Genomic DNA, 115,343 nt, shown 5'->3' on the forward strand with positions numbered 1-115,343 from the left:
TGCACCAGCGAAAGCGTAAAGTCAAGTTACGCTGGTACCCTTACAAGAAAGTGAGGTACGGAAATGTGCAATATGAAGGCCTGTTACGGTGATTTTAATATCTGTCCAACTCAATCAGTAGCATACGAAATGTTGCCTCCGGTCATCCATCGGTCAAACACGCAGTTCATCATGAAAACACGCCGAACCTACACCCCCATCCGGATAGATATGACACCGTTCGTGTCGGTCGCTCTGTTATTGATTGTCTTTTTTGTAATGATGAAGACGGTGCAACGCCCGAATCAGTTGCCCGTTCAAGTACCGGATGACGGCAAATGTTTTTGGTACAACCCTAAGGCTGATGCGTGTTTATTTTTACTGGCGAATAATCGAGTCGGTTTTCTTACGTATAGACCTGATGGTTCTGGAGCTGAGTTTATGGAAACGGACTATTCACTTAAAGGACTTAGAATGCAATTGATGTACCTCACGCCCAGCAATCGCACAATCGTTCTGATTACGCCAACTCGGGAGTCAACGTTTAAAAATATTGTAGATGTGTTGGATGAGCTGCAAATTCAGGGACCAATAAATTTCAGGCTTAGTTATGAGCTTACACTTGGCGAACGTAATATGCTTCATAGCTATAAGTTATATAAAGCCAGCCACCCTAAGCGGCCAATCTTGGTGCATTCACCACTATATCCACGACGAATAATTGACGCCTAACGTGGTGTTGGGTCTAACATGTTATTATGTCTTGCTGTGGTGTCGGGTTCGTAAACCCGACACCACGGAAAAAGATAACGAAAGTAGGCTGTTGCCGTTCTGTCAGTTTCTTGCCAAGGTCAGTGGTGTAAAGTAAATCAATTACCCCCGGTCCAGCGCCCGCTTCAGGAGGCCGCCGATAAAACTGCCAACGAAGGTCAGGATCATGGAACCGTACAGGCCGAAGTTCTCAATGTCGCGGTCGGCGGGGCCGTCGGGTGTGGGTACAATGAGCATGTAACCGAGCCAGATGATCACCGCCTGCGCCACCGCCAGAAACCAGCCCCTGCGCGATTCCAGGAAGCCAAGCCCCGTAGCCAGTGCTGTGGCAACGAAATACGGAAGGTGAATGGAAAGGGTTACTTTGATGCAAACCAGTATGACGATGCTGCTTAGCAGGGTAAGGCCAAGGTTTAACAACAGCCGACGGTCGAAGAATGGGGATGTGGTCATGCTAAAACAAGACCCGCCTGTTAGCGGGGCGGGTCTTGTTCAAGTAACAAAAATGGCGGGAAAAGGTGCTGATTAATTCAGCGAAACACTACCTGCACTGGCAGCAATCTCAACCGGAATGCCGCCCCCGTTGAGTTTTCCCCGAACGCGGTCCTTTTCGATGTCGCCTTCAAACCGCGACAGGTTGTCGGGCAGACTAACGCGGTTGCCGCGCAGGTTCAGGTCCATGCCCTTGTTGAGGGGCATTCGTACGTGAACACTACCGGCACTGGTGTTTAGGCGAACATAGTCGCCCACTTTCGTCAGGCTCACGTCTACGCTACCGGCACTGGTGCTGGCATCCAGGCTACCGGCTACGTTGGCGAGCCGAACGCCCCCGCCCGATGTACCGGCTTTGATGTCGCCCTCGATACCATCGCCCTGAATACTGCCTCCGCTGGTTCGGGCATCGATGTTGCCTTTCAGGTCGTTGAGCCGGATGCTGCCGCCCGACGTTACCAGGCGCATACGGCCCGTCGACGCTCTGGCTTCGATGGAACCACCCGATGTCTGGAGGTCGATGTTTGTATTGGTGGAGTTGTTCCGGCAACGATCCATGTGGATAGAGCCGCCGGATGTTTGTCCGTTAATATCGCCCTGTACATCGCTTACGTTCAGGCTACCTCCGCTGGTACGGAATTTCTGCGAGCCGTTGAGTGCTGTAAGCTGAATGCTGCCGCCGGAGGTGCGCAAATCGGTGGTGACGTTGCGGGGGGTGTAGAATTTGAAGCTGATGCTCAGTGAATTTTTCCAGTTCATACCGGAGCCCCGGCGTTTGGCCGTTGCCACAATCGTGCTGCCTTCCTGCGCAATGGTGATGTCGTAATCCTTAAGGCGGTCTTCGATTTCGGACTTGTCGAGCCGGTCGTTCCAGTTATTGGCTCGAACATACATCTCTACTTTGGCATTCATGTCGGTGCCGCCTTCGATGGTCAGGCTGCCGCCCGAGGTTTCGGCGCGTACGGCTTTGATGTCTCCGGAAAAAGCCTTGGTCTGGTAGGGGGCATCCCGGTCGCTAGTACGATTTTGAGCCAGAGCGGTAAGCGTTAGGGTACTTACGCTAAGTAGGGTTAGTAGAAACTGGTTGCGTTTCATGTAGTTAGTCTGTTTATATGGTAAAGATGTTTGTCTATCAGAAAAGGTTGCATGGGTCAACTAAATTACCGGATAGCAATTTCGACACGTCGGTTTTTTGCCCGTTCGCCTTCGGTGGTATTATCGCCGATGGGTCGGGTGCCGCCATAGCCCCTGGTCGTAAGGCGGTCTTCGTCAATACCCCGGCGTTTCAGGTAACTCGCTACGACCTTGGCCCGGTTTTCCGACAGAGCCAAATTCAGGCGCGGGTCGCCAACGTTGTCGGTATGGCCGGAAATTTCAATAGCCCGATCCGGATTTTCCTTCATCGCCCGCACCAGCTTGTCCAGTTCGGCCGATGATTGGGGCAATAAACTATAGCTGCTCTGCTCAAACTGAACTTGGTGTAAAATGAAGGTTGTCCCCGCATTGAAAGCCGGTTTGGTAACCGGGGGGCTGGTTATCGCTGCCTGGACTGTATCCAACGCTGCTGTGGGAAGAACGACCGCTTTTTGCGGAATTGGCGGCTTGATAACCGGTTTCCGCGCTACAACTTTAGCCACTTTCGGAGGAATGGTTTTGGGCGGAGCCGACGCAATGACCGGGGGCGTTGACACCGGCTTTTCGGGTGCTTTGATCACGGTAACCCGGTTGGGGACAGTTTTCTGGAAAAAATGCTGCCCTGTGATCAACGTGCCGGAGGTCGCGAATGGGTTGAGTGTATTTTTGGCATCGGGCCGTTGCCAGAAGAGCTGAATTTCCCCTTCCAGCATATCGTTGAAGAAATCGACCCGTAAATCGTAAAATTTCCCGGCTTCCAGAATCACCCGACCACCGAAGCTTTCCGAATCGTTGAGCTGCCACGAATCCATCACTTTTTTGTTGCCTACCCAAACCCGAATGCCGTCGTCTACTTTAGCGTAAAACCGGTATTCGCCCGAAGCCGGTGCCAGCAGTTTACCCGTCCAGCGAATGGAGTAGTAGGATTCGGGCATGCCCGGACCCGGACTCTGACCCCGCCAGTTAAAGTTAAGCTGCGGGTCGATCCGGCTGAAAACTTTTTGCTCGAAATTCGTCCCGGCATAATAATCGCCTTTCAGGCCCTGCTGGGCCAGCGCCTGGCTTACTATAACCCAAAATACAATTCCGTTGAGTAGTTTGATCGCCTTCATTTCTACCTCCTCTTTCCGTAGACATGACTAGTTTAGTCATCAATTTCGGACTAACCGCCAAGAAAATGATGTGCGGTAAATCACTCGTTCTGAAGGCTTTTTGCGGGGTTCGCACGGGCGGCTTTCAGCGATTCAAAGCCAACCGTCAGGGCCGTAATCAAACTGGCCACAAAGAGTGCCCCGGCCAGTATCCAGCCGTTGACATTGATGCGGTAGGTATACCCCTGTAGCCAGCCGTTCATCAGAAACCAGCCCAGTGGTGCCGCCAGGGCAAAGCCAATCAGAATGAGTCGGCAGAATTCGCGGCCAAACAACCACACAAGCTGAGCGGCAGTAGCGCCCAGTACTTTTCGAACGCCAATCTCTTTTGTCTTCGCTTCGGCCATAAACGTCACCAGACCGTACAGACCCAGACAGCTGATCAAAATGGCAATGAGTGAGAACACTTCGGCCAGCCCCAGCAGGATTTGCTCCGTCATGTAAAAATTGCTCAGCAGGTCGTTCACGAAATCGGCTTTGAACACATGCTCCGGATACAGTTCATTCCAGATTTGTTCAATGGCCTTCAGTGTTGCCGGAATGGTTGCCGGGTCGAGTTTCAGGGAGGCCAGCTGATTCTCGCGGTAGTAGTTCAGAAGGGTGGTGGGCGGAATGTGCCGGGGTAGTCCGCTCAGGTGGAAATCACGAACGACGCCAACCACAATTTTGTCGCCACCCCACAGGGTAACGCGCTTGCCAATAACATCACTAGGGGAGCGTAACCCCAGTTCCCGCACCATGGTTTCGTTGACGAGTGCTTCGTTATTCGTTGTATCGTTGTTGCGGAAATTGCGCCCGGCTACCAGCCTGATGCCATAGAGCGAGACGTAGTTTTTATCCCCGACTTTAACCATTGTGGGAAACTTCTCCGGCTGCGTGTGGGTGTCAAACGTGAACGGTACGGGCAGTCGCCGGTAGGCTGCGGGCGGATCGGCACCCAGCGATACGGCTTCGACGCCCGCCAGCTGCGCCATCCGGGTACGAATGACATCCTGCTTCAAGGCATTTCCAGCGGGCACCGGAACCGTCAAAATAGCGTCTTTCTGAAAACCCAGATCGGCTTGTTGCATGTGCCGTACCTGCGCCAGCATAACCGCTACGCCAATGAGAAAGAGCTGGGTGATAAAAAACTGCGTGACGATCAGCCCCCGCCGAACGAATACTCCGCCAACCTGCTGTGTCGTCAGTCGGCCGCGCAAAGCCGCCACCGGGTTAAAGCGGGCCAACACCAGCGAGGGGTACAAACCCGCCAGCAGAATAACGCCCAAAATCAGGACGACAAACCAGCGTAGAGAGTCGGGTCGAAACAAATTGCCGATGGAAATGTCGGTGTTCATGACCGACAGGGCACTGTTGAGCATGGGCAAGCAGAGGAAAGCCAGCCCTATCGCCAGCGCAACAGCTGCCAGCGTAACCAGCGTCGTCTCGACCATAAATTGACCGATAAGTTGCCAGCGGGAACTGCCTACGGCCTTCCGGACCCCCACTTCTTTGGCCCGTTTGAGAGCGTGGGCGGTGGCAATATTGATGAAATTGATACAGGCCGCCAGCACCAGAAACAGCCCGACAGCAATCAGGGCGTACAGGATCACCTTCGGCGACCGGCCGCCGTATTGGGACATATGGTCGAGCTCCGGGAGTGGGATGGCATGAAAGTCCAGTTTTTTTGCTTCGGGCGTGGTCAGGTATTTCTTCCGAAGAACCGGAAAGGCATTGATCAGTCGCTCCACAGACGTGCCTTCGCGGAGGGTAACGAAGCATACGGTAAATACGTGGGTCCAGTCCTGCATAGCCCGGTTGCCACCCTCGCCCATCAGTGTGGGCAGGGTGGCGTACGAAATGAAAGCGTCGTACCGGAGCTTGGTATTGGAGGGGAGGTTTTTAATAAGTCCCGTAACGGTTAGGTTCGTCTGGTTATCGAAGCGCAATACCTGACCGATGGGGTTGGCTGAACCAAAGTATTTCCGGGCATATCGTTCCGAGAGGACAACCGTATTTGGGGCGGCCAGTGCCGTTTTCGGGCTGCCGCTTACCCATTCCGTATCAAAGATGTCAAAGTACTGTGGTTCGGTGAAACACAAATTGCGGGACTCGTCAAACTTCTTCGAAAAGCCGCCTTTCCCATCGGGCACCGATACAACGCGCCGGGAGACATTTTCGAGCCGGGCGGCCGTTTCTACAAAGGGAAGCTCCTGCCGCAACACATCGCCCATGGGTCGGGGCGTAGCATCGGTTGGCACAATGTTCTCCTGCCGGATATCGGTAACGACCCAGAACGTCCGGTCGGCTTTGGCATGGTAGCGGTCGAAGCTGAACATATAGCTGACCAGCAGGAACAGCACGAGTCCACAAGCCAGACCAATTGAAAGGCCAACGATACTGATCACACTCACCTTCCGGTTCCGCCAGAGGTTGCGAAGAGCGATTTTAAGGTAGTTGTTAAGCATAAAGATTGAAGGGCTATTGTCATGAAACAAATATATACAACTTTCTTATATATAAGATAATTATATATCGTATAATTAGTTGCCTAAGAAAGTAGCCTTTGACTATCTGAAACCTGCTCGCATTTACTCTAAATTAGCAGGGCAATGAGCTTCTTGACTGGTGAAGCAAAATGGTGTAATCGATTAAGTAATGACAAAGAAAATTGCCATCGTAACGGGGGCTGCCCGAGGGATTGGTCTTGCCACAGCAAAATTGTTTTTGGAGGATAACTGGCAGGTAGCCATGGTTGACCGTGACGAAGCGGAACTTCAAGCGGCATCGGCGGCCTTGCCGGGTACACTGCCTGTATGCTGTGATGTTTCCAGTCCGGATGAGGTTGCCGCTATGGTCGCTAACGTACTCTCCGCGTTCGGGCGTATCGATGCGCTGGTCAACAATGCCGGTGTTGCTATTTTCAGGCCCCTGGAAGAAACCGATTTTGAGGCTTGGCGAACGGTGATGGCCACGAATCTGGACGGTGTTTTCCTGTGTACGCAGGCCGTTATCCCCGCTCTGAAAGAAAGCAGGGGAGCTGTGGTGAATATAGCCTCCATCTCGGCAGTTCGGGCCAGTACCCTGCGTGTGGCCTATGGTACTTCGAAAGCCGCCGTCGTTCACCTGACCAAGCAACTGGCCGTCGAACTTGGCGATTATGGCGTGCGGGTAAACTGTATTTCTCCCGGCCCGGTAAAGACCAAATTGGCCGAAGCCGTCCATTCTCCCGAGATCATTAAAGCTTATTACGATGGTATTCCCTTAAACCGCTCCGCTACCGAACTGGACATCGCCGAAGCCGTCGTATTCCTCTGCTCCCCAAAGGCCTCCTTTATTACAGGGCAAATGATTGCTGTGGATGGCGGCTTCGATGCCGCCGGTATTGGTTTGCCTGCGCTTCGAAAAGCAAGGGAGTAGGGATTGGAAGCTATATACCGACCGTCGATACTACAGTCTAAAATGTATGCACGGCCTGATAGGCAGCAGCTAAAAATAGACAGGCCAGGTAGTTATAGCTGTTTATTCAGGTTGACGTAGGCGAGGGCGTAGACTTTCCCAGGCTTTACCGGAGATAATCTTGAGTGGAGGGCTATTTTTGCGGGATGGAATCGTACGAAGATGTGATTATCGTTGGTGGTGGCTTGAGCGGGTTGAGCTTAGCTTACTTTTTACAAGCCAGACAACGCAGGGTAACTATTTTAGAAGCCTCGCCCCGGTTGGGTGGACGAATCCATACTGTAGAAGGTGCTTTAGCTACGCCGTTGGAATTGGGAGCCACCTGGTTTTCCCCGCAGCATCCCAGTCTTTTAAAGCTGATCGATGCGCTTGGGCTAACCGTTTTTCCTCAGTTCTCGGAGGGGTTGACGCTCTTTCAGACCAAGTCCTTCGAACCTCCGCAGACGTTTTTCGTGCCGGCTTCGGAATCGCCCTCTTTCCGGTTGGCAGGTGGCACACAGCAATTGATCAACGCCTTGGCCAAACAGCTCGATGCCGACCGTATTCACCTGAATACACCTGTTACGGCGATTCGGGAAGGTGAGCAGGGAGTGGTTATCGAAACGGGCAGTGGTCGAACGTACTCAGCCAATCAGGTTGTGGTTTGTATGCCCCCTCAGGTTATGGCCTCGCGGATAAACATAACACCTGAGCTTCCCCTGGCTGTTCGTGAGCTTTTACCTGCGGTACAAACGTGGATGAGCGGAGCGATCAAGTTTGTGGTTGAATATGATATCCCTTTTTGGCGCAACAACGGATTTTCGGGCATGCTGTACAGCCATGCGGATATCGTCGTTGAAATGTACGACCACACAACCGTCGACGGGCAGCACTTTGGCTTCACCGGATTTTTAAACGGAGGAGCTGCCGCTTATACGCAGGAAGTACGCAGGCAAAACGTATTACGTCAGTTGGGAAACCTATTTGGCCCGGACGCCTTTCATCCAACAGCTTATTTCGATAAAATCTGGAACGATGAATGGATTGTGGCTGGCAACCCGGTCTTCCACCGGCCGCATCAAAACAATGGACATGACCTGTTACAGGAATCGTATCTGAACGGGAAATTATATTTCGGCGGCACAGAAACGGCCACTGTGTCTCCCGGCTATATGGAAGGGGCTGTGGTGTCGGCCGAAAAACTGGCCATGCAGCTTTAACCGGTACCTTCACCAATGCCAGTGATGTATACACGACCACTTTTACAAAATCACAAGGTACGATTTCTGCACCCCTGACGCCGGGAGCTTCTTACAAGGTATCGTATACGGATGGAGCCGGGGCCACGACTGGTTATTTTACGACCACATCCAACTATACTATGCCGGCTACGACATCCTTTACGGCCGGTTTCTGGACCAGTGGGGCCGGCATAACCAATCCGGGCTATGGTACGATGGGCATTGCCATCTCAGCCCCGCAATCTACCAACGAACAGCTAACCTATACCCTGCTGGAGCAAAGTCAGAATCGGTACCGGATCCGGGCCAACCGCCCCGCCGACCTGCGGATGGATGTGCTGCGGGTGCAGCCGGAAGACAGGGTTTACACTCAAAAAGTCTTGTTCCCCTGATTCGGCTGATATAGTCGTAGTGGATTATTTTCACTCCCATAGCCCGAAGATTTTCCCCTGGCTATGGGAGTGTCTGTTTATAGGGCTTTGTTAAACCCATGACTCAAGTTTCACCAACACGCAAACTGAGTTGACCCGGCGACACGACCGTTTGGGGCAGTGTGGCTCGCAACTTTTAGTGTGCCGATGCCCGGAGCAGGGTTCGTTGTTTGGCTAAATCCTCCTTTTTGACGAAGGTGATGGGCACGAACTCATCCGTGGGGGAGCCGATGTAGTAGAGGGTCCAGTCGCGGTCATACTCGGCCAGCAGTTGCCGAATGCACTCGACCCGGTCGAAGGTGGGCACACGGCAGTCGCCCCAGTAGAACAGTTCGACCCGATAATGCAGGGCCTGCTTTTGCCCGTTGATGGTTACGTCGATTTCGATGTCCTGCTTACCGGGCAGCGAAGAAATGGGTATAGCGATGTACGACATAGTGTTAGGGAAAGGGTAAGTGATTGAGTTTATTCATTTCTCAAGCTTTTCACCGGATTCGTCAGGGCTATCCGGTAGGTTCGCCAGCCAATCGTCAGCACGCCCAGCAGGAGCATCGTGCCGAAACATAGTCCTAACAGGCCAAAACCCACTGTGATGTGATACGCGAACGTCATCAGGAAAAAGCTGCTGGCCAGATACCCCAGCGGGAGGGCAATAGCTCCGGAAATGAGCAGCAGACGCAGAAAATCCCATGACAGCAACCAGACAACCTGGCTCACAGTAGCCCCCATCACTTTACGCACGCCAACCTCTTTGGTCCGTAGGACGGTGGTGTAGGTAACCATGCCCAGCAGGCCCAGGCAGGCAATCGACATAGCTAAGCCAAGCAGCAAACTCATGAAACTCAGGTCGTCGGTATGGCTGTGGCGCTTATACAGGAAATCATCGTACCACTGTCCCGTAAACGGCTCGTAGGGGTTGAGCCGCTTCCAGATGCGAGCAATGTTGGCTTTAACCGCTTCAGGATTGCCGCCCACTACTTTTACACTCAGATACCGGAAATCCGCTGGCTGGTAGCGGAAGATGAGTGGATGGATCTTCCAGACCAGCGTGGTAAACTGAAAATCTTTCAACACGCCCGCTACCTGAACATCCGTGCTATCGTTGAGCCAGAGCGTTTGCCCGACGGCTGCTTTGGCCCCGCCCAGTTTGAAGGCCCGGACCGCTTCTTCATTGATCAGCACCAGCCGGGAAGCCGAGTCGGATACGGACTCGGGGAGGTTCTGCCCGGCCAGTAATGTTAATCCGGTTGTTGGCACAATGTTGGCATCGGCCGCAAAGACATCGGTTGCGGCCGAATCGCTCCGGTTTTTCTGCCGATAAACCATTTGCCCGTTGCCGCCATGATCGCCGAACAGGGCAGCCGTTGCCGCGACGCGCTCCACACCCGCTAACTGGCTGATCGTAGCCGACAGCTGACCGGGCGGGAAGCCATTCAGAGGAATCGTTAGAATACCTTCACGCTCAAACCCGTAATTGGTCGTGGCCATAAACTGTTGCTGGCGGGCCATCGCCAGCAGCGCGATCATGGCAAGTAACGAAATAGAGAACTGCACGATGATCAACGACTTGCGGAGGGTTATCCCTTTAAACACCCGAATGCCTGTCTGGCTGCGAAGTACCTGCGCCGGTTGAAAACCCGACAGGACACGGGCCGGGAGCAACCCCGCCAGTAAGCCGGTTACGACGCTGAACGCCACAAAAACCGACCATAACGTTCCATTATTTTCCCATTCAACATCCCCAATAAGCCATTGTTGCACAAAGGGCATCGGTTTCACTAATTGCAACATACCATAGGCCAGCCCAAGCCCCAACACCGATAGAATAACAGATTCGGCCATAAACTGCCCCATCAACTGCCACCGCAGTGCCCCGGACACTTTCCTAATGCCAACCTCGCGGGCGCGGCTCAACGACCGGGCCAGGGTGAGGTTGATGTAATTGAAGGCCGCCAGCAGGAGCGTTAACAGACCAATGCCCATTTCCGTCTCCAGTTTCCCGGCGGTGGGTTCATAAGTCGCGTTCATGAGGTCTTCGCGTGAGGGCGAGAGGCTGGTCAGCGCCTGGCTTCGGAAGGTATACCCTTTTTCGTTGGTAAACCGAATTCCTTTGGTGGCCCGAATGGCGAGTGATGGCAAGGCCGCATCGAGCGTTTCGACCGGGATACCGGGTTTCAGGACAACATAGGTGTAGCCTGCGCTGTACTGTTTCCAGTTGGTGAAGGATTGCTTCCAGGCTGGGCTGGAGAGTGTCGACATAGAAACAAGCATGTCGAAGTTCAGGTGTGACCGGGTTGGGTTTTTAGCCAGAACGCCCGTAACCGTCAACGCGCCGAGTTCGTCATGCGCCATCACTTTCCCAACGGGATCGGCTGTACCGAAAAAACGCTCGGCGGTTTCCGGTGTCAATACCACCGTATTAGGCGAAATAGCGGCTTGACCGGCCGTTAGTTTGAATCCGAATACGGTGAAGAAACCCGGATCGACGGCCTTAAACACCACAGGCAACTGCTTTCGATTCGCCGTGACTTCACCGTAAATCCGAATCACGCGGGTGACGGCTTCGACAAAGGGGTAGTTGTGAGCTAAATCGTCTGCTAGCGGCAGGGGTGTTGTGGCGAACCCCTGCTCGTCGTTGGTGTTGGCTGTTACATCCGTGATGATTCGGTACGTGCGGTCGGCGTGGGGATGAAACGAATCATAATCGAATGCACCTTTGATGTCGATCATGGCCAGCAAACAAACCAGCATGCCCGATGCCAGGCCAAAGACGTTGATAAAGGAAAACAGCTTGTGTTTCCATAATGTACGCAGGGCCGTTTTCAGGTAGTTCTGTAGCATGGGTCTGGATAACAGGTGGCTGGGTAAAGGGGTGAGATAATACGTCCAAATGTTGTACCAGTAATGATAATTGTCTGTATGATAGCTATTTATGCGGTAAAAACGAACGACCACTGTCCGTAATCGGACAGTGGTCGTTCGTTTGTGGACAGGCACGTTATACGGTTGTTTCTATCCCGGCAGGCCTATGCTAATGACTCTATCAATTCGGCAGCATAACCGCCCGCTCGTCGAGGGTTTTGGCTATCTGGTTGGCCAGCGTGGTTATGCGAAAAGCCGTTTGGCGGTCGCATTCATTGGAGAGCACCACGATACCCATGTTCACCTCGGGATAGTTGACGCATAAGCTGCTGAAGCCGGGGATGTTGCCGTCCTGCCAGATGGCCCGGTAGCCAGACACGTTGCGTATCTGCCAGTTCAACCCCGCCGAATACCGGTTCTCATCGCCCCAGGTTGGCCGGTGAGTCAATTTGGCCGCTTCATGCGCTTCGGCCACATGCCATTGGATATACGCCAGCATGTCGGCCACGGTCGATTTCAAGGCACCCGCGCCCTGGAGTTGATCGGGGCTATTGGGCATCAGCACACCGTTGCAGTTGTAACCCTTCGCAAAACGACTCTGATCGGCAGGCGTCAGGGTAATTTTCGTGTCGTGCATCGCCAGCGGCCGGGTTAGTTTCTCCCGGACAAGCTCCTCAAACGGCCTATCGTAGACCCGTTCCAGAATGTAACCCAGTAACTGAGCACCTGCATTCGAGTAGTTGAACGTAGACCCCGGTGTGCTGGTGAGCTTCACGGTGTGCAGGTCGCTGAAAAAGTCATTCCGGCTGTAATGCTGCAAAAGCTCGGTGGCAATGGCTGACGATGGAACGCTCGTATCCGCAAACGCATCCGGGCGATCGGGCAATAGAAACGGGAGTCCCGACCGATGATTGATGAGGTGAAAGAGCCGGATGGGTTGCCCCTGATAGGCCAGATTGGGGTAACTGCCCGTCAGGTATTTACGAATGTCATCGCCCAGCCCGACCTTCTTTTCGACTACGGCCTGCGCCAGCAAGGCACCCGTAAAGGTTTTGGTGATGGAGGCAAGAGGGTAAATCGTTTGTCCGGTCGGGATTTGCTGGCTCCCTTTTTCGACGGTGCCATAGTTGTATACGTACGTTCGCCCATCCCTGACAATGCCAATCGACAGCCCGACGGCCTGCGGAGCGGACATAAACTGTTGAGCCGCCTGTTCAACAATAGCGTCAACCGGGTTCTTTAGTGGATTATCCGTCAACGCCTTTTTCAGCAACGCAGGTAACACCGGCGACTGTTTAGGGTAAACAAGGGCTGTTGGCAGTAATAACAGCGCGGAGGTGAGCCAGGCATTCATGGGTGGTCGTCTGGTTTGAAGTTTGTCAATAGATGCAAGTTTGAGCAAACAGGTTGCGTCAGATGCTGAGCTCTGCCTACTGTCCAGCCTTCTTTAAGTGGTCTATCGCGTTCGTATTTGCTGGATTTAGCGCCAGCGATTGCTTGTAATTCTTGACCGCCAGTTCCGAGCTACCCAGCCGCTCGTAACCTTCGGCCAGACTGTCGTAGACGTTCCAGCTTTCGGGATAGAGACTTACGTTCAGTTTGAAAAGCTCGAGGGCTTCTTTTGTCTGGCCGCTGCTCATCAGGCGGTAGGCCCAGTCGTTCAATTCGTCTTCTTTCGGCTGGAGACTTCGCTTTTTCAATTCGTTCGCCACCGGGATAGCCTGCTCGAAACCTCGTTTCTGTAACTGCAACCGAAGGCTCGTAATCGGGTCGGATGCCGGAATATCCGGGTTATAGTACCCGGCGATTTCCTCAATGAAATTCTCCGGTGAAGAACCCGCCAGATTCGTCAATACGATAACCGCCAGATCATCGTCGGGGTAGACCAGAAAAGCCGAACGCCCGCCCCCCGACATGCCCACAGCCTTATGTTTGGGCCGGAATTTAGTCAGCCCCCAGCCCAGTGCCCATTGCGTAGGCGAACCGTTGTTGTATCGACCTGCGGTCCACATTGTATCGAGGGCCGCTTTCGTTTTTAACAGTTTACCCTGCTGCAAGGCGATAATCCAGTGAGCCATATCCTCGGCGGTGCTGTTCATGCCCGAAGCGGTCCGGCGAAAGATCGGGAATTCCTCATAGGCGGGCGTAAGTTTAGGGGTACGCAGCACCTGCCCATCCAGACGGGAAATCCATCGGTAGGACGGGGCTTTATGCGGTATCACGTCGCGCGAATCACCAAAGCCGGTATTGGCCAGCCCGGCTAGCCTGAACTGTCGTTCGCTGAATACCTGAACGAACGGTTTATCCCTGAGCTTGTCGATGATTTTGCCCAGCAGCGCGTAGTTTGTCTGGTTATAACTAAACTGCTCACCCGTTGGGAAAGCCATCGGCATGGCCCTTGTTCGAGCCCAGGCGGTTTCCTCGCTAATCTCTTGTTCGGGTGTGCCGAGAACCCGAAGAACATCCGGCAATCCCGAAACGTGGGTCATCAGTTGTCGAATCGTTATGGTCTGCCAGGTGGCCGGAAGTCCGTCGAGGTAGCGGGAAACGGGGGCACCAAGATCTACTTTACCTTCCTCAACCAGTTGCATAATAGCCACGCCCGTAAACGCTTTGGTGCAGGAGTTGATCGCAAATATGCTTCTGCTGGTTACCGGAATCGAGTCCTGTAGATTGGCAAAGCCATACGATCTGCTGAACACCAGATGCCCATGCTGGACAACGGCAACCTGCATGCCGGGAATCTTAAGCTGCCCCATCTGACCCCGCAAAAACTTGTCGAGCGCGTTCGCCGATTTTTGCGTAGCAACAGAGGAAGCAGCCGGAGTGGGCCGATCTTGTCCGAAGCTGAATGCAACCGAAGCGGCTACCAAGCCGAACAGGCAGACAGCCAGCTTATGTAGATGCGTAGCCATGAGGATTACTTCGCCTTGCGGATGTAAATATTCCCGTTCATGTTTTTCATCATGACTTCCGGGCCACCGCCGTTGATTTTGCCGTACACCCACTCGTCAATCTTAACCTGGTACATGCCCGACTGGCTCGTGCGGTTGACTTTAGGCTGGTTTTTATCCACGTCGATATCGAAGTCGCTGTAGATATCACCCCGGTCGGATTTGAGTTTGCTGTTCGCCTTCACGCTGGCCGGGAAGGTTACGTCGACGTTGCCGTTGAGTGTCGAAAAGGCCATTGGTGTACCCGAATCAATGGATTTGAAGGTAGCAATCAGATCCCCGTTTACCGTACTGGCTACGGCCGAACCCGCAATATTTGTCAGGTGAACGTATCCGTTCACGTTCGTCGCTTCGAGGGTTCCGCTCACATTCTCGACCTCAATGGTGCCGTTGTTGATGGTACTGACCTTGAGTGAAAAACGCTGGGGCACTTTGATCGTCAGATCGACCGTTTGCCTTATGGAATTCGCATGAACGTTAACCGTATTGTTTTTCTCTTCGGCACTGACATCGAGCGGCATGCCCGTAGCAATGCGTTTCATGCCGTTGGATGCCCGATCAGACCGGTCATCATCGTCGTCGCGTCGTCCGCGTTTGGTACTGGCTGTAATGTCGATCACAACGTCTTTGCCACTGTAACCGATCACATGAATGGAGCCATTGATTAACCCTACTTTCAGGTTACCGGGTTTGGATGGGTCGCTTAAAGGGACAACCAGTTGCTCTTTTACGTCACTCTGAGCGGCTACCGGACGGACTATAAGCAGGCTAAGCAGCAAGAGTGCGGTGGTGAGTATATTCGTTTTCATCAGGATTGCTTTTTGATATAAATGTTGCCGTTAAATGTTTCGAACTTGAAAGTCTTTCCGCCTTTGCCGATGCGAATGGCGGTGTTTTTATCGAGTTTATACACCGTGCCCGTCTCCGTTTGCCGGGTCGTTTTTATGGCCTGCACGGGCAGAACTTCGGTGTTGGGGAAGTCGGTGTAAAACTGGCCCTGGAACGTTTTGAACTGGAAGTCGGCGGATAGATTGGCCGGATAGCTCACGTTAATATTCCCGTTGAGGGTATAATACGACGAATTGTCGGGTGGATTGGCTACGTAGTCGACGTCGAGGTTGCCGTTGATAGTGTGGGCATCTGTCGTGCCTTTCACGTTCGTAAGCGTAATGGCCCCGTTTACATTACGCGCCCGAAGCATGCCTTCCACGTCTTTCACCGACACATTGCCCCGGTTAACCGTTGATGCGACGAGGTTTATTCGATTCGGTACTTTCACGGTGAAGTTGAGGGTGAAATCATAGTCATCATCCCGGTTCCGGTCACGGTCCCGATGCCAGTTGCGCCGGGGCCGCGAATCGAAAGGTTTGGCAATGTAGGCGATGATGCTGTCGCCCTGCTGTTCGAGTTTGAGCTGAATTTCCTTCTTGCCGCCCTCCAGACCCTGGTTGCTTTTGGCTGTAATGGACTTGTCGATTTCCAGCACCACCTTATCGCCCGAATACCCTTCGACTTTGATAAAGCCGTTGATGTTGTAGATGGCCAGCACGCTGCCAGCGGCTTTTGGCGCCGTAAATTCTTTACTGATATGTTCCTTAAATTCCTGAGCGGTGGCTGGCGACTGTGCACAAGAGAGCACCAGCCCCGCCAGCGAGGGGATTAGTAATAGTTTCATAGCAGAGTTGTTTTGAGGGTTGTTTTTTGTCATCTCTCCTGCCGCATCGGCGGACCGGTCGGGATGACAAAAAAACTAGGATAAGTCCTTGATGCTTTGTTCGATTTTGCCTTTGACCAGATGGTTCAGGTTATCATCGTGGAGCAGTTGCCGGAGGGGTTTGATGGATCGTTTCTCCTGAAGCTTCACCATCACATCGGCCAGCGCGGACTGCACCAACGGCGACTCCTGCCGGGTAATCGACTGCACCAGCCCTTCGCGTACCGTTGCGTTATCGGCTAGTTTGGCGAGTGCTTCCAGCGTGACCAGCCGCACATTGACATTGTCGTCGTTGTTGAGGGTTGTTAGTAAAGCCTCCACCACCTTATGGTCTACATTCGAAATTTCGTCCGTATAACTCACTGCCCGAAGTCGCTCGGAAGCCGACGGATTTTCGAGTAGCGAGAGCATCATCATCTGCCGCATGTCCCGCACCTGATTCGACAGCGTGTCGATCTGTTGTTGTTGAATCGCCACGGTCGATGTGCCGGAAGTGCGCAACCAGTATCCAGCCGCTGCACCAACCGTCAATAAAGCAACGCTATACGCCAGCCGAACCGCGAAGTGAGGAGCCCAGAGCGCCCGTAGTTTACTGAGTAGCCCGTCAAATACGCCTTGCTGCTGCAACTGTACGGTATCCTTATACGTATCGAGCATGGCCTGAAACCGAACACGGGCCGTTTCGCTGGGTTCCGGTGCAGGCAGGTTGCCCATCAACTGCCAAAGCTGTTTCGTCGATTCGGCTTCGGCCCGGCAGGCCGGACATTGGGCCAGGTGGTTTTCCAGGCTGGCCCGTTCGGCATCAGGCAACTGATTCCGTAACCAGTCGGCTAGCTGCTCGTTGGTCTGTTCACAGGTTAGGGGCTGTCCGTTCATGGTCGATCGTCTGGTAAATTTTCTTCAATTCGTTCATAGCGCGGTGTACACGCACTTTCACTGCGCCCTCCGTCGTATGCAGCACCTGCGCAATCTCGTCGTATTTCAACTCCTGAAAGCGGCTCAGTACCAGCACTTCCCGGTGGTCGGCACTTAACTTCGCTAGTGCGTTATGAAGGCTGTCCATTTCCTGTTGTTTCAGTAGTCGCTCATCGGCGGCTGATCCACCCCCGATCCGGTCGGCCAGTTCGGCCAGGTCATACTGGTGCGATGATCGTTTGTTTTGCCTGCTGTGATCCACCAGTACATTCCGGGCCAGGTGGTACATCCAGCTTCGAAACTCACCATCGCCGGTGAAGGTGTGGCGGTACTTGAGCATCCGGTAGAATACCGTCTGCAACATATCTTCGCTGGCTTCCCGCTGGCCCGTCATGTGAAACAGAAAGCCGAACAGGGGCCGATGGTACCGCTCGAAGAGCAACCCCATCGTATCCATATTGCCTGCTTTTACCTGCAACATGAGCGCGTTATCTGTCAGAGCGTTCAACCGGCTGAAGAGTGTGTTTGGTGGATTTTGGACTGGAAACTGCGGGAATTCGGGAAGGTTACAGGAAATGCGAAAAAAAAACAGGTCGCCTGCTAAGCGACCTGTAGGAAAGGGAAAACATAGGGTGAAAAGAAACCTCTTTGGGTGGCAGATCAGGTGAATTTACTTGCTTACTGATTGCCCGTTTTAATGCCGAAACTGCGTTCTGTCTCTTTGATGATGGCCTGTTTTTCGCGCTCGCTCTTGCCCAGTACATTCGCTGTCCGTTCGATCACCAGCTCTTCACCGTCCTTTTGGAAAGTGTATTGCATCCAGAGACGACCGTTTTCCTTGTCTTCTTTGACCAGCACCGACGAGGGTGCCACATCACTTGGCGAGAGACTGGACGATGCGTGGGCTTCCATACGAGCCGCCCGGTTGTCTGAATCGGACATGTAAACGATTGAGCGCTCCTCTTTTTTCGTGCTCCAGCTACTACGCTTGGGTTCAACTGCTACCGCCGGAGAGCCATCCGATGAAACCCGGTCGAGGGAGTCGATGATGCGGCTTTCAAGGGCTTTCACGGCTTTATCGTCCAGGTCCGTTACGTCGAAGGAGCGACGGTAATGAACGGATCGATCAGGCTGGTCGATGTCCACGCGAATACGAAGCTGCCGACCATCGGTCGTAACGTGTTTACTGAACGACCGTTGTGCTAACGCGCTGAAACCAACCGTAAGCAGGAACAGGGTAAATAGCGTTTTCATAAAATCGGCAAAAAGAGAGAGAAGATCAGGTAAGTATATTTAGCCTATCCATCATCATGCCAGCTAGCTATATCGTTGACTGTCAATTAGTTGTTTTATGGTAAGGATGCTTGTTGTCCATTTTCGGACAAATTCTGTACGACAGCGGACAGGATTTTTGCCTATTCCGACCGTAACGATTTGACTGGGTTCATCAGGGCGGCTTTTACGCTTTGGAAACTTACCGTCAGCAAGGCGATGCCGATGGCCAGAGATCCCGCCAGCGCGAACACCCACCAGCTAATACCGACTTTATATTCAAAATTCTGCAGCCATTTGTTCATGGCATACCAGGCCAAGGGCGAGGCAATGACAATGGAGACCAGTACCAGTTTCAGGAAATCTTTGGAGAGCAATGCCACAATGCTGCTGACCGATGCCCCCAACACTTTCCGTACGCCAATCTCTTTGGTGCGCTGTTCGGTCGTGAACGTTGCCAGACCGAACAGACCCAGGCAGGCAATGAAAATAGCCAGGGCCGAGGCTACCGTAAACACCTGTCCGTATTGCAGCTCGGACTGGTACTGTCTGTTGTAGTTCTCATCGGCGAAGTAAAACTCGAATGGGTTGCCCGGAAAACTGGCTTTGTACAGCCGTTCCAGCTCGGCGATTTTGTCGGCCATACGCCCACCGGCGGCAAGTTGAATGGTCAAGTCGCTGAGCGATCGGCGGGGCATAAAAATAACCGGGTCGATGGCGTGCTGTAAGCCCTGGTGGTTATAGTCTTTTACCACGCCGACGATTTCGTAGCGTTGCCCCCAGTTGATGAATTTACCGGCCGCGTCGGTGCCGGAAGCAAACCCCAACTGGCGGGCGGCTGTTTCGTTGATCATCAGTTTGGCACTTTTCTCCCAGCCTAATTCGGCTTCGCGAACGGTGAAGTTGCGACCGGCCGCCAGCCCGATTTCGTAGGTTTTCAGGAAGCGGTCGTCGATGATCCCCATCGAATACCCTTTCTTTTCATCGCCGGGACGGGGATTTTGTCTGGTAATACCTACCGCCGAGAAGTTGTAGAAATTGCCCGGTACAATGCTCGTCTGGCTCAGGTTTTTCACATAAGGAAGTTGCATCAGCTGGTTTTCCAGCAGAACGGCGCGGGGCGCCAACGGGCCATCGCCAATCTGAGGGGCTTTGAGCACAACCCGCTGCGTCAGTTTCATACCCAGATCTTTATCCTGCATATATTGCAACTGCCGGTACAGCACAAGGGTGGCAATAACAAGGGCTACCGACGCGCTGAATTGAGTCACAACCAGCGTTTTGCGCAGCCAGCCGCCCTTCCCCGCCTGATAGGCGCCTTTCAACGTTTGTATGGGTTTAAAGGAGGTCAGGACGAAGGCTACGTACCCGCCGGAGGCCAGCGCGCCCACGATGAGGAGAGCCAGACCGGCTACCCAGACGCCATTGGTGTTCAGTACCGCCAGCGACAGGTCTTTGCCAACAAACTCGTTGAACGTGCTTTGCAAGGAGAGAACCAGCGTAACCGCCAGCCCGAAACCAACGCTATTGAGCAGCAATGACTCGCCCAGAAACTGCCTGATCAACTGCTCGGGCCCGGCACCGATCACTTTCCGAACGCCCACTTCTTTAGCCCGTTTGAGGGCGCCTGCCGTTGACAGGTTAATGTAGTTAAACCACGCGATCAACAAAATCAACCCGGCAATACCGCTGAGCAGATACACGAACCCCAGGCTGCCGCTCGTCCGGTAAATGTCGCTCAGCGAGGCCGCCAGGTGCAGGTTAGCAGCGGGTTGCAGCATAAACAGAGTTTCGCTGTCGGGCTGTACTTTTTTGTTGTAGACATTGAGTTTAGCGGCCAATGCCTCGGCGGTTTTGCCGGGGGCTTCGCCGGGTAATTTCAGGAAAGTGGTCAGGTAATTGCCGTCGAAACCATCGAGCCGTGCCCAGTCGTTGCCGTTGAGGTTAGCGGGATTCGCCAGCGTTTGGAGAGAAAATACCGCGTCGAAGATCAGGTCGGAGTTTTGGGGCATATCGGCGTAGATCGCCGTAACGGTATAGCGCGTTTTTCCGAACTGGTTATTCAGCACGAACGACTGACCGAGGGGGCGTTTCGTGCCAAAATATTTCCGGGCCTGCGATGTTGAGAGAGCTACCGTATTGGGTTGCACCAGCGCTGCAGCAGCATCGCCCTGCACAATTGGGAAGGTAAAGAGCGTAAAGAAATTGGCATCGGCATAGGCCAGCTTGTCTTCCCGAAACGACCGGGGCGATTGCCCTGGCTTCCCGTCCGAAAAACTTACGATTCCATTGGCTGAATGTTCGCCAACGCGGCAAAAATCGGTTACTTCCGGAAATTCCCGTTTGACGAGTGGCCCTATCGCCGGAGCCATATCTGCCCAAATGTCGCCCTCTTTGGTTTGCGTGAGCATTCGGTAAAGGGTTGACAGGTTTTTGTGAAATCCATTTACCGACCGTTCGTAGGCAACATATTCCAGAATGAAGACGAAGGTGGCAATACCAAGCGCCAGCCCGGCCATGTTGATGAACGAAAACACCCGATTCTTCCGAAGTGTACGCAGGGCAATTTTTAGGTAGTTAAGAAACATAGGGCTGGCGGTTGGCTCGTAAATGAATAGATACGGGGAGTGATAGTTACCGCTCAACTCTTGTGCCACGTCCTGAAATGGTCGATTTCAGTCAGTTTGAACGTATTGATAACGAACCCGTGTCCGCAAATGGACAAGAGTTGTCCGTTAATGAAAGAATGCCGATTGGTGGCTCTGGGCCAGCAGCAGATTGGCCGGACTTCGTTGACGGCTAGCCGATTACTCAAATTAAATACGGTCCACATGGGGGTTATGGTACCTTTAGAAAACAACGATTTGCCGCCAATCAGACTGCATCGTTGCCAGCCCATAACCAGATAAGCCTGCAAAGCTGTGCCCTTGTGGGTGTATGTTTTCGTTCACCATCAAAAAAGTAAGCTAATGAATCCAAACAAAGCCTTGTGGGAAAAAGGAGACTTTACCCAGGTGGCCGCAACCATGCGCGAAAGTGGTACCGCTCTGGTTGCCCAACTGGGAATCACCAAAGACATGACGATTCTAGACCTCGGGTGTGGCGACGGGACAACGGCCCTACCCGAGGCCAAACTTGGCGCCACCGTGCTGGGCGTTGACATTGCCAGTAATCTCGTTGATGCGGGCAACAAACGGGCCAGCGCAGAAGGACTGACGAACTGTACCTTTCAGGAAGGGGACGCGTCCGATTTATCCGGCCTGAAGGACAAGTCGTTTGATCTGGTCGTGAGCATATTCGGGGCCATGTTCGCGCCAAAGCCCTTCGACGTAGCGAAAGAAATGGTTCGGGTTACTCGTCCGGGGGGACGAATCGTCATGGGAAACTGGATTCCGGGCGATCCTACGCTGGTTGCCCAGGTATTGCGCATCAGCTCGGCTTATACACCGCCACCACCGGAGGGTTTCCTGAGCCCCATGCTGTGGGGCATGGAAAACCATGTGATCGACCGGTTCGAACAAGCCGGTATCGCTAAAGAAAACATCACGTTCCTCCGCGATACGTTCACGTTCAATGCCCCGTATTCTCCCTCCGAGTTCTTTACCACCTTCAAAACGTATTATGGGCCTACCATGAACGCGTTTGAAGCCGCCGAAAAGAACGGCAAGGCGTCGGAACTGGATCAGGCTTTAGACGAATTGTTCAACAGCCAAAACAAAAGTGCCGACGCCAACACCACCTCCATACCGGCCACGTTCCTGCGCGTGACGGTTCAATGTTAACAGGCGTAGATTCAATTGTAGAGACAACGCATGCGTTGTCTCTACGGGATCGTCCCTATTCCGATCGTAATGATTTTACCGGGTTTGTCAGCGCGGCTTTCACGCTTTGGAAACCTACCGTCAGCAGGGCGATGCCTACTGCTAATAGACCAGCCAGTGCGAAGATCCACCACTCGATATTAATTTTATAGGCGAAACCCTGCAACCACTGATTCATAGCGTACCAGGCCAGCGGTGTGGCAATCACAATGGCTATGACGACCAGTTTCAGGAAGTCTTTGGAAAGCAGCGCGACGATACTCACCACCGATGCGCCCAGCACTTTCCGAACGCCAATCTCTTTCGTGCGGGCTTCTGCCGCCAGGGCTGCCAGACCGAATAAGCCCAGACAGGCAATCAGCACGGCCAGAATGGTGAAGGTGAGCAGCAACCGGCCCTGTTTCTGTTCAGCTTTGTACTGCCGGGAGAAATTCTCATCCAGGAAATGAAAGCCTGGGATAGCGGCCGGGTCAAATTGCTGGTAAACCGTTTTGATGTAGGCGAGTGCTTCCTCCGCTTTCCCGGCCCGGATACGAATATACAGGTTATCCTGATCTTCGGGTGCCGGAAGCTGCAACACCAGCGGTTCTATTTTGTGCTGAAGCGAATACGTGTGAAAGTCGTTCACAACACCAATCACCTGCGATTCAACCGCCTTGTCCATGCTGACATATGACCTGACACGTTTCCCGATCGGATTTTTCCAGCCCATCTTCTTTACCAGTGCTTCGTTGACCAGCACGGCACCTGTTGCATCAGCTGGTGATGAGGCTGCGAAATTGCGACCTTCCAGCAGCTTAATCTGTAGCGTGTTCAGGTAGTCGGCATCGACAGCGAATTTTTGAACAACCTGCGTCTCGGTGGGCATAATGCCATTCTGCTCAAAGATCATCCCCTTCGTACCGATGTTATTATTGCCGATGGGGTTGCTGGCTGCCGATACTGCTTCGATGAGCGGGCTTTTTCGTAGTTCTTCTTTCAGCGACTGAATCTGTTTGCGGGGGGCTTCGTTCTCCAGATGAAACGTTAGTACCTGATCTTTGTTAAATCCCAGGTCTTTGTGCAACACGTAGCCCATTTGCCGGTAAATAACCCACGAACAGGCAATTAAACCCACGGCGGCCACAAACTGAAAAACAACCAGTGCCTTCCTGAATCCGATACCACCAGCCTTACTGCTCGTTTGCCCTTTCAGGGCGACTACCGTTTTGAACCCCGACAGAAACAGGGCTGGATAGAGTCCGCTTCCGGCACCCAGCAACAAGGCAAAAAGGGTTACTAAGCCGAGCATCAGCCAGGGGGCGTAGTTCATCAGAGACAAGGACTTATTGGCCAGCTCGTTGAACAGGGGCAAGGCCATATTCGCAAACATCACCCCAACCAGGCTGGCCAGCAACGCCATCAGCATCGACTCGGTAATAAACTGCCCCACAAGCTGACTGCGGTGGGAGCCAATAGCTTTCCGAACACCTACCTCGCGCAGGCGACTCATGGACCGGACGGTGTACAGATTCACGTAGTTGATGCCCGCAATGAGCAGAATCAGGGCGGCTACCAGCGCGAAAATATAAACGGTCTGGCTGTTGCCGTTAGCTCCGGCTTCGTAGTCCAGATGCGAGTGAAGGTGAATGGACGGTAGCGGCTGAAGCGCCAAGCGGTACGTCACATCGCCCATTTCCTTTTTCAGATATTTGGGAAAGAAGCCCGTTAATTTAGCTTCCAGCGCTTTATAGTCGCTGCCTGTGTTGAGCAGCACGTAGGTGTACAGATCGAAGCTCTGCCAGCCGTTGGTGTAGTTGGTGGGCAGCGAGCGCAGGGCACTGAACTGCAGGTGCGAATTAGTCGGCACATCGGCAATGACACCTGTTACCGTATTCGGGAAATTATTGCTGAATTCGACCGTTTGGCCAATAGCTCTGGCCGGATCGCCGAACAATTTTTCGGCCAGACTTCTGGTCAGGACAATGCGCTGGGGTTGCGTTAGGGCCGTGGCCGGATTGCCGTATAAAAACGGTAGCGTAAAGACATCGAATACCGATTGATCGGCAAACATGATGTCGTTGGCTTCGATTTTCTTGTCTTTATAGGTAATCAACCCGCCCCCTTCCGGATTTAACCGAACCGTTTTCTTGATCTCGGGGTAATCGTTTTTCAACGCATTGGCAAAGGGAGCCGATGTGGACGCCAATTGCAGATTACCCCCCGCCCATTGCGCGTAATGAACGACCCGGAAAATCCGGTTGGCGTTGGCATGAAAGCGGTCGTAGCTCAGTTCGTGCCATACGTATAAAACCATCAGACCAACGGCGGCAATACCCACGCCCATGCCCACGACATTCAACGCACTGAACAGCCGGTTTTTCCAGAGATTCCGGAAAGCGATTTTAAGGTAGTTGCGTAGCATACACGAGCAGGAATAGTCCAGACTAAAACAGATGTCAGGTATATGCCAAAAGTTGTACCACAAAGATAAATGTCTGTATATCAAAAAGTTAAGTTCTGTGAAAAAGCGGCATGTCCGAAACTGGACAGGGTTGTGTTCAGTTGCGGACATGTATCGCAGAGACGCAGGGATTGCGTCTCAGACACCGTATGGTTTTCCAATGGCCACGAATGACCGGTTCGCCGATGCGTTGCGATCCCTACATTACTCGCTTCGCAACGATTTCACCGGATTCGTCAGCGCGGCTTTCACGCTTTGGTAGATGACCGTCAGCCAGCAAATGAGCAGGGTGAGCAAACAGGCCAGCACAAAGACCCATACGCCAATGTCGGTCTTGTACGGGAAGTTTTGCAGCCATTTGTACATCGAGTACCAGGCAATCGGAATGGCGATGGGGAAAGAGAACAGCACCAGTTTCGTAAAGTCTTTGGACAGCAGCACCACCACGCTTGATACCGACGCCCCCAGCACTTTCCGCACCCCGATCTCCTTTACGCGCTGCTCCGTGGTGAAAGTCGCCAGACCAAACAGTCCCAGACAGGCAATGAGGATGGTGAGGGCGGAGAAAGTGGTGAAAATACGTCCGCGAAGTTCATCAGCTTGGTAAGCCGATTCAAAATCCTGATCCAGAAAGCGGTATTCAAACAGCCGGTCGGGGTAGGTTTCGCGCCATTTCTGTCCGATAAACGCGACGGTTTTATCGACATTCTTCGCTTGTATCTTTATGTGAACGACGCCATTCGCCTGTCGGCACAGCATGATCAGAGGTTCAATGGGGTTATAAAGTGACTGCTGGTGGAAATCCTTTATCACACCAATGACCTGTGCCGTGGGGGGAGCGGGCTGGCCCGCCTGCGGCAAGCCACCCAGCAGGATTTTTTTGCCCAGCGGCTCTTTCCAGCCCATTCGCTCCACCACCGCCTGGTTGATTATGACCGAGTTGAGGGTGTCGGATGGGGTTTTTTCGGAGAAATCACGGCCTTTCAGCACCTTCATGCCCATCGTCTTTAGGTACGTATAGTCGACGCTCATCGGCTTGAATCCCATTTCTTTCAAGCCCGTATTGGACTCGACACCGAAAATCACCCGGCCTCCGATGTTGCTGGTCGGTGCCGACGCGGTGGCCACCTCCCGGATGTTTGGGTTGGCGAGTAAGGTATTTTTCAACGCGTTGAAACTGCCTCTCGGCTGCCGGTCCTGGTAGTCGATGGTCAACACCTGTTCCCGGTCGTAGCCAAGATCGTGGTTTCGCATGAAGTTGAGTTGCTTATACACTACCCAGGTACAGATCAGCATGATCAGCGAAATGGCAAATTGAGATACGACCAGCGCTTTTCGGAAAAAACTTCCCCCTTTGGCGTTGAACGACCCCTTGAGCACAGCTGCTGGTTCGAAGGCGGATAGATAGAAGGCCGGATAACTGCCGCTGATGAATCCGGTAAAGACTACGATGGCCAGGCCGGTAAGCAAAAAGCCAGGGCGCAGCAACTCCCGGTACTCGATGTCTTTTCCCGAAACAGAATTAAAAAAAGGCAGTAGTACGAGCACCAGCAGTAAACTGGCTCCCAGAGCCAGCACCGTCATCAAGACCGATTCGGTCAGAAACTGCGCCATCAGCCGGCTTCTTACAGAGCCCATCACTTTCCGGAGCCCTACTTCCCTGGCGCGTTTAGCCGAACGGGCCGTGGCCAGATTCATGTAGTTGATACTGGCCAGCAGCAACATGAAAAACGCCACCGCACTGAAGGTATAGACATAGCCAATGTTACCGTTGGATTCACCTTCGAGGTTGGAGTAGAGGTGTATGCGGGTCAGCGGTTGTAATTCGTAGGTGACCCGGATGCCCATTCGTTTGAAGATTGGGCCTATGTATTTGTCGTATACCTGCGGGAACTTGCTTTCGAGAATCTTCGTGTCGAAGTTATCCGGCAGAACCAGGTAACTCAATATGTAAAAACCGCCCCAGTTGGTGGCCTGGCTTCGCTCATTCTGACCCGTAGACAGGAGGGCGTTAAACGTGAATTGGGAGTTCTTCGGCACATCTTCCAGCACGCCCGTTACTTTATAAAAGGTCGTGTCGTTTGTTTGGAGCGACTGTCCCAGCGCCGTTCCGGAGCCAAAGAATTTCTGAGCGGCCTTTTGCGTCAACACCACACTGCCCGGCTGATCAAGTGCCGTTTTGGCATCCCCTTCAATGAATTTATAACTAAAGACATCGAATACGGTGGAGTCGGCCGCGTAAATGTTATCCTCATAAAATCGTTTTTCGCCCTGCCGGAACATGACCCGCCCGTAGGGAAAGAACCGGACGTAATTTTTGATGAAGGGGTAATCCTGCTTCAGCGTTTTAACTAACGGCGGCTGCGTGCTGCTCCAGCGGTTGACTTTATCCGGTTCGGTAATGTGCGACACCACGCGGTAGATCTGCGAGGCATTGGCATGATAGCGGTCGTAGCTCAGTTCGTCCGTTACGTAGAGCAGCAACAACAACCCACAGGTAACCCCAATGGTCAGCCCCAGAATGTTGATCAGGCTGTAGAATTTATCTTTCCGGAGATTTCGCCAGGCGATTTTTAAATAGTTAAGAAGCATGAGGTATTGAGGTAAGGGCGTAGGTAGTGGGGTAGTTGGTTTGTCGCGAGTTGACATGGACGGCGGAGCCATACAGAAGGAAACGCGCTATCGACTGACTTTCGGAACACCTATCGTCTTCTCGATGTCATCAATGATTCGCTGGCGCTCCTGCTGGGATTTGTCCGGTGCGTCGATGGTGCGTTCGTAGGTGAAGTCGTCGTCATCTTTCCTGAATCGGTAGCGCAGGTGTAATTTCCCTGATTCCTTATTGTAGCTAACTTCTTTCGTATAAGGTTGCTTGCCATCCACAACCACAACCTGATTGTCATTGCCGGATACAGACACGGTCTGGCCGTTGCTGGTAATGACCGCCACCGATTCTGTATGAGGCCCTGGCGACGGAACTGCCAGGGGCGCACGGGGAGCTAACGGGGCGCGGGGAACCAAGGCAACTCGCGGAGCGGCATGTATTCTGTTTGGCATGGGCATACTGACGTGCAACGAATCCAGAATATGTTCCCGCAGGGCATTCCGCTCGTCTTTACTTAAGCCGGATACATCGAACGTGCGGTCGTAGTCGATCGGTTTGTCATCCGCGGTGCCGTTGATGCGAATGGACAATGTCTTGCCATCGTCGTTGATGCTGCGGCTAATGGAGGTGTTGCGCTGCGCTATAACCAACGAGGTCGTAAGAGCGAGTAAGGCTGTTGCCAACGTTTTCATGTGTGTCGTTAAGGTTTGAGGGTGTACCGGAGATGAGCCAACTACCTAACAGACACCGTTTTTTTGGGTACGTTGCGTTAGGTGGAAAAAGTGGAAGTAAATTTTAGTGTCGGGCGGGCGTTTGGACCCGACGTATCAAAAAGTAGTAACTGAATTCACAAGCTCTAAATACTCGTCTAAGCTACTGCGTGATGTTGTTCTCATTAATCCTGTTACCAAATTCGAAGGTTTACGTGATAAGGATGAAGTTACATTTGTGCCAATGGGAAACGTCAGTGAAGATGCTTTAGTGGATACTTCTGTAAGTCGAAAAATAGCGGATTGCAAAGGCTATACTTTGTTTTCTGAAAATGATCTTCTAATAGCGAAAATCACTCCATGCTTCCTCCATGCCTTTTTTTACGGTGAATTTTTTCGGCGAAACGCCAAAATGATGTTTGGCGGATCGGCAGGGCACCAACGGGCAAACGGAATTTTAAAAAAAACTCCGTTTGCCCGTCCCATCAACTTCTGTGCGGGAAGATATTGTGGCAGAAATTATGAGCAGACAACAGCAAGCTCAAGCTCTACGCCAGCAGGCGTAACAGGAATTTGCCACAGCTAAACAGGAAATTGAACAGTTGATATTGGGTTAGACTGCCTGTTACATTAAAAGTAATACTGGCTCAATTTTTGTTAATTTGTAACAAGTATAGATATTGGTTAGTTGTCTTTTTTGATTGACAAACAGAAAGTTATCCACAAGTAAACTTTCGTTATTGTGGATAAGTCTTATGGAAAATCGTACTTTTGTAACAGTAATCTACCAACTTTCCATCCTACTTATGAACCTTACTGACGAAACAGTCGGCCAGAACATCCGCCAGTTTCGCGAGCGACTTGGCTTCACACAGGCCAGCGTAGCTGATTTTCTCGGCATTAGCCGGGAGCAAATCAGCTACTATGAAACCAGTGCCCGGCCCGTCTCGACCGACCACCTCCAGAAGTTAGCCGACTTGTTCGGCATTGATGCCTATGATCTGCTTGATCCCGATAGTTTCCAGCGGCAGATCAACGTAGCCCTGGCCTTCCGGGCCGATCAGTTTACAACCGAAGACCTTACCAGCATTGCTGCGTTTAAACGTATAGTGAAGAATTACCGTAAAATGAAACTGCGCATCGCCAATGGGGAGTAAACTGCCGGGTACGAAACTGCTGCTGGAAAAGACCGCCAGTGAATTCCGACAGACCTACGGCCTGAACGACCGGCAACCTATTCGACTCCGTAGCTTTTTACAGGAACTGAATGTACAAACTGTCTTTAAGCCTTTGTCCGACTCGTTTGCAGGTATGGCCATGAAGGTCGATGCTGAGCGATTTATGCTCGTGAACAGCAATCACTCACTGGCCCGCCAGCATTTCACCATCTGCCATGAACTGTACCACTTGTTTATTCAGAAACAGTTTACGGCTCAGGTTTGCAATACCGGGCAGTTCAACTACAAAGATCCCGAAGAATTAAACGCAGATTGGTTTGCCGCTTATCTGCTCATTCCTCGCGATGGGGTGTTGATGCAGATTGACGACTGGGATGAACTGGAGAAAAATCAGATTAAGCTGGCAACGATCTTAAAACTGGAGCAGTTCTTTTCCTGTTCGCGGTCGGCTCTGTTAATTCGATTGGAAGAAATCGGCCTGATTGATCGTGCCTATGCTGAACCATTTAAGACGGGCGTAATAAAGTCGGCTATTCAGTTTGGCTATACTCCGGAATTGTATCAACCAGGTAATGCTAACCTCACTATCGGAGATTATGGAACACTGGCCCGGCAGCTTTTCGACGACGAGCAAATTTCGGAAAGTCATTATACCCAATTGCTACTAGATTTGGGCATTAGCCCCGACGCATTAACCGCCGACTATGCCTAAACTTATACTGGTTGACGCCGATGTCGTATCACACTTCATCGGTGCAGGTGAAATTCTGTTCCTATCCAAAATTTTCCCTATCCCTGTCAAACTTCTCGATAAGGTTTATGCAGAGTTATCCCGCTGGCCGAGCCGGAAACAGGAAGTAGACAATCTGATCAATTTCAAGCTGTTGGAAGTTATTCCATTTCCGGAAAGCAATCCTGAAATTGTAAAGGAGTTTTTTTACATTCAAAATGTACTCGATAAAGGCGTAGGCGAAAGTGCCTGTATGGCCGTGGCCCGATACACGAAGAACATATTAGCCAGTAGCAACCTTAAAGATATCAAGCGTTATTGCGACATGCACCAAATTGTCTACCTCACAACCATGGACTTTTTGTGCCATGCCTTAGCGACAGGCTTGTTTGATGAAGAGCGATGTAGCGCATTCATAAAGGCGGTTCGAAGCAAAGGGCAAAAGCTGCCTGTCGAGTCAATGAGCGCTTTCCTTTGCCGTGACTTGTCAGCCGTTGTTTTGTAGACGTCTCTACCGCTCACTCACTCCGTAACGACTTCACCGGGTTCATCAGGGCCGCTTTCACACTCTGGAAACTGACCGTAAGTAAGGCGACACTCAGTACCGACAGGCCAACCAGACAAAAGAGCCAGCCGGTCAATTCCATACGATACACGAACGTATCGAGCCAGTTCCGGGCCGCGTACCAGCCGATGGGTGTGGCAATCAGAAACGCAATGAGTACCAGCTTCAGGAAGCTGAAGGATAGCAGCCGGGTTACCTCCAGCGTACTGGCACCCAGTACTTTCCTAATGCCAATTTCCTTCGTTCGCTGTTCGATCATCAGCGACACCAATCCAAAAAGACCCAGAGCAGCAATTAGTACCGCCAGCAGGGCAGCATCGGTAACCAGCTCCTTCCAGCGGGCATCGTCAGCGTAGCTTTCCAGCCGGTCGTCTTCCATAAAGTGGTAGCTGAACGGCTGATACGAAATCAGCTTCCGGAATGTAGTCTCGATGGTTTGCAGCCCCGCCGATGTCTGGCTCGGGTTGAGTTTGACGTACAACTGATTCATCTGCTCGGGCTTGCCCAGTTGCAGCAGCACGGGTTCGGGCTTGTCGCGGAGGGAACGGTACTGGTAATCGCGCACTACGCCTACCACGGTCAGGTCGTGCCGGACGTTGTTTTCCTCCCGTTGTACCACCTGCCCAATAGCGGGTCGATCGGTCGACAGAAACTGTTTGACGAAGGTTTCGTTGACCAGAATGTTCGAGATACTGTCGGCCGGGTTGACGTGGCTCAGCCCCCGACCTGCTACGATCGGAATGTTCACGAAGGCCAGGTACTGATCGTCGATGTATTCGCTGCCCGATTTGATGGGTTTGTTTTGACTGTAAAACGTACTGGATCGATGCCCGCCCGACTTCCGTGCTACGGCCTCGATACCGGGTCGGCCTCGCAAAGTCTGCTTTACGAGTTCGCCCTGTTGCTCACGTCCCCAGGGCACATAAATCCGCACCCGATTGGCGCGTTCGTAGCCCACATTGGCCTTTTGAATGTAATTGAATTGCCCATGTAAAACCGCTGTCCCGATCAGCAGCACAATGGCGATCACGAACTGGACAACCAGGAGCGATTTACCGACGCTGTTGCGGCCCGTCAGGCGTACACGGCCATACAGCACCTGCGTCGGGTTGAAGCCAGACAGGACCAGCGCCGGGTAAATACCGGCTAGCACCGTAACGAGTACAATAAGACCACTAAATAGTCCGAGCGTTCGCGGAGTCAGCAGAAAGTCAATCTGTAAAGCCTTGTTGGCGAGGGTTGAAAATTGGGGCAGTAGGCTATAAACAAGGAGTATGGCGGGTACGAAAGCCAGCAACGTCAGCAGGAAGGTTTCGCCGACGAACTGCCCGATGAGCTGGGTGCGGGTGCTGCCCGTTGCTTTTCGGATGCCGATCTCTTTCGTCCGGCGTAACGACCGGGCCAGTGTCAGGTTGATGAAGTTGATACAGGCCAGCAACAGAATTAATCCCGCGATGCCACTCAGCACATAGGAATACACCGACGAGGAGCCCGGCATGAGTCCATTACTCAATTCGTAGCGGTTATTGAGGTGCATGTCGGTGAAGGGTTGCAGGTGATAGGCCGAGCTAAAAGACCCGTACTCACGCTCCATTTTAGCCAGTTGTTCACTGGCGTGCCGTTTGAATACGGACGTCATTTTCTGCTCAACCGCAGCCGGGTTGGCCGATGTCCCATTCCGGTCGGCCCGCAACAGCACGAACGTATTCAGGAAGCCATCCGACCAGTCGTTCTCGTTCCAGTCGCTGCGGTTGGGCGGCAGCGACGCTACAAACGGACGCAGCACATCGAAGCGAATACTCGAATTCATGGGGGGCGCTTTCACAACGCCCGTAATTCGGTAGTTCTCGAAACTACCACCGGCGTCGATCGTTAACTGCCGATTTAATACATCCGTTGTCCCGAAATATTTGAGGGCTATTTCGTCCGTGACCACCACATTGCCGGGGTCACTCAGCAACGTTCGGGTATCTGCTCCGGGCAGCAGTTCGAAATTGAACAGCTGAAAGAACGACGTGTCGACGTACATCACCTGCTGATAGATGCCTTCGTTTTTGTACCGAAAGAGCATTTCGAAGCCCAGCATCCGGCAAAAGCCAGCCACTTCCGGTAGCTCTGCCTGAAAGGTTGGGCCTTGCGGCAAGCCCGATGCACCGGTTAGGACCTCATTGCCCGTAGCGGTTTTTGTATCCATCACCACCCGGTAAAGCTGGTCACCCTGCTTGTGAAAGCGGTCGAACGAAACTTCGTCCTGCACAAACAGCAGAATGAACATGACGGCCGCCAGCCCCGCACTCAGGCCAACGATATTGATCATGCTGAGCGACCCGTTGCGGAGCAGATTCCGGATGGCGATTTTGAGGTAATTCGTTAGCATGCTGGTCTATTCTTTTTAGTTATCTTTGACTTAGTAGTTGTGTACAAAATCCAGCAAGTAATGAATTACTCTAGTCCGGCTCACCAAAAGTCCCTTTTCCACGACGATGGCGTAAATGCCCCACTTCTTCATCGGCAAATCATCTCTCGTCTGCATGTTGAACTAGGAATTCTTTACTACAAACAGCACAGTATTCCCTATGAGCCACTCCCCGAAACCATGCTCACGGAAGGTTACGGCAATCCGGTTCCCGACATTTTGCTCTATGACCATGAGGCTGAAAAAACCAGGGTCATCATCGAGGTTTGTCAGACGAGCGGGGAGAAGAGCGACCTTAGAAAAGTAATTCGGCTGATTGAAGACGAAGACTACGGCATTCTGGAAGGTTTCGTCTTCAATTACAAAACCCAGACATGGGTACGCTATGGCAAAGGCGACGGCAATGTGGCGACCAATTCATCATTCTCAACCGTATTGAATCTTGATTTAAGTCCCTTTGTCTGACCCTGCAAGCGTAAGCTATATATCCTTCTCCTTCATCCCTTTCTTCCCTTTATTCCTTCCTCCCACATCGGCGGCCCGGCTTTACTCCGTTTTTAAACTTTTCACCGGGTCCATTAGGGCCGCTTTAATGCTTTGGAAACTGATGGTCAGGAGGGCAATGGCCACGGCCAGCACACCCGCCAGGGCAAAGACCCACCACTCCAGGTCAATACGGTAGGCGAAGTCCTGTAGCCATCGGTTCATGGCAAACCAGGCAACAGGCACGGCCAGACATATAGCGATCAGCACCAGTTTCAGAAAATCTTTGGACAACAGCGCGATGATGCTGCCAACCGATGCACCCAGCACTTTCCGCACACCAATCTCCTTGGTACGCTGTTCAGCGGTGAACGCGGCCAGACCGAACAAGCCCAGACAGGCAATGACGATGGAGATAACGGCGAAAACCGTAAACAGCTGGCTCGTTTTCTGTTCAGCCTCATACAGAAACGCAAAGCGCTCATCCAGAAACGAATACGTGAAGGGTGCCGCCGGATTGAAGGCATCCCATTGTTTTCGGAACGATGCGATCACAGCTGCGGCATCGGTCGCTTTTATTTTGACGATAATCGCCCCGGAATTTCGGCCCAGAAGCATCATCAGGGGCGCTATTTTCTGCCGGGCCGATGCATAATGAAAATCTTTCACGACACCGATGATGGTGAATTCGTGTTGTCCCGACCGGACAATCGTTTTGCCAAGAGGGCTGGTCTTGCCAAGTCCCAGGTCGCGGGCCGCTGTTTCGTTGATGAGGACAGCGCTGAAATCGGTTGAAAATGCCTTCGAAAAAAAACGGCCTTCTTTCAATTCCATGCCCAGCGTTTTCAGGTAATTTTCATCGACATGGTATATGTTGGCTGGAATTTCGGCGTGGGCTTCTTTGTCGTTCTCTCGTTTCGCGTAAATAATTGTCCCATCCATATTGCTCATGCCAACCGGAATGTTGGCGGATAGGGTGGCCTCCATAACGCGACTGTCTTTTTGAAGCTGCTGCTTGAAAACTGGTTCATTTTGCCCCAGCATGTATGAATCCTGAATAACCAGCACCTGATCTTTATCGAAGCCGATCTTCTTGTTCTGCATGAAATGCAATTGTTGGTAGGTCACCAGCGTAGCCACGATCAACGCGCCCGAAACGGCAAACTGGAATACCACCAGCCCGCTTCTCAGGCTACTGCGTCGGCTAGTCTGTACGGCCGAGCCACCTTTTAGGACCGACGTAATTTTTGAGAAGGAGAGCAGAAAAGCGGGATAAGCGCCGGCCAGAATGCCCACGAAACCGCCAAAAGCCAACAGGATAAGGGCGTTTTTGACTGATAGTAGGGTGTTGAGCGAAATGTCTTTGCCCGCCAGCATGTTGAACGAAGGCAGGAGCAAGGCAACGGTAAAAACGGCCAGAATCAGCGCAAAGAAGGTCAGGAGCGTCGATTCGATCAGAAATTGCTTGATCAGCTGCGTTTTGACCGAGCCCATCACTTTACGAATGCCAATCTCTTTGGACCGGCTCGAAGCACCCGCTGTCGATAAGTTGGTGAAGTTGACAATGGCCAGCAGCAGAATGAAAACCGCCAGAATACTGAATATGTAAACCGAGTTTATGTCGCCGTTCGCGGCTAATTCATATTTCGATGCCGAGTGCAGATGGATGTCGGTCAGCGGCATGAGTGTAAACCGGAATGTATTAACCGATTTTTGCGCTTCGGCCAGACTGACGCCCATATCGCGCTGGATTTCCGGTACTACGTTTTTAGCAACGAGCTGAGGAAATTTAGCTTCCAGTTTCTTCGGATCAGCCTCTTTGTTCAGCACCAGATAGGTATAAAACCCGACATTGCTCCAGGTGAGCGACTTCGAAGGCATATCGGCTGTGCTTAGAAAGGCGTCGAAATGAAAGTGGGTATTGCCGGGTATTTTGTCGATAACACCCGTCACCCTGCGTACTTCCTGCCCTTTCCCGAAGAGGAGGGCCTTTCCCATTGCCGGGGCTGTGCCAAAGTATTTTTGCGCAAAGGCTTTGGTGACCACAATAGAGCCCGGCTCTTTGAGGGCTGTTTTCAGGTTGCCCTCCAGCAACGGGATAGAGAATATTTCCAGGAAGTTGGAATCGGCCATGGCAATGGCCTGCTCCTTGAATTGCTTGTCCTGATAGCGCATGAATACCTGCGCCCACGGCAGCACCCGGGTAGCGGCCTGTACGTCTGAAAACGCAGCCTGAATACCCGGTCCCACGCCCCCATCGACATTGGAGAAATTGGTAACGCCCCCGTTCTCCGTTAAACGGAGTTCTACCCGGTAAATCTGGTTTGCCAGAGCCGGATAACGATCGTAACTCAGCTCATCGGTAACGAAAGCCGCAATCAACATGCAGCAGGTCATACCCACGGCCAGTCCAACAATGTTGATGAAGGAGAATACTTTCTTCTTCATCAGGTTCCGCCAGGAAATTTTGATATAGTTTGTGAGCATGGGTCAGGGGTAGATAATGAATAATGTAAGATGGATAATGTTAAATGACCCATCCATGCCTTCCTCATTTTACATTATCCATTTTACATTCATTAGGAGTGTTATTCGGAACGTAATGATTTCACCGGATTCATCAAGGCCGCCTTGATACTCTGGAAACTCACCGTAGCCAGCGCAATAACAATGGCTGAAAGGCCTACGCCAATAAATACCCACGGACTTATATCGATGCGGTACGAGTAGTTGTTCAGCCAGGTTTGCATCCCGAACCACGCTAATGGCACGGCAATGCACAGCGCAATAAGCACCAGTTTAACAAAGCCGCGCGAGAGCATCAGCACAATACCGGGAATGCTGGCACCCATTACTTTGCGGATACCGATCTCTTTGGTTCGCTGTTCGACCATGAGCAGGGCAATGGCAAACAAACCAATGCACGACAGCAGAATAGCCACGCCCGATGCCAGACTCAATATCTGCGAAAGCTGCTCTTCGTTCTGATACCAGGCATCGACGTTCTCGTCCAGAAACGAACCCATAAACTCCGACTGGGGCGCCACCTCGGACCACACTTTCTGAAGCTTCTCCATGGCCCCGCCCAGGCTTTGCGGGGCTACCCGCACAAAAACGTAGTGGATAGGCTCAGTAGCCGATAAGTACAGGGTGATTGGTTTGGCGTTGTCGGCCATGGAGTACAGTCGGAAATCGGGCACGACGCCGATGATCTGGGATTTGGTGCCGGTCGTGTCCTCATCATCGCCGAGCAACATGCCCACCGGATTGGCCACGCCCATCATCTTGGCCATGCTTTGCGTAACGATCACCCGGTTGACCGAATCGCTGGCGTAGGCCCGGTTAAAATCACGTCCGGCCACCAGCTTTATTTTGAGCGTCTTGAGATAGTCATAGTCGATCATCAAAATGTCGGTGGAGATTTTCTTGCCCTTGTTCGTGTACCCGACGGTCGATCTCGAATTTACCCGGTCTTTGCCTCTGCCCAAATTGACGCTGGTACCAGTCAGGGCCAACACGGTTGGGTCATTGGCCAGTTTATTCCGTAATCGCTGCAACACCTGCCGACCGTCTACCTGCGTACCTACCGGGATACTGATTACCTGCTCTTTATCGAAACCGAGCGGACTCTGGCGCAAATGCCCCACCTGCTGAAAGGCAATAACGGTGCAGCAAACCAACAGGCAGGAGAGCGTAAACTGGGTAACGATAAGCGCATTGCGCAACACGCCCGGCCGTTTGGTCGTCACTTTGCCCTTGAGCACCTCCACCGTATTGAACTTGGCCATTTGCCAGGCCGGATACCCACCCGCCACCAGCGTAACCAGCGCAATAACAAAAATGCAGAGGGCAATGAATCCGGGTTGGAGCGCATAGGCCAGTTTGAGTTTCGCCCCAAACTGAGCGTTGAAGGCAGGCATGAGTAAGTAAGCCAGCACAGTTCCGGCCAGAAAACCCACGAGGCAGATCAAGCCCGATTCGCTCCAGATCTGGACGAACAAACTGCTTTTGAGCGCACCCAGCGACTTCCGAACGCCAATTTCCCGCGCCCGGGTAAAGGACCGGGCAATGCTCAGGTTAATGAAGTTGATGCAGGCAATGGCCAGAATGAAAAAGGCCATACCCATCAGCACGTAGATGACCGCAACGGGGGTGCCCTTGCTGTCGCTCAAATCCCGATTGAAATGGACGTTGGCGAGTTTCTGTAAGCGTACGGCAAACAGATCACCACGCGAATCGGGCTGAGCCTTTTTCTTTTTGAGCTCCTCGATAGCGCCTTGATAATACTTCTGCGCAAAGGGTTTCAGCCGGTCTTCAAAGGATGCCTGATCGACCTGAGCGGGTAATTTTACAAATACGCCGTGTGAATTAGCATCCCACTTGTCTTTGCTGTCCTGATAGCCGGGGGCGTTTTCAATACGAACCAGCGCATCGTAACGAACGGATGAATTGTCGGGGGCATCGGCAATAATGCCCGTCACGATATAGTCTTTCTGACGACCATCGTTGCCCATTCGAAGGCGCTTTCCTACGGGGTTTGTCGTGCCGAACAGATCCTTCGCCATGTTCTCACTGATCACGATGCTGCTCAACTCGCGCAGGACTGTTGCCCGGTTGCCAGCCCGGAGTGGAAACGAGAAGATGCTCAGAAAGTCGGGGTCCGTGAAGTTGATCAGCTTGTCGAAATACTTACCATTGGCTTCGACCAGACTTTTCCGGCCGACCATGACGCGGGTGGCTTCCAGCTCAGGGAAGTCGGCATGAAGGGCTGGAGTAAGCGGCAGTGGTAAGTTTCCGCTTTTCGTGGGTTTTTCGGGATCGTTGGCGAAGAGGTATGCCTGGAAAATCCGGTCGCCATCCTGATGGAACGAATCGAACGTGAGGTGCAGATAAGCCGTCAGCAACAGAAAGGTGCCGATGCAGAAAGCCACCCCCAGACCTACGACATTGATAGCCGCGTACCCCCGGTTTCTCCAGAGATTGCGAAAAGCGATTTTGAGATAGTTGGTTAGCATAGAATAGAGGGAGGAGAGGGGGTAGAGGGAGGAAGGAGGAGAGGGAATCGGGAGAGATAGCCAGCTGACTCTTTTTCCCCTTTCTCCCTCTACTCCCTTTCCTCCCTCTACTCCGTTTTTAAACTTTTCACGGGGTTCATCAGGGCAGCTTTGATGCTTTGGAAACTCACCGTCAGCAAGGCGATACCCACCGCCAGCAGGCCCGCCAGGGCAAACATCCACCATTCGATGTCGATCTTGTAGATGAATTTTTGCAGCCATTTGTCCATTACGTACCAGGCTACCGGCGAACTCAGCACCAGCGCGATCAGGACCAGCTTGACAAAGTCGAAGGAGAACAGACCGAAGATGTGGGCTGTCGATGCGCCCAGCACTTTTCGCACACCCACTTCTTTGGTGCGGGTTTCGGCCATGAACGCGACCACCCCATACAGACCCAGGCAGCCGATAAACAGGGCAATGCCCGCCAGCAGCCGGAACAGCGAATACATTTGTTCTTCACTCTTGTAGAAATTGGCGAGGGTTTCGTCCAGAAACTCGTAGCTGAAGACAAACTCAGGGAAGGTAGCTGTCCAGGCTGTTTCGACCTGCTTCAGCAGTTGGCTGATGCCTTCGGTGCCGCCCTGCCGGGTTGATAGCTTGATGGCGATGGTACGGTAGTTGCCTCGCTGGGTGGTCAGGACGCTTGGCTCAACGCGTTCCCGCAGCGAAAACATGTTGAAATCCTTCACCACGCCGACAATAGGTTTCTTCACGCTCTCGCCCGCCACCGTCATGAGTTTGCCAAGCACCTGCTCGGGCTTCTGAAAGCCCAGCCGTTTCATGAACGTCTCGTTGATGACCAGTTCGCGGATAGAGTCGGCGGGTTGGTACATGCGCCCGGCAATGAGTTTCAGACCATAGGTGCGTACATAGGCCGTATCGCCGGGGCGCATCAGAATGCCGTAGCCGGGGTCTTTATCGTCGTTGCCGTATCGAAAACCCGTTGTCCAGTTGCTGGTTGAGGAAGGGCTGGTCATGCCAAAGCTAATCGACTGAATACCCGGCAGACCGGTGAGTTTAGCCCGTAAATTGGCAATTGGCCCCGGATCATTGTCGGGCAGAGGCAGCGTCAGGACGGCGTCTTTATTGTAGCCCAAATCGGCCGAGCGAAAGAAGCTCATCTGGTTATAGGCGATAATGGTGCCGATGATCAGCAGCTGGGAAATGGCAAACTGCCCCACAATCAGCCCCCGCCGGAGGGACAACTGACTAGTCGCGCCCGCCGATTGTATCTTACCCTTGAGGGCCAGTATCGGTTGATAACCCGATAGCACCAGGGCCGGATAAAAGCCCGCCAGCACGGTGGTCAGTACGCCCAATACCAGTAAGAACCCGAGCACAGTCGGGCTATAGAGGGTTACCGCTCCCGGCTTGATGTTGAGCAGGTCGCCCACGTAGGGTAACGAAACCTGAGCGACCAACAGCGCCAGCACAACTGCCATACCCGTCAATACACTGGTTTCGCCCAGAAACTGCCGCACCAGTTGGCCGCGCGTACTGCCCAGCACTTTCCGAACACCCACTTCTCTGGACCGGCGAATGGCCTGCGCCGTCGCCAGATTGATGAAGTTGACACAGGCTGTTCCCAGAATGAAGAGGCCAATGAGCACCATCGCCCAGATCATTTCAATGCTGATGCTCCGCTGTGCATAATTCGATATGTTGGTCGCAAAATGGATGCTGGTCAACGGTTGTAGAATGTAGGCCAGTGTTTTGGCATCCTCGGGGTCGTGGTATTTATTGACGAAACTCACCAATTGCCGTTCCATCCGGGCCGACGGTGTTTCTGCTCCGGGGGTGGGCGGGGGCAGCATTAGGTAAATCTGGGCTCCGCCATAGGATGACTTCCAGTCGTCGGGGGGGGAGGTGCTGCCATATGCCAGTACGGACGCGTGCGACAGGAACACATCGAACGGCAGGCTGCTCGTAGGCAGTGGGTCCTCGATAATGCCCGTTACAACAAAGTCCATCCGGTTTTCCAGCCGAATGGTTTTGCCCATCGGGTTGGCATCGCCGAAGTACTTATGCGCCATCCGCTCCGAAAGTACTACTGTGTTCGGGTTGGAGAGCGCCGTTTGCGGACTGCCTTTTTTCCAGGTATAATCGAAGAGGGTGAAGTACTCCGGCTCGGCAAAAGCGATTACGCCGTCCGTTTCCTGAAAACGTTTGGTATCGGCGTTCGCCTTGCCCGGTACGGCAACCACCGCCGATTTTATCCGGGTAACCAGCGTAAGCTGGTGTTTCAGCTCCGGGAAGTCGTTGCGCAACGCAGCCAGTGCCGGAAACGTGATGCCCGTATTCGGCTTGCCGTTGGGGTCCGTTTTGTTCGCACCGAGCATGCGGTAAATCCGGTCGGCGTGTGCGTTGTGCTTATCGAAGCTCAGTTCGTAGCGGACGGCCACAAACAGCAGCAGACAGCAGGCCAGACCCAGCGTCAGGCCCAGCACATTGATGGTGGAGTAACTCCAGTTGCGCTTTAGTGCGCGCAGGGCGGTTGTGAGATAGCTTTTTAACATAAGTATTGAGGAGTTAGGAGCGAGGAGTGAGGAGTTGCTGACGCGTGTTGTGCCGCCGGATGGCTCCTCACTCCTCGCTTCTCACTCCTCACTCCTTCCTGGTTTATTCCGACCGCAATGATTTTACCGGGTTCATCAGGGCGGTTGCAATGGTTTTACTGCTAATGGATACAAGTACCAGAATCAGGATCAATAGGGCGGGGGCCGCGAAAAGCCACCAGCTCAGTTCGATACGGGTCGCATAATTGGCCAGCCAGTTTTTAACCAGGAAATAGGTAACAGGCAGGCCAATGAGTATGGCAATCAGGACGGTTCGGATAAATTCTTTGGAGAGCAACAGCATCAGGTTGGTCGTGCTGGCACCAATCACTTTACGAATACCGATCTCCTTCGTACGCTTGGTAACGGTGAACGTCGCCAGCCCGAACAGGCCCAGGCAGGAGATCAGAATGGCGAAGCCCGTCAGGGCGCCAAATACCTGCTGAAAGCGGTCGTCGGCTTTGTATTGCTTGTCATATTCCGCGTCCATAAAGAAATAGCTGAACGGCGAATAGGGGAAATTGGCCTCGTAAATCCGCTTCAGTGTCGTGAGTTGCTCTTTGGCGTTGCCCCCGGCAAACTTCACACTGGCGAACGAGGTGAAATCGGGCGAATACATATGGATCATCGGAATATGAGCTGCCTTGGGCGATTCGTAGTGGTAGTTTTTGATAACCCCCCGAATCGTCGCTTTATGTCCCCAAAAGTCTACCCGTTTGCCGATGGCTTCTTCGGGCGATGGAATCTCCCAGAGCCGGATCGCTTCCTCGTTGACAATCAGTTGCCGATCGGTTGTGTCGGCAAAGCCCGGCCGGGTGGTGGCGTCGAAGTTCTTGCCTGCCAGCAATTGGAGGCCCATCAGGTCGATGAACGACGTGTCGATGCGGGTCAGGTAGAAGTTGTAATATGTTTTTTTAACAGCGTCCGACAGGTTGATCCCCGTTGTTGTTCCCATCTGGGTCGAACCCAGACCCGGTACCGTGCCCGACAGCGATACGGCCTTCACCTGCGCCTGATCGAGCAGCATTTGCCGGAACCGACCGTAATCCTGCCGGGCATTTTTCCCTACGGGGGCTTTTACCACGAGCGTGTGGTCGAGGTTCACGCCCAGGTTTTGGTCCCGCAGAAAATTAACCTGCTGGTACACGGCGAACGTTTGCACCAGCAGAATCAGAGTAACGGCAAACTGGGTAATCACCAACGACTTACGCAGCAATACGCCTTTGGCCGAGTGCGAAAAATTACCCTTGAGAACGGCGATCGGATCGAACGACGACAGCACGAAAGCCGGGTAAAAGCCCGACAGCACAATACTCAGCAGTAGAAACGCCCCGACGCTTTCCCAGAAGAACAGGTCGTTTAACACGTTGAAGCCGTTGGGCAGACCCGCCATCGCCACAAATACCGGGCGCAGGGCCGCGACCAGCCCCACTGCCAAAGCCCCGGCAACGATATTGACCAGAATCGTTTCAGTGAAAATCTGGGTTCGTATCTGGGTCTGCGTCGAGCCAACGACTTTTCGCATGCCGATCTCCCGCGCCCGGTCGAGGGCTTTGGCGGTGGTCAGGTTTATGTAGTTAACGAAGGCGCTCAGAAGTACCAGAATGGCGACGCCCAGCAGGAAATACACCGATCGCGCGTCGCCATTCGGTTCTGTTTCAAAGTTCTTATGGGAATACAGGTGAATGTCACCGATCTTCTGAGCAATCACCTGCTCGTTGTGTATCTTCCTTTCGTTGACCAGTCGGTCACTAAAAGCCGCCAGCGATTTGGTGAACCCTTCGTACGGGGTATTTTCGGCCAGTTGCACATACGTATACGTGTTATTGTTGTTCCAGTTGTCTTCCCGTTCGCCAAAGTCCGACAGCATCGTCGGGTAGGAGATAAGCATATCGAATTTCAACTGCGTATTGGCCGGGCTGTCTGGCACGACGCCCGCTATTTCGAGCAGAACGCTTCCTTCCGACTTTGGTATCTTCAGCGTTTTGCCCACCACATCGAGCGTATTGAAGTAGGTCATCGCCATCGCTTCTGTCAGTACCGCCTGCCGTGTTCGGGTAAAAAGTCCGCTGCGACTTCCCCGCAGTAACGGGTAGTTGAACATGGCAAAAAAGGAGGAATCGACCGCGTAGACGTTGTTGACCAGGAAATACTGCTCACCAATCTGAACTGTCACATCGGGTTTTCGTAACGGATAGGCGCGGGTATAATTGACAACTTCCTTCATTTCCCGTTGGGCTTTGGCACCAATGGGCGGGTAGGTTTCGGCATCCTGCGAGTTCACCGCTCCCCCATTCAGATAGTCGATGGTAAGCCGCACCAGCCGATTCGCCTGCGGGTTGGTATTTTCATAACTCAACTCGAACCGAACATACTGGATAATGAGTAACGCCACCGCCAAACCGGTAGCCAGCCCCACCACGTTGATGAGCGTGAAGGTGGAATCTTTTCTGACGATTCGCAGGGCGATTTTGATGTAGTTTGTGAGCATAGGGCAGAGGGGTTGGTGCGTGGGGGTAGGGTAGGTAGAGACAGGGCATGCCCTGTCTCTACGTGCGTCGACATTCCTATTCCGACCGCAATGATTTGACTGGGTTCATCAGGGCAGCTTTGATGCTTTGGAAACCAACCGTCAATAAGGCCACGACCAGGGTTGCCAGCAGGGCGATCAGGAAGATGACGGGGCTGAGCGAAATCCGGTATTGGAAACTCTGCAGCCAGCCGTCCATCACCCACCAGGCTACCGGTGTTGCTACGACAAAGGCCACTACGAGCAATCGGACAAACTCCCGGCTGAACAGCCATAGAATGCTGCCACTGCTGGCCCCAAGCACTTTTCGGATACCCACTTCTTTGGTCTTTTGGGCCACCATAAACAGCACCAGGCCATACAATCCCATGCCACCAATAAAGAGCGCTACTCCCGAGAAGACGTTGATCAGCAAACTCATCGTCTGTTCACGCTGGTAAGCTGAACTAATCTGTTCATCAACGAATGCCGGTTCGAAAAAACTATCGGTATATACCTGATTATATACGGTTTCCAGCTGCTTCAAGGCCTTGGTGAAGTTGGTCGAGCGCAGCTGAATATTTGCCGAGCCGTAGCCCTCGGCCAGGGTTGTCATGAACAGGGGCGTGATGCTTTCTTTAAGGTCCGACTGATTGTAATCTTTCAGGACACCCACAATTTCCAGGGGAGCCATGCCGCCTTTACGGATAAACTTGCCCAACGCCTTTTCGGGTTGACGGATACCCAATCGGTGCATGAACGTTTCGTTGATGAGCGTTTCGCGGGCTGTGTCGGATGGGTGCAGATTACGCCCGGCAACCAGTTTCAGCCCGTACAGACCGACGTAATCTGCATCGACCCACGTCTGTTGCGGAGCGTAGGGTTCTTTATTCGGTCGGTTGTCGAACCAAACGATCGTTTGACTAATCCAGCCCGATTGCGGAGCACCGCCCATCGAATAGCTGAACCCGGCTACATCCGGTAGGGCCGTAGCCCGATGGCGAAACGCATTCAGCTTGCTGCGGTCCTGCGCGGGTACATCGGGCAGGCGCACGGTCAGGACAGCATCTTTGCGGAAGCCCAGGTCTTTCTGCTGCACATACGTCAGCTGATTCGTGATCACGACGAGGCCGATGATGAGCAACTGCGAAATAGCAAACTGGGCGACCACCAGCCCCCGCCTTACTGAGAAACCACCCGCCTGCTGTTTGGTGAACCGGCCCGCCAATGCAACCACCGGGCGGAAACCCGCCATCACCAGCGCCGGGTATAAACCCGATAGCCCGATAACACTCAAAATCAGCAGGGGCAGACCCACCAGCACCGACGGCGAGAAATAGAACGTAAACCGGAAGGGGCCGTGCATGTATTGGTGGACCAGTGTTTGCCCGTACTGAAACAGACTCAATGCCAGCACCGTGGCGACGATAACAATAACCGCCGTTTCGCCCATGAACTGCCAGAAAAGCTGGCTTTGAGTACTGCCCAGCACTTTCCGGACACCCACTTCCCGCGCCCGGTTGAGGGCCTGCGCCGTAGCGAGGTTGACAAAGTTTATACTCGCCGTGCCAATCAGCAGGAGCCCGATGGCCAGCAACGATAGCAGCAATCCCCGACTCACGCCACCATATTCGGGCGAGAGGTGCATGGCACTGAAGGCAACCGCCGGGTAGGAGGTGCCTTTGGCCTGCTCAGGGTTATATTTTTTGACGAACGAAGGCAGTTCCCGATTCCAGTCGGTGGGCGTAAATCGGTTGCCGAACAGCGCGTAACAGTGGGTGCTGCCGTTGGTGTTGTCGAATCGGTCGTCTTCGGGACGGCTGCCCCGCTGCTGGGCCAGCGATGCCCACGAAGCAATGACAGAATAGGCCAGGTCGGTGTTATCCTGATAATCGGCAAAAACGCCCACCACACGCGCCGGGGTGCGGGCATTAAGCCGAACGGTTTTACCGATTACGCCGTTTGCCGTGCCGAAGCACCTAAACGCCATCTCGCGGCTCATCACTACGGTACTGGGCTGCCGAAGGGCCTCGGGGCCGCCAGACAGCCACGTATAATCGAAGATGCGAAAGAAGGCCGGTTCGGCAAACGCGCCCATATGTTGGCCGTCCTTAATTTTTTTGTCCGCTTTGTTAGCTACCGGTATGGACAACATCGGTGCATACCATTCATCAACCATGGCCACCTGCTCCAGATTAGGGTGGTCGGTGCGGAGTGCCCTGCCAAACGCATAGGGCACGCCCCGGATGTTGAAATCGCCCTCAGCCGACGTAAACCGGGACGTGAACTGGTAGATTCGGTCGTAATTACGGTGATGTTGGTCGGTCTGATAGTGAGAGCGAATCAGCGCAAAAAGCAGCAATGCGCACCCCATACCAAGCGCCAGCCCCGCTACATTGATGAGGGCATACGTTCGGTTTTTGTAGAGGTTGCGCCAGGAAATTTTAAAATAGTTTGTGAGCATGAGTAGTTAGTATTGAGGAGTTAGAAACGAGGAGCCCTCCGGTGTTAGCTAGCGTGCGTCAGTCTCCTAACTTCTCGCTCCTAACTCCTAATCGTGTCATTCCGACCGCAATGATTTCACCGGGTTCATCAGGGCAGCTTTGATGCTTTGGAAACTCACCGTCAGCAAGGCGATACCCACCGCCAGCAACCCGACCAGCGCGAAGACCCACCACGACAGGTCGACGCGGTACGCAAAATTTTGCAGCCATTCATTCATCGCATACCACGCAATCGGGCTGGCAATCAGAATGGCAATGCCCACCGGTTTCAGAAAATCGCCGGAAAGCAGGTTGACAATACTGCCCACCGATGCGCCCAATACCTTTCGGACGCCAATCTCTTTGGTGCGCTGCTGGGCCGAAAAAGAAGCCAGTCCGAACAAACCCAGGCAAGCGATAAAAATGGCCAGACCGGCGAAAACGCGCATGATCGTTTGCTGACGCAGGTCTGCCTGGTACATCTGGTCGAACTTCTGATCCAGGAAGTGGTACTCAAACGGATAGGCCGGGCGTGTCTGGGCGTACAACCGCTGGATAGTTTCGACCGTAGCGGACAGGTTGCCCGGACTCAGCCTGATCAGAGCCGCCCGCCGGTCGTCGTTGGGGGTGATCACCAGGGGCTCGATGCCTTCTTTCAGGGAAAGGAAATTGAAGTCCTCGACGACACCAATGATGGTGCGGTTCGTGCTATCCCGCAACGTGTTTTTCAACCACTTGCCGACGGCTTCTTCCGGCGTCCATCCCAGCCGCGCAGCCGCCGTGCGATTGATCAGGGCCGCCCGCGTGGTGTCGGAAGGGTATTGGGCCGAAAAGTCGCGACCGGCAATAACTTTTAACCCCAGGGTCTTTACGTAGTCGAAATCGGCAAACTCCGTTCGGGATTTCCACCGGTTAGGGTGTGCTTCGACATCGAACATAAGCCCATCGAAAAAGCCCCCCGGCTCGCCCGACATCATCGAAACGGCCTCCACCCGGCTCTGGGCCAGCAGTTCCTGTTTATGCCTGAGGAAGAACATATAGATGTCGTCGTTGTCGATGGGGACGACGAGGGTCTGCTCTTTCTGGTACCCGAGCTGTTTGTTTTTGAGGTAGTTCATCTGCTGGGTACCGATGGCTGTTCCGAGCATGAGGAGTATCGAAATGCTGAACTGCACCACCACCAGCACCTGCCTCAGCGATGTGCCGCCTTTGCCCATCCGTAACCTGCCTTTCAACGCCTGGATGGGTGAAAAGGCAGCCAGTACAAAGGCCGGGTAACTCCCCGACAGAAAACCCACCAGCCCGATGATGGCGATGAGGAACAGCCCGATCGGACCGGCATAAACGGCCAGATTCAGGGGGTAACCCAGCAACTCTTTGTAGAAGGGAAAAGCCAGGGCCAGTAGTCCCAGTGAAATCAGGCTCGAGAACGTTGCCAGCAGCAGCGACTCGCCGATAAACTGCCAAACCAGATGCGTTTTGAAGGCACCCAGTACTTTGCGAACACCAATTTCCTTCGATCGCTCCACCGCCCGCACTGTCGACAGATTCATGAAATTGATGCAGGCCACCAGCAGAATGAGGATGGCAATCGACAGGAAGATATAAACGACTTTTTTGTCGCCGTGCTTCACGCTGTCGAAGGCCGACTGTTCAAAGTAAATAGATTCCATGGGGGTGAGCGACAGCTTGAAATGATAGCCCGCCTGCTTCATGAGTTGCCCCATGTGCTTGTCCATGAAGCGCGGGAAATTGCGCTCAACCTGTTCCTTGCTAACCGTTGGAGCCAACTGTACATACGTGTACAGACCGTTGTTGATCCAGATGTTCATGTAGCTCCGGTCCTTATAGTTCTCCAGTGGGATCACCAGGTCGAAATCCAGGTGCGAATTGGCGGGCACATCCTGCGCAATACCGGTGACTTTGAGCGGCAGATTTTTGTCGACTTTAATGAGCTGACCCATCGCCTTGTCGATGCTGCCAAAATACTTTTGGGCCGTCGATTCGGTGAGCACAACGCTGGCCGGTTCTGTCAAAACCGTTGCTGGATCACCTTTCAGCAGCGGGAAGGAAAAGAGTGTAAAGAAGTTAGCGTCGACATCGATGATTTTGCGTTCATGGAACGACTTATCCTGTGCACTGACCAGCGCATCGGTCGGGTTGACCCGTACCGCCTGGGTTATTTGCCCTTTAAAATCAGTAAGCAAGGCCGGTGCATACGGCCCCGACAGATAAGAGACCGCGATCTCTTTCCCTTCATTCTCGATGCCGCGCATGACGCGGTAGATGCTCTTTCCATTTTTGTGGAAGTTATCTACGCTGAATTCATTGCTGATGAACAGGAAAATCATCAGGCATACGGTGATGCCCGTAGACAGACCGAGCAGGTTAATGACCGAAAACGCCTTGTTTCGGGTCAGGTTGCGGAAGGCGATTTTGAGATAGTTTCGTAGCATGAGTATACAGGAGTTAGGAGTGAGGAGTGAGGAGTTGCTGACGCGTGTTGTGCCGCCGGATGGCTCCTCACTCTTCGCTTCTCACTCCCCACTCCTTTCTGTTTCATTCCGATCGCAACGATTTCACCGGGTTCATCAGGGCGGCTTTGATGCTTTGGAAACTGATGGTCAATAGCGCGATGCCGGTTGCCAGCACACCCGCCAGGGCGAACATCCACCATTCGATGTCGATCTTATACGGAAAATCGGCGAGCCATTTGCCCATAACATACCAGGCTACCGGCGAGGCAACGACCAGCGCGATGAAGACCAGCCGGACAAAATCCGCCGAAAACAGGCTCACAATATTGCCCACCGACGCCCCCAGCACTTTGCGGATACCGACCTCTTTGGTGCGGGCTTCAGCCATGAACGCCACCACGCCGTAGAGGCCCAGACAACCGATGAAAATGGCGATACCCGCCAACAGCCGGAACAGTGAATACATGCGCTCTTCGCTCTTATAGAAACTGTTCAGGGTCTGGTCCAGAAATTCGTAGCTGAAGACAAAGTCCGGGAAAGTGGCATTCCAGGCGGTTTCGACCTCGGCAACAAGTTTATGGATCGATTCGGTGCCGCCCTGACCCGTCGAGAGTTTGATGCCGAGCGAGTGATAGGCATCCCGGCGGTTGGTGAGTACACAGGCGTCGGTTTCCTGGTGGAGCGAGAACGTGTTGAAGTCGCGGACAACGCCAACAATTTCCTTTTGAGGACTATTGGCCCCAATCCTGATGTGTTTTCCGAGAATCTGCTGCGGATTGCGCAGACCTATTTTCCTGACAAAAGACTCGTTCACGACCAGATCGCGGCTGGTGTCGGCGGGCTGGTACATGCGTCCGGCAATGAGTTTCAACCCGTAAGTGTTGATATACGATGTATCGGCAAAGCGCATGACGATACTGAAATCGGCGTCTTTGTCGGCGTTTTCGTAACGGAAACCGCTCCACCAGTTACCATCCGACGACGGAATGGAAATGCCGTAGCTCAACGTTTTGACATTAGGTAACCCAACCAGTTTAGCCCGCAAAGCTTCCAACTGGCCCGGCTTCTGGTCGGGTATGTTCACCGTCAGGACGGCGTCTTTGTTGTAGCCCAGATCGGCCGTACGGACGTATTTCATCTGGCTATAGGCGATGATCGTGCCGATCACGAGCATCTGCGAAATGGCAAACTGAAACACGATGAGGCCCCGGCGCAGGGTGAGTTGGCTGCTGCCCGCTAGGCGCATCTTACCCCGCAGGGCCAGCACGGGCTGGTAGCCCGACAGCACCAATGCCGGATAGAACCCGGCCAGCACCGTTGTCAGCAACGCCAGTAGGAGCACGAACGAAACAACGCTGAAGTTGAAGAGCTGTAGCGACGTTGGTTTAATATCGAGCAGTTCCGATACATAGGGTATGGACAGATCGGCTACCATGAAGGCCAGCACGATGGCCAGTCCCGTCAGCAAACCCGTTTCGCTCAGAAACTGCCGCACCAACTGCGTCCGCGAACTGCCCAGCACTTTCCGGACACCCACTTCTTTAGCCCGGCGAATGGCCTGCGCCGTTGCCAGGTTGATGAAGTTGACGCAGGCAGTTATCAGAATGAACAGCCCGATCAGTGCCATGGCCCAGATCATTTGTTTGCTCACCGTTCGGCCCGCCGAGTTGCCCGTGCGGGTGTCGAAGTGAATGTTGGTGAGGGGCTGTAACTCGTACTGAAGGTCTTTCACCTGCTCCGGTTTCATGTATTTGTGGGTGAACAGAACAAACCGCTTCTCCATCTGAGCCGACGCCACCTGTTCCGGCAACGTCATGTATATCTGGGCACCGCTGTAATTAGATTGCCAGTCATTCCAGTCGGTATTGGTGCCGTATTGTTTCAGGGAGGCAAACGACAGCAGCACCTCAAAGGGCACGCTGCTCGTAACCGGCGGGTCCTTCACGAGGCCCGTCACCACAAAATCCATTTTGTTATCGATACGAATGGTCTTGCCCACCGGGTTGGTATCGCCAAAATACCGGTGCGCCATTTTCTCCGAGAGTACTGCCGTTTGTGGATTACTCACCGCCGTTTTCGGACTGCCGCTGACCCACTGGTAGTCGAAAATTTGAAAGTATTCGGGTTCGACGAAGGCAATTACGCCTTCTTTTTCCTGGAACTTGTTGCCTTGCCGGTCCTGCACGCGCACCAGCCCGCCAAAAAGTTCATAGGCCATCGTGACCTGGTGAGCCAGCTCCGGGAAATCGGTGCGAAGGGCGGCCAGGGCGGGCATGGGTACCCCTGTATTGCGCCCGTCGCCACCCGAATCTCGGTTGTAGGTGATGATCCGGTACGTCCGGTCGGCGTTGGCGTGGTGCCGGTCGTAGCTCAGTTCGTAACGGATGGCCAAAAACAGAACAAGACAGCACGCCAGTCCGAACGTCAGCCCGACCACGTTGATGACGGTGTAATTCCAGTTGCGCCGTAACACGCGCAGGGCGGTGGTGATATAATTTTTTAGCATAGGTCCTATTCCGATTTCAACGATTTCACCGGGTTTACCAGCGCGGCTTTTACGCTCTGGAAACTGACGGTTAGCAGTGTGATAAAAACCGCCAGCACGCCCGCCAGGGCAAAGATCCACCAGTCGATGTCGATTTTATAGGCAAAATCCTGTAGCCATTTGGTCATGACCCACCAGGATACAGGCACTGCCAGCAGCAGGGCAATACCGACGAGTTTCAGGAAATCTTTCGACAGCAACGACACAATGCCGACTACCGATGCGCCGAGCACCTTCCGCACACCGATTTCCTTAGTACGCTGCTCCGCCATGAACGTTGCCAGCCCGAACAGACCCAGACAGGCGACAAAAATGGTCAGCCCCGCAAAGATGCCGAGGATAAGGCCGGTCTTCTGTTCGGCACGGTAGGTAGCGTTGAAACGCTCGTCCAGAAAGGCATAATTGAACGGCGCATCGGTGGTAAACTGATTCCACTGGGTTTTCAGGGACGCCAGCAAACCGGAAATATCTTTGGTTTTTACTTTGGCAATGACCGTTCCGGAGTTGCTGCCCAGCACCATCACCAGGGGGGTAATGGGCTCGTGCAGAGATTTGAAGTGGAAGTCTTTCACCACGCCAATCACCCGGTAGGTCATGACTTTACCATCCCGATCGGCCCGGCTCAGGCTGTGCCCCAGCGCATTTTTTGCCCAGCCCAGGGTGCGGGCCGCCGTTTCGTTTAAAATGATCCCCGTCGAATCGGTGCCGTAGGTCTTCGAGAAGTTGCGCCCGGTGGCGAGTTGTATGCCCAGCGTTGGTATATAGTTGTAATCGACATCGTAGCGGAGCGTCTTGACGATCTGGGGGACCGGGTCGCCGTTGCGATTGGATTCCGGGTAGACAAAGAAATTATTGTTGTTGCCGGGTCCGGCCGGCAGGTAGCCCGATGTGCTGACGTTCACTACCCGCGAGTCCTGCATGAGCTGATTGCGGAAGGCCTCTTCGTTCTTGCCCAGCAGCCAGGTTTCGGGCAATACCAGTACCTGCTCTTTGTCGTAGCCAAGCTTCTTGTTCTGGATGTAGCTCAACTGCCGATACACCACCGTTGTACTGACTATGAGCGTAATGGAAATGAAAAACTGAACCACCACCAGTCCGCTGCGTAAACTGATGCTGTTGCGGCTACCCGTAAACCGGGTGCCTTTGAGTACCGATATAGGTTTGAACGACGAGAGAAAGAACGCCGGATAGCTCCCCGCCAGCAGACCCACCGCCAGACCAAAGAGTAACAGGCCCGGCAATAGCCAGGGTGATGCCGTAAAGTTCAACGTCAGATTTTTTTCGGCCAGTTCATTGAACGCCGGGAGCGCCAGATACACCAGGCCAATCGCCAGCAGCAGCGCAACGGCGGTCAGGAGCAGAGATTCGACCAGAAACTGTGTTGTCAGAGCCTGTTTTACCGATCCCAGTACCTTTCGAATACCCACCTCTTTGGCCCGTTTGGATGCTCCGGCCGTCGACAGGTTCATGAAGTTGATACACGCAATGAGCAGGATAAAGAGCGCAATAGCCCCGGAAATGTAGACGTACTGGATGTTCCCGCTCGGGCTCAGATCGTAGGCGAAATCGGAATGAAGGTGAATGTCGGTGAGGGGTTGGAGATACAAACCGATATCGTTGCCTTTCTGCCGGAACTGGCTCAGCGTCATGCCCATGGCTTTTTGCAGCTGCGGCCCCATGTATTTCTCGACGACCTGCGGCAGTTTGGCTTCCAGCTGTTTGTAATCGTAGCCTTTAAGCAAGACCAGGTAGGTGAAAAACTCCGAGGTCATCCATGAGTTTCCGTTGGCTTCCGGGAGGCTGGCCATTGACAGGAACAGGTCGGCTTGAAAATGCGAGTTGGTGGGAATCGGGTCGATCACGCCCGTTACCTGGTAGGTAGCCTTCCAGCTTTTCATGGTGATGATCTTACCAATGGGGTTCTGGTTGCCGAAGTAATTGCGGGCCAGCGTCTGCGAGATGACGGCGGTGTTGGGTCGGGTCAACGCCGTTCGGGCATCGCCTTGCTGAAGGGGCAGCGTGAACACCTGAAAGAAGTTGGAATCGACGAAGGCCGTGGCGGCATCCCGGAATGTCCTGTTGTTTACGGTTATGACCGGCGCGCCCGCCATACGCAGCCGGGTGGCGTCCGCTACTTCGGGATAATCGGCCTTGAGGGTCTGAGCCGTGGGGGGCATCACGTGCGCTTCGTTCATCTTGCCGCCCGCCGACGATCCCCGGAAAACGACCCGTACAATCCGGTCGGCCTTTTCGTTGAAGCGGTCGTAGCTCAGCTCGTCGAGGATAAACAGGCTGATAAGCAGACACGTCGCCAATCCAATCGCTAACCCCGCGATGTTGATCGCCGAGAAGGCTTTGTTACGGACCAGGTTCCGCCAGGCTATTTTGATATAGTTTGTGAGCATGTTTTGTTAGTATGTAGAAGTTGGGAGCGAGGAGTGAGGAGTTGCTGACGGGTGTGGTGCCGCCGGACGGCTCCTCACTTCTCGCTTCTCACTCCTTTCTGTTTCATTCCGATCGTAACGATTTCACCGGGTTCATCAGGGCGGCTTTTATACTTTGGAAACTTACCGTCAATAAGGCAATCAATACCGTCAGGCCACCGGCCAGCAGGAACACCCACCAGTGAATATCGGTGCGGTAGGCGAAGTCGCTGAGCCAGGTGTGCATGGCGTACCAGGCAATGGGGGAGGCAATGACCAGCGCCACCAGTACCAGTTTCATGAAATCCTGAGAGAACAGCGCTACCAGACTCGCTTCCGACGCACCCAGCACTTTTCGAATGCCGATTTCCTTGGTGCGCTGCTCCGCCATGAACATCGACAGGCCAAACAGACCGAGGCAGGAGATCAGAATGGCCACCCCGGCAAAGATGCTGAACAAGGTTTGCTGCGTTTGCTCACGGGCGTAGAGCCGGTCAAAGCGGGTGTCCAGAAACTGGTAGTCGAACGGACGTTGCGGGAAATACTGTTTCCAGACCGATTCAACCTGTTTGATACTCGCCGTAACATTTCCTTTGAGTGGTATTGAAATCCAGTTGAGTTGGCGGGGCGTCAGAATCATGGCCAGGGCCGCCACCTGCTGGTGCAGGGATTCAAAGTGATAATCTTTCGTAACGCCGATAATCCGGCCTTTGGCGGGGCCATACTGAAACGGCTTGCCGATGGCCTGTTCGGGAGTCCAGCCCAACTGCCGCGCGGCTGTTTCGTTCAGCACCACCATCGACGTGTCGGTGGAGTAGTCGCGGGAGAAATTGCGTCCGGCAGCCATGCTGATCTGATAAGCGGGAATGAAATCGTAATCGACGCGCAGCCCCCGCAGGTTAATTTGAACGGGAGCCATGCTGTCGCCTTTCATGGCCATGCCGCCGTACGAATCGAGCAGCCGCCCCGACGGTACCCGCGACGATCGGCCCATGTCGCGCACGGCACCCGTTCGGATGAGCTGCTGTTTGAGCGTTTCATAGTTCGTTGTCGAATCACCAATATCGGGCATAAGCAGCACCTGATCTTTGGCGTAGCCGAGCCGGTAATTCTGAATGTATGTCATCTGGTTATAAACCACCGCCGTACTGATAATGAGCGCGATGGCAATGGCGAACTGCGTGATAACCAGCACCTGCCGAAGTTTGCCCGTCCGCATGGTCGAGGCAATCTGCCCTTTCAACACACCCAATGGCCGGAAGGAGGTGAGGAAGAACGCGGGATAACTACCCGCTACCAAACCCGTCAGCAAGGTAATGCCCACCAGAACACATAAAAAGACAGGGTCGAGCAGTTGCTGAAACGACAGTTGTTTTTGGGTGAAAGCGTTCAGTGCCGGTAAGCACAGGATCAACAACAGGATGGCAACACCTAAGGCAAACGTGACGAGGAGAATGGATTCGCTCAGAAACTGCCCAATAAGCTGGGAACGCAAAGCCCCTACAACCTTGCGCATCCCAACCTCTTTGGCCCGCCCCGCCGACCGGGCTGTTGCCAGATTCATGTAATTGATGCAGGCAATGAGCAGAATGAATAAACCAATGGCCGAAAATAAATAGATATAACTCATATCGCCGGTTGGCTCTATCTCCGAATCCGTATGCGACTTCAGGTGAATATCGGTGAGTTTTTGCAGGTTCAGCACCGAAAAAGCGGAGGCCTTACGCCCTTCTTCGGCGGGTACGTACTTGTCCTGAAACGCCGGAAAGCCAGCTTCCATCCGCTGTGGGTTTGCATTGGGCTTTAATAATACGTAGGTATTGAAGGAGTTGTTACTCCAGCTGGTCCGAAGCTGTTCGGCACCATAAACACGGTTATCGTTGAACGTGGAAAATGAGACCAGAAAGCTGGGATGAAAATGCGACTGAGCAGGCAGGGGCTCAAAAACACCTGTTACGGTCAGGTCGAACTGGTCATTTAGCCGAACCGTTTTACCTATTGGATTTTCCTGGCCGAAGTACTTCTCCGCCATTGGTCGGGAGAACATAATCGAAAACGGGTTGACTAAAGCCTGTTCAGGATTGCCGCTGGTCACGTTAACGTCAAACACCTTAAACAGATTGGCTTCGGCGAAGAACATATCTTCCTCATTGAACGAGTGTTCGCCGTATTTTAGCAGTCCCCCGTTGTCAATTGTACGCACAACCTGCTCGGCTTCGGGGAAGTCCTGCCTGATGAGCGGCCCAAAGGGCGGTGCCGCCTGCGCCAGCCGCAGCGAAGCCGTCCCCTCCGACGAGAGGAAGGTGCGTGTAAGGCGGTAGACACGGTCGGCGTTAGTGTTGTAGCGGTCGTAACTGAGTTCATCCCGCACATACAGCGCAATGAGCAGGAAGCACGCCAATCCTACAGCTACCCCTGTAATGTTGATAAAACTGAATGATTTGTGTTTCCGCAAATTGCGGAAGGCGATAAGAAAATAGTTTCGCAGCATAATCAGGCAGAGTTGAGCAGGATACGCGGTAGCCTATGCCAAATGCCGTACCAGAAAATTAAGTAACTGATAATCATAGTGTTAGTTCTAGTAGGTTGGAAGGGGATGTCCGCAAACGGACGCTGGTCGTACAGTTGCGGACAGGGTCAGGACCGGGATTTATGTGATTTTTCGGACGGAATATGATTTAATGAGATAGCTTTCTGTGAAAGCAAATTTCATAGTCCGTCCGGAAAATCACATAAATCCCGGTCCTGACATTAGCCTACAATTGAACATTTTGCAGACTTTTGTCGTCTTAAACGGCTGTTAATGAAAAGACTCTCTACGCTATTTCTTCTGATCCCCCTTCATTCGTTTGCTCAGGATGCGACCATTTTCAAGCCCGATTCGGTCCGGCGGGTGATCGAAGCGGTACAAATTACGTCGTCCCTGAAGGTGGAGGGGCTGTTGAACGACGCTGAATGGCAGAAAACCAAACCGTCGCCCGGCTTTATTCAGATTGAGCCGTATCAGGGCAAAAGCCCCAATCATCAAACGGATGTACGGGTGCTCTATAACAAACAGTTTCTCTACTTCGGGATTTTCATGCGGGATTCGCTGGGTAAGAAAGCCATTCGGGCTACCGATTTCAAGCGCGATTTCAACTACATGCAGCACGATCTGGTCAACCTCTCCTTCGATGGGTTCAACGACCGGCGCAATGCCATGGCCTTTGCCACTAACCCCTATGGCGTGCAACGTGATTTTCTGTCCTTCGACGATATCTATTACGATTTCGACTGGGACGGCCTGTGGCGGGTGCGTACCACCCGCAGTGATTCGGGCTGGGTGGCCGAAATAGCTATTCCGTGGCAAACATTACGCTACCCAAAAACGACCGAAACGGTGCAGAACTGGGGGTTCAATATGTACCGAAACCGTCGCCTGACGAATGAAATCTCGGCGTTTTCGCCGTACCCACGCTCGTTTTCGTCGTTTCGGATGGATTACGCGGGTATTCTGGCCAATTTACAGCCGCCACCGCCCAAGCCCAACATTCGTATACAACCGTATGTCCTGACGTCCTACGATCGCTATACCGGCTTTGATGCGGCCGTAAAACCCGAAGAAACGAACGTTAAATTCGGGGGTGAACTCAAATGGGCCATTAACCCAAACACCGTGCTGGATCTTACTGCCAATACGGATTTTGCCCAGGCTGATGCCGATCGGCAGGTCAATAACGTCAGTCGGTTTTCGGTGTTTTTTCCTGAACGACGGCAGTTCTTTCTGGAAAATGCGTCCCTTTTTGGTGTAGGTATCAGCCGGAATCTCGATGAGTCGGGCGGCAACATGCGCATCCAGCCGTTCTTTAGCCGCCGGATTGGCCTGGATGATAGCGGAAACCCCATCCCGATCGATGTGGGGGGGCGGTTCGTATATCGCTCTCTGAAACGAAATATAGGGGCTATTCTGATGCGGCAGCGGGGCGTTGGCGATACGCCCGTCACCAACTTTTTTGTCGGGCGGTTTTCGGAGAATTTCGGTAAGCAGCACCATATCGGGGGCTTGCTGACGGTCAAAGATCGGCCCGACGGCTCGAATATTGTTGGTACGATAGACGGCTTTTTCCGACTGGGTGAATCCCATTCGCTCAATACGCTGGCGTCCTATTCGACTTCGGCTCGAACGGGTAAAAAGGGCTTTTCGGCTTATGCCCAGTATTTTTATGTGAGCAATCAGTTCAAGGTCTGGTGGACCCAGTCCATTGTTACCAAAGATTATGACCCGGAGTTAGGCTTTGTTTCGCGTAACGACGTCATTGCCACTACACCCGGCGTCTTCTGGTGGTATCGCGGCAAGCGGTTGCCGTTCAAAAAGTGGCTGCGGGCCTGGGAGCCGAGCGTTTTCCCGGAGTTCTACCACCAGGCGTCTACCGGCAAACTCATCGAGCGCACCTGGACCATTTACCCGATGTGGCTGAATCTGCAAAGCGGGGCCTATTTTGGCTACAGCATCACCCCCACCTATCAGCAGCTTACGGAGGTGTTCGAGCCGCTGGGGGTAAAAATTGAAACGGGTCAGTTCAACTACGTGCGTCACCAGATCTACGCCAGCACCGATCCTTCACGCATCCTGAATGTTCAGACTATCTACAACTGGGGAACGTACTTTGGCGGGAAACTGAACTCGGGCGACTGGACGGTGCAGTTTGCGCCCATTCCGCATTTCTCGCTGTCGGGGCGTTTCAACCGAAATCGGTTCGTCGAAGTGGGCGAGGAAAAAACCAACGCCACCGTCGATCTGTATTCCATCGAGGGGAGATTTGCGCTAAACCCACGGCTTCAGTTGATCGGCTTTTATCAGCGAAACTCCGAAAACCAGTCGCAGAATTACAATATCCGGCTTTCGTGGGAGTACCAGCCGCTGTCGTATGTTTACGTAGTTCTCAACCATCGCGGTTTCCAGAATCTACAGCAGCGAACCCAAACTGAAGACCACGCCATCGCCAAGATCAGCTACCTGAAACAGTTCTGATTTAGATAACTTACTGATAGGATTTGTTATATTTGATAAAAACTCGTTCGGTTATGGAATCAGTCGTTGAGCAACCCGTTGAATACGAAGACGAAAAAATGTCGAGTCTGAATCATTCCGAATTACAGAGCCGTTTAGCCTTCCTGTTTATGTTGGCTTACCGGCAACAATACAGCATTTTTACGGAGCTTGATCTTGAATTTGCTTCTGGTAAAACTCGCCCGGACTTATGCATCTTTCCTAAACGTCAGATGAATTGGCTGACTGACGAAATTATTGTTCATGATGTTCCACTAACGACTATCGAAATCTTGTCGCCGGAACAAAGTTTGAACAGCCTTATCGAACGAATTTATCAAAAGCATTTTCCGGCAGGGGTTAAAACCGTTTGGCTGATTGTGCCAAGCCTGCAAATTGTATCTATTTTACTCCCCAATCGTCAACAGCTTAACGTCACGGAAGGCGTTATTACTGACCCGGAAACCGGATTGCAACTCAATATGGCTGATATATTTGAAGGTTGATCAATTCATTTGCTAACAACGCATGCGTTGTCTCTACGTTATACGTCTGGTTATACGCTTTTCATTCTGCCCGCAACGATTTCACCGGGTTTGCCAAAGCTGCCTTCATACTCTGGAAACTAACCGTCAGCAGGGCAATGCTCACGGCCAGCGCACCGGCCAGCACGAACACCCACCAGGCGATGTCGGTTTTGTAAGCGAAATCCTGTAGCCATTTGGTCATGAGCCACCACGCCAGCGGACTGGCCATTCCAATGGCAACAAGCACCAGTTTCAAAAACTCGGCGGAGAGGAGGGCCACAATACTGGCAACGCTCGCGCCCAATACTTTTCGAATGCCGATTTCCTTGGTACGCTGCCCTACCGTGAAGGCAACGAGACCATACAGCCCAAGCCCGCAGATGACCATCGCCATCAACGCGAACACATTGACGAGTTGCGAAATTGACGTTTCGGTTTCGTAAAACTGCGCGAGCTGATCATTTAGGAATTCATAGTCAAATACATCGGTTGGATACAGCCGTTGCCAGATGCTCCGGATATGAGCCAGCGTTTGCGTGGGTGATGCCCCTGAAATCCGAATACCAGCCTGCTGATACATGGTCGGAAACGAGGCAATGAAACAGGGGCCAATGACTTCATGCAGCGACCGCTGGTGAAAATCCTTAACGACGCCCACAATGGGCAGCGGCACCGACGAGAGATAATATTGCATTCGTTTACCAAGAATGGCTTTTGGATCACGAAAGCCGAGTTTATGCAGCAGCGTTTCGTTGATAACGTACTCCCGAATCGAATCCCCTTCGACGATGTTTCGGCCTGCCACCAACTGTAAATTGTAGGTTTTCAGGTAATCGGCGTCGGCAAGCCGCTCGCGGATGGGAAAGTTGGCCCAGTCGGTCTGCGGGCCGAATTTAAAAGAGCCGCCGTTCATGACTTTGGCGGAGGGTGGTCGATACTGTAAGGTAACCGCCTTGATGTCCGGGTATTGGCTCAGTTCGCTTTTAAAGGCTTGGAACGATTTCTTTTCGGAAAGAGGGAGGTTGACAATCAGCACGTTATCCTGCTGGAAGCCCAGGTCGGTATGCCGGATAAATTGCATCTGCCGCATCACCACCAAAGCCCCAACCAGCAGCGCCTGGCAAACCACAAACTGAAGAATCACCAGCCCCTGCCGCACTGAGTACCCACCCACAAAGGCGGTGAGTTTGCCTTGCAGACTTGCCTTGGGGCTAAAACCCGATAAGACAAAAGCCGGGTAACCACCCGCCGATAACACGACAACAGCCATTAATAGACCGATAAACACGAGCATCGGTGCATCGGGCCTAAAGGCGAGTTGAACATGAACCCAGTTATTGAAAAGTGGTAAACTCAGCGATGCCAGCAGGACGGCAAACACCGTAGCCATGACCACGATCATACTGGTTTCGAGCAGAAACTGCCACGCCAGCTGAGCCCGTGAACTCCCCAGCGTTTTGCGAACGCCCACCTCTTTACTCCGGCGAAACGCCTGTGCCGTAGCCAGATTGACAAAATTGATACAGGCCGTCAGAATCAGAAACACGCCAATCAACCCCAGCGACCAGATCAACGACCGCCGGATAACACCCCCCGCCCGCTCTACATCGAAATGCACATCGGCCAGCGGCTGAATGTGAAAATGGAAGACATTTGCTACGTCGCCGAAGTGTTTTTTCGATAGCGCCGGGAAACTGGCTTCCAACTGTTGAGCTGTGGCCGTTGCGTTGTCTTTCAATGTACAATACAGCCGGTAATTGCTGTTCAATTGTCCCCATTCATGCACATTAAACTCCGGGTCGAGCTGGCGAATAGTGGGCATCGAGATAAACAGGCCGATGTGGGTGTCGGTCGGCTGCGTCGGATCGGCGATCAGACCCGTTACAGTCGCGTTGACTATATGATTGAGTTCGATAATCTGGCCTATGGGATTGCGATCGCCAAAATACCGTTTAGCCCATGACGCCGTCAAAACAAGGGTATTGGGTGCCTGAAGGGCAGTTTTTGGGTCGCCGGCCAGCCATTGGTAGTCGAATATCTGAAACAGTTCGCCCTCGGCAAGTGCCGTGCCATCGTGTTCCAGAAAAAGCCTGGGAGCCGCCTGGCCGGGCTGCTTGATGCGCACCGTCAAGGACCGGTTTACCGCCAGGAAAGCCGCCTGATCCACCTGCGAATAGTCGGTACGCAGGGTTTTCGCCATGGGCAGCGGAGCTTCGGGGTAGTGTTCAACAGACCCATCATCCAGGTGAAGGTCCAGCACAATCCGGTAAATACGGTCAAACTGGGCGTGGTGCCGGTCGGTGCTCAGGTGGTGCCGGATAAACAGGAAAATAAGCAGCCCCCCCGCCATGCCAATAGTCAGGCCAATGACGTTCAGCAGGGTATAGCTGCGTTGCGAACGGAGGTTGCGGAGGGCTATTTTGAGGTAGGACTGAAACATCACTTTTTTCGTTAGATTTGTTACAAACAAGAGTATATGTATTTCACTGCTACCACAGAACCATTCGTTGTGGCTGAAGATTGGGGCGTATGGGCACCTATTGATCATCAGCGCATAATCTCACTCCTGACGATAGGTTTAGGCGTTTTGTATCATCGTGAGAAAGCTATTTTACTAGAGCCATTGCCAGAAACCATGCTTGATGAAGGTAAGGCCAGTCCAGTGCCTGATGTATCATTACGGGACAATCCGGCTGCTCAAACCCCTGTTATTATTGAAGTCTGTCATACGAATGGATTAAAGGGCGATTTGCGTAAAGTAATTCAATTGATCGACGAAGATGATTATGGCATCCGGGAGGGCTTCCTTTATGATTACCGAACAACTAAATGGCTCCGGTATCGTTTCGGCGACGGTGGCTTGATCACAGAAACCTCCTTCTCCGACATCCTGCAACTGGACCTGAATCAGTTTTTGTAGAGTTTATCATACTTAATTATGTACGAAGTCAAACACGGCCTGTCAATGGTTCATGAGGATGAAATGGGTGTAAATGCGCCCATGGATCATCAGCGGGTTATCAGTAAACTGAATGTTGGCCTGGGTAAACTATTTTATTACGATAAAGCCATTTCACTGGAGCCGTTGCCTGAAACGATGCTCGACGAAGGCCGAACCAGCCCAACGCCCGACCTCATTCTATACGATAAAGACCATGACCATATACCGGTTATTATTGAAGTCTGCCATACACGTGGTTTAAAAGGCGACTTACAAAAAGTGGTTAGTTTGATTGAAGATTTTCCCTACGACATTCTTGAAGGCTTCGTTTATAACTACCGTACAGAACATTGGCTTCGTTACCGAAAAGGGGATAACGGAATAGCTACTGAAACCTCCTTTTCCGACATCCTGCAACTGGATTTGAATCAGTTTCTGTAGAGCCGCAATCCCTTGCGTCTCCTGTGCGACAGCAAAACCACCCCGTGTTCTTATTCCGATCGCAACGATTTCACCGGATTCGTCAGGGCCGCCCGTATCGTTTGCGTACTGACGATCAGCCCCGTCAATAAGGCCAAACAGCCTGCTACCAGTGCAAAAGGCCACCAGGCTAAATCGGTTCGGTAGGCAAAGCGGGTGAGCCAGTCGCTCAGCAGGTAATAGGCTAGGGGCCAGGCGATACCGTTGGCCACGACCAGAATCAGCACGAACTCCTTCATGAACAGATTGACAATACTGAATGTCGAAGAACCCAGCACTTTGCGGATACCAATCTCTTTGGTCCGCCGGGTCACGTTCAGCGATACCAGCCCCAGCACGCCTAAAAAGACGATGACCAGCGCCAGCGAAGTGGCCAGCCGCGATGCCTTCTGTAACTGGATTTCGGTCCTGTAGAGCTTCTGGAGGGTACTATCCATGAACGAATAGTCGAAGGGCGCATCGGGGAATAGTCGCGCCCACTCTTTGCCAATGGCGTCTACCGTTTCCGGTAAACCTCCGCCAGCCAGTTTGCCGGGCGCAACTTTAAGGGATAGATAGCGATAGATTGGGTCTTTCTGAACGGGAATGAATACCAGTGGCCGGATGGTTTCGCGGAGGGAGCCAAAGTGGAAATCGGTCAGGACACCCCCGATACGGAAGGTGCCGCCCCGAAACAGGACCTGCTTTCCAAGGGCTTTTGCCGGACTGTCCCATCCCAGCGCTTTCGTCGCCGATTCGTTTAGCACAACGGCCAGCGAGTCATAACCACCACCGTTAGCGTTGAAAAACTGACCTGCTTTCAGGCTCAAGCCATAGGTTTGCGCATACCACTGGTCGGTGGTGATTGAATTGGCCGTGATGGCCTGGGTGCTATCCTGTCCCTGTGCAACCATGTTAACACTTCCGCTACTGGCTCCATCCGGAATCTCGAACGAGAGACTTACCCCCTCCACGCCCGGAATGAGCGCCAGTTGATTTCGGATGCCTTCCATGCGTTGTACACCCGCTGGCGACCAATCGCGGGGAACGGATTTGATGGCCAGGATCTGGTCTTTCCGGTATCCTAGATTCTTGTTGAAAAAGAACGAGACCTGACGGTTGATAACGACGGCACCCACAAAAACCAGAATGGCCACCGTAAACTGAAAGACAATCAACGCCCGACGAAACCCTATGCCCTGCCGCATGGATGCGCCCAGCGTGCCGAACGTAGCCCGCCCTTTCAATGAATCGACAGACGGTAGGCCCGACAGCACGAACGCGGGATAGCTACCCGCCAGTAAACCGATCAACACCATCAAGCCCACCAGGGACAGGAACGCATACGGCGACCAATCGAGTAACGACGGTATGGGTTTCTCCAGCACCGTCGCGAACGTTGACCGGAAGAGTTCATAGCAACCAAGCGCCAGTAAGGTGGCACCAGCGGTCAACAACAGGGCTTCGACAAGAAACTGAGCGATCACCTGTTTTTTTAATCCACCCAGTACTTTCCGAACGCCGATTTCTCTAAGGCGCGTGGCAGACGTACCAATTGTGATGTTCACAAAATTGACCACCGCCATCAGTAGAATAAACAACGCAACAACGGTCAGGGTCAGGAGCATTTTCTCGATCAGGCCATTGTCTGCTTTCAGGTGATATGTACGTAGCGGACTGAGGTAAGGCTGTAAATTGGCCTGGATATCGAGGGGTGCGTGCGTCTTTAGCGTTTGAGCGAAGGGTTGGGCCAACTGTTCGGCGGAGGTGCCCGGTTGTAGTTCCAGATAAGTGACAATGCTCCGGTTGCCCCAGGCGGTCAGGCCCTGTGCGTCGGAGAAATAACCAAAGTTGCGGAGGGAGATAAACAACTGTTCCGGCTGGTCGAACACATGCGTGACACTATTGTCGGGCAGATCGGTTAACACGCCCGTAACGGTAAACACTTGCTTGCCCGCCCCTGGCGTCTGTATCGTTAGTTGCTGCCGAAGGGCATTGGTTTGCTTAAAATATTTTTTGGCTACCTGGGCCGTGATCACCACTGTATTCGGCTCGGTAAGCGCCGTCTTTGGATCACCGTACGCCAGTGGGAATCCAAACATCGACAGCAGCGTAGAATCGCCAACCTGTATCGGCTCACGAAAGTGGTTTTCACCGCTTGACACGATGGCATTCACGCCATAGGTTCGGTAGTAATTCGCCACCAGATTGGGGTACACTTGCCGGAGCGTTGGCCCCATCGGCGCCAGCGAACCAACTTCGGAACCCATGTCAGTTACCTTCCATTGGCTCTGTAACAGGTATTGGCTGTCGGCATGGCGGAGCGTCTTGTTTACGGCCAGCTCACCCTGAATGTAGCTGCCGATCAATAATAGAAACGTAATACCAACCGTCAACCCAAACAGGGTGACAAGCGCGTAGAATCGTCTGCGGGCCAGATTGCGTAGGGCGATTTTGAGGTAGTTCTGTAACATTGAGCAAACCGTTTATATATCTGAAATAACCACTTAGCGGGTAGCGCTAATCTCAGCGGTGAAGGTATTTAAGAATTTGGTTTGCCGGGCTTTCCGCTTGATTGGCAGGGCGTTAAAAAATGTTAAGCTTTTTTCGATGCGTACGATCCCCATTGTACACTCCTTCCGGTATCCCTTGCCAGACGTTCTACTGATATGTTGTCGCAGGTTCAATACGCTTACGCTGAGTGCTTAATTGGGCTCTGATTTAACCGGCAACGGGTCTGTTGAACAGTTATACTCGTCAGTAATTTAAGGTCAAGTAAGGCTATGTATGGACTTTGTATACAAAAGGTAAAAATAGTTGGCATATATAGAGAACAGGCACAAGTATACGGAGCGTAAAAGATGATATAATTATTTGTATCTATTTATTAATAAGCCTTTTAGCCCAGCATAAATAAGCACCTATAGTTTGTATATATAAAATAGATGCCATATATATGCACTTTAACCGTAAGATGTACTTATTGTATGAAATTAATCTATAGTAGTTTACAAGTAATTACCATAAAATTATTTTGGTTAACTAAAATTAGCCCGTGGTTCAAAAAAAGTGCTCTTGCCGGGCTGTCCTTGCTAACACTTGCCTGTCTGGTTTCAACCGGTCCTCCTGCGGCAGGGCAAACATGTAACTGTAACATCACGATCTCGAAAGCAGCCATGTACGACGGCAAGGCACTGGGCTACAAACCCGGCCAGACAATCTGCATCGCTGCCGGTAACTATCCCTACCTCTACTTCAAGAACATTGTTGGTACGGCCACCCAGCCCATTAAAATCATAAACTGTGGTGGGCCCGTTACGGTAGGCACCTCGACCGGCACAAATGGTATTCAGTTCTACGACAGCAAATTTGTCAAGCTGACCGGCTCGGGCGATAGCCGCTATAAATACGGTATAAGTCTTACTAAAACCCCCAGCGGAGCATCGGGCATTAATGTGACGGGCTTTAGCTCCGATTTCGAGATTGAGCGCGTGGAGGTCTCGGGCACTGGCTTCGCCGGTATCATGATCAAGATGGACCCCACCTGTAACCCGGCCACCTGGCGGGGCAACTTCGCCATGTACAACATCAAAGTCCATGATAACTATGTTCATGACACCTACGGCGAGGGCATGTACATCGGCAACTCTTTCTGGAACAGCGGCATCAGCAAAAGCTGCGACGGCGAGAGCAAAGTCGTTTATCCGCACAACATTTATGGTCTGGCCATTTACAACAACCTGGTAGAACGTACCGGTGCCGAAGGCATACAGTTTGCCTGTGCGCCGGACTACCGGGTGTATAACAATGTGATCAACTATGCCGGCATCTCGCCATTTCAGCAATATCAGAATAACGGTATTCAGGCTTCGGGCGGCTCTTCAGGGCGACTATACAACAACATTGTGCATAATGTGGGTGGCAATGGAATCATCTTCGTTGGTCACTCCGGAACCAATATGATCTACAATAATCTGGTTACGGATGTAGGAGGCTACGGGTTATTCTGCGACAACCGGGCCGGAACGCCCAGCGGTAATCCCATGATCGTTACCAACAATACCTTTATCAAGTCGGCTCAGGATGGGTTATGCTTCTATAACAAGCTGGATAAAACAACCGCAACCAACAATGCCGTTATTCAGGCAGGAACGGGTAAAGTAATTAAGCTCATAACCGGTTACCAGATAACACAGTCTGCTAATTATTACGGGTCTTCGGTAAGTACAGCGCTGACAACAAATGTTTTTGATGCAAGCTACCGGCCGCAGAAAGGCTCTCCGCTCGTCGATAAAGGGATTCTGAATACGTACTGTACGTTTACCACCGACCTTGCCGGTAACGGGCGCCCAAAAGGAACGGCTATCGATATTGGCGCTTATGAGTTTCAGCCGGTGGCTGGCGCGCGGGAAGGCGTTGAACTGGGAGGACTAACCGAAGGACTGGAAACGACGGTGCGGGAAATTTCATCATCCCCCTCGCCTTGTATTGACGAGATGGTCCTTCGGCTGACAAACCCGGATCTGACCATGTCGGAAGTGAGTATTTATTCCATTGACGGCCAGCGCGTCAACCACATAATACCGGCTGCACCCGCCAACGAAGTGCGTGTGGAAACAACGACGCTGCCGACGGGCCTGTATGTGTATCAGGTTATAACGCCCGATCTTAAGTTGCTGAAAGGCCGGTTCATTAAAAAGTAAGTTGCATTTGCCTTTCGCAGGAAGTGGCCGTACGGTTCGTGTTCAACAAATCCGTACGGCCACTTTTTTGAAAAACCGGTTCTGAATCAGGGTTCTCTTACGCTTTTGACAGGATAGCAAAGTCTTTGGGTGTGATGTGGTAAAGCTCCTTGAAACACTGACCGAAATACGAAGGCGTATCAAAGCCCACCATATAAGCCGTTTCCGATACACCGTGTCCGGCTCGCAGCAGGTCGACGGCTTTGCGTAAGCGGTACCGGCGAACCAGATCGTTGGTCGACAGCTGAGTAAGCGCCTGCACTTTGCGAAGCAACGTTTTACTACTCAGCGCCATGCATTCGGCCAGTCGCTCAACGCCGAACGACGAGTCGTCGAGATGCTCATCCAATACGGTAAACAACGTTCTTAACCAACCATCCTGAACGGTTTCTATGGGCTGGGGAAGTTCCGGTCGGGCCAGCTGCTGCTGGTAAAGTGTCCGTAACCGCTGCTGACGAGCCAGCAGGTTTCGGAGTCGCAGCACCAGTTCCTCAATGACAAAAGGTTTGGTCAGGTAGTCGTCGGCACCCTGTTGCAGGCCCGTAAGCCGGCTGTCGCCGGTTGCCTTGGCGGTGAGTAAAATAACCGCAATATGATCTGTAGCCGGTGTGGCTTTGATGCGGTGCGTTAAAGCGTACCCGTCCATACCTGGCATCATGATATCGGAAATAACAACGTCGGGTAGTTCGGTTTGGATGATTGACCAGCCCTGCTCTCCCGAAGCGGCCGTAAGTACCCGGTACTGATGGGCCAGTTCTTCGGCCAAAAAAGTACGTAGTTCATCGTTATCTTCAACAACCACAACGAGTGGCGCATCGTTGGGAGGAACCGCAGCTGCCAGTTCAATAGCTGACTCGGTTATCCGTAACGGAAACCAGTCCTGTAGCGGAAAACTGTCGTCGACCACGCCCTCGTCGGTCAATAAAGGGCTAATCGGCAAGTCCACAACGAAGGTGCTGCCGGATGGTGTTGTTGCCGTACCTGTATGGCTGCTGACCGATACGGTGCCACCCATCAGTTCGGTTAGTTCCTTAACCATCGACAAGCCGATACCCGTGCCGGGTTCCAGCGGCCGCGCCAGCGAGTCGACCTGATAAAAACGATCAAAAATGTGAGGTAAATGAGTCGGGGCAATCCCGATGCCTGTATCTGAAACCAACAACCGAACGGGTGAGCCGTTCATCAATTGCACGGTAATCTGCCCGGAGCCAGCTTTCTGTGCGGTAAATCCGGTTGTGAACTTAATGGCGTTTGCCAGTAGATTGTACCCGATCTGACCAAGTTTTTCCGAATCGAATAACCACATTCCCGATACATCGGTATGGTACGTAAGTGTAATTCCACGTTGCTCAGCCACAGGAATAAAAGCCTGCACCAGTTGCTCAACAAACTCACTCAGGTAGCCCGGCTGTGCGTTTACCTGGAGATGGCCCACCTCCAGTTTGGCCAGATCGAGAAGCTGGTTGATGAGCCGGAGTAACTGGCGTGCGTTTCGGTCAATGGCCACCAGGTCCCGCTGTGTACTCTGGTGGTCGCTTCCCTGGCGCAGCAACCGCTCAACAGGGGCCAGAATAAGGGTTAACGGCGTGCGGAATTCGTGGGTTATGTTGTCGAAGAAGTGGGTTTTTAAATCGGCAATTAGTTTCGTTCTGGCCGATTCCCGCAGCTGGCGAACGTGACGGGCGGTTTTTTCGACGGTTAACTCCAGATCTTTGAAGTTGATGGGCTTACAGACGAAGTCAAACGCCCCCCGATTCATGGCCGTCCGGATGTTGTCCATATCGCCATAAGCCGATACCATCACCGCCCGCCCGTTAGGTAACAGATCGGGTAGATAGCCGAGCAGGGTAAGCCCGTCCATGTCACGCATGTTGATGTCGACCAGCAATACGTCGTAGTCCGGTTCGGCTTCGATCAGGGAGAGTGCTTCATAGCCTCCTCTGGCGAACCGGAAATCGTAAATACCCTCTCGGATGGTAAGCCAAAACCGCTGCAGAAGCAGCGGTTCAATATCGGGTTCATCATCAATGACCAGGATCTTGGTGCTCATGCGCCGTCAGGTCTTTGAGTTTATTTTTTAGCAGCTTGAAATCCAGTGGCTTGGTCAGGAAATCATCTGCACCGGCACGCATGGCCTGCTGGTAGTTTTCTGTATCACCATAGGCCGTCACCATCATGATGGCTGGTGGCTGTTTAGGGTACTTTTGCCGGATTCGGCGCAGTAACTCAAGTCCATCCATACCCGGCATGTTTATATCTGACAAAATCAGCCCAACTTCCGAGTTCGCTAACCCCCCCAGTGCTTCTTCGCCCGAATGGGCAAAACTAAGATCTACCTGATGGCTTAAAATCTCACGGGCAAACCGTTGTTCATACAAAGGCTTAATGTCCAGCTCGTCATCGACAACTAAAATTTTCAGCATGAGTTGATGTTTAGTGTAAGAGGATTTTAGTCTGTTGGATACTGCCAGCTGCCTGGTTGTCTGGTAGGTAACTAAATATAGACATCATATAGCCCTTATGCAATAAGCTCCAGGAACAGGGTTTGCCTTGTTATAAAGCATTATTTATAGCCTGAACGCCTGTAGGGCGGTAAAGGTGCAGAAGAAGTTGAGCGTCGGTTTCGGACAAGGCATTTTTAATAAAACCCTATCTCGTTTTGTGTGGGTAGCCGAACGAACTCCGGTAAATCAACTAAATAAAAATTAACCGATAGTTAACCAATCGTTGCCTGAAGGTCAGTTTTGTTTATACAAGTGTTTAATAACTGCGTAATATGAGTGTTTTTGATCAAAGTTCAAAGTATATTAATTTTCAGGCACAGGCACTATCGTATCTTGTTTTGAGTGGTCTTCGGTTTGTGGGAACCTATTTTATAATGGCGGATCACTGACTATTCGTACAGCTGGCCGGGAGGAAGATTGGCCGCTCTGGAAACCTGTGTATAAGGAATCGAAATTGTGTTGACGTATCGGGAAGAGGATTGTATTTGAACCAGACCAATGGACTCTGGCCAAATCGGTTAGCACTGGTATGGGGAGACCTGCAATGCAAAAGGCGACCGTTTGGGGCCGCCACAACTTACCGCTTTTTGCTATTTTTCCCTTGCCCGCATCCGTTGGGGCATGAATGACTTCGTACCGTAGGTTCCGGCCTCTATCACATCGGCGATTTTTTGGCGAAAGGAATGATGAGGTGCTTGTAGACCATGTGCTGTGTTGGCGACCCATCAGTAAACGGATCGATGTATGGCAGGAGCGTATCGGAATTGGCGGTGCTGTTGGCGGGACGGTCGGACAAAGCCCATTGAGATGCATCACCAGCCAGTTCAAACGATGGTGTGTTCGGAATGACGCCGGGCCTGTTAATCGTCAGGTTTCTGTCTTCGAGAGTGCCGTTATGACAGGGTATGCAGCTGGAGCCGGCCGACCTGTAGCCGATGGGCCATTCAGCCAGCCCTACCGGATGCTCATACCCTTCTTCGAACATAGATTCCGTTGAGCGATCGCCTGCCTCGCCGTTGCCGGGCAGGTTGTCTACGAAAAAAGCAGGTAGTACGTTGAAAATATGGATCAGCCCGTCGGGAGCGACGACCAGAGCAGGAATCGCGAAACCCAGATGCAGGACAAGACCCAGCCAGGCTATACGGCAATATCCAATGAGTAGCGTGTTCATGACAAGTTTATGGGCAGGGTTAAGATCTCTTGATTCAGTTGCTCCAGCCCACTACAGTGTAGTGGGCTTTCGTCGCATCACGGGAGTTGGATAAAGGGTCGTTGTCTCTTGAATTGAGCCGTACCTGAGCTGGGGCTCAACCCAGGTACGGCGATTAAAAAGAGGTAGAAGGGTGTGGTTAAGGTTTAATTTTTAATGGTGTGAATTCAATAGGGTGTGGTAAGAAGCCGTCAGGTATTCATTCGGGCTGCGTCTTATTGACGGTAACAAAGTTGGGGCTTATCGTCTGCACGGGCGCTCAGATTTCGGACAAACACACTCAGATTTCGGACATAGGCCGGGATCGCTTTGTATTCACACCGTTCTCCCGGAAAACCGGATGATTGCGCATAAAAAAACCGGCCGATCGATAAGCGCATCGATCGGCGGGAATTTGTTCGGTACAGGTTCGGCTTAGCCTGACGGCAAACCGCTTGCATTTATTTAATTTGGGATCATTCCATGCGGATCGATGACAAATTTCTTGGCGGCTCCTTTATCAAAATCCTGGTAGCCTTTTGGAGCTTTGTCGAGACTGATCACTTCCACATTGACGGCTTTGGCAATCTGTATTTTGTCGTATAGAATGGCGTTCATCAACTGCCGGTGGTATTTCATAACCGGGCACTGGCCGGTGTAAAACGAGTGCGACTTTGCCCAGCCCAGCCCGATACGGATGTTCAGGTTTCCTTCTTTGGCGGCTTCTGTCGATGCACCTGGATCGCCCGTTACGTAAAGGCCGGGAATACCAATGGCCCCGCCCGCGCGGGTAATGGTCATGGCCGCATTCAGTACGGTGGCTGGTTGCTCGGTAGCGGCATCGGCGCCGTGGCCGCGGGCTTCGAAGCCCACGCAGTCGACGGCCGAATCTACTTCGGGAACGCCAATGATGTCGGCGATCTGATCGGCCAGGGAGGCTTCGTTGCGTAGGTCGATCGTTTCACAACCGAAGCTTCGTGCCTGCTCCAGGCGCTCGGGAATCATATCGCCAACAATAACGACGGCGGCTCCGAGCAAATGGCAGGAGGCCGCACAGGCCAGCCCAACGGGGCCTGCTCCGGCAACATACACAATGGACCCCGGCCCCACGCCAGCCATAACGGCCCCGTGGTAGCCCGTCGGAAAAATGTCGGAGAGGAGCGTCAGGTCACGGATTTTGGCCATAGCCTGGTCTTTATCCGGAAACTTCAGCAGGTTAAAATCGGCGTAGGGTACCATCACGTATTCGGCCTGTCCGCCAACCCAGCCGCCCATATCGACATAGCCATAGGCCGCACCGGGTCGGGCCGGATTAACATTCAGGCAGATACCCGTTTGCCCTACTTTGCAGTTGCGGCAACGTCCACAGGCGATATTGAACGGCACAGATACCAGATCCCCCTCTTTAATAAATTCGACATCGCGACCGGCCTCAATGACCAGCCCCGTTATCTCATGGCCCAGCACCAATCCGGCAGGTGCCGTTGTCCGACCCCGAACCATGTGTTGATCGCTGCCGCAGATGTTGGTCGAAACGATTTGCAGAATTACGCCGTGGTGGCATTTCCGGTCGCCCAGGGCCAGCTTCGGGTACTCAATAGATTGTACTTCAACCACACCGGGTTTTATGTACGCGACACCATGATTTTGACACATAGATTTAGGGGTTAAGGGTTAGACGACAGGAGTCAGTAAGTGGCTGACGCGGGACTATTACGAACACGTCAGCCACTTACTGACTTACTACTGGCTGCATCAATCAAGCGCATCAACGCCTGCCTGGGCAACGATGTGGTCATTCTCGACGGTGCTTCCGGAGACGCCGATGGCACCAATGATCGCCCCTTCCGCATTTTTGATCGGTATGCCGCCGGGAAAGGTAATAAGCCCGCCATTGGAGTGCTCTATGTTATAGAGTGAACCGCCCGGCTGCGACAGTTTACCGATTTCGCCCGTTGGCATATCGAAGTACCGGGCGGTTCTGGCTTTCTTCTGCGAAATGTCAATCGACCCTAACCAGGCGCCGTCCATATGGGCAAATGCAATAAGGTTCGCTCCTGCATCGACAATGGCAATGTTCATCAGGGTTCCTAGTTCGGTCGCTTTGGCTTTGGCCGCCTGTACTGATGTTTCAGCTTGTGCTAACGTAATGCTCATGATCTGGTTTTAAATAACGTTGGATAGATCGGGTAGTATACCCTGATCCTGAGCAAAACTAGGGAATAAGTAGGAGATGTACCAGCACAATAATATCAATAAATAATATAATTATTTTGAGGGTATGGAATTAATTATATCTCACTTAACTGTGCGGTAAGAATTACAAATAAGTAGCGGTATGGCCTATAAATTCCCGTCGCACAGACAAGTGGTCAAAACACAACGGCACCGCTATCTGGTAATTTCCTAGTGTGTCAGACAGGGCTTTTTAATTAATTCCAAGTTAGCCCAGTGGAAAAATAGATTACGGACGGGGCCTGTTACTCAATTTTCGAATTACCTCTCATAAAAAATGTTCATACGTACCCCCATTTTTCTACTTTAGTAGCGAACGAGCTGGGTTTGGCTCGTATCCATACACCAACCTACTACTGTTTGCACCCGCTCCACCCCCAGTTGGTACGGTCAGCTCCGAACTTCTATTATCTAGTATATCTATCAATTAACAAGTATATTTTTAATTCAAACACGTATGAAAAACAACTTTACCAGGTTTTGTCTCAACACATCTGCTTACTTGCCCGGCCTACTGCTGGGTGCAGCCTTGTGGCTAATGAGCGCTCTGAGCCTCCAGGCTCAAACGGTGTATGTTACCCCCGAGGGAGCCGGTCAGCAAACCGGTGCCGACTGGGCCAATGCCCTACCCGGAAGTCAGCTCCAGGCTACTCTGGCCTCGGCCATCGAAGGCGCTGAGTTTCGACTGGCGGGGGGAGCCTACAAGCCCAGTAATACGGGTGATCGCATGCTCTCCTTTAGTATTCCATCGGGGGTGAAGGTGCTGGGTGGTTATCTGGGCAGTGGGGCCAACCCCGACCAGCGGATTGACTTTGCCACTACAGATCAGCCTGGCAGCACCACCCTCTCAGGCGATATCGACAACGATAACCTGCTGGATGCTGAAAATTCTAATATCGTGGTTCAATTTGCCAATGTTAGCGCACAGACCTTACTGGATGGCGTGGTGATTACCGGAGGGTACGCCACCGCTCCGATTTACTTTACAAATTCGGTAGGAGGAGGAGCTATTTATAACAATGGGTATAGGGGCGCCAGCAGCCCCACCGTTCAAAACTGTGTGTTTAGTCAGAATTACACTTCAGGCATGGGCGGGGCCATATTTAACGATGGAAGCTTACGGGGTAATTCCAGTCCTGTATTTACGAATTGCCGTTTCCTGAATAATCGGGCAAATGAGGGAGGGGCCATCTACAACCGGGCTTTTTGGGGTACAACTAAACCAGCTTTTACGAACTGCTCGTTCCTTAACAACTCGGCTAGTAGTGGCGGGGCGCTATACAATTATGCAGAGGGGGATCGATTTAGCGGAGGTCCAGGGATAAGTTCCCCTTTTCTGGTTAACTGTGTGCTCCAGGGAAACACGGCCTCTACCAGTGGAGGGGCTATGTTCAACACTACCTTAGGCAATGATTACCCGGAAGCCAAACCAACTTTGGTAAACTGTAGCCTGGTGGATAACTCGTCCCCTCAGGGTGGGGCTTTCTATAACACGGCCACCCCCTATATGATCAACGGTTCCCAGTTTACTGCGGGGCCCACTCTCTTTAATAGCCTTCTATGGAACAATGGGGGTTCCAAGGCTATCGTTAACATCACTTATGTGAACAGAGCTGGTGGAACGAGTACGGGCAATGGGCTGGTTTATTTCTATAATTGTTTAGGCGAGCCAGGGGTGAACGATTCACCTAAAACGGATCCTAAAGCGCAAATAATCACCTCTTCCCCGTTTGTGAGCGTGTCGAATCTGCAGCTCAATCCCTGCTCGCCGGCTATCAACACAGGCAACACTAGCTATTACACCGACCGATCGAGCCAGCAAACAGACATAGCCGGTAACCCCCGAATTGCGGGCGGCACCATCGACATCGGCGCCTTCGAGTTCCAGGGCACACCTGCCACACTCCTGGCCATCACCCGGCAACCCGCCAGTCAGTCAACGGTAGTGGCCGGAGCAACAGTAGAAACGACTGTCGGGCTCAATGCACCCGCCGACAGCTACGCCTGGTACAAAGACGGAAGCCTCGTTACGGGTCAGAGCTCGGCCACCCTCCGGCTCACCAATGTGCAGCCCCAGCAGGCGGGTTCGTACTCCCTGGTGGCCACCAGTGCCTGCAACAGCGTTACCTCGACTGCCTTTAGTCTGTCCGTTACCCAGCCCGTTGCTCAGCCACCTCTGGTCAGTGCAACCTCCAGCCAGAGTGCCTTGTGCGTGGGCAGCACAACCGGTCTGACGGCCCAGGCAACCGGCGGGACCGCCCCCTACACCTACCAGTGGAGCAGCGCCAGCCCGGGGGTCCTGACCAACCCCACCGCCAGTGCCGTTATCTTCACCGCCACCAGTGCCGGGGTAATGTCGGTGAGTGTAGTGGTGACCGATGCGAACAACCTGACCGATACGGCCAGTGTATCGCTATTGGTTAATGCCAAACCCGTTGTATCCATCGATGGGCTGGCCAGCACCTATTCTCAAACGGACCCCGCCATAACGCTGGCCGGGGTAGGCACACCCACCGGGGGCACTTTCACCCTCGACGGCAACCTGGCTACCGTCTTTGAGCCGGCCTCTCTGTCACTGGGCTTACATCAGGTGGGCTACACCTTCACAGATGGCAATGGCTGTAGTAACGCGACTAGCCAGTCGGTTACCATCAACCCCGCCCCGGTCACCATGACCCTGACGCGCTTCTGGCTCATCAACGCCGATACCGACCAGCCTATCCAGGAACTGACCGCCGGTACCCAGCTTAACCTCTCGAGTCTGCCTACCCGCAACCTCAACATCCAGGCCGTCACCGTGCCCGCTGTGATCGGTTCAGTCGCTTTCAGTCTGAGTGGTCAGCAGAGCTATCAGGTGGTGGAAGGGGTAGCTCCCTACGCCCTGTTTGGGGATAACCAGGGCGACTATCTGGGTTGGACACCCGCTCTGGGAGCCTACACCCTGACGGCTACCCCGTACGCGCAAGCCGGCGGCACCGGTACGGCGGGTACGGCCTTAACAGTGAGCTTTACCGTCATCAATCAGGCAAGCACCTCACAGCAGCTAACTCACTTCTGGCTCGTCAACGCCGATACCGACCAGCCTATCCAGGAACTGACCGCCGGTACCCAGCTCAACCTCTCGAGTCTGCCTACCCGTAACCTCAACATCCAGGCTGTTACTGAGCCCGCTGCGGTTGGTTCTGTCGCTTTCAATCTGAGTGGTCAGCAGAGCTATCAGGTGGTGGAAGGGGTGGCTCCCTATGCCCTGTTTGGAGATAACCAGGGCGACTATCTGGGCTGGACACCCGCTGTGGGCACCTACACCCTGACGGCTACCCCCTATGCCGGAGCGAATGCTACCGGCGCCATTGGCACCGCCCTGACGGTGGATTTCACGGTGGTCAAGCAGCCGGGCAACCAACGGGTAACCCACTTCTGGCTTATCAACGCCGACACCGATCAGCCTATTGAAGAGTTGACTGATGGGCAGGAGGTGGACCTCTCGCGTCTGCCCACTCGTAATCTGAACATTCAGGCCGTTACGGAGCCCGCCGTGGTTGGCTCGGTGGTCTTTGAGCTGAGCGGTCAGCAAAGTCGCCAGATGGTGGAAGGAGTGGCTCCCTACGCCTTGTTTGGGGATAATCAGGGGGATTATGCCAACTGGACACCTGACCTGGGGCCTTACACGTTGACGGCCACGCCCTACTCGGGAGGGGGTGGTACGGATACGGCCGGTCTGCCCCGTCAAGTCTCCTTCCTGGTGACCAATCCGGGGGCAGCCCGACTGGCTGCGGGCCGGGGGGAGTCCTCTGTAGAGGGAGGCTGGCAGGTGCGGGTGCTGGGCAACCCGGTGACGGGGAGTGAGGTGGTGGTTGAAGTGAGCGGAGCTCAGGGCCAGCCGCTGGTCTATACGCTTACCGATGCCAGCGGACGGCAACTGGACGCCCGGACGGTAGCCGGGCCGGGTGCCCTGGAGCGGCAGACGTTGCAGGCAGGAAGTGCGGGAACGGGCCTTCTGCTGTTGCAGGTTAGCTCACCTATCCGTCATCAGACCATTAAAGTGCTTAAAGCAAATTAATCTTACAGGCAATTGTACAAGTTGCCCTGCCCCTCTCAACTGGAGAAGGGCAGGGCAGCTTGTAGGTACTCAATTATATTCACAGCACGATTCTAGTGTAACCTAAAGCCGGGATCCTGCCTCTTACCGACGGGTTAAGTAAACTCAAGTGTATGCCAAAGTCATGGTTCAGACTAAGGATGAAACAAAAAATTTATTACTACCCTATTTATATAGATTTAATATTGATTTTCAGGAACTTAAGGGGCGGCTGAGGCTAATTCTATTAATTGCAAAGACTTGGTAGCTACTAAAAAGAAACTTATTTGTAGTGGATTGTCAATATAAACAATTATGTTTATTCATATGTTATTGAATAGTATACTTAGGGACAGCCATACCGAGTAGCTAAAAGAGCCGGTGCCTTGTTGAAAAAAAAATGATGAAGAATAAGACTCCGCTCATCTATATGGTGGACGATGATGAACACCAACTCGACTTGGTTAAACACGTTTTTGGCCGCTATCATGCGGATTGTCGCTTTCGCTGTTTTCGCGATGGGTCGGATTTAATCATCCAACTAACTCACCGGCTGGATAGGCAGTTACCCAATCTGATCATTCTGGACTGGAGTATGCCGATTCTTTCAGGAAAGCATATTCTGGAATTGTTGAAAATAGATCAGGAGTGGCGCAACATTCCGGTTGTGGTGCTGAGTGCCTCAGAATTGGAGGAACATCGGACTTTGAGTTACAAGCTGGGCAGTAAAGCCTTCATTGCAAAAGGTGAAACATTACAGGAATTGACTGATACCATCGCCCTGATTCGCGAGTTGTGGCTCGATTAACAAAAAAACCTCCAATCAGGGAGGTTTTTTGTTCTGTAAAACTGTGCCGGGGCGGTACCATCTTTTAATGTCCGGGCTTAGTGCCTGACCCACGAACCCATTCGTTAAAAACTACTTTTTGGTTGGGTCATGGCCCCAGTTCTTGAGCGAATACATCCAGTTGGAACCCTCTACATGATCAGGACGCTGGGCCATATGACGTTTAATGTAGCTAATGACCCGCTTCATCTGGCTAATGTCTTCCGCCGATACGGCCTTGCCTTTCTTACCCAGAATCTCGACGATCTCTTCACCCGATTGATGGCCCGTTGATTCCCTGGCACCATCTTTCTTTTGACCTACCGATTTTGACTCTTCCGTAGTTAACCACTTCTTTAATTCGGAAGCTGACATATTGACGAGTGTATCGAACTCGTCTTTTGTTGCTTGCTCTTCGGGATGATCTGTCTTAGTTGCCATACTGGTATACGTTAATTTATTTCTACCTCACTAACCGATTTAACCGCATTTGCCCTGTTTTCGACGACGTTTTACTCGACGTTTTCGCCTTCTTGCCGTAAATACGCTAATACATTGATGTCTTCAAGAAAGTAGTGTTAGGGCCAGATGTTTCAGAAGAACAGATTTAAAAACCGGATGTTTCAATCAGTTTCTGAACGGGCACGACTCTCGAAACGATGGGCTCTGGGTTAGAAAAAGAACGTTTGTCGGGGGTGTTTTTTGAACAACCAGCAACTGTCCAGTGCAATCAATAATCCGTTGTATGCTATCCGCCTGGACTCAATACTCCAGATGAGTGCCTCGTCCCGGCCCCATTCCTAAAGAAGTCCTGCCAACTTCCTGCCGACAGCAGGATCCGGAATCATGACCTATGATGTTCTCTTTTGACTAAAAGCTCATTATGTGTTAACAAGGATAGTTTATTCATTCAAAAAGTGGACTATTATTAGTTACATTTGTTTACAGTAAGGCCAAAACGATGTATTTGTACCTTACGCCGTAACTGACGATTCCTGCCCTAGTGTTATGATACCAGTATCTGCTTCCGCTGACGCACTGCATAAACCGGACCTGAGCTCCTCCCTCAACAGCTCAGTATTATACCATGCCCAGCGTGGTGCCGATGGACAGATCACGGATTTTAATCTGGTCATGCTCAACTCATCCGCCCCGGCGATGTGGGGGCATTCACAGCACCAACTGGCAGGGCGTTCGATCAGCCAACTTTTTGCGGAGAGGGACTGGCAGTTCTTATTACAGCAGTTTAGCCTGGTAGTAGAGCACGGGCGGTCTGTGCGGTTCGAGATGGAGCTCAGCTCGGAGGGAGACCAGCCAGTACAGCGCTACGACATGCTCGTGACGAAGCTGGAAGACGGCGTGCTCGTGTTTTATAGCGCAATTCCCCTGCCTGCCCAAACGGAACCGGTACCGCAGCAGACGGATTTACTTCGAAAGCTTTTCGACGACTCTTCCTGCCTCCTGCAAATACTTGAAGCGGTCCATGATGCGAATGGTGAGATTGTAGATTTCGTCTGCCAAATGGTCAACCAGCGCTGCCTGGATCAGATGAAGCTGGCCGAGGGCCAGGTAGTTGGTCAGCGGATACTGTCTCTTTTCCCCTGTCTGCTGACGTCGGGCGTATTTGCCAATTGGGTAGCCGTAGTGCAAACGGGCGAGAGCCGGCAGCAGGAGCTCTATTACAACGCTGATGGCTACGAATTCTGGGTCGATGCCAGATACATCCGGCATAACGATGGTCTGATTGCTATGGGTTTTGATCTGACAGCTACTCGTCTTGCCGAACGAAAATACCAACTGCAGGCCGAACTGTACAAAACTATTCTGGACACAGCGTTGACCTCCATCACCATACTGGAAGCGGTGCGGGATGAAAATGGTAAAATTGTTGACCTGCGCTACACCCTGGTCAATCAGGAACGGCTGCGATTGGCCGGTAAGCCCGAATCCTTTTTTATCGGTAAACGCCTGACGGAGGTCTATCCAGGAATGGTAGAATCGGGGGTGTTTAATCGGTGGGTCGACGTGATCGAAACCCGGCAGCCGCAAAAGTTTGAGGTAAACTACCACTACGACGGCTTCGACGACTGGAGTCTCTGTCTGGGGTCGCCTTTTGGAGATGGTATTGTCGTTTCGTACACGGATATCACAAAACAAAAAGAAGACGAGTTGCAGGCCCGCCAACAGGCTGAACTATTGAACAGCATTCAGAATACGTCGCAGATAGGCATTTCGGCCTGCAAATCCATTCGCGATGCGGCTGGTACAATTGTCGACTTTCAGCCCATATTCCGAAACGCGACGGCTTCCTATTTGCATCGTCATGAACCTAACGAGCCAATTAAAGCCACCCTGCTTGAAGATATGCCCAGCCTGAAACTGTCGGGTGTGTTTGATCGCTATGTGCAGGTAGTCGAAAGCGGGCAGCCCGATCAATTTGAACAGCACTTTAGTAGTGGCGGTCTTGATGGCTGGTTTGAGTTCTCGGTGCAGCCCTGGGAGGATGGATTCGTATTGAATATACTCGATACAACCAGCTTGCGGCAAGCCGAACGGGAAAAGGTAAAACAAAGCACCATACTTCAGCAGGTTGTAGATAATTCCCAGGCCGGACTGGTGCTGGCCCGGCCCCTGCGCGACGAATCGGGTACGATCATCGACTTCCGGTACATACTGACAAATGAATACAATGCCCGCACAACGGGTTGGACGGTAGCGGAGATGGCCGATGCGCTGGTGAGTAGCCTGTTTCCCGGATGGCAGAATTCGGATCTCTTCCGTCGGTACGCTGAGGTAGTTGAGAGTGGTCAGCCACAGCGTCTAACCTTTCCTTACGAAGCATATGGGATGAAAGGCTGGTTCGATGGGTCGTTTAACTGCGTAGATGGTTGTCTGCTTTATACTTATACGGACGTCACCCCCCTGAAAGAAGCCGAGCTGGCCCAGCAACAATATGCCAGCTTGCTCGAACAGGTTATGAATATGACGCCTGCCGCTATTGTACTGAACGAAAGTATACGGAACGAAGCCGGGAAAGTTATCGATCTGCGCATGACGAAGCTGAATCAGATGGCGGCCGACCTACTGCTGAATCCGATTGAAAAGGTGCAGTTTCGGCGTGTCTCCAAATACATTCCCGGTTCGCTGGACACACCCCTGTTCGCGCAGTGTGTAGAGGTTATTGAAACGGGCAAGCCCGCCCGTCTGGAGGTTCCCTGGGGCGACCGTTGGTATGATTTCTCCCTGGCCCGTTTTGGCGATGGTGTTGTGCTCACCGTGCAGGATATCACCACCATGCGCGAATACCGGCAGAAACTGGAATTGGCGAACCTTGAGCTGAAGCGGTCCAACGAAAATTTACAATCGTTTGCCTTCGTCTCCTCGCACGATTTGCAGGAGCCGCTTCGCAAAATAATTTCCTTTGCCGATATACTGAGTACCCAGTACGCCGGCCAGTTCGATGAACCCGCTACCGATATTGTGAAGCGAATCAATACGTCGGCCAACCGGATGCGGCTGCTTATTCAGGACCTGCTGGCCTACTCGCAGGTCGATACACGTCAGGACTCTTTCGAGCCGGTCAACCTCACCCGGTTGATCGGGGAGTTACAGGAGCACGAACTCTGGGTGACGATTCAGCAGAGCAAGGCCGAAATCCATCTCAGTGAGTTGCCAACCCTCATAGTCGACCGGTTACAAATGCGGCAGTTGTTCCAGAATTTACTGTCCAATGCCATCAAATTTTGTCCGAAAGACGGTACACCCAGCATCATCGTGAGCAGTCGGACGGTCAAACGCTCCGACGTATCAACGAATCTAATGTTGGCTAAATTGGAAAAGAGCTGGGCGTCGGAAACGTGGTTTGCCGAAATTTCGATAGCCGACAATGGCATTGGCTTTGATGAAAAGTACCTGGACCGCATCTTTCAGGTTTTCCAGCGATTACACGGTCGAAGTCAGTACAGCGGCTCGGGTATTGGGCTTGCCATTTGCTATAAGATCGTTGAACGGCATAATGGGGCCATTACCGCCAGTAGCAAGCTGGGAGAGGGCAGCACCTTCCGGGTGTACCTGCCCCTCCGGAAAGGACAATAAGCGTGCCGACGGTGCGCACCTGAACTCTTGCCCTGCGCTTACTTGCTCACTGTCGGCACACCCACCTGTTCAGCCAGGCGGTTGATCTCGGTGTAAATCAGGTTGGGTACCGAAGCGGCCCAGGGGCTGGGCAGGCCGTAAACCATCTGGGAAGTAGCCCCTTCGTAACCACCCTCCCGCAAAATGGTCGCCGAGGGAATGTAGCCCATCACATCGTTGGCGTAACCCATCACGAAAATATCCGGCCCGAAGCGTTTTTTGCAGGTCAGGGCGTATTCGATAACGAGTTCGCCACCAAAGCTCAGAATGGATTGGCTGCCCAGTTGCCAGACCTGCAACGGATACGGATAACGGGTCAGGAAAGGCTTTCCCTGCTTCATCTCGGCCAGCATCCGGTTGGCCCAGCGCGTAATGTGGGGCGGCCCCTCGACCGCCGATTTGGTCAGATCAGCCTCCGTCGGTGGTGCCGACAGGGGCAGGTCAATCTCCGAATACTCGGCCCGGAACTGTGGCGACAACGGGCGCATGGGTTCATCGAGCACCCGGTCGACGGCAGCGGCCAGCTCCCGCCCGTACTGACGCGCCAAGGGAATGGTTCGGCGGGGGAGGGGATTCTGATCGCCAGCTGCTCCCTGAAAAAACAGGGCCGTAACGCCGGGATGTTCCTGCTCCAGGGCCAGTTGCGCAAAACCGGCGTAATCGCCCGACCACTGGTACAGATCCAGCACGGTAGGGTGACAGGCATAGCCAAAGACAATAGCTTTCAAATCTCCCTTGGTGGTTAGTACCTTGATCACCGGCACAGCATAATCGTTGGGACCTTTCAGCTCGGTTTGGTCCAGCAAGGCTCCCTCCTTATTGTTGCGCCGATTCACCTGAAAACGGGTGACGCCGTTTTGGGAAAAAAGCTCCACTGGTTCCATCGTCCGCAAAGCCTCGCCCACCAACGCGATGATCTGCGCTTCGAACTGCCGGGAATACTGGTCAATGACGGCCAGTTGAGGGGCATCGAGCGGGTAAACATCCTGTAGACCACGGTCGAGCACCGGCCCCGAATGCGTGTGCGAACTGTTCAGGATAATCTGTGCTTTCGACAACTTGAACTGGCTGTTGAGCCGGTCGCGAATCCGGTCCGACATGGCTTTGGGAAACCCCAGCATGTCGGTGGTGACGAGTACGGCCTGCTTGCCGTTTTCATCTTCCAGCGCCAGGGCTTTAGCCCATAAGTCGTGGAGTTTACCATCGGAGGCATGGGTTCGGGAGGCATAGCCAGCCAGCCACTGCGGGGTTGTCGGCGTAATGACCACGCGGGCTACTCCGGCTTTCCAGCCTTTAGCCCAGGCGGGAGCGGTTAAAAAGACGAGCCAGACAAACCAGAGTCGTTGTCTCATTTCTGGCTCAGGAGTTTATCGGCCTGCGTATAGATTTTTTCGATGGCATTGGCAATTTCATCCATGTCGGCCTGCGTACCCAGCAGCATGTTTTGCGTGAACCAGACGGCCTCTTCGTTGCAAAGTCGGTCGTTTTGCGGGCAGTGGTTACGCTCGACGTACCCTTTGAAATTCAGCATTGCTTTGGGATACATCTTCTGGTAGTTCTTCGACCGAAAGGCGTCGTCCAGATACGGCATGTTGTTCAACGTAGCGTATCCTTTTGAGCAGGGAATGCCTTCGGCCGCCAGCGCCTTCAGGAACATCTCGCGGGGTAATCCCTTGAATAATTCTTTCTGATACCGGAAGGGAAAAAGGTGAAAAGCCGCCCGAGTCACGTTGTCATACAGTTTGTAAGGGACGATGCCCGGAATGGAGCTGATCTTCGCTTTCAGGTAGGCCGCGTTGGTGTTTCGGGTGGTGGTTTCGGCATCGAGTCGTTTCAGCTGCGCCAGACCAATAGCGGCCTGATACTCCGTCAGCCGCATTTTGGTGCCCTGAATCAGCGTACCCGCGCCAATCACGCCGGACACCATGCCGTAGGGATTTCCGTAGTTCTGGTACGAAAAACAGCGGTCCATAAAGGCATCGTCGTTGCTTACCACGGCTCCGCCTTCGCCAATGGCGAGGTTCTTCGAGTTCTGGAAACTGAAGCAGCCCGCATGGCCAAAGGTGCCCACTTTCTGATGGTCGATCTCGGCCAGATGCGCCTGACAGGCATCTTCGATCACCACCAGATTATGTTTTTTGGCAATGGCCAGAATCTGCGGCATGTTGGCCGGTAACCCCAGAATATGCACCGGAATAATGGCTTTGGTCCGCGACGTAATTTTGGCTTCGATGTTGGCCGGGTTCATCTGGAACGTTTCCGGATCGACATCGACGAACACGGGCATGGCACCCGTTGCCAGCACGGGCGCTACCGTACCGATAAAGGTGTAGGGCGGCACCAGCACCTCATCGCCCCCGCGAACATCCAGTTGGGCCAGTGCGGCAATGAGGGCGTTGGTTCCATTGACAACCGCCAGGGAGCGTTTAACCCCCAGCGTAGCGGCCCACTGAGCCTCAAATTCACTGACGACCGCTGCCCGCGACCAGATGCCGCTGCGAATTACCTCCAGCAGTTGTTTCTCGTCCTGTTCGGGTTTCCAGATTGGCCAGACAGGCCATTGTCGGCTTCGGATGGGTTTCCCGCCCAGCAGCGCCAGTGGCTCAGCCAGCGAAGCAGACGTTGGCACGGCCGGGCTCGACGAACCACTGGCTGTTGTACCCTTGAGTACGGCGGGGGCCAGCACGGCACCGAGTCCGGTCAATGAATTGCGCCGGATAAACTCCCGTCTGGAAAACTTGTTGGTTGCCATATGCGTATAGCCGTGCCCGGTAGCCCATCCGGGAAACGCCCACCCCGGCACGTTAGGGAGGTAAGCCGCTTTAAAAAGCCGACTCCTCGCAAAAATTACCTGTTGGTATGTAGTACCGAGCATCGGCCTGACGACCGGATTGCCAGGGTAAAGTTCAAAGGATTTACTTCGATGACACAAAGCCAGAGTGCCCAAAAGCTCTGGTATCCAAAATCGCTGTTGGCGACCCTTATTTTCTCTTCCGAATAACAACTTCTTTTAGCCCTGGTTGGCAAGTCAACAGATGCCAGCCACCAAAAACGATGAATATTCTGTTATGGGTGTCCAATAATTTGTCAACAGTATGAATTAAAAATTGGTCTCTTATTTCTTTCGACGTCCTGCCAATTTTTTGAAATTTCTCATTAGGTTCAAACGGATTCGTTGGTTCAAGATCCGAAATAGAAAAAGGCCGTTTAAGTAGACGTTCATAATTGGATTTGTAAAAAGTAAACGTTTGTTCTGGCTTTGTTAAGGAAACTTTACCTTCCTCAATTATATAATCCTTTATGAAGGCGTTATACCTTTTTTTGATGTCTATACTGTCTATTATGTGTTGTCCCTTGAGTCCCCACATAAGTCTTTCTGTTACTATATATGCTAAAAGCTCTCCTTTTGAATACGTTTTAAGTAATTCCTGACATTCAACGTCCACAGTTGGGTCGCCGTCAACGGTGGTTATCCTCATACTGTCACACAATATTTTGGTTAGTCCAATTTCTCCATCCTTTAATAACGCATCTCGTTTTGAGGTATAGCTTCTTTTTGAAATGTCGCCACCTTCATTAATCGCTATGTCTGGTTGGAAAGCAAAGAACTTTTCTTCAATAGTACCAAACATTGGGTTACTTATGTCAGCATTATCCGTTAAGTGATTTACACCGCAAAAAACCACTGTTTTGTTCTCGTTCGTAAATTCTAAAATATAGGGATTGGAAGGAAGCCGTCCTGATGAATCAAGTTTTATGTCAAGGTAGCTCACCGTTGGATAAATGTGAGTTGTACCAATATCCGTTTTGTTGTCAGATGTTGAATGGGTGCAACTTGACAACATAACGTTAATTAGAACTAGGGTCAAAATATGCCTCATACTACTGTTAGTGTGTCATGATATAATTACCACCTAAATCTGAATGGGTGAAACCGTATAGCGTTTTCCTCGCACTATTGCCAACCCTGGGGCATATTTACGAAAGTTTTAACTTGTTTATGAGAACGCCGAACCATGCGGGATGATTTGGCGTCCTGCTGGCGCAAGGCCAGAGCCAACGTGGCCCGGCTTTGCGCCATCGAATCAAAAACCATCCGGGTTCTAAGCCGCAAAGGGTCGCGGCTCTACTCGCTCCGCAAACTCTTCACCGGGTTCATCAGTGCGGCTTTTATACTCTGGAAACTCACTGTCAATAGCGCAATGCCTACAGCCAGCAATCCGGCCGATATAAACATCCACCAAGCCACATCAATTTTATAGGCAAAATCGGCGAGCCACTGGTTCATAACGTACCAGGCCAGGGGAGAGGCAATGATGATGGCGATCAGGACCAGTTTCAAGACGTCTTTCGATAGCAACGTCACGATGCTGAGGACACTTGCGCCCAGTACTTTCCGTACCCCGATCTCTTTAGTACGCTGCTCGGCCGAGTAGGTTGCCAGACCGAACAGACCCAAACAGGAAACCAGCAGGGTAAGCAGCGAAAACCCGTTGAAGAGGGTAATCATAAGTTTGTCTTTCCGGTATTGGGCCTCGAAGGCCTCGTCCAGAAAAGTGTAGTTGAAGGGGTAGTTCGGGTAGTGCTGCTTCCAGGTCGCCTGTACCAGCGGCAGGTGTTCGGGTTTTATTTTCAAGGTCAGGTTGGCGGGTGGCGATGTGTTGAACACCAGAACAACCGGCTCGATAACTGTGTGCAGGGAGTGGTAGTTGAAGTTCCGGATCACACCAACGACCTTACCTTTGTGCATAAATCCTTCCATCGGCTGACCAAGGGCCTGTTTCCAGCCCGCCTGTTTCACAAACGCTTCGTTGACCAGAAAGCCCCCGTTCTTGTCCGCTTCCGACCCCGCCGACAGGTTCCGGCCGCTGGCCAGTTTCAAGTTCAGCAACGGTAGAAAGCGCTCATCAATGGACAGGTAGTTGCCCATGACCTCCCGTTTTTTACCCGCCGATTGAAAAATGGTCGTTGCCTTGACGAGTATGGCATCGGGTTTGATCCCCGACCCCAGTGATGCGTCCTGAATTTCGGCACGTTGCTGCAAGTCGTGAGCGAGGGCATAGCCCTGGGTTCGGGCCAGCGAATCGTCGGGGAGGTGAACGGTGAGCACCTGCTCTTTCGTGAAGCCCAGGTCGACGCGCTGCATGTAGTTCATCTGACTGTGCGCCACCAACACCCCGATCATCATGCCCACCGCCAACACAAACTGAAAAACCGTTATCGTTTGCCGAAGCCCGAAACTGCGCCCCGGCCCACCCAACTGTTTCCGTAACACAGCCACCGGGTCGAAGCCGGACAGGACAAACGCCGGATAGAGTCCGCCCAGCAAAGCGGTACTCCCCAGGGCAAGGCCCGCCATCAGTAAACCATCGGACCAGGTTATCCCGAGTTGAATTTGCAATAGGTCGTTGAAAAAGGGAATGCTGAAGGCCAGCAGGACGATTGCCAGCATAACCGCCAGGCCACTCAACAGCAATGACTCCAGCAAAAACTGGCCGATCAACTGCTGTCGCAACGCCCCGCTGGCTTTTCGGATGCCTACTTCCTTCGCCCGCCCGGTGGCGCGGGCCGTCAGCAGGTTGATGTAGTTCAGTAAGGCGATCACCAGCACGAAACCCGCCAGAAACAGGAATAGATAGCCGTACTGCTTGTTACCCTTCGGCATGTCGGCCATTTTTCCCTGACTAAAGTGGACGTCCTTCAGCAACTCGGTCTGGAACACCACGGCATAACCCACAGCTCCCACTTTCTTCAATTCCGGCTGGATATAGGTTTTGCTAAGCAAGGCCAGCTTCTTTTCAAAGGCGTTCAGATTGGGCACCTGCCGGAACAGCACGAAGGTATACACCGGAAAATCATCGACCAGCCAGTCGGTGTAGGTCGAATAATCCTTGGCCAGCAACGCGCTGATTTTCATATCGGCGTTGGACGGCAAATCGGCCATGACGCCTGTAATGCGGTACAGCTTTTTGTTGCACAGGAATGTCTTGCCCAGCACGCTTGTCCGTCCGGCGTATTTCCGGGCGAAGCTTTCGGTCACAACGGCGGTGTTTGGCTCGGTCAATGCCTGTGCCGCGTTTCCCTCGACGAAAGGATAGGTAAACACCTGGAAAACGGCCGGCTCGGCAAAGTACACATCGGGTTCATTCCGCAAATCGGTTCCATACTTGATGGTGGCCGACACCGGCTCAAACCGGGCGGCTGTTTCCACTTCCGGGTAGTCACGTTTCAGGGCGCTGGCCAGCAGGATCGAAGAAGAGGCTACGGGAATAGGGGCCTCGGGTGTTGTCAGGTTTGTCGTGACCCGAACAATCCGGTCGGCTTTGGTATGAAAGCGGTCGTAGGTGAATTCGTGCTTCACATACAGCACCATGAGCAGGCAAGCCGTCAGCCCAACGGCCAGGCCCCCGGCATTCAGGCCGGTATAGAGTTTATTCGTCCACAGATGACGACGCGCAATTTTGAGGTAGTTAGCGAGCATACTTCACGTTTCTTACGGAGAGTAGCAAGGCGCGTGAAGGGTTGGCTATGAAGGTGTTAAAAGATGTTAAGGGTTCTGGCTGCGTAGGCTTGCCGGGTCGCCCGAAAGCCATCGAATCAAAAACCATCCGGTTGTAGAGACAGGGCATGCCCTGTCTCTACGTATTCGTGATTATTCCGATCGTAATGATTTCACGGGATTCATCAGGGCGGCTTTCACACTCTGGAAACTCACCGTCAGCAAAGCGATGCCTATGGCCAGCAAACCCGCCAGGGCGAACATCCACCATTCGATGTCGATCTTGTAGGCGAAATCCTGGAGCCAGCGGTTCATGACATACCAGGCAATTGGCGACGCAATCAGGATGGCAATGCCCAACAGCTTCACAAAATCGGTGGATAACAGCGTGACAATACTGGCCACCGACGCGCCGAGTACCTTGCGAACCCCAATTTCTTTCGTACGACTCTCTGCAATGAAGGTAGCCAGTCCAAATAGACCCAGGCACGAAATAAGTACGGCCAGGGCCGCAAACAGGCCAAACACCTGCCCCGTGCGAACGTCGGTTCGGTAGGTGCGGGTGAAAAAGTCATCCATAAATTCATAGTCGAAGGGCAGGTCGGGAAACGTTTGCTTCCAGAGTCCTTCAATTTGGCGAACGGTAGCCGGAACAGTCCCCGGTCGCACTTTCACCGAAAGCATGCCCGTTGCGTCGTTGCTTAGTGAAAACAGCAGGGGGGCAATCGCATTCCTGAGGTTTTTTTGGTGATAATTGGCCACTACGCCAACGACCGGACCCCGTTGCGGCACTTCGCGGTAATTGCCCGTCTGGTCGTACTCGAAGGTGTAATAGCCGAGCATTTTTCCGTTCAGGCTTTTCCATCCGAAATAGGCCATGGCGGCTTCATTGACCAGAAACGCTTTTCGGTCGGCGGGGCGGCTGGCGTCCAGATTACGGCCCTGTTTGAGTTTAATATCGAATGTGTTCAGGAAATCTTCGTCGATCATCTGGCGGCTTATGCTCAAATCCGTAACCCCCGGCGGGGCGTAGTCGCTCACCAGTTTATCGGCGATCAACGCACCACTGCCCGGCACGCTCAAACTCCGGGAAGCGACAACAACGCCCGATAGTTGCTTCACCTGGTCTTTAAACCGCAGCTTAACCGGTTCCGGCGCATCGCGCAAATCCATTACCATCACCTGTTCGCGGTTGTACCCCAGCTGTTTATGCTGAACGTAGTCCAGCTGACTATATACCACCAGCGTAGCCACGATCATGACAATCGACACCGCAAACTGACCCACTACCAGCCACTGCCGGAGCAAAGGCGCTTTTCGGGTCGTTGCCAGCCCAAGGGAACCTTTGAGAACCGAAGCCGGTCGGAACGACGATAGCACAAAGGCCGGATAGCCACCCGCCAGCAGGCATAATACGCTGATTCCTGCCAGCAGCCATAGCCCGTTCCGGGGTGTAAACAGTGTCGTTAATACCAGTTGCTTTTCGGCCAGTTGATTGAACGCCGGCAGTAACGCCGGCACAATCAGGGCAGTAAAGGCCAGAGCGAGTAGCACAAATAGCAACGTTTCGCCCATGAACTGGCGGGTTAGTTGGCCAAATGTGGAGCCGAGCACTTTCCGAACCCCTACTTCTTTGGCCCGTCCGGCAGCGCGTGCCGTAGCCAGGTTAACATAGTTGAAAGCCGCCAGCAATAAAATCAATAGGGTTATTACCGAAAAAATGGTCACGTAGGTGAGCCGGTTCGAGGCCACCAGATTGGTTTTGAGATACAGGTCGGTTAGCGGAATAAGGTGCAGTTTCCAGACGCCCACATTGGGGTCGTTGAGTTGTTTGAGGTAAGCCGGAAACTGTGCTTCAATGGCTTCGGGTTTGGTGTTGGGTGCCAGCAGGAGGTACGTCCAGGCGCTCCCGCCCCATAGATTGGTGGTTACGTCGTAGCCAATCAGTTCATTGGCGTTGGCGTAGCTGGCCAGAAAGTCGATGTGCTGATGCGAATTGCCCGGCAGGTTGCGCATAACCCCCGTTACGTGCAGGGTGTATTTAGCATTGTAACGCATTAGCTGACCAAGCGGATTCTGACCCGGAAAATATTTTTGAGCCATCGCTTCGGAGAGCACCACACCATATCGTTCGGTTAGTGCCGTCCGTGGATTTCCCAGAATGAGTGGAAACGTAAACACGTCAAAAGCAGTACTGTCGGCGAAAAAGAAGTTGTCTTCGTAGGCGGACGTTGCCTGATACGTAATCAGCGGACGCGCTTTGTGAAGACGTACCATCTGCTCCACCTGCGCAAACTGCTGTTTCATATCGGTGCCTACCTTGCCGCCCGACGTAGCTGCCGTTTCGAATTGCTGAAGCAAAACAATCCGGTCGGCTTTCTGGTGGAATTGGTCATAGGTAAGCTCATCGAGTACGTAGGCTGTAATCAGTAATCCGCAGGACAAACCCATTGTCAGACCAACCAGGTTGATAAGGGTATACAGCTTATACCGATATAGATTCCGCAGGGTGATTTTGATGTAGTTGGTTAGCATAAGTAGGTAGGAGTTAGGAGTTGGTAGCGAGGAGGGAGGAGTTGCTGTCCGCGGCTGTACGGGCGGCCCCGCGCAGCCGCGGACGGTCGGCGGACCGGCGTGTGGTGCCGCCGGATGGCTCCTCGCTCCTAACTCCTAGTACTAATCGTGTCATTCCGATCGCAACGATTTTACCGGGTTCATCAACGCAGCCCGCACACTCTGGAAACTCACCGTCAGCAAAGCGATGCCTATGGCCAGCAAACCCGCCAGGGCAAATATCCACCATTCGATGTCGATCTTGTAGGCGAAGTCGGCGAGCCAGTTGTTCATGGCCCACCAGGCTAGGGGGGAAGCAATGACGATGGCGATCAGGACCAGTTTCAGGAAGTCTTTGGAGAGCAGGCCAATGAGGCTGGGGATACTCGCACCCAGCACTTTGCGGACACCGATCTCTTTGGTGCGCTGCTCCGCCATGAAAGCGGCCAGCCCGAACAGGCCCAGACACGCAATCAGGATGGCGAGGGCCGCAAAAGTCAGAGCGATGGTGCCGATCCGCTGTTCGGCGCGGTACATCTCGTCGAAACTATCGTCCATGAATTTGTAGGTGAACGGCTGGCCGGGAGCCAGTTGCTTCCACTTCGCTTCGATCTGCTGCATCAGAACGGGCAGGTTCGTGCTGCTCACCCGGAACGAGGCCGCTCCCGAGTTGGCATCCAGCACCAGCGACAGCGCCCCGATGTTGCGCCGGAGCGACTCGAAATGGAAATTTTTGACAACGCCGATGACCGTATACGTTTTTCGGGTTTTGCCCTCGGCGTCATTGAAGCGCCAGACGTGCTTACCAATAGGGTCTTTAAAGCCCAGCATTTTAACAGCGGCTTCGTTCAGCAGCATCCCGGATGAATCGGAACCGAAGCCCTGTGAGAAGTTCCGGCCCGCTATCACCTGAATGCCCAGCGTTTTTACATAGTCATAATCGACGCCCCAGTTTTGCATGCTGGCCCCCTTGTTCATGTTTATCTGGCCCTCCGGAAAGAACGTATTGTCATTTCGGTCGGAGGGGGTGGGCAGGTAACCGGAGAGGCTGCCGCTCACCACGCCCGGCAGGCGCAGCACTGCCTGCTTGAAGGTTTCGGCCTGTTTGCCTACCGAATACAGGTCGTTGATGGTCAGGACGTGGTCGCGGTTGAAGCCTACGCTGGTCGTTTGAATGTAGGTGAGCTGCCGATACACAATGATGGTCCCGACTATGAGCACGACCGACATCATAAACTGAAACACCACCAAGCCACTGCGTAAGCTGACCGCCCGGAAATTCATGCTTATGCGGCCTTTGAGCACCGAAATGGGCTGAAACGAGGACAGGAAAAAAGCCGGGTAACTGCCCGCCAGCAAGCCAACAACAATCGGCAGGGCAATGAGAATTGGTAACAGCACGGGTGTGATTAACTGAGACAGGCTGATTTCCTTAGCCGAGATGTCATTGAAGCCCGGTAGTGCAACGGCTACGATACCGATGGCCAGCACCATCGCCAGCACCGTTGTCAGTACCGATTCGGTCATGAACTGGCCTACCAGCTGCTGCCGTTCCGAGCCCATTACCTTTCGGACGCCAACTTCTTTGGCCCGGTTCGAAGAGCGTGCCGTAGCCAGATTCATGAAGTTGATACAGGCGATAAGCAAAATGAACAGGGCTACCGCCGAGAAGATATAGACGTACTGAATGTCGCCGTTGGGGGCCAGTTCGATCTGTTGTTTGGAATGCAGATGAATGTCGGTGAGGGGAATGAGCCAGAAAATCATCTTATTGTTGGCTTTCCGGAACTGCTCAAGTGACGTACCCACCATTTGCAGCAATTGCGGCCCCACGTACTTCTCGATAACCGCGTCGAAGTTTTGGGAGAATACCGCAGGGTCCGTATCCGGTTTCAACCGTATGTAGGTGTGGTAGTTGGTGCTGAGCCACTGTCCCCAGGGGTAGTTGTCGCTGAGCATCGTCACGAAGAAATCGGTGCGGAAATGGGCGTTCCGGGGCATGTCGCGCATGACACCCGTCACTTTATAATTCTCCTTATTGGCGAAGATCAGCGTCTGGCCCAGGGCGTTCTGGGTGCCAAAGTGCCGCTTTGCCGCCGACTCGCTGATCACCACCGTGTTCGGCTCCGTCAGTGCCCGTTTGGGATCGCCCGCCACAAAGGGCAGGGTAAACACATCGAATACCGTAGAATCAGCAAACATGATGTCGCTCTCCCGGAGGTTGGTTGTTTCCCCCGCTTTCTTCACCAGCCAGTTTCCTCGCTGGTGCAGCCGGACAAACTGTTCCACCTGCGGGTAGTCTTTTTTCAGGGTGGGCCCCAACGGGTCGGGGGCTGTGGCGAAGTGCATGTCGTTGCCCCCGAACTTAATATCGGACTGTATCCGGTAAATGCGGTCGGCGTTGGCGTTGTAGCGGTCAAAGCTCAGCTCGTCCAGCACATACAGCAAAATAAGCAGGCAGCAGGACAGGCCAACCGCAAGTCCGAAGATGTTGATAAACGCGAATCCCTGCTGTTTGCGCAGGTTCCGCCAGGCGATTTTGAGGTAGTTTGTTAGCATGATTTTGAAGGGAGGATGGAGGAGAGGGAGAAAGGAGGAAAGGGAATAAGGGAGAGGTATTTTTCTTTGTCCCTTTCCTCCTTCCTCCCTCTCCTCCTTTTATTCCGTTTTTAACGATTTTACGGGATTCATCAGCGCAGCTCGCACGCTCTGGAAACTTACTGTCAATAGGGCAATGCCCACGGCCAGCAAACCCGCCAGCGCGAAGACCCACCACTCGATATTGATCTTATAGGCGAAGTCGTTTAACCACTTGTCCATGGCATACCAGGCGATGGGAGAGGCTAGTAGCAGCGCTACCCCAACGAGTTTCAGGAAGTCTTTGGAAAGCAAGCCTACAATGCTGAAGACACTCGCACCCAGCACTTTGCGAACGCCGATCTCCTTAGTCCGTTGCGCCGTCGTGTAGGCCGATAAGCCGAACAGACCCAGGCAGGCCAGGAAGATGGACAGGAACGCGAAAACACTGAAGATGCTGCCGGTTCGCGTCTCGGCCGCGTATAGTTTGTTGAATTCTTCATCCATAAACGCATAGGAGAACGGCCGGTCGGGGATGAGTGTCCGCCATTTGCTTTCCAGAAACTGAAGTGTGTTGGGTAACTGGCTACCCGACAGTTTGACCAGTAGAATCTCACCGCCATTCTGCGGGAAAAGCACCAGCGGGCCAATCTTCTGCTTCATCGACGCGAAGTGAAAATCGGCGACAACACCTTTGATTTCCCCCAGCCGCCCATTCATATCCAGCCACTTGCCAACGGCCTGTTGCGGTGTCCAGCCCAGTTCTTTTGCCGCCGACTCATTGAGGATAAACCGACTTCGGGTGAGGCTATCATTGTCTGTGCGCGAAATACGGTCCATATCGGCAGCATTTATGTTGCTTCCCGCAATCAGTTGCAGACTCATGGCGGGCACATAATCTTCATCAATGGACAGCCCGGCTACCATCTTCCGCTGATCGGCCGCCATGTTAGCACTGCGCATCCCATACCCGCCTTCCACAAACACGGGCGAATCAGACGCCAGTGATACATGCTGTACGTCTGCATTTTGTCGAAATTCACTTTTAATGGCGGCTATCTTCTCATTGACCTGCCTGTCGACGGGCAGCAGCAGGACATGGTCTTTGTTGTAACCCAGTTTCTTTTGCTGAACGAAAGCCAGTTGATTTCGGACCAAAAGTGTGCTGATGATGAGGAAGGCCGTGATCGCGAATTGAAACACAATCAGCGCCCGGCGAAACTGGCCCGCTCCGGCAGTTTTCAAATGCCCTTTCAGAACGCGGACCGGCTCAAACCGCGCCAGCACCAACGCCGGATAACTGCCCGCTATCAGGCTGACGATCAGCCCAATCCCAAGCAATAGCAGAATGTTGCGAGGCTCGAACCAACTGCCAATGGTAAACTGCCGATCAGACAGTTCATTGAATACCGGTAACGCCAGGGCAGCCAGCAGCAGGGCCAGCACCAGCGCGAGGGACGTTACAATCACCGATTCGCCAATGAACTGCCCAAACAGTTGCCCGCGCAGGGCACCCATCACCTTCCGAACGCCCACTTCCTGCGCCCGCTCTACCGCCCGCGAGGTCGCCAGGTTGACGTAGTTGACGCAGGCGATCAGCAGAATCAGCAGGGCTATCGACCCGAAAATGTAGATGTAGGTCAGGTCGCCGTTCGGCTCGAAACTGCCCTCTACCTCGGAGTGCAAATGAACCCGGCGCAGCGGCTCCAGATTATACGTCAGGTAGCCCCCCGCCGACATCTCCTCCTTGCCGAATTGGGTCTTCATAAATCCCGGAATTTTGGCCTGTAGTGGACCCGTATCTTCGGGTTTACTGAGCAGCAAATAGGTGGCGTAGTTGGATGAAAACCACTCTTCGGTTTGGGCTGCGGGCAATGTCAGGAAAGACGTCAGCAGGTCGTATTTGATCTGGGAGTTAGCCGGACTGTCTTTTACCACCCCCGTAACGGCATAATCGCGAAACGAACCGCCCGTGTTGATCCGAAGCGATTTGCCAACCGGATTCTCGTCGCCAAAGTATTTCCGGGCCGTACTTTCTGACAGCACCACCAGGTTGGGACCAGCCAGCGCGGTTCGTGGATTGCCTTGTACAAGCGGAAACGAAAAGATTGTAAACAACGCTGAATCGGCGAAAACGATCCGCTTTTCGCTGAACTGACGATCGCCGGTATTGACCACTCCATCCCGGTTAATGAGCCGGACGCCCGATTCTATTTCCGGAAACTGCCGCCCAAATTCCTTCACGACTTTGGTACCCGTCTGGGGTATTTTAGCGACTCGGCCTTCCATGCTGAATTCCATCGTGACCCGCACGACGCGGTCGGCTTTCTGCTGGAAATCGTCGTAACTCAGTTCATGCGTGATGTACATGAACAGCAGCAGGCACGACGCCAGCCCCACCGCCAGCCCGACAATGTTGATACCGGAGAACACCTTGTTTCTCCACAGGTTTCGAATCGCAATTCGGAGGTAGTTAGTTAGCATAAGTAGTTAGGAGTTAGGAGCGAGGAGGTAGGAGTTGCTGACGCAAGTTGTGCTGCCGGATGGCTCCTCACTTCTCGCTCCTGGCTCCTCACTCCTATCCGTATTATTCCGACCGCAGCGACCTCACCGGATTCATCAATGCAGCCCGCACACTTTGAAAACTCACCGTCAGCAGGGCAATGCCGATGGCCAGCAAACCCGCTACCACAAAGACCCACCATTCGATGTCGATGCGGTAGGCGAAGTCCTGCAACCAGCGATCCATCACATACCAGGCGATGGGCGAGGCAATCACAATGGCTACCAGCACCAGCTTCAGGAAGTCTTTGGAAAGCAGGGCAACCAGGCCCGGCGTCGACGCACCCAGCACTTTTCGGATCCCGATTTCTTTGGTACGCAGCCGAATCACATACATGGCCAAACCCAGCAGGCCCATACAGGCGATGAAAATGGCCAGCATGGCAAAGACACCGAAAATCCGTTGCGCCACCTGTTCGGACTGGTACAACGCGCCCCAGTCGGCATCGAGGTATGAATAATGAAACGGCTGGTCGGGCAGATACCGCTTCCAGACGCCCTCGATCTGGCTAACGACACTACCCGGCGCATCAGCCTGTACGCGAACGACAAATTCATTATTTCGTCGGCCAAAAAGCCGGTCATTCAGCACGAACAGCGGGCCGATGCGCTGATGCAGGGAGCCAAAATGAAAGTTACGGACGATGCCCACCACCGTGTAGGTAACGGGCGGACCACCACGCTGGGCAAAGTTGTCGGGACTGGCGATTTGCTTGCCGATGGGGTCTGTCAGCCCGACCTGCTTCACGGCTTCTTCGTTTAAAATCACGGACAGCGAATCATCGAACTGCCGGGTGAACGGTCGCCCGGCCAGCATGTTCATGCGCAGCGTTTGCAGGTACTGGTCGTCGACGACACAGCCTTTACCGGTTAGGGTTTCATTTTCGCCATTTTTTCGAAACGTAATTCCGAAGAATCCTTCTTCACCGGGGGCACTGCTGGTGGCACCGACGTTGCTTACACCCGCCAGTTTAGCCACTTCCTGCTTGAAGGATTCGGTATTCTTGTCCAGCGAATTGGCGCCCCTGATTTTAATTACCGACTCTTTCGAGAAACCCAGTTCTTTCTGCTGGATGAAGTCCAGCTGACTAAACACGATAATGGTGCTCACGATGAGCAGAACGGAGACGGCAAACTGAAACACCACCAGTCCGTTGCGTAAGACATGCCCCTGACGCGTTGACGAAAACTTCCCTTTCAGCACCTTGATTGGCTCGAAAGCCGACAGTACACCCGCCGGATAGCTACCCGCCAACAGCCCAACGGCCACGGCACCACCCAACAGCAAGGGCAGCGTTTCCCAGCGAACCAGCGTAAACAGCGTTAAGGATTTTCCGGCCAGCGTATTAAACGGAGACAGTAAAATAGCCACCAGTAAAACGGCTATAATTAAGCTAAACAGGCTTAGCAGTACTGATTCTGTTAGAAACTGAGCCGCTAACTGGCCCGTCGTTGATCCGAGCGATTTACGGATGCCCACCTCCCTCGCCCGCTCCGACGAACGGGCCGTAGCCAGATTCATGAAGTTGATGCAGGCAATGAGCAGGACAAAGGCGGCAATAATGGAGAAAATCGACACCAGCGACCGGCTGCCGTTGGGCTCGTGTTCGGCCTCAAGGTGCGAGTCGAGGTGAATGCTTTGAAGCGGTTGCAGGAAATAGAAATACCCGTTTCCGGCTTTGAGGTAATCCCGGAACGAGACGCCGAACGTGCGTTCCACTTCCCCGGCTGCGTATTTCTCGACAACAGTGGGCAGCTTTCCTTCAACCGTTTCGGGGCTGGTGTTTGGCTTCAACAGGAGGTACGTATGGGCCGAGAAACTGATATGATTGGGTGGCTCGGCTTCCGGACCGCGCGCCGATACCAGAAAATTGAAGGTGAAATGGGCGTTCTGAACGGGGTCGGCACAAACGCCCGTTATCTCCAGCTTTGGCCCTTGCACGATCTCCAGGATTTTGCCGATTGGATTGGTCGTGCCGTACAGGCGGCTGGCCGTGCGCTGGGTCAGAACAACCGTATTCGGACGGGTCAAAGCCTTGTCGGCCTGGCCGCGCGCAAAGGGCATTTGAAACACCTGAAAAAACGTTGAATCGACGCCCAGGGCACCCCGTTCTTCAACCGTCCGCCCATCGATTTTGAGCAGGGTAGGCTCGTTGTTATTGCCGAAGGTGAAGACCCGCGTCGTTTGCTCAATCTCAGGAATCTCCTTCTTCACCGACTGAGCGTATGAAGAGGGTATAATCGCGTATTTCGTACTACGACCCGGATACCGTCGTTCCAGCGCCATGCGGTAGATGCGCTCCCCGTTGGCCCAATGCCGGTCGTAACTCAGCTCATCCGTAACGTACAGCACAATGAGCAGGCAGCTCGCCATGCCAATAGCCAACCCCGACAGATTGATAGCGGTGTTGGCCTTGTGTTTCGCCAGATTGCGAAGGGCGATTTTGAGGTAGTTCCGCAGCATAGGGGAGAGGGGTGGTATTAGTAGTGAGTAGCGAGGAGTGAGGAGGGCTGACGCATGTTTTTGCTGATGCGTCAGCCCTCCTCACTCCTCACTACTCCGTTTTTAAACTTTTCACCGGGTTCATTAACGCGGCTTTGATGCTCTGATAACTTACCGTCAATAGCGCAATGACAATGGCCAGCACACCGGCCAGGGCGAATACCCACCACTCGATGTCGATCTTGTAGGCGAAGTCGGCGAGCCAGTTGTTCATGGCCCACCAGGCCAGGGGCGAGGCAATGACGATGGCCGCTACGACCAGTTTGAGGAAGTCTTTGGAAAGCAGGGCTACAATACTGGCTACGCTGGCCCCCAGCACTTTTCGTACGCCAATTTCCTTGGTGCGCTGCTCAATGGTGAGCAGCGCAATGGAGAACAGGCCCATGCACGAGAGCAAAATGGCAATGCCCGCTGCCGATGAGAAGATGGTCGACAACCGCTGTTCTTTCCGGTACCAGCGTTCGGTGTTTTCATCCAGAAACGACCCGATGAACTCCTGCTTGGGCGCGATGGTCTTCCAGGCACTTTTGATAGTTTCCATGGCGCCCGTCAGGTTCTGCGGATTTACCCGGACAAGGATGTACTGAATCGGTGCGCTGGACTCCATTTGCAGCGTAATCGGCTTGGCTTCCTGATGCAGGGAATACAGATTGAAATCCGACACAACCCCTACAATCTGATATTCCTTTTGATCGGGCTTTATGTATTTGCCGACGGGGTTAGCTTCGCCCAGTGCTTTGGCCATACTCTCCGTAATCAGCACCGCCGAACTCGAATCGGTAGCGAAGGCCGGACTGAAATCGCGGCCTTTCAGGAGCTTGATTCCCATTGTTTTGAGATAGTCAGTGTCGATGCGGAGCCAGTCGCAGGTGATATCGCGTTTGCCATACAGGAACCCGAACATCATCCGCGACGAACTGCCGTCCAGCCCCGCGCCGATGTTCACGCCCGACCCGGATACCGCCGTAATGTTGGGCTGGTTCGCCAGGCGGTCGCGCATGGCTTTCAGGGCAACGGTACCGTTGAGTTCCCCACCCACCGGAATACTGATCACCTGCTCTTTGTCCATACCCATGGGTTTCTGCTGCAGGTAACTAATCTGCTGACGAACGATCAGCGTACAAACAATGAGCAAACAGGCGATGGTAAACTGTGTTACGATCAGTGAGTTGCGCACCAATCCCGGCTTGCTCATTTTTACCCGGCCTTTTAATACGTCTACCGCGTTAAAGCGCGTCACGAACCAGGACGGATAGCCGCCCGCCACCAGCGTAATCAGCAGAAAACCGAGGGCCGTTACGACCAGAACGGTTGGCGTGAGGAAATTGTCCAGTGTCAGGTAGCTTCGGAACAGGCGGTTAAAGGTAGGCAGCACCACATAGGCCAGCCCAAGACCAATGAGTAGCGCACCGAAGCACAAGAGCAGTGTCTCACCCCAGATCTGACTAAACAACTGTCCTCGTTGGGCACCCAGCGATTTACGAACGCCCACCTCCCGCGCCCGCGAGAGCGACTGCGCAATGGTCAGGTTGATGAAGTTGATGCAGGCAATGGCCAGAATAAACAGGCCGATGAGCAGCAGGGTGTATACGTACGCCCGGCTGATTCCGGCGCCATGCGTGGTAACGGTGTCGAAATGGACATCGCGCAAGGGTTCCAGAAGAAGGCTGCGCTGGTAACCCAGTTCATTTTTCGGGTAGCCCTGTTTCTGCCGGTCTTTAATGTCAGTCGCAAAGTATTTATCCATGAACGCCTGGGTTCGGCGTTGCAGCGTTTGGGCGTCGGTACCGGCTTTCACCATGACATACACATCATGGTTGCCGTGATCCCAGCGGGATTTGAACTCCTGATAATCGCCCGCGTTATCGCTGCGGATGAGCGCGTCGAAATCAATGGATGAGTTTTTAGGGGCATTGCTGATGACGCCCGTAACGGTAAATGCCTGCCAGGCATCGTTCATGCGGAGCTGGAGGGGTTTGCCGATGGGGTCTTCCTTTCCGAAAATATCCGTCGCCATGCGTTCGCTGATGACGATGTCGCTCAGGCTGTTCATGGCGGTGCCGGCGTTCCCCTTCCGGAGCGGGAAGCTGAACATCTTCAGGAAATCCGCATCCGCCATACGGACATCCTTGGTGTAGGTCTGGCTGTTGCGCCGAACACTCGCGCTCCGGTCGAACCAGCGCGTAACCCCTTCAATTTCGGGGAATTCGGCTTTGAGGGCGGGTGAGATCGGGTAGGGCATGGTGCTCCCTTTATCCGTCGTGCCATCGCGGTTGGTCGATAGGAAGTTCAGCCGGAAAATGCGGTCGGCTTCCGTATGAAAGCTGTCGTACGACAGTTCGAAGGTGGCCGTCAGGAATAAAAGCACGCAGGTTCCGAATGCCACCGACAGCCCGACGATGTTGATGAGCGTGTGCGTGCGATGTTTCCAGAGCGTGCGCAAGGCGACTTTAAGGTAATTGCGGAACATGAATGTTTTCGTTAAGTTTGTCTAAAACGCTGTCTGTTATGTACTTTCCTTCTGTAAGTGGCCCTTCCGTTGTTGGCGAAGATTTTGGTGTCTGGGCTCCTGCCGATCATCAGCGGATTATCGCTAAGTTGACCGTCGGTTTGGGTGTTCTTTACTATCGGGAAAAAGCTATTCATCTTGAGCCCCTGCCCGAAACGATGCTCGATGATGCCAAAGCGAGTCTTGTTCCAGATTTATCTTTAGTCAATAACGTATTGAGTGAAACGCCAATAATCATTGAAGTATGTAAGACTGCCGGGCTAAAAGGTGATCTTAGAAAAGTGATTCAACTAATAGATGATGATCTATATGGTATTCGTGAAGGTTTCATATACGATTATCATACGAGTAAGTGGCTGAGCTATCGGTTTGGCGACGGCGGCCTGACCACCGAATCGTCATTCTCTGAGATACTGAACCTCGATATGAATGATTTTCTGCTGTAAAATTCATTCGGTTGCGTTTTGCGCATTGCATAGGGACAACGCCTGCGTTGTCCCTACAGGCGTTGTCCCGAAAACAGGGGCAAATCATTCAGATCGTAAACTCGTTACCGGGTTCATCAATGCGGCTTTGATGCTTTGATAACTTACCGTCAGGAAAGCAATAACAACGGCCAGTACACCCGCTACCCCAAAAATCCACCAGGTCAGGTTTTCGCGATAGGCAAAGGTCTCAAGCCATTTGCTTAGCGCCCACCACGCCAGCGGGGTAGAGAGCACCAGGGCAATCAGCACCAGCTTCAGGAAGTCTTTGGAGAGTAGACCAATGATGTTCGTGACCGATGCGCCCAGTACCTTCCGCACGCCAATTTCTTTGGTGCGCTGCTCAGCCGTGAAAGCTGCCAGACCGAACAGACCCAGGCAGGAAATCAGGATCGCCAGCATACCGAAATAGTTGACAAGCGTGTGTACCTGCTGTTCGCTCCGGTACAGGCTTTCAAATTCTTCGTCCAGAAAATGATAGGTAAACGGATAATTCGGGTTGAACTGCTTGGCCAGCTTTTCGAGGTCGGCGATGGCGTTGGACGCTTGCCCGGCGCGGGTTTTCACGAGCAGGTAACTCGTGTTTCGGCTGTCGAAGCAAAGAATAAGCGGGGCGATTTCCTGGTGCAGCGAGTTGAGGTGAAAGTCTTTCATTAACCCAATGATCTTGCCTTTTCCCGGCCAGAACTGCACATCTTTCCCAACCGGATCCTTCATACCCATGAGTCGGGCAGCGGCTTCGTTGATGAGGTAGTTGGTCGAATCGGCGGGGCTGTCGATGCGGAAGTCGCGCCCGTCGACCAGTTTGATGTTCATGGTTTTGGTGAAGTCACCCCCAACAAACATGCACGATACATTGGTTTGCAGGTTGGGGTCTTTACCAGTCCAATTCAGGTCGCCGGAGGAGCTTTGTACATTTACCGGGAGCGACATGGCCGTGGTGGCCGATGCAATGGCTGGCTGGCGCATCACTTCCTGCCGGAATGCTTCTACCTTTTTAGGTTGTGCAATTTCACCTTCCAGCGGCATGTAAACGACATTTTCGCGGTCAAGTCCCAGGTTCTTGGTCCGGAGATAGTTCATCTGTCGACCAATGGCCAGTATGCCAACGATCAGAAAAATCGACAGCGAAAACTGAAAGACAACCAACCCCCGCCGGAACAGAGCCGGTGTCAGGAAAGATCGGCCGCTGCTGACCTGTACCCGCCCTTTTAAAATCTTGATCGGCTGTAGTGACGACAGGAAAAGCGCCGGATAACTACCCGACAGAAAACCGGTGATCAGCACCAGCACCAGAATGGTGAGCCATAGCGTCGGTTCGGTGAGGTTGAGCGTTAATTGTTTTTCAAAGGTTGTATTGAAGGTAGGCAGCACACACCAGACGAACCCTACGGCCAGCACAATGGCCAGCCCGCTCGTGAGCATCGACTCGCTCAGAAACTGTCCGATCAACGACGACCGCAGGGCGCCCACTACTTTCCGAACGCCCACTTCCTTCGCCCGCATTGCCGACTGGGCTGTGGCGAGGTTCATGAAATTGATGCAGGCAATGAGCAGCATGAACAGCGCGACGATGGAAAAGATCCGTACATACTCAATGCGCCCGCCCACCGATACGCCATTTTTGTACTCGGCATATAAATGTAGGTCCGTGATGGGCTGCAGGATGGGACGGCCCGTCTCGAAGTTTTTACCGGCAAAACGGGGATAGATACGCGCCAGCGCTTTCTCGGCCTGTGCCATCGTTGTCTTTGGCTTGAGCCGGACGAAGGTTTGAAACGAGTTGTTACCCCAGGTTTTCATCCAGTCCTGCTCATACGCTTTCCAGTTCACCAGCCAGTCGAACTGAAGCGTCGAGTTGGTGGGCAAATCTTCCAGTACTGCGCCCACGACATAGAATTTGTTGTTGTCGAGTTGCAGCGTTTTGCCAAGGGCTAATCCATTCGGAAAAAACTTCTCCGCCACTTTCCGCGTAATGACGATCTGGTTGGGTTGTGCCAGCGCGGCTTTCGGATTTCCGTAGACCGCAGGCAGATCAAAGACACCAAAAAAATCGGCGGTAGCGTAATGGCCTTTTTCCTTGGCCGCCGTTTCGCCCACTTTCACAAGCACTTCGTTACTGAAATTAATCTTCGTCGCAGCCGCTACTTCCGGTACATCTTTGGCGATGGCTTCCTGTAAGGGGCCCGGTGTGACGGTGTTCGTCACCGTTTCGCCATTATAGGGAAAATTGACCCGCACGTAGTAGATGTTCTCCGCGTCGTTCAGAAAGCGGTCGTAACTCAGTTCATCCTTCACCCAGAGGCCAATCAACAAGCTGCATGCCATGCCCAACGCCAGCCCGAAAACGTTGATGGATGAGTAGAGTTTGTTCTTCATCAAACTCCGAAACGCGATTTTGACGTAGTTGCGGAACATAAGTGTTAACCAGGATTTTCAGGATTTAAATGATTTTCTTGAACCTCCCCAAGAGATTGGTTTAAAGTCTATTTAGGAGACCTAAAGAAGTCTGAATAAGGAATTGCAGCATAATCAGGAACATCATTCAAATCCTGAAAATCTTGGCGGGGCCGCCCCCGCGGTTAGACGTGGAAATTTTCCGTGACCACTTTGCCATCGAACAGGTTCACGATGCGATGCGCGAAACCGGCGTCGTAGGGTGAGTGGGTTACCATGATGATGGTGGTGCCTTCGTCGTTCAGTTCGCCGAGGAGTTTCATCACTTCCTCGCCGTTCTTCGAGTCGAGGTTACCCGTCGGTTCATCGGCCAGAATCAGTTTGGGTTTGGCAACTACAGCCCGTGCAATGGCCGTCCGTTGTTGCTGACCGCCCGAAAGCTGCTGTGGGAAGTGATTGCGCCGGTGCATGATGCTCATCCGCTCCAGGGCTTCTTCCACGCGCTTTTTCCGCTCGTCGGGGGGCGTTTTCAGGTACAGCAGGGGCAGTTCGACGTTTTCATACACGGTTAGTTCGTCGATCAGGTTAAAGCTCTGGAACACGAAACCGATGGAGCCTTTGCGGAGTTGTGCCCGCTGGCGTTCGGTCATTTTGGCGACTTCCGTGCCGTAGAAATTGTACTCGCCTTCACTGGGGTTGTCCAGTAGACCCAGGATGTTGAGCAGCGTGGATTTGCCGCAGCCCGACGGGCCCATGATGGCAACGAACTCCCCGTCTTTGACATCCATGTTGATGCCATTGAGGGCGGTGGTTTCTACTTCTTCGGTCGAGAAGAGTTTCTGAAGGTTAATTGTCTGGATCATATTTTAGGGGGAAAGGGAGGAAGGGGAGGAAGGGGACGAAAGGGATTATTGCGTAGATTCGATCTGTACTCACCTCACTCCTAATTTCATGGCTAAAGTTGAAAAGTTTGAAGATTTGCTGGTTTGGCAAAAGGGATTATCCCAAGCAATTGATTTATACAAATTACTCGCTGATTGTAAAGATTATGGCTTACGCGACCAGATGCAGCGATCATCCGTATCTGTTCCATCTAATGTAGCGGAAGGATTTGAGCGACATACCAATAAAGAGTTTATTCGATACTTACGCATTGCCAAAGGCTCTAATGGTGAATTACGAACACAAATCCATCTTGCCATAGGTGTCGGTATTCTATCGGTAGATGCTGGTGACGAACTACTGGCAAAGAGTCGCATAATCTCGTCAATGTTGCAAAATCTAATCAAAACACGGGAAGAGAGATTTTCTTAGAATGAGGAAGGAGAAAAGAGCGAGAGGGCAATATACAAGTCAGCCTTTTCCCTTTCCTCCCTCTCGTCCCTCTCCTCCTTCCTCCCCTTTAAAACTCCAACACCTCATTATCACCAAAATTCTCGTAGCTGCTCGTGATCACCTGCTCGCCGGGTTGGAGGCCGTCCAGCACTTCGTAATACTCCGGGTTTTTACGGCCTAGGGTAATCTGACGTTTCACCGCCCGCTTACCTGACCGGTCGACCACGTACACCCAGTTGCCGCCCGTATCGGAGAAGAAGCCGCCGACGGGGATGAGCGTGGCTTTGGCCGCTTTGCCCAGCTCCAGCTGAATCGGCGACGACTGACCCCGTTTAATGCCCTCGGGCGTACCTTTCGGGAAGATCATATCAACCTCGAACCGACCGCTTTTTACTTCGGGGTATACCCGGCTGATTTCAAGCTCGTGCATTTTCCCGTTGAATTCAAACGAGCCTTTCAAGCCCGAAAATACCCGGCTGATGTAGTGTTCATCGACACCCACCCGCATCTTGAATCCGTTCAGGTCGTCGATCTGGCCGATGTTCTGGCCCCGGTTGATGTTCGAGCCTACTTCCACGTCGATGCTGGATAACTGGCCCGACACAGGCGCTTTGACCACCAGGTTATCGAGTGTCTGCTGCCAAAGAGCCACATTTTTCTGTGTACGTTGCAAGGTGCCCTCCAACTGTTTGATCTGGAACTTGGCATTCTCCTCCTGGTATTTCTGGGTTTCGATCTCGATGACACGCTGGCCGGCCAATCGCTCGTAAGCCCGTTTAGCTTTCAGGTAGTCCTCTTCAGAGACCACTTTGTCTTTATATAACTTAGCCTGCCGGTCGTAGGAATCTTTAGCCTGATCGATTTGTGCGTCGAGGTCAGCCAGTGTTTTACGCAGAGTAAAGCGTTCAACCTGAAGGCGTTGTCGTGTATTTTGCAGGTCGTTGACGAGTCGGTTAGCTTCGGTTTCCGATTGCAGAAAACTCAGTTTCAGGCTCTGGTTTTCAAGTTTCAGCAGCACTTCCCCTTTTTTGACCATGGTGCCGCCTTCCACCAGTTTCTGGGTAACGTAGCCCCCTTCGATGGCATCGAGCCGGATGGTTTTCAGCGGTTGTACCACACCCGTGACGGCGATGAAATCTTCAAAAGGACCTGTAGATACAGGTGAGATGGTTATTTTGTCTTTCTCGACATTTAGTTTCGACCGGCGATCGGCAAAGAAAAGTGTGTAAGCCAGTAAGCCGATGACCAGCGTTCCGCCCCCGAAAAGAGCCAGTCGCTGGGTTGTCCAAAATCGTTTAGGTAGTACGCGATCCATTACTGTAAAGAGCGAAAGAATGAAAGAGTGGGCTAAAACGCAGGCCCAGGCTCGAAGCTCGTTCGCTGTTATGCCAAGTGCCAATAGTCATGCCAACCAAATGACATCTCTGATAATCAATTCCTTAAGTGAGTGGCCTTTTGGCGTCGTGTCCGCTTTCGGACGGAAATTGTCCGCTTTTACGGGCCTCATGAGCACTTTAATGTCATGCTGGAACGCCAGCCCGGTCGTTCACTCGTTCACTCTTTTACTCGTTGGTCCTACCTCAGCCAGCACATACGGCTCCAGTGTTTGCGAGCGGGTGGCGGGGTTTAAAAAATCGTAGGATAACTGACTGACGTGGTAATAGGGGAACACGGCCAGATGCTTGACCTGAAACCCACGCGATTCCAGTGAATCGGCCTCCGCACCGCTGGTAAATACCTGCCGGGAGCCTGACTGTAGCTGAAGCTTGAGGGCCGAATCGGAGCGGGCGTATATGGTAGGGGAGCGCACATAAAACTCGTACGACCAGAAACTGCCCCCGCCCACACCCGTGCCAGGTTCGTACAGGACGGTTGGCCGTTTGGCGAGTTTAGTGTCGTCGTTGACGTATTGAGCCCCCGCCATACCAGCCTGATACCGCAGAAACGTCGGGTACAGAAACAGGTTCAGCGTACCGGCCAGCACCAGCATGGCCCCCACCATGCGCCCCAACAGGGATAAGAGTGTATTTTGCCGGAAGAGCGTAAAAGTTGCCAGGGTTATGACGCTAACTAAAACTACGGCGCCCACCACGTTTTCGGGCTGAACGAATACCAGCAGGGCAATAGACAGGCCTGCAATCAGTAAGCCGATAATCGTCTGCCCAATAGTCCACCGGCGAAGTATGGCAGGGGATAGGCCAATCAGAAATTGTGCTGTGATGACCGCGAAGAACGGGAACACGATGTTCATGTAGTGGGGCAACTGAAAGCCCGAAAACGAGAACAGCAGGAAGGTCAACACGCCCGATCCCAGCGAAACGAATTCGATACCGTTCGCTGAAACTGGGTCTTTTCGCCGTTTGATGAGATCCCGAATCATCTTTCCGATCCCGATATACAGCGGTAGCGACCAGGGCAAAAAAGCCCAAAGCAGCGTATGGACGAAAAAAAGCTTATCACCTTCACCCTTGATCGGCCCCGTATTGAAGAACCGCCCAAATTGGCTGTCCCAGAAAAAGAAGCGAACGCCCGATACGCCCGTCCGCCCGAAAACAACCTTTTCGGGGTGCACATCGAACTGTTGGTAGAGACAGTAGATTTCGGGTAGGGTAAACGCAAAAGAGAGAATTACAGCCACAAACCAGCGGAGCTTGAGCAGCTCCCGCCACTGGCCCGTTAACAACCAGTGAATAACCAAGCCGCCACCGATGGGGATAAGCACAAAAACACCTTTGGTCATCAGCGCGCAACCCGTCAAAAGGGAACCGGTAACGAGGTGAAGCCAGCCCTGAGGAAGGCCATGTCTTAAAGATAAAGAATTCCTTTCACCCAAAAACACCCGGTAAAAGTGGTAAACCGGGCCAATGATCAACGGCATCAGGTACGGCTCGGCCCGCACATCACTATTGGATAAAACGCCGTGAAAAGCGGTCAGCAAAACCAGCGTGGCCACTTGTGCCGTCACTTTGGGATATGTCAGCCGGGCAAATTTATAGGTGTATACCGCACTGCCCAGGAAGAACAGCAGGGCCGGAAACTTGTAGCCAAACGTATTGACGCCGAAGACTTTGTAACTCAATGCAATGACCCAGAACGGAAAGTGCGGCTTGTCGAGCCAGTCGCTGCCCACGGCATAGAGGTTGACAAAGTCGTTGGTTTGCGCCATTTGTTTCGCTATACAGGCATAAAGTGCCCCATCAAGTTCCATAATGGCCGGAAACAAACCGGTAGCGTTTAACAGGACACCCACCGCGACAAGTGCATAAAACCAGCGGTCGTCAATAGAAGAGGAATTTGTAGTCATTGGTAATAGGTGGTAGTCGACGGCAGACAACGGACATCCGTTCTTCTAATGGGCATGTACGCTTCGGCAACAACTACATCGGTTGATACTACATAATGACCACCAATGCGAATTAATGACCGCTCAACGACTTTTGACGGGTCAAAGTACGGAAGAAAACCGTAATTCGTTGTTGAATCAGTACCCTGGTGCAACAAATCCTTCCTACTTCTATCTTTGGAACATGCAAGATGCCAAACTCTTACTCGTCGACGATGATCCCGACGTACTACTCGCAGCCCGACTGTTGCTGAAACGGCACGTGGGCGCGGTAGACATCGAGAAAAATCCTGAAAAACTACCTTTTCTCCTCAATAATAACCACTATGATGCCATCGTGCTCGACATGAATTTTCAGCGCGATGTCAGCAGTGGACGGGAGGGGTTTGCCTGGCTTGATCGTATTTTAGATATTGACCCAAAAGCGCGGGTAGTGCTGTTTACAGCCTATGGGGATGTTGAAATGGCCGTGCGCGCCATCAAAGCCGGAGCCGTTGATTTTGTGCTGAAACCCTGGCAAAATGATAAGTTTCTGGATACGATTCGCGGAGCCGTAAACGGGAAGAAGGAAGAAGCAGAGGAACGGGAAGATAGCCAGAAATCCAGCCGGAAAAAGGGAAGTTCGGGCAGCACTTCCATCATTGGCAACGCCATGCGCCCGATTCTGGAGACGGTTGAGCAGGTAGCGCCCACGGATGCCAACGTCCTGATTCTGGGCGAAAATGGGACCGGTAAAGACTTGGTTGCGCGGGCTATTCACGACAACTCACACCGAAAAGATAAGCCCTTCGTGAGCGTTGATGTGGGTGCCCTGACCGAAAGTTTATTCGAAAGCGAACTATTCGGCCATGTGAAGGGGGCCTTTACCGATGCCCGTGACGACCGCGCCGGACGGTTTGAAGAAGCCAACGGCGGCACAATTTTCCTCGACGAGATTGGTAATCTCACTCCGTCGCAGCAGGCCCGGCTCTTAACGGTGCTGCAACAGCGGCAGGTAACCCGCGTTGGCTCAAATAAAGCCCGCGCTGTCGATGTGCGGCTCATTTGCGCCACCAATGCCGACCTCAACGAGCGCGTGGCCGAGCGTGGTTTCCGGCAGGATTTACTCTATCGGATCAACACGATCGAACTGCATTTACCCCCTCTGCGCGAGCGTCCGTCAGATATTGGACCGTTGGCTGAGTTTTTTCTGAAGAAATACGCCAAGCAATACAATCGTGCTGTGTCGGGGCTAAGTCCGGCGTTGCTGGCCGAGATGAAACAATACCGCTGGCCGGGTAATGTGCGGGAGTTGCAGCATGCCGTCGAACGTGCCGTCATTTTAGCACGGCCGGAATTGACGTCGGGTACGCTGCTGGAACCGGGAAATTTTGTATTCCGGAAAGATGGTAGTGCGGCTTCGCCCGTCAACGAAACCCTGCAACTGGAAGATATGGAGCGCCAACTGATTCAGCAGGCGATGCAAAAACACCGGGGTAGTATTACTGACGTAGCGCGGGAGTTGGGGGTATCGCGGCAGGCGTTGTATCGGCGCCTGGAGAAGTTTGGGTTGTAAGAAGATTTAGGTCGCTCTATTTCAGACGGTCAAGTAAGAGTTTTAAAATTTGTTCTTGCGTTTGTGTGAACTGCGTGAATTTTAGATTTACTTCTTGAAACCCATTTCTCATTTCTTGCCGTAGCTCAGCTTGGTCGCTGGTTAGTTGATCCAACCGGCTATCTACTTGCTCAAACCGGCTGTCTATTTGCCCAAACCGACTGTCTACTTGCCCAAATCGTTCATTCATTTCTGTTCGTAGCCGGTCGATTTGATGTTGCTGCTGGCCAAATTGTTGCCGCATTTCTACTGTTAAATCGGCAATGCCTTTGGCCGCAATTTTAGCGTTTGTATCAGCACGGGTGGCTATTTCAAGAATCTGCCCATTCGACTCAATCAGACGGTCTGTTTTTAAAGCTACATCAGCTAAGATGGGTTCAATCTGGTCGAGTCGCTTATCGGGAGTCATGTGGCGATTAGTTTTTTGTAAATATACAAGTTAGTCGACAATCGTTACAAACCTCTTTCCAAATTTATATCAAATATAAAGATCTAAATCGTCTTGCATAACTCTTCCGCAATCGCTTCCTGCGCCAGCTTTACCACCTCATCGGGTGTACGGCCTGCGGGCTCAATGCCGGGTAATACCGTCCACGACATTTTAGAAAAGGATCTTAGTGGAAACAGGCCTTGCGGATTGAAATGACCCGTTCCCCGAATGGTGATGGGTACCACCAGTGCAGATGGCGCCCGTTTCAGTAAAGTCGCCACCCCACCCGTTACAAACGGGCGCATTTGCCCCGAGGCCGACCGTGTGCCTTCCGGGTAAATCACGGCGGAGAGGTTTTGCTGCTGAATGAGTTTACCCAACCGGGCAATTTCTACGATGGCTTGCTTAGGGTCTTTGCGGTCGATCAGGGCCGCGCCACTTTTACGCAGGTTGTACGACACGCCGGGAATGCCGTGAGCCAATTCGATCTTGGAAACGAACGTAGGCGTATGCCGACGCAGAAACCAAATGATGGGCGAAATATCGAACATACTCTGGTGATTGGCTACGAAGATAAGCGGCCGGCCGGTGGGAAGGGTAGTGAGCGGCCGAAAGCGGATGGTACTGCCCGTCAGGTACCAGCCGTAGGCGATGAAAGCATTCATCCAGTCGACCGTTTTTTTGTGGGCCGGACGGCCAAACAGATTGAAAGCGGTTGCCTGCATAACATGGAAAATACACAATACCAATCCGAAATAGAGGAGGTAAACGCAGCTCAATACGTAATCTAAAACTTTTTTCATAGGGCCTACAGGCGTCAGCGAAGCAGCTAGTGTAGCCCAAAAATAGCAAGGAGACGTTTATTGTACGGAAGAAAAACGAATGCGAATCAAAAACATCGGTTCTTTTCCGCGAACTTTGCCGGATACTGGGATATATCGACTCCTTTCTTTGTTACTTATACATGATACTATCTGGCACACGTTTGGACGTAATGCGATTCGTCGGTGAAAAAATCGATGCATCGGTAGATGAGTTTCTCAAGCCGATCGAAACCAATTGGCAACCCGCCGATTTGTTACCCGATTCGACGAAAGAATCATTTTTGGACGAAGTTAAGTTACTCCGCGAAAGCACCCGCGAGTTATCTTACGATTACGTAGCCGTGCTGGTTGGCGATACAATTACTGAAGAAGCCTTGCCAACGTATGAATCGTGGCTGATGGATATGGAAGGCATTGAGCAGGGCAGCACAACCGGCTGGACACGCTGGATTCGCAGCTGGACGGCCGAGGAAAATCGCCACGGCGACCTGCTGAATAAGTTTCTGTACCTATCGGGCCGGGTAAATATGCGGGCCATGGAAGTGTCGACGCAATACCTCATTGCTGATGGTTTCGACATTGGTACCGGCAAAGACCCGTACCGGAATTTCGTATACACCTCGTTTCAGGAGCTGGCCACCAACGTATCGCACCGCCGGACGGCCACGCTGGCGAAACAGGCGGGCTGTAATCAACTGTCGAAAATATGCGGTGTGATTGCCTCCGACGAGATGCGCCATGCCAAAGCCTATAAAGACTTTGTTCGTCAGATTTTCGAAGTCGACCCGTCTGAAATGATGCTGGCTTTTGAAGACATGATGCGCAAGAAAATCGTCATGCCCGCCCACTTCCTCCGCGAAAGTGGCGTAAAGATCGGCCAGACATTCAGCCACTTCTCCGATGCCGCTCAGCGGTTAGGCGTTTACACCACCTACGATTACATCGACATCGCCGAAGCCCTGCTGGTCGACTGGCAAATAGATACCATCACCGACCTCAACGATGCCGGTCAGCGTGCCCGTGATTATGTGATGGCCTTACCCGCTCGTCTGCGCCGGATTGCCGACCGGACCAAGGTGCCCACGCTTGAGTATCCATTTAGCTGGATAGCCGGGTAATATGAATCGATTCGCCCTCGGTATAGGCTGGCGTATCGTCGGCATCGTTGGCCTTACCGGGGTGATCACGTATTTTTATCTGCAACAGGCAGCCGGTATATTGCTCTTCCCGCTGGTGATTGCGCATATCGTCCTATCGCTCAACCTATACCGATACGTGACGAGCCTGAACCGCAAACTGACACGGTTTCTGGAGTCGGTGCGCTACTCCGACTTCGCCGTAGCCTTTCGCGCCGACAGCAACCTTGGCCCCTCGTTTCACGAACTGAACGACCAGTTCAACGAAGTGCTGGATGCCTTTCGGCAGGCGCGGGCCGAGAAAGAAGCCAATCTCCATTACGTCAATACTATCGTACAGCACGTGAGCGTCGGCCTGCTGACCTTCGACGCCACCGGTCAAGTCGAACTGGTGAACCAAACGGCTCTTCGTCTGCTGGGTATTTATCGTCTTCGCACCCTCAGCGACCTCCAGGCGACCCACCCCGACCTCGCCGATATGCTCCGCTCATCAACTACCTCATCGACGCCCGTGTCGTACCAGACCGGCTCCGATGGCGAGTTGTCAGTTCGCTGCACGGCAGTTCGGTTGCGGGGGCGGCTGGTTACGGTAGCGTCCATGCAGAACATCCGTTCTGAGTTGCAGCAACGCGAACTCGACGCCTGGCAAAACCTGACGAAGGTGCTGCGGCACGAGATCATGAACTCCATCACGCCGATTGTATCGCTGGCGGGCACCATGCGCGACATTGTCGAAACGGACCTGGTGCCGCTTTCGTTGCCAGCCTATACGGGTCAGCAATCCCCGGCTGAATCGGCTTATGTAGCCGAGTCGGTCAACGACCTGCGGGACGCCCTCACAACCATTGAACAGCGCGGGGCGGGTATCATGCAGTTTGTGGATGCGTACCGCCATTTTACGACCATTCCCCAGCCGGTTTTCGCCGATGTGTCGGTGGAGCAACTGGTGCGGAACGTAGCCCATCTGGTTCAGGCCGACGCTCAAAAGCACCAGGTGGCGATCTCGGTATCATCACCCAATCTGGCCATCCGGGCCGATGCCGCCCAGATTGAAATGGTACTGCTGAACCTGATAAAAAACGCGGTCGAGAGTCTGGGTAAAACGTCCAATCCGACTATCCGCATTGAAGCAGAGGCTATGGGCCCCCGCGTCGTTATCCGCATCATCGACAATGGGGCCGGTATCGAACCCGAAGCCCTGGAGCAGATTTTCATCCCCTTTTACACAACCAAGAAAACCGGTTCGGGCATCGGGCTGAGTTTATCGCGCCAGATTATGCAGCTCCACAACGGCCAGCTCACCGCCGAATCCGTACCGGGCGAGGGCAGCACGTTTAGTCTGGTGTTTTGAGGGAATACTGACGTGTATCAGCCCTACTCAACCGAAACAGCTAGGGGAGAAGTGAGTAAAGCAACGGTTACCAACCAGCTCGTAGCAAGCTTTGCCTATCAGGTGTATCTTTACGTTACGCTACTACTGGCGCCCCTGTTTCTAACCTTCCCGACCAAGCACATGAAAAAACGGCTATTAGTTAAAATAAGCCTGTTGCTTATGGCCCTTACCAACGCTGTAAACGTGGTTGTGGCCCAATCGACTCCACCAGCGTCGCTCTCGGTAGGGGCGGCCAAAGTGGACATAACCCCTGCCCTGAACGAACTCAAAAAGCCGTATTTCGGTATCAACGACAACATATACTCCCGGGCGGTTGTCGTCAACAATGGCACGACAACCGTAGCCCTCGTTTCGGTTGATATTGGGGGCATTAACGACGAGATGGCCGACCGTATCCTCGCCAAGATTATGGCCACAGCGGGCATTCCTACCCGAAACATCCTGCTGACCGCCACCCATACGCATAGTGTGCCGTTTGGGATCAGTGGCGACGCCTTTGAGTCTAAAATTGCGAGTGCCGTCAAACTGGCGAAAGATAAGCTGCAGCCCGCCCGGGTCGGCTACGGCGAAGGGGTGTCGTACATTAACGTGAACCGCAATATTATCGACCCCGAAACCCGCCGGTGGTGGGAAGGCCCGAACTACGATGGTCCATCCGACAAAACAGTGGCCGTAGTCACGTTCGAAGCCCTGGACGGCAAACCCATTGCCATCTATTACAATTATGCCATGCACGGGGTTATTTCCGGCATGTTCGATCAGGTTAGCGGGGATGTGCCCGGAGCCACCTCGCGGTATCTGGAAAATAACTTCGATAATGAAGCTGTGGTGCTCTGGTCGACCGGCGCGTGTGGCGATCAAAACCCCATCTACTACCAGCAAACCTACGATTTGCGCGAGATTCGCGTTAAGGAGTATGCCAAACGGGGCATCGACATCAGTAATAAAATGCCTCCCGGTGGCGAAGGACTCGACCGGAAAGACCCGAAAGTGATCAAGTTAATGGAGCAGCAAAAGCAGATGCTGCTGTCGATGGGACAACTGCTGGCTGAGGAGGTGTTACATGTGATGCGAAGCACCAAACGGAAGGTAAGCAACCCAATTATTCAGGCCGATCAACGCATCATCACTTGCCCCGGACGCAAGCGGCTCGACGAGGGCCGGGCGGGTTACGCCGGCACGTATGCCGATGCCGACTCGATTCCC

Annotated in this window: 75 protein-coding genes (1 of these 75 running past the window's edge); 24 read left to right on the plus strand and 51 right to left on the minus strand. The window is 52.9% G+C overall.

Annotation, left to right across the window (positions count from 1 at the left end; translation table 11 throughout):
- The first annotated feature begins 171 nt into the window (after positions 1–171).
- Complete coding sequence (locus ACYVJM_RS12915) at positions 172–711, plus strand: ExbD/TolR family protein (protein ID WP_461148659.1); 540 nt, start codon at positions 172–174, stop codon at positions 709–711.
- A gap of 141 nt (positions 712–852) precedes the next feature.
- Here the strand turns inward: ACYVJM_RS12915 and ACYVJM_RS12920 are convergent, their stop codons facing one another.
- The 4 genes from ACYVJM_RS12920 to ACYVJM_RS12935 all read right to left on the minus strand — a co-directional run bounded on the left by ACYVJM_RS12920 (position 853) and on the right by ACYVJM_RS12935 (position 5,974).
- Positions 853–1,203 carry a hypothetical protein gene (locus ACYVJM_RS12920; protein WP_461148660.1) on the minus strand — a complete coding sequence of 117 codons (351 nt, stop codon included), beginning with the start codon at positions 1,201–1,203 and terminating at the stop codon, positions 853–855.
- Positions 1,204–1,275: 72 nt separating this feature from the next.
- Positions 1,276–2,337, minus strand: a complete 1,062-nt coding sequence (locus ACYVJM_RS12925; protein WP_461148661.1) for a DUF4097 family beta strand repeat-containing protein — start codon at positions 2,335–2,337, stop codon at positions 1,276–1,278.
- Positions 2,338–2,402: 65 nt separating this feature from the next.
- Positions 2,403–3,488: an OmpA family protein gene (locus ACYVJM_RS12930; protein ID WP_461148662.1), complete on the minus strand. Its 1,086-nt coding sequence runs from the start codon at positions 3,486–3,488 to the stop codon at positions 2,403–2,405.
- A gap of 80 nt (positions 3,489–3,568) precedes the next feature.
- Positions 3,569–5,974, minus strand: a complete 2,406-nt coding sequence (locus tag ACYVJM_RS12935; RefSeq protein ID WP_461148663.1) for an ABC transporter permease — start codon at positions 5,972–5,974, stop codon at positions 3,569–3,571.
- A gap of 190 nt (positions 5,975–6,164) precedes the next feature.
- On the opposite strand from ACYVJM_RS12935, the gene ACYVJM_RS12940 reads away from it, so the two are divergent.
- The 3 genes from ACYVJM_RS12940 to ACYVJM_RS12950 all read left to right on the plus strand — a co-directional run bounded on the left by ACYVJM_RS12940 (position 6,165) and on the right by ACYVJM_RS12950 (position 8,577).
- Positions 6,165–6,926, plus strand: coding sequence for an SDR family NAD(P)-dependent oxidoreductase (locus ACYVJM_RS12940; protein WP_461148664.1), 762 nt, complete (start codon positions 6,165–6,167; stop codon positions 6,924–6,926).
- Between the two features lie 185 nt (positions 6,927–7,111).
- Positions 7,112–8,164, plus strand: coding sequence for a flavin monoamine oxidase family protein (locus tag ACYVJM_RS12945; RefSeq protein ID WP_461148665.1), 1,053 nt, complete (start codon positions 7,112–7,114; stop codon positions 8,162–8,164).
- 161 nt (positions 8,165–8,325) lie between these two features.
- Positions 8,326–8,577 (plus strand): hypothetical protein, encoded by a 252-nt coding sequence (locus tag ACYVJM_RS12950; protein ID WP_461148666.1) that lies wholly within the window; start codon positions 8,326–8,328, stop codon positions 8,575–8,577.
- A 175-nt stretch (positions 8,578–8,752) separates the two neighbouring features.
- Here the strand turns inward: ACYVJM_RS12950 and ACYVJM_RS12955 are convergent, their stop codons facing one another.
- From ACYVJM_RS12955 to ACYVJM_RS13000, 10 genes are all read right to left on the minus strand, one after another.
- Entirely contained in the window at positions 8,753–9,052 is a 300-nt protein-coding gene (locus ACYVJM_RS12955; protein ID WP_461148667.1) for a hypothetical protein, read from the minus strand.
- A gap of 29 nt (positions 9,053–9,081) precedes the next feature.
- Positions 9,082–11,457: an ABC transporter permease gene (locus ACYVJM_RS12960; protein WP_461148668.1), complete on the minus strand. Its 2,376-nt coding sequence runs from the start codon at positions 11,455–11,457 to the stop codon at positions 9,082–9,084.
- 202 nt (positions 11,458–11,659) lie between these two features.
- Positions 11,660–12,832 (minus strand): serine hydrolase domain-containing protein, encoded by a 1,173-nt coding sequence (locus tag ACYVJM_RS12965; protein WP_461148669.1) that lies wholly within the window; start codon positions 12,830–12,832, stop codon positions 11,660–11,662.
- 76 nt (positions 12,833–12,908) lie between these two features.
- Positions 12,909–14,393: a serine hydrolase gene (locus ACYVJM_RS12970; RefSeq protein WP_461148670.1), complete on the minus strand. Its 1,485-nt coding sequence runs from the start codon at positions 14,391–14,393 to the stop codon at positions 12,909–12,911.
- A gap of 5 nt (positions 14,394–14,398) precedes the next feature.
- Positions 14,399–15,241, minus strand: a complete 843-nt coding sequence (locus ACYVJM_RS12975) for a DUF4097 family beta strand repeat-containing protein (protein ID WP_461148671.1) — start codon at positions 15,239–15,241, stop codon at positions 14,399–14,401.
- Positions 15,241–16,107: a DUF4097 family beta strand repeat-containing protein gene (locus ACYVJM_RS12980; protein ID WP_461148672.1), complete on the minus strand. Its 867-nt coding sequence runs from the start codon at positions 16,105–16,107 to the stop codon at positions 15,241–15,243. The genes ACYVJM_RS12975 and ACYVJM_RS12980 overlap by 1 nt, the downstream gene beginning before the upstream one ends.
- 75 nt (positions 16,108–16,182) lie before the next feature.
- Positions 16,183–17,022, minus strand: coding sequence for a zf-HC2 domain-containing protein (locus ACYVJM_RS12985; RefSeq protein WP_461148673.1), 840 nt, complete (start codon positions 17,020–17,022; stop codon positions 16,183–16,185).
- A complete protein-coding gene (locus ACYVJM_RS12990) occupies positions 16,997–17,542 on the minus strand; it encodes an RNA polymerase sigma factor (RefSeq protein ID WP_461149220.1) in 546 nt (181 codons plus the stop codon). Before ACYVJM_RS12990 ends, ACYVJM_RS12985 begins: the two co-directional genes overlap by 26 nt.
- A 197-nt stretch (positions 17,543–17,739) precedes the next feature.
- Positions 17,740–18,315: a hypothetical protein gene (locus tag ACYVJM_RS12995; RefSeq protein WP_461148674.1), complete on the minus strand. Its 576-nt coding sequence runs from the start codon at positions 18,313–18,315 to the stop codon at positions 17,740–17,742.
- Between the two features lie 161 nt (positions 18,316–18,476).
- Positions 18,477–20,921: an ABC transporter permease gene (locus tag ACYVJM_RS13000; RefSeq protein ID WP_461148675.1), complete on the minus strand. Its 2,445-nt coding sequence runs from the start codon at positions 20,919–20,921 to the stop codon at positions 18,477–18,479.
- Positions 20,922–21,302: 381 nt separating this feature from the next.
- On the opposite strand from ACYVJM_RS13000, the gene ACYVJM_RS13005 reads away from it, so the two are divergent.
- A complete protein-coding gene (locus ACYVJM_RS13005) occupies positions 21,303–22,115 on the plus strand; it encodes a class I SAM-dependent methyltransferase (RefSeq protein WP_461148676.1) in 813 nt (270 codons plus the stop codon).
- A 55-nt stretch (positions 22,116–22,170) separates the two neighbouring features.
- Here ACYVJM_RS13005 and ACYVJM_RS13010 read toward each other — a convergent pair whose 3' ends face one another.
- The 3 genes from ACYVJM_RS13010 to ACYVJM_RS13020 all read right to left on the minus strand — a co-directional run bounded on the left by ACYVJM_RS13010 (position 22,171) and on the right by ACYVJM_RS13020 (position 27,894).
- Positions 22,171–24,558 carry an ABC transporter permease gene (locus tag ACYVJM_RS13010; RefSeq protein WP_461148677.1) on the minus strand — a complete coding sequence of 796 codons (2,388 nt, stop codon included), beginning with the start codon at positions 24,556–24,558 and terminating at the stop codon, positions 22,171–22,173.
- 243 nt (positions 24,559–24,801) lie between these two features.
- Positions 24,802–27,189: an ABC transporter permease gene (locus tag ACYVJM_RS13015; RefSeq protein ID WP_461148678.1), complete on the minus strand. Its 2,388-nt coding sequence runs from the start codon at positions 27,187–27,189 to the stop codon at positions 24,802–24,804.
- Between the two features lie 87 nt (positions 27,190–27,276).
- The gene (locus ACYVJM_RS13020; protein WP_461148679.1) at positions 27,277–27,894 is read right to left on the minus strand and encodes a hypothetical protein; all 618 of its coding nucleotides are present in this window, start codon (positions 27,892–27,894) and stop codon (positions 27,277–27,279) included.
- Between the two features lie 121 nt (positions 27,895–28,015).
- Between ACYVJM_RS13020 and ACYVJM_RS13025 the strand changes: the two genes are divergently transcribed.
- The 4 genes from ACYVJM_RS13025 (at position 28,016) to ACYVJM_RS13040 (ending at position 30,325) form a co-directional block, all read left to right on the plus strand.
- Positions 28,016–28,498 (plus strand): restriction endonuclease subunit S domain-containing protein, encoded by a 483-nt coding sequence (locus ACYVJM_RS13025; protein WP_461148680.1) that lies wholly within the window; start codon positions 28,016–28,018, stop codon positions 28,496–28,498.
- A gap of 220 nt (positions 28,499–28,718) precedes the next feature.
- On the plus strand, positions 28,719–29,069 hold the full coding sequence (locus tag ACYVJM_RS13030; protein WP_461148681.1) for a helix-turn-helix domain-containing protein: 351 nt from the start codon (positions 28,719–28,721) through the stop codon (positions 29,067–29,069).
- A complete protein-coding gene (locus ACYVJM_RS13035) occupies positions 29,059–29,802 on the plus strand; it encodes an ImmA/IrrE family metallo-endopeptidase (RefSeq protein WP_461148682.1) in 744 nt (247 codons plus the stop codon). Before ACYVJM_RS13030 ends, ACYVJM_RS13035 begins: the two co-directional genes overlap by 11 nt.
- The gene (locus ACYVJM_RS13040) at positions 29,795–30,325 is read left to right on the plus strand and encodes a hypothetical protein (RefSeq protein ID WP_461148683.1); all 531 of its coding nucleotides are present in this window, start codon (positions 29,795–29,797) and stop codon (positions 30,323–30,325) included. Before ACYVJM_RS13035 ends, ACYVJM_RS13040 begins: the two co-directional genes overlap by 8 nt.
- A gap of 13 nt (positions 30,326–30,338) precedes the next feature.
- Here ACYVJM_RS13040 and ACYVJM_RS13045 read toward each other — a convergent pair whose 3' ends face one another.
- Entirely contained in the window at positions 30,339–32,762 is a 2,424-nt protein-coding gene (locus ACYVJM_RS13045; RefSeq protein WP_461148684.1) for an ABC transporter permease, read from the minus strand.
- 60 nt (positions 32,763–32,822) lie between these two features.
- Between ACYVJM_RS13045 and ACYVJM_RS13050 the strand changes: the two genes are divergently transcribed.
- The gene (locus tag ACYVJM_RS13050) at positions 32,823–33,266 is read left to right on the plus strand and encodes a hypothetical protein (protein ID WP_461148685.1); all 444 of its coding nucleotides are present in this window, start codon (positions 32,823–32,825) and stop codon (positions 33,264–33,266) included.
- An 81-nt stretch (positions 33,267–33,347) separates the two neighbouring features.
- Here ACYVJM_RS13050 and ACYVJM_RS13055 read toward each other — a convergent pair whose 3' ends face one another.
- The 9 genes from ACYVJM_RS13055 to ACYVJM_RS13095 all read right to left on the minus strand — a co-directional run bounded on the left by ACYVJM_RS13055 (position 33,348) and on the right by ACYVJM_RS13095 (position 55,824).
- The gene (locus ACYVJM_RS13055; protein ID WP_461148686.1) at positions 33,348–35,771 is read right to left on the minus strand and encodes an ABC transporter permease; all 2,424 of its coding nucleotides are present in this window, start codon (positions 35,769–35,771) and stop codon (positions 33,348–33,350) included.
- 101 nt (positions 35,772–35,872) lie between these two features.
- Positions 35,873–38,299: an ABC transporter permease gene (locus tag ACYVJM_RS13060; protein ID WP_461148687.1), complete on the minus strand. Its 2,427-nt coding sequence runs from the start codon at positions 38,297–38,299 to the stop codon at positions 35,873–35,875.
- 107 nt (positions 38,300–38,406) lie between these two features.
- A complete protein-coding gene (locus tag ACYVJM_RS13065; RefSeq protein ID WP_461148688.1) occupies positions 38,407–40,857 on the minus strand; it encodes an ABC transporter permease in 2,451 nt (816 codons plus the stop codon).
- 103 nt (positions 40,858–40,960) lie between these two features.
- Positions 40,961–43,387: an FtsX-like permease family protein gene (locus ACYVJM_RS13070; RefSeq protein ID WP_461148689.1), complete on the minus strand. Its 2,427-nt coding sequence runs from the start codon at positions 43,385–43,387 to the stop codon at positions 40,961–40,963.
- A 76-nt stretch (positions 43,388–43,463) separates the two neighbouring features.
- A complete protein-coding gene (locus ACYVJM_RS13075; protein ID WP_461148690.1) occupies positions 43,464–45,869 on the minus strand; it encodes an FtsX-like permease family protein in 2,406 nt (801 codons plus the stop codon).
- 96 nt (positions 45,870–45,965) lie between these two features.
- The gene (locus tag ACYVJM_RS13080; RefSeq protein WP_461148691.1) at positions 45,966–48,344 is read right to left on the minus strand and encodes an ABC transporter permease; all 2,379 of its coding nucleotides are present in this window, start codon (positions 48,342–48,344) and stop codon (positions 45,966–45,968) included.
- A gap of 103 nt (positions 48,345–48,447) precedes the next feature.
- Positions 48,448–50,871 (minus strand): ABC transporter permease, encoded by a 2,424-nt coding sequence (locus ACYVJM_RS13085; RefSeq protein ID WP_461148692.1) that lies wholly within the window; start codon positions 50,869–50,871, stop codon positions 48,448–48,450.
- A gap of 5 nt (positions 50,872–50,876) precedes the next feature.
- Positions 50,877–53,315, minus strand: coding sequence for an ABC transporter permease (locus ACYVJM_RS13090; protein ID WP_461148693.1), 2,439 nt, complete (start codon positions 53,313–53,315; stop codon positions 50,877–50,879).
- A gap of 103 nt (positions 53,316–53,418) precedes the next feature.
- Positions 53,419–55,824 (minus strand): ABC transporter permease, encoded by a 2,406-nt coding sequence (locus ACYVJM_RS13095; RefSeq protein WP_461148694.1) that lies wholly within the window; start codon positions 55,822–55,824, stop codon positions 53,419–53,421.
- A gap of 312 nt (positions 55,825–56,136) precedes the next feature.
- On the opposite strand from ACYVJM_RS13095, the gene ACYVJM_RS13100 reads away from it, so the two are divergent.
- Together ACYVJM_RS13100 and ACYVJM_RS13105 are read left to right on the plus strand one after the other, a co-directional pair.
- On the plus strand, positions 56,137–58,344 hold the full coding sequence (locus ACYVJM_RS13100) for a carbohydrate binding family 9 domain-containing protein (RefSeq protein WP_461148695.1): 2,208 nt from the start codon (positions 56,137–56,139) through the stop codon (positions 58,342–58,344).
- 53 nt (positions 58,345–58,397) lie between these two features.
- Complete coding sequence (locus tag ACYVJM_RS13105) at positions 58,398–58,868, plus strand: Uma2 family endonuclease (protein ID WP_461148696.1); 471 nt, start codon at positions 58,398–58,400, stop codon at positions 58,866–58,868.
- Positions 58,869–58,929: 61 nt separating this feature from the next.
- On the opposite strand, the gene ACYVJM_RS13110 is transcribed toward ACYVJM_RS13105, so the two are convergent.
- On the minus strand, positions 58,930–61,329 hold the full coding sequence (locus ACYVJM_RS13110) for an FtsX-like permease family protein (RefSeq protein WP_461148697.1): 2,400 nt from the start codon (positions 61,327–61,329) through the stop codon (positions 58,930–58,932).
- Between the two features lie 36 nt (positions 61,330–61,365).
- Between ACYVJM_RS13110 and ACYVJM_RS13115 the strand changes: the two genes are divergently transcribed.
- Positions 61,366–61,809, plus strand: coding sequence for a hypothetical protein (locus ACYVJM_RS13115; RefSeq protein WP_461148698.1), 444 nt, complete (start codon positions 61,366–61,368; stop codon positions 61,807–61,809).
- Between the two features lie 18 nt (positions 61,810–61,827).
- Positions 61,828–62,271: a hypothetical protein gene (locus ACYVJM_RS13120; RefSeq protein ID WP_461148699.1), complete on the plus strand. Its 444-nt coding sequence runs from the start codon at positions 61,828–61,830 to the stop codon at positions 62,269–62,271.
- 50 nt (positions 62,272–62,321) lie between these two features.
- Here ACYVJM_RS13120 and ACYVJM_RS13125 read toward each other — a convergent pair whose 3' ends face one another.
- Positions 62,322–64,763 carry an ABC transporter permease gene (locus tag ACYVJM_RS13125; protein WP_461148700.1) on the minus strand — a complete coding sequence of 814 codons (2,442 nt, stop codon included), beginning with the start codon at positions 64,761–64,763 and terminating at the stop codon, positions 62,322–62,324.
- 702 nt (positions 64,764–65,465) lie between these two features.
- On the opposite strand from ACYVJM_RS13125, the gene ACYVJM_RS13130 reads away from it, so the two are divergent.
- Complete coding sequence (locus ACYVJM_RS13130) at positions 65,466–66,992, plus strand: right-handed parallel beta-helix repeat-containing protein (protein WP_461148701.1); 1,527 nt, start codon at positions 65,466–65,468, stop codon at positions 66,990–66,992.
- Positions 66,993–67,089: 97 nt separating this feature from the next.
- Here the strand turns inward: ACYVJM_RS13130 and ACYVJM_RS13135 are convergent, their stop codons facing one another.
- From ACYVJM_RS13135 to ACYVJM_RS13155, 5 genes are all read right to left on the minus strand, one after another.
- Positions 67,090–69,081, minus strand: coding sequence for a hybrid sensor histidine kinase/response regulator transcription factor (locus ACYVJM_RS13135; protein WP_461148702.1), 1,992 nt, complete (start codon positions 69,079–69,081; stop codon positions 67,090–67,092).
- Complete coding sequence (locus ACYVJM_RS13140; protein ID WP_461148703.1) at positions 69,056–69,454, minus strand: response regulator; 399 nt, start codon at positions 69,452–69,454, stop codon at positions 69,056–69,058. Before ACYVJM_RS13140 ends, ACYVJM_RS13135 begins: the two co-directional genes overlap by 26 nt.
- Before the next feature lie 736 nt (positions 69,455–70,190).
- Positions 70,191–70,706, minus strand: a complete 516-nt coding sequence (locus ACYVJM_RS13145; RefSeq protein WP_461148704.1) for a hypothetical protein — start codon at positions 70,704–70,706, stop codon at positions 70,191–70,193.
- Between the two features lie 483 nt (positions 70,707–71,189).
- Positions 71,190–72,380 carry a formaldehyde dehydrogenase, glutathione-independent gene (gene fdhA, locus ACYVJM_RS13150; protein ID WP_461148705.1) on the minus strand — a complete coding sequence of 397 codons (1,191 nt, stop codon included), beginning with the start codon at positions 72,378–72,380 and terminating at the stop codon, positions 71,190–71,192.
- 99 nt (positions 72,381–72,479) lie between these two features.
- On the minus strand, positions 72,480–72,881 hold the full coding sequence (locus ACYVJM_RS13155; RefSeq protein WP_461148706.1) for a GlcG/HbpS family heme-binding protein: 402 nt from the start codon (positions 72,879–72,881) through the stop codon (positions 72,480–72,482).
- 535 nt (positions 72,882–73,416) lie between these two features.
- Between ACYVJM_RS13155 and ACYVJM_RS13160 the strand changes: the two genes are divergently transcribed.
- Both ACYVJM_RS13160 and ACYVJM_RS13165 read left to right on the plus strand, forming a co-directional pair.
- A complete protein-coding gene (locus ACYVJM_RS13160; protein ID WP_461148707.1) occupies positions 73,417–77,019 on the plus strand; it encodes a choice-of-anchor Q domain-containing protein in 3,603 nt (1,200 codons plus the stop codon).
- Between the two features lie 418 nt (positions 77,020–77,437).
- Positions 77,438–77,845, plus strand: coding sequence for a response regulator (locus ACYVJM_RS13165; RefSeq protein WP_461148708.1), 408 nt, complete (start codon positions 77,438–77,440; stop codon positions 77,843–77,845).
- 111 nt (positions 77,846–77,956) lie between these two features.
- Here ACYVJM_RS13165 and ACYVJM_RS13170 read toward each other — a convergent pair whose 3' ends face one another.
- Positions 77,957–78,304: a DUF3140 domain-containing protein gene (locus ACYVJM_RS13170; protein WP_461148709.1), complete on the minus strand. Its 348-nt coding sequence runs from the start codon at positions 78,302–78,304 to the stop codon at positions 77,957–77,959.
- Between the two features lie 567 nt (positions 78,305–78,871).
- Here ACYVJM_RS13170 and ACYVJM_RS13175 point away from each other — a divergent pair.
- Positions 78,872–81,958: a PAS domain-containing protein gene (locus tag ACYVJM_RS13175; protein ID WP_461148710.1), complete on the plus strand. Its 3,087-nt coding sequence runs from the start codon at positions 78,872–78,874 to the stop codon at positions 81,956–81,958.
- A 38-nt stretch (positions 81,959–81,996) separates the two neighbouring features.
- On the opposite strand, the gene ACYVJM_RS13180 is transcribed toward ACYVJM_RS13175, so the two are convergent.
- The 10 genes from ACYVJM_RS13180 to ACYVJM_RS13225 all read right to left on the minus strand — a co-directional run bounded on the left by ACYVJM_RS13180 (position 81,997) and on the right by ACYVJM_RS13225 (position 101,161).
- Entirely contained in the window at positions 81,997–83,349 is a 1,353-nt protein-coding gene (locus ACYVJM_RS13180; protein ID WP_461148711.1) for a neutral/alkaline non-lysosomal ceramidase N-terminal domain-containing protein, read from the minus strand.
- Positions 83,346–84,749: a DegT/DnrJ/EryC1/StrS family aminotransferase gene (locus ACYVJM_RS13185; protein ID WP_461149221.1), complete on the minus strand. Its 1,404-nt coding sequence runs from the start codon at positions 84,747–84,749 to the stop codon at positions 83,346–83,348. The genes ACYVJM_RS13180 and ACYVJM_RS13185 overlap by 4 nt, the downstream gene beginning before the upstream one ends.
- 229 nt (positions 84,750–84,978) lie before the next feature.
- Positions 84,979–85,770 carry a hypothetical protein gene (locus tag ACYVJM_RS13190; RefSeq protein WP_461148712.1) on the minus strand — a complete coding sequence of 264 codons (792 nt, stop codon included), beginning with the start codon at positions 85,768–85,770 and terminating at the stop codon, positions 84,979–84,981.
- A gap of 353 nt (positions 85,771–86,123) precedes the next feature.
- The gene (locus ACYVJM_RS13195; RefSeq protein WP_461148713.1) at positions 86,124–88,478 is read right to left on the minus strand and encodes an ABC transporter permease; all 2,355 of its coding nucleotides are present in this window, start codon (positions 88,476–88,478) and stop codon (positions 86,124–86,126) included.
- A gap of 171 nt (positions 88,479–88,649) precedes the next feature.
- Positions 88,650–91,031: an ABC transporter permease gene (locus ACYVJM_RS13200; protein WP_461148714.1), complete on the minus strand. Its 2,382-nt coding sequence runs from the start codon at positions 91,029–91,031 to the stop codon at positions 88,650–88,652.
- 13 nt (positions 91,032–91,044) lie between these two features.
- Positions 91,045–91,185: a hypothetical protein gene (locus ACYVJM_RS13205; protein ID WP_461148715.1), complete on the minus strand. Its 141-nt coding sequence runs from the start codon at positions 91,183–91,185 to the stop codon at positions 91,045–91,047.
- Positions 91,182–93,608 (minus strand): ABC transporter permease, encoded by a 2,427-nt coding sequence (locus tag ACYVJM_RS13210; protein WP_461148716.1) that lies wholly within the window; start codon positions 93,606–93,608, stop codon positions 91,182–91,184. The genes ACYVJM_RS13205 and ACYVJM_RS13210 overlap by 4 nt, the downstream gene beginning before the upstream one ends.
- Before the next feature lie 99 nt (positions 93,609–93,707).
- Entirely contained in the window at positions 93,708–96,110 is a 2,403-nt protein-coding gene (locus tag ACYVJM_RS13215) for an ABC transporter permease (RefSeq protein WP_461148717.1), read from the minus strand.
- A gap of 103 nt (positions 96,111–96,213) precedes the next feature.
- The gene (locus ACYVJM_RS13220) at positions 96,214–98,652 is read right to left on the minus strand and encodes an ABC transporter permease (protein ID WP_461148718.1); all 2,439 of its coding nucleotides are present in this window, start codon (positions 98,650–98,652) and stop codon (positions 96,214–96,216) included.
- Between the two features lie 91 nt (positions 98,653–98,743).
- Positions 98,744–101,161 carry an ABC transporter permease gene (locus tag ACYVJM_RS13225; RefSeq protein ID WP_461148719.1) on the minus strand — a complete coding sequence of 806 codons (2,418 nt, stop codon included), beginning with the start codon at positions 101,159–101,161 and terminating at the stop codon, positions 98,744–98,746.
- A gap of 38 nt (positions 101,162–101,199) precedes the next feature.
- On the opposite strand from ACYVJM_RS13225, the gene ACYVJM_RS13230 reads away from it, so the two are divergent.
- Positions 101,200–101,646, plus strand: a complete 447-nt coding sequence (locus ACYVJM_RS13230) for a hypothetical protein (protein ID WP_461148720.1) — start codon at positions 101,200–101,202, stop codon at positions 101,644–101,646.
- 84 nt (positions 101,647–101,730) lie between these two features.
- Here the strand turns inward: ACYVJM_RS13230 and ACYVJM_RS13235 are convergent, their stop codons facing one another.
- Both ACYVJM_RS13235 and ACYVJM_RS13240 read right to left on the minus strand, forming a co-directional pair.
- Entirely contained in the window at positions 101,731–104,103 is a 2,373-nt protein-coding gene (locus ACYVJM_RS13235; RefSeq protein ID WP_461148721.1) for an ABC transporter permease, read from the minus strand.
- Between the two features lie 164 nt (positions 104,104–104,267).
- Positions 104,268–104,945 carry an ABC transporter ATP-binding protein gene (locus tag ACYVJM_RS13240; RefSeq protein ID WP_012929072.1) on the minus strand — a complete coding sequence of 226 codons (678 nt, stop codon included), beginning with the start codon at positions 104,943–104,945 and terminating at the stop codon, positions 104,268–104,270.
- Positions 104,946–105,033: 88 nt separating this feature from the next.
- Between ACYVJM_RS13240 and ACYVJM_RS13245 the strand changes: the two genes are divergently transcribed.
- Complete coding sequence (locus ACYVJM_RS13245) at positions 105,034–105,396, plus strand: four helix bundle protein (protein WP_461148722.1); 363 nt, start codon at positions 105,034–105,036, stop codon at positions 105,394–105,396.
- 88 nt (positions 105,397–105,484) lie between these two features.
- On the opposite strand, the gene ACYVJM_RS13250 is transcribed toward ACYVJM_RS13245, so the two are convergent.
- Positions 105,485–106,732 (minus strand): efflux RND transporter periplasmic adaptor subunit, encoded by a 1,248-nt coding sequence (locus tag ACYVJM_RS13250; RefSeq protein WP_461148723.1) that lies wholly within the window; start codon positions 106,730–106,732, stop codon positions 105,485–105,487.
- 231 nt (positions 106,733–106,963) lie between these two features.
- Entirely contained in the window at positions 106,964–108,721 is a 1,758-nt protein-coding gene (locus tag ACYVJM_RS13255) for an ArnT family glycosyltransferase (protein WP_461148724.1), read from the minus strand.
- A gap of 223 nt (positions 108,722–108,944) precedes the next feature.
- Between ACYVJM_RS13255 and ACYVJM_RS13260 the strand changes: the two genes are divergently transcribed.
- A complete protein-coding gene (locus tag ACYVJM_RS13260; RefSeq protein ID WP_461148725.1) occupies positions 108,945–110,315 on the plus strand; it encodes a sigma-54-dependent transcriptional regulator in 1,371 nt (456 codons plus the stop codon).
- A 16-nt stretch (positions 110,316–110,331) separates the two neighbouring features.
- On the opposite strand, the gene ACYVJM_RS13265 is transcribed toward ACYVJM_RS13260, so the two are convergent.
- Together ACYVJM_RS13265 and ACYVJM_RS13270 are read right to left on the minus strand one after the other, a co-directional pair.
- Entirely contained in the window at positions 110,332–110,763 is a 432-nt protein-coding gene (locus tag ACYVJM_RS13265) for a hypothetical protein (protein WP_461148726.1), read from the minus strand.
- Positions 110,764–110,846: 83 nt separating this feature from the next.
- The gene (locus ACYVJM_RS13270) at positions 110,847–111,587 is read right to left on the minus strand and encodes a lysophospholipid acyltransferase family protein (protein WP_461148727.1); all 741 of its coding nucleotides are present in this window, start codon (positions 111,585–111,587) and stop codon (positions 110,847–110,849) included.
- Positions 111,588–111,748: 161 nt separating this feature from the next.
- Here ACYVJM_RS13270 and ACYVJM_RS13275 point away from each other — a divergent pair, with 161 nt between their 5' ends.
- The 3 genes in view from ACYVJM_RS13275 to ACYVJM_RS13285 are tightly spaced (at most 51 nt apart) and all read left to right on the plus strand, a layout consistent with a single transcriptional unit that may run on beyond the window.
- Complete coding sequence (locus ACYVJM_RS13275; protein WP_461148728.1) at positions 111,749–112,726, plus strand: acyl-ACP desaturase; 978 nt, start codon at positions 111,749–111,751, stop codon at positions 112,724–112,726.
- Position 112,727: 1 nt separating this feature from the next.
- Complete coding sequence (locus tag ACYVJM_RS13280) at positions 112,728–114,095, plus strand: sensor histidine kinase (RefSeq protein ID WP_461148729.1); 1,368 nt, start codon at positions 112,728–112,730, stop codon at positions 114,093–114,095.
- 51 nt (positions 114,096–114,146) lie between these two features.
- Positions 114,147–115,343 carry the 5' portion of a neutral/alkaline non-lysosomal ceramidase N-terminal domain-containing protein gene (locus ACYVJM_RS13285; protein ID WP_461148730.1) on the plus strand. 288 nt of this gene lie beyond the right edge of the window, so the window shows 1,197 of its 1,485 coding nt (coding positions 1–1,197); it begins with the start codon at positions 114,147–114,149; its stop codon lies beyond the right edge, outside the window.

Source organism: Spirosoma pulveris, assembly GCF_054781875.1.

Bases quoted from the DNA above. Each gene is read 5' to 3' on its own strand.
- ACYVJM_RS13035 (WP_461148682.1), top strand. From the start codon at position 29,059: ATGGGGAGTAAACTGCCGGGTACGAAACTGCTGCTGGAAAAGACCGCC.
- fdhA (WP_461148705.1), bottom strand. From the start codon at position 72,380: ATGTGTCAAAATCATGGTGTCGCGTACATAAAACCCGGTGTGGTTGAA.
- ACYVJM_RS13160 (WP_461148707.1), top strand. From the start codon at position 73,417: ATGAAAAACAACTTTACCAGGTTTTGTCTCAACACATCTGCTTACTTG.
- ACYVJM_RS12950 (WP_461148666.1), top strand. From the start codon at position 8,326: ATGCCGGCTACGACATCCTTTACGGCCGGTTTCTGGACCAGTGGGGCC.
- ACYVJM_RS13055 (WP_461148686.1), bottom strand. From the start codon at position 35,771: ATGCTCACAAACTATATCAAAATTTCCTGGCGGAACCTGATGAAGAAG.
- ACYVJM_RS13050 (WP_461148685.1), top strand. From the start codon at position 32,823: ATGAATTACTCTAGTCCGGCTCACCAAAAGTCCCTTTTCCACGACGAT.
- ACYVJM_RS13165 (WP_461148708.1), top strand. From the start codon at position 77,438: ATGATGAAGAATAAGACTCCGCTCATCTATATGGTGGACGATGATGAA.
- ACYVJM_RS12970 (WP_461148670.1), bottom strand. From the start codon at position 14,393: ATGGCTACGCATCTACATAAGCTGGCTGTCTGCCTGTTCGGCTTGGTA.
- ACYVJM_RS13070 (WP_461148689.1), bottom strand. From the start codon at position 43,387: ATGCTCACAAACTACATCAAAATCGCCCTGCGAATCGTCAGAAAAGAT.
- ACYVJM_RS13210 (WP_461148716.1), bottom strand. From the start codon at position 93,608: ATGCTAACAAACTACCTCAAAATCGCCTGGCGGAACCTGCGCAAACAG.
- ACYVJM_RS13205 (WP_461148715.1), bottom strand. From the start codon at position 91,185: ATGACACGATTAGTACTAGGAGTTAGGAGCGAGGAGCCATCCGGCGGC.
- ACYVJM_RS13060 (WP_461148687.1), bottom strand. From the start codon at position 38,299: ATGCTAACCAACTATCTCAAAATCGCTTTTCGCAATCTCTGGAGAAAC.
- ACYVJM_RS13265 (WP_461148726.1), bottom strand. From the start codon at position 110,763: ATGACTCCCGATAAGCGACTCGACCAGATTGAACCCATCTTAGCTGAT.
- ACYVJM_RS13095 (WP_461148694.1), bottom strand. From the start codon at position 55,824: ATGCTGCGAAACTATTTTCTTATCGCCTTCCGCAATTTGCGGAAACAC.
- ACYVJM_RS13250 (WP_461148723.1), bottom strand. From the start codon at position 106,732: ATGGATCGCGTACTACCTAAACGATTTTGGACAACCCAGCGACTGGCT.
- ACYVJM_RS13065 (WP_461148688.1), bottom strand. From the start codon at position 40,857: ATGTTAAAAAGCTATCTCACAACCGCCCTGCGCGCACTAAAGCGCAAC.
- ACYVJM_RS12995 (WP_461148674.1), bottom strand. From the start codon at position 18,315: ATGAAAACGCTATTTACCCTGTTCCTGCTTACGGTTGGTTTCAGCGCG.
- ACYVJM_RS13135 (WP_461148702.1), bottom strand. From the start codon at position 69,081: ATGAGCACCAAGATCCTGGTCATTGATGATGAACCCGATATTGAACCG.
- ACYVJM_RS13140 (WP_461148703.1), bottom strand. From the start codon at position 69,454: ATGCTGAAAATTTTAGTTGTCGATGACGAGCTGGACATTAAGCCTTTG.
- ACYVJM_RS12955 (WP_461148667.1), bottom strand. From the start codon at position 9,052: ATGTCGTACATCGCTATACCCATTTCTTCGCTGCCCGGTAAGCAGGAC.
- ACYVJM_RS12940 (WP_461148664.1), top strand. From the start codon at position 6,165: ATGACAAAGAAAATTGCCATCGTAACGGGGGCTGCCCGAGGGATTGGT.
- ACYVJM_RS13010 (WP_461148677.1), bottom strand. From the start codon at position 24,558: ATGCTACGCAACTACCTTAAAATCGCTTTCCGGAATCTCTGGAAAAAC.
- ACYVJM_RS13245 (WP_461148722.1), top strand. From the start codon at position 105,034: ATGGCTAAAGTTGAAAAGTTTGAAGATTTGCTGGTTTGGCAAAAGGGA.
- ACYVJM_RS13230 (WP_461148720.1), top strand. From the start codon at position 101,200: ATGTACTTTCCTTCTGTAAGTGGCCCTTCCGTTGTTGGCGAAGATTTT.
- ACYVJM_RS13235 (WP_461148721.1), bottom strand. From the start codon at position 104,103: ATGTTCCGCAACTACGTCAAAATCGCGTTTCGGAGTTTGATGAAGAAC.
- ACYVJM_RS13080 (WP_461148691.1), bottom strand. From the start codon at position 48,344: ATGCTACGAAACTATCTCAAAATCGCCTTCCGCAACCTGACCCGAAAC.
- ACYVJM_RS12965 (WP_461148669.1), bottom strand. From the start codon at position 12,832: ATGAATGCCTGGCTCACCTCCGCGCTGTTATTACTGCCAACAGCCCTT.
- ACYVJM_RS13045 (WP_461148684.1), bottom strand. From the start codon at position 32,762: ATGCTAACGAATTACCTCAAAATCGCCATCCGGAATCTGCTCCGCAAC.
- ACYVJM_RS13255 (WP_461148724.1), bottom strand. From the start codon at position 108,721: ATGACTACAAATTCCTCTTCTATTGACGACCGCTGGTTTTATGCACTT.
- ACYVJM_RS13100 (WP_461148695.1), top strand. From the start codon at position 56,137: ATGAAAAGACTCTCTACGCTATTTCTTCTGATCCCCCTTCATTCGTTT.
- ACYVJM_RS13000 (WP_461148675.1), bottom strand. From the start codon at position 20,921: ATGTTTCTTAACTACCTAAAAATTGCCCTGCGTACACTTCGGAAGAAT.
- ACYVJM_RS13270 (WP_461148727.1), bottom strand. From the start codon at position 111,587: ATGAAAAAAGTTTTAGATTACGTATTGAGCTGCGTTTACCTCCTCTAT.
- ACYVJM_RS13275 (WP_461148728.1), top strand. From the start codon at position 111,749: ATGATACTATCTGGCACACGTTTGGACGTAATGCGATTCGTCGGTGAA.
- ACYVJM_RS12920 (WP_461148660.1), bottom strand. From the start codon at position 1,203: ATGACCACATCCCCATTCTTCGACCGTCGGCTGTTGTTAAACCTTGGC.
- ACYVJM_RS13120 (WP_461148699.1), top strand. From the start codon at position 61,828: ATGTACGAAGTCAAACACGGCCTGTCAATGGTTCATGAGGATGAAATG.
- ACYVJM_RS13155 (WP_461148706.1), bottom strand. From the start codon at position 72,881: ATGAGCATTACGTTAGCACAAGCTGAAACATCAGTACAGGCGGCCAAA.
- ACYVJM_RS13145 (WP_461148704.1), bottom strand. From the start codon at position 70,706: ATGAACACGCTACTCATTGGATATTGCCGTATAGCCTGGCTGGGTCTT.
- ACYVJM_RS13220 (WP_461148718.1), bottom strand. From the start codon at position 98,652: ATGCTGCGGAACTACCTCAAAATCGCCCTTCGCAATCTGGCGAAACAC.
- ACYVJM_RS13090 (WP_461148693.1), bottom strand. From the start codon at position 53,315: ATGCTCACAAACTATATCAAAATAGCCTGGCGGAACCTGGTCCGTAAC.
- ACYVJM_RS13195 (WP_461148713.1), bottom strand. From the start codon at position 88,478: ATGCTCGCTAACTACCTCAAAATTGCGCGTCGTCATCTGTGGACGAAT.
- ACYVJM_RS12930 (WP_461148662.1), bottom strand. From the start codon at position 3,488: ATGAAGGCGATCAAACTACTCAACGGAATTGTATTTTGGGTTATAGTA.
- ACYVJM_RS13175 (WP_461148710.1), top strand. From the start codon at position 78,872: ATGATACCAGTATCTGCTTCCGCTGACGCACTGCATAAACCGGACCTG.
- ACYVJM_RS13280 (WP_461148729.1), top strand. From the start codon at position 112,728: ATGAATCGATTCGCCCTCGGTATAGGCTGGCGTATCGTCGGCATCGTT.
- ACYVJM_RS13125 (WP_461148700.1), bottom strand. From the start codon at position 64,763: ATGTTACAGAACTACCTCAAAATCGCCCTACGCAATCTGGCCCGCAGA.
- ACYVJM_RS12980 (WP_461148672.1), bottom strand. From the start codon at position 16,107: ATGAAACTATTACTAATCCCCTCGCTGGCGGGGCTGGTGCTCTCTTGT.
- ACYVJM_RS13240 (WP_012929072.1), bottom strand. From the start codon at position 104,945: ATGATCCAGACAATTAACCTTCAGAAACTCTTCTCGACCGAAGAAGTA.
- ACYVJM_RS13260 (WP_461148725.1), top strand. From the start codon at position 108,945: ATGCAAGATGCCAAACTCTTACTCGTCGACGATGATCCCGACGTACTA.
- ACYVJM_RS12935 (WP_461148663.1), bottom strand. From the start codon at position 5,974: ATGCTTAACAACTACCTTAAAATCGCTCTTCGCAACCTCTGGCGGAAC.
- ACYVJM_RS13215 (WP_461148717.1), bottom strand. From the start codon at position 96,110: ATGCTAACTAACTACCTCCGAATTGCGATTCGAAACCTGTGGAGAAAC.
- ACYVJM_RS13110 (WP_461148697.1), bottom strand. From the start codon at position 61,329: ATGTTTCAGTCCTACCTCAAAATAGCCCTCCGCAACCTCCGTTCGCAA.
- ACYVJM_RS13130 (WP_461148701.1), top strand. From the start codon at position 65,466: ATGTACGACGGCAAGGCACTGGGCTACAAACCCGGCCAGACAATCTGC.
- ACYVJM_RS12985 (WP_461148673.1), bottom strand. From the start codon at position 17,022: ATGAACGGACAGCCCCTAACCTGTGAACAGACCAACGAGCAGCTAGCC.
- ACYVJM_RS12925 (WP_461148661.1), bottom strand. From the start codon at position 2,337: ATGAAACGCAACCAGTTTCTACTAACCCTACTTAGCGTAAGTACCCTA.
- ACYVJM_RS12915 (WP_461148659.1), top strand. From the start codon at position 172: ATGAAAACACGCCGAACCTACACCCCCATCCGGATAGATATGACACCG.
- ACYVJM_RS13180 (WP_461148711.1), bottom strand. From the start codon at position 83,349: ATGAGACAACGACTCTGGTTTGTCTGGCTCGTCTTTTTAACCGCTCCC.
- ACYVJM_RS13115 (WP_461148698.1), top strand. From the start codon at position 61,366: ATGTATTTCACTGCTACCACAGAACCATTCGTTGTGGCTGAAGATTGG.
- ACYVJM_RS13040 (WP_461148683.1), top strand. From the start codon at position 29,795: ATGCCTAAACTTATACTGGTTGACGCCGATGTCGTATCACACTTCATC.
- ACYVJM_RS13005 (WP_461148676.1), top strand. From the start codon at position 21,303: ATGAATCCAAACAAAGCCTTGTGGGAAAAAGGAGACTTTACCCAGGTG.
- ACYVJM_RS12990 (WP_461149220.1), bottom strand. From the start codon at position 17,542: ATGTTGCAGGTAAAAGCAGGCAATATGGATACGATGGGGTTGCTCTTC.
- ACYVJM_RS13085 (WP_461148692.1), bottom strand. From the start codon at position 50,871: ATGCTAAAAAATTATATCACCACCGCCCTGCGCGTGTTACGGCGCAAC.
- ACYVJM_RS12975 (WP_461148671.1), bottom strand. From the start codon at position 15,241: ATGAAAACGAATATACTCACCACCGCACTCTTGCTGCTTAGCCTGCTT.
- ACYVJM_RS13185 (WP_461149221.1), bottom strand. From the start codon at position 84,749: ATGGCAACCAACAAGTTTTCCAGACGGGAGTTTATCCGGCGCAATTCA.
- ACYVJM_RS13020 (WP_461148679.1), bottom strand. From the start codon at position 27,894: ATGAAAACGTTGGCAACAGCCTTACTCGCTCTTACGACCTCGTTGGTT.
- ACYVJM_RS13105 (WP_461148696.1), top strand. From the start codon at position 58,398: ATGGAATCAGTCGTTGAGCAACCCGTTGAATACGAAGACGAAAAAATG.
- ACYVJM_RS13170 (WP_461148709.1), bottom strand. From the start codon at position 78,304: ATGGCAACTAAGACAGATCATCCCGAAGAGCAAGCAACAAAAGACGAG.
- ACYVJM_RS13225 (WP_461148719.1), bottom strand. From the start codon at position 101,161: ATGTTCCGCAATTACCTTAAAGTCGCCTTGCGCACGCTCTGGAAACAT.
- ACYVJM_RS13075 (WP_461148690.1), bottom strand. From the start codon at position 45,869: ATGCTCACAAACTATTTTAAAATTTCCTGGCGCAACCTCTACAAAAAC.
- ACYVJM_RS12945 (WP_461148665.1), top strand. From the start codon at position 7,112: ATGGAATCGTACGAAGATGTGATTATCGTTGGTGGTGGCTTGAGCGGG.
- ACYVJM_RS13200 (WP_461148714.1), bottom strand. From the start codon at position 91,031: ATGCTAACCAACTACATCAAAATCACCCTGCGGAATCTATATCGGTAT.
- ACYVJM_RS12960 (WP_461148668.1), bottom strand. From the start codon at position 11,457: ATGCTACAGAACTACCTGAAAACGGCCCTGCGTACATTATGGAAACAC.
- ACYVJM_RS13030 (WP_461148681.1), top strand. From the start codon at position 28,719: ATGAACCTTACTGACGAAACAGTCGGCCAGAACATCCGCCAGTTTCGC.
- ACYVJM_RS13015 (WP_461148678.1), bottom strand. From the start codon at position 27,189: ATGCTTCTTAACTATTTAAAAATCGCCTGGCGAAATCTCCGGAAAGAT.